We start from the raw sequence: 87,092 nt of genomic DNA on the forward strand, positions 1-87,092 counted from the left end.
GATCTCGACCGGGCACTCGAGCTCGATCCTAAATCCGACATGGCCCATCAGGGTCGAAAATTGGCAATTGCTGCGAAGGAAAAAGCTCTTGCCCCGAAGAAGGCAGGCAAGACCGCAGGACAAAGCGACCGGCAGGCGACCAGGTTGGACGAGGCGCCGCAAATTCGCAATTCAGGAACCGCCCAGTCATTCCTCACGAGGGGCAACACCCTATACGACAAAGGCAACTATGACGGCGCGATTGCGCAATTCGACAAGGCAATCGCGTTCTTCCCGACATATCACGGCGCCTATTTCGCCCGCGCCCTCGCCTGGCATGCCAAGAACGACTACGACCGGGCAATCGCGGATTACAGCTATGCGATCACGCTCGATCCGGGCTTTGCGCCGAGCTATTACGGGCGTGCTCAGAGCTTCACCCTGAAAGAAGACTACGATCGAGCTCTTGCCGATTACGACAAAGCGATCAGCTTGGCCCCGGCCGAAGCGAAGGTCTACGCCGATCGGGGTCTGGTACGGATGGGCCAGCACGACGGTGCCGGCGCTTATAGCGATTTCGAGAAGGCGCTAAGCCTCGATCCAAAGAGCGTCTATGGCTACTTTGGCAGAGGGGTTATCCGAACAACCACGGCAGATTATGATGGAGCCATTGCCGATCTTAGCAAGGCTATCAAGCTCGATCCCAAATTTGCCGGTCTCTACAAAGCGCGAAGCCGGGCCTGGGAAGCCAAGGGCGACCACAAGCGCGCCGAGGCCGACCGCAAGAAGGCGCTGAGCCTCGCGGAAAATTGAACAGATATCGAAGGGCCGGCGGATGTCGCGCTGGAAGGGATTGGGCGTGGCGGCGGTCGCCGCTTTGGCTTTCGTGGCGGTGAAGGTGCTGCCCTGGGCGCTCGGCTTTGCCGGCGGCAAATACCTCTACCAGACCGTGATGGGTTCGCATGACGACCCCGCAAAGCTGACCGTTGCCCAAGTCAGCGATCAGCTTCAGAGCCAGGGATTCCAGATCTTTAAGGTCGTGAAGCAGGAATTTCCGAATGAGTACGATGCGATCGTGCAGAAGATCGCGGCCGTGGCGGCCTCGGGAGGAGGCGAGGCGGAGGTACGCAACGTCAGCCGCGTCGCGGTCGCCGATCTCAGGCACAAATATGCGTCCCTGCTCCGTTCGACCCCGGACGACACCGCCTCCGAGGCACTCGGCGCCCAGCTCGATATGCTCAAAGATGTGATGGCCCGCGAATCTGCGGCCACCTGCAACAGCTACCTTCGCAACGGGCCTGACGCGCTCGGCACACCGGACAAGGATTTTCTGAACGACATGGACAAGATCGGGGTCACCCTGTTCCATGCCTTAGGCGCAGCGAAGAATGGCGGCCTGCCGGCCGCCGACCCCAGCGATCAGGACTGGTCGCTGCTGGCCGACGCTTTCACAAGCGCTGGCGGCACACCAGCGGAGATGGATGCAATCGCAAATATCAGCCGGGAATTCGAAGGTCTCTGCCCGGCCGCCGCGAAACTCTACGCAGCCGCCCTGTCGTTACAGGGCGAATCCGGACGGCGTATAAAAACCGCTCTGCTCTACGAGGTTGCAAAGAACTAGGCGGATGAAGCGCCCGGTGATCGATATGTGAGGGCTAGAGCTGAAGGAGCGCTTTGCCTTCGGATTTCAGCTGCGCGAAAGTATTGGTTCATGGCGTCAGGGGGCAACGCAAGTTTCACGACGCGGCGCAAGTGAACTATCGTTCAAATTGTACGAAATTCGCTTGACCACTTTTCGTACGTAAAGTACGATGCGGTCCTTTCTTTGAGGGGACTTGCTTGAACACCGCGAACCATGCCGCTTTCGCCGATCTTTCCCGTCCAATTCAGTCGCCGTTGCCGTTCGCCGAGCGCGAGCGCCTGGCCGGCGCATGGCGCATGGCCAGCCAGGACATCGCCGACGACATCCGTTTCATCCGGCAATATCTGAAAGTAATCGCCGAGAAGGATGAGCGGCTTTCGACCGGCACGCTGGTACACGGCCGGGCCTATGTCGAAGCCTGCGCCGCCTGGCTGCCGGAGACAGTGGCGCGGTATCTGAGGAACCTCAGGCTGATCAGCGAATGTGAGGGGGCGATGATCGCGGCGGGCGTGCGGTTTGCAAGGTCGAGCGATGCCTGGGAGTGAACGCCAGCGTCGCGCCCGGAACGCGAACAATCACGCCGCTGCAACCCTCGGCTCTCCGTTCCGGAAAATGCATCGTTTCACACAATTGCCAATTGGTGGACGCCTGCGAGCCGCCGGGCGTTTAATTCCTGCAGGCGAAGGAGGGCATAGCCGCATACCAGGGAGGAACTCGTTTGATGCACCAGCAAATCGACATCGGCATACAATCCGACGATCAGCCTTACGAAGTCACCTCATTTGCCAGGAAGCATGGCCTGACGATCCCGGTCGCGGACGCAGTGCTTTTTGCAAAGGGTCCGTCGCCATCGCGGGCTGCCTGCGATACCGCCGCGCTGGCTTTCCTCTGCGCGGTCGCCCAGTACGCTGGAAAGCAAGGGCGGCGGTAGTTGTTCAACCCGCCCCCTTCTCTCCATGCGGGAGAAGGTGGATCGGCGCGCGCTGCGCCGGGACGGATGACGATGTTGGAAGAAACGAGGCGCTCGGTGATTTGAAGCACTCAGGCTTCCATCCCAACACCCGTCGCCTGCGGCGACACCTTCTCCCACCAGGAGAAGGGGAAGCCTCACCTACCAGCTGAATTGCAGCCCCGCATTGCCGCCGACGACGTTGCCGGAAAAGGCAATTCCGAGCGTGCCGGTCAGCCGGCCGCCATGAGCGAAGCCTTCGCTCAGCACCGCGGCACCGGTGATGCCGAAGGCATTGGCGTCGCCGGCATTGCCCCAGTTGACGCGCAGGCCGAAATGCTCGCCCTGGACGAGGTCGGGCGCGGCAAGGGCGGCCGAGATCGAGGCGTTCTCAAAGGCGCGGGTGATGCGGTTGTCGATGTCGTCGACGTGGGCAGTCAGTGCTGTCTTGCCGGTGACGGTGATGAACCCGCCGTTGCCGTCATCAACCTTCCGGTTGGTCACGCCGGTGTCGGCGTTGATGCAGGTGTCGGTGCCCGGGCTGTAATAGTAGTTGGCGCCATAGGCCGAGCAGATCCTGACATATTCGACCGCGGCCTCGGATGGCGCCGCCAGCAGCGTTGCCGCGCCGAGGATCGCCGGCGCAAGGAAATATCTGAACATGATTGCCCCCTGACCAACTCTTACCAGGTGAGCTGCAGGCCGGCATTGCCGCCGACAGTCTTGCCGGAGAAGGCGACGCCGGCAGCGCCGGTCAGACGACCGTTGCCCGTGGGGAAGAGCCCCTCGCCCAGCACGGCCGCGCCGGTGACGCCCATGGCGTTGGACTGACCTGCATTGCCCAGTTGACGCGCACGCCGAAATGCTCGCCCTGCACCAGGTCCGGGCTGGTCAGCGCCGAAGCCACCGAGGCGCCCTCGAAGGCGCGCTGGACGCGGCCATCGATGTCGTCAACCTTGCTCGCCAGCGCAGTCTTGCCGACGACCACGCCGTGCTCGGTCAGACGGCGCGTCTCGCCGGTATTGGCGTTGATGCAGGTGTCGGTGCCGGGGCTGTAATAATATTGCGCGCCGTAAGGCGTGCATACCTTGACGTACTCGACCGGCGCCGCCTGCGCGGATGCCGAGAAGCCGCCTGCCGCGGACAGAAACGCAAATGAAATAAGGCGGTTGATGCCCCGCATACCCTGAACCCCCGAAGTTGGATAGAGAAAAACCGTTGGGGCGAAAGCACCATTGGGGGCGAACCGAGTCAACGGGAGCTCCGGGCCCAATACCTGACTTTTACTGGGAGTATTTCAGACGAGAGCGCGGCTGTTGCCGCAGAGCCACGGTGGATTGCTCGATCTATTCAGCAACCCGCGATCACGCAAAGCATACTTATAAAGGATAGCTAATTTTAGTTGAAACTAATATTATTCCGCTACACTTTCGGCAGCTTAGGTCGAGTGCATCCATGCGCGCCCACACGGGGCGCGGACTTCCCCGCCTCCGTTCACCAGCTATGGAGATGGACCGGCCGCGCTGGGGCCGCCGGAAATCAGCTCTTGGCTTTCGGCTTGGCGGACGCCTTTGTCTTGGCAGCAGCCTTCGTCGCTTTCGGCTTGTCTGCCTTGGCGGCCGCCTTTTTCGGCGCGGCCTTTACGGCGCCGTCGATCTCGGCGGTCGCCAGGTCCCAGTGCTCCATATGCGAGCCTTCCGGCCGGCCTGCCTGTTCCCAGATCTCATGCGCCCGCCGGCGAATGCGTTCCTGCCTGTCGTCCGTCACTGTCGCCTCCTTTGAATGGGGCCGTTCCCCGACGGAAACATTAGCCGAATTTTCCGGTGGCGTCTTGCGCATAGGACGCGTGGGACGTGAACTTGAGCAGCGATTTTTTTCAGTGCGCGTCAGAAACGACGGCGACGCCCAGATACGCTGCCTTTTTCGTAATCAATGCGGCCAAATCCGCGTCAGAGCGTTCGGTTCCGGTGCTCTTGCGCAGGATGGTGATCGCTTCATCCATCGACAGCAGGCCGGTGCGATGTTCGGCCAAAAGCTTGTCGACGGCCTTTGCGCAATCGGCTGATTCGACATGGGGATGGTGCATGGTTGCGACTCCTTTCTAGGAGCCGGCATCCCCCCGCCGGCACGGCGGGAGGATCGGGGCTCGTAAGCACAAAGCTACTCGATAACCTGTATCACTCTGCGTGTGCCGGGGTCGACAAGAACCGTATGGTCGTTGACGACGGTATATCTGTACTGGACATCCGGCACCGTCTGCAATTCAACCGTATCCGGCACCGTGGAGCCTATGCCGAGCTCGAGGCCCAGAACATTGACCGAGGCCACAGGATGCTTGTGGACATATTCCTTCACGACAGTCTGCTGCTCAGGGGTGACGATCACCTCGTCCGCAGCCGCAAAGCCAATACCGGCCATCAGAGCCAGGCCGGCGACAGCAGGAATGAGGGTGGTTTTCATCATAAGTCTCCTGTTGCGTTGGCGAGCTCCGCCCTGCCTCCGCTACGCGGAAACCCAGGTAGATCGAACAGGGAGCTCCCGGGGCAAACGCCTGCGGATCGCGGTTGTTCCGTCACCGATGGCTAAATGATCCGCTCCGCCGAGGGAGCCCGGGAACCGTCGCGGCGGCTTCGCATTGTTAGCATTGCATGATTTGACACGCCGAAGGCCCGCCATGAATGAAGCCCTCGTCAGAAGCGATATGCCCTTTCGCCGCCCGGTGGCGATTGCCGTCGGCGCCGGCTTCAGACGAGACATCGCTTCGCTGGCCGCGATGGAGAATTTCCTCACCGAATGGCCGCCGGCGATGCGCGGCGACTGCTATCGCGCGGCAGTGCGGGCCTGCGAGGCGGCGAGGACGGGAGACGTGAAGCTCCAGGAAGCGCGGCGGACCTTCCTCGCCTTCGCCCAGAAGGCCGGCATTCTATGGACCGGCATCGATCCGGTGACGGCGCTGCGCGAAGCCAAGATCAGGCGCGTCAGGGCCAGGCGCGAAAACCAACCGCGGCTATGAAAGAATAAGCCCCTCGCGAGGGCGAAGGGCTTTCGATCACTTGTTTGCGGCGAACGGCAGCGCAACGCGGATCAGTCAGATTTCATAGGCCCTTTTCATCTTTACCCCCTTTTGCTCGCTTCGCTTGCGCAGGTTCACGCCACAACCATGACGCTGTCAATCGCAAGGGCATAGCATGGCAAACTTTGCCGGCACCGCTGTGGCGCATGCGCAACGCCGCTCACTGCCGCCCAAACCTGGCCGGCAGCGGTCGACATCGATGGCGGGAAGGAGGCTGCCGTCAGGTCGGCGACGTTTCGCTGAGCGCCTCGGTGACGAAGGATGCGGCGATCAGGTCGTCCGCATCGATGCGTAGGGAGCCATCGCCGCCTCCCATGATGGCCGCGACCTTCTGGAAGGTCTTCATCTCGTGTTCGGTGATCCTGGCGTCCTGCATCCGGGCTTTCAGATCGGCGACGCGCATCCCGAGCGAGCGGGATGTTCCGATTTCTCGTTTCGACATGTTGACTAGTCCTCCTCGCCCCCAGCCCGTGCCTGTTTTCGCCGCCGCCCGAATCCGCATCCTGCCCGCGCTTTGTGTTGTCTATGAGACAAGACGAACCAGAGGCGGCAACGCGCGCTCAGACGGAAGGTTCCGTAAGCGTATGGTAAAATAATACCGGGTTATGGCCCCCCGCCTGAGCCGGCGACGGGCCATCCAGCTTGCTGGCCGGTATCAGCGGCCGGTTACTTCAGCACCTTGACGATCTTGCGGGTGCCGGGGTCGACGATAATCGTCTGGTTATCGACGACCACGTAGCGGTATTTCACGTTCGGCACTTCGTGCAGCTCGACGGTATCGGGAAGGGTGCTGCCGATGCTGAGCTCAACGCCGGGAACCTTCACCGAGGCCAGCGGCTGCTTGTGCACATATTCCTTGATGACGGTTTCCTGCTCGGGCTCGATGACAACATCCTGCGCGGCTACGGCGCCAGCCCCGGCCAGAAGCAGAAGGCCAGCGGCGGCTGTGGTGATGTGCATTCTCATGGTCGTCTCCTTTATGGATCAATCGCCTCCGCTGCGCCTGCGATTTTCCACAGCCGGTCCGGCATTGCCCCAACGCCAGCGGCCAAACCTTGTTCCTGCAAATCGCCGCCGGCGCTCTCACAAAACGTCACCTCGGCTTCGCAAAACATTTCGGAACAATGCTTTTAAGCCCGGGTTTATCCGAGTGAAGGGACCGACTTTCCGAGGAGAAATCAGATGAAACACCTGCTGATCACGAGCATGATCGCGCTCGGCGTCGGTTGCGGAGCCGCGATGGCGCAGACCGAATCCGTGCAGCCGAGCGGCGACAATAACTGTGCCGCCGGCCAGGCCGACTGCCAGAAGGGCGGCAAGGCGGGCGAACAGGCCAAAGGTAAGATGAAGTCGCAGACCGAGCAAAATGCCCAGGGCAAGGCTGGCGTCAATACCGAGGAGCAGGCTCAGGGCAAAGCCAAGATGAAGACCGATGAGCAAGCTCAGGGTCAGGCCGGCACCAGCACCGAGCAACAGGCTCAGGGCAAGGCCAAGATGAAGACCGATGAGCAGGCCCAGGGTCAAGCGGGCACCAAGACTGAGGAGCAGGCTCAAGGTACGGCCAAATGCAAGACCGGCATGGCCAACTGTCCGAAGGGCTCGAACGAACAGGCCCAGGGCAAGACGAAGATGAAGAGCACTGAGCAGAACGCCCAGGGCAAGATGGGCACAAGCACTGAGCAGAACGCTCAGAGCAAGACCGGTACGACCACCGAGCAGAACGCCCAGGGTACCACCAAGATGCAGACCCAGCAGAATGCTCAAGGCAAGACGGGCACCAGCACCGAGCAGAATGCTCAGGGCACCGTCCAGACCGACCAGAACAAGACGGCCTCGATCACCAACGTGACGGTCGAGCAGAAGACGCAGATCACGCAGATCATCCACGAGACCCACGTCCAGCCGGTTCGCGATGTCACCTTCGACATCTCGGTCGGCATCGAGATCCCGCGGCACAAGATCCGCCTGCACCGGGTGCCGGCCCGCATCGTCAAGATCGTCCCTGCTTACGAGGACTTCTTGTACTTCGTGCTGGCCGACGGACGCATCGTCATCGTCGATCCGGACACCTACAAGATCGTGGTGATCCTGGAAGCCTGATCCGGACGGCATGCCCGACAGGAGGAGGCCCGCCGCGCCGCAAGGCATGGCGGGCCTCCTCTTTCCGAGGCGGGAATTCGCAAATCCATGAAACAGGCTCTATGAAACTCGGCCCCGCGGCCTTCGGAGGAAATCTGTGGGCCGGGCCTTCCGATGAGAAGGGACGCCGGCCGTCGTGCGAAATTGCGCGATGATTGGGGGACAGACTCTAAAGCGCGTGGCGATCTTTCAGTGTCGCTCCTGCGCTCTACGCCTTTGATCTTACGCCCGTCTGTCCGGCTCCCACTTTGGGCGACATGCACTAGCCGAGCAGGATTCCGGCAGCCGCGAAGACGATGCAGAGGCCGAAAACAGGCGCGAGAAGCCACCGCGCCTCGTAGACGCTGCGGTCCATCAGTTCCTCCTGATTAACGTGATGGAAGGGAACGGATCGGCCTCGGCTTGGTTCCTGAAAGCAGAAGTCCAAGACCCTTGTCCTGACGGCATCAGCCCAAAGGCCTACGGGATCGTTGCGGGCGTTGTTCAGCCTTGCGATCACACCGGAAAGGTGCAAGGGTCAGGGTGGGTAGAGGAATGGGCGAGATTGCCGACGATCACAAACGGTCGCGGCGCTCGGTTGGGCAAATGTATTTTCCGCAGTTTCTTGTGGGAATGACGGCAACGCTCCTGGTGGTTCTCGGATGGACTTACGCGTCCACCGGGTCGGTCTGGGAATCGCTGGGCTGGACATTCCTGGCGGGCGTGGTGCTGCAGGCAGGCTACTTCGTGGCCGTGCTGTGGCTCGTGCACGCCGAAAGCCGGGTGACGGACGAGAGCAAGGCGACCGATGCCGGCGCCGCCGCCAAGCTGCCGGGCCCGTTCGAGCGGGACGGCATCGTCCATGCGCTGATCTCGCGGCTGTTCCCGAGGCTTTTGCCGTAAGGCGGTTCAGCGTTCGCCCTTCCGACGTCGTCATCCCTGGGCGCAGCGACAAGGCGCGAGGACCAGGCATTGGCCACATCGGAGCGCTGCCACGATGCAGAATTCCGCTCCGTGGCTGCTTCGGCTGAGGTCACGGAAGGATCCCAGGTCTCCGCGATGGAGCTTCGCTCCTGCCTCGCCCTGGGTGACGACAGTGAGGCTGGCGCGTCACGCCAAAAACGGGCGACGCGCTTGCCGGTTCGGCCGATCAGCGCGCCGGGGCAGCCGTAGCCGAGCGCACCGTTTCGGAAGACGAGAAGACGACGAAGCCAAAGATCAGCACCGCGGCGGCGACAATCAGCGAGCCGATCGCCACGACCGGCTCGACCTCCGGGTGGCCTTCCGCCAGCATCCAGTAAAGCGCCGGCAGCATGATCACGATGCCGACCGTGTAAAGGCCGTAATGGATCATGGCGATGCGGCGCTCGGCCTTGGCCGGATTGAGCGCATAGTAACCGCCGAAGATCGCGCTGGTCACCCAACCGAGAAGGTTGATGTGGGCATGCGCCGGGAATGCGCCGTGGTTGCCCGAAATCGCCATCTCCAGCCCGGCGGCAATGCCCAGGATCAGAAAGACGACGGCAGTTTTAAAGAAAAGCTCCGAGACCCGCGGCATTTGATGTCCTCCCAATGCCCTGTGAAACCCTCACCCGCCAACTCTACACGCCGCAAGGCATATTAGCCATGACACCCGGGGAGCGGCGGCGCGTTTTGGTGTGGATTGTAAGGACGCCCTGCATGGCATCAGGTTGCGGCAAAGCAAAGTGGCGGCGGGACTGGCCCCTCTGTCCGGCCAGACAGAGGGGCGCGAAGCAATGCGGCATCGGTTTTGCACCTGGCGCTGCTTGGCGGCACAGACGCTCAGGATTCGCGGCGATGACGGCGATCGTCAACGACGCGCGCAAGCACCTCGGTGGGGTCGCGGTCGACAGGCAGCGCGAGGGCGTTTTCGATGTCGAAGGCGGTGAGGCCGATGTCTCGGCGCTCGCATTCGCTCATGGCGGCAAGGCCCGCGAGGTCGTTCCGTGCTCTCCAAAAACGCGGCAGCCACAGAAGGGCCGACGTTACAACGGCCAGCAGCCGGAAAGCCGCGAGGGAGAAGCATGTGACAGGCGATCGGCTGCGAGGCCGACGAAAGGAACCAGCGTGGTCATGGTGTAGTCTCCGTCCTCGAACTGTCTTGAGCGACAGCGAGGATGAGGGTAGCCGGCGCCTGGCCGGAGATCGTGAAGTCCCGCCGAAACTTCGGGGAAATTGCGGCGAAACCGGCTGGCGCCGGCGCCTGGTCGTCCGGCATAGTATCAATCCGGCAGGCCGGCCTCGCGCAGACCCGCGGCGACGCGCTCCGGCGTGCCCGTCTCAAAAGGCAGCTGGTCCCAGACCTTGGCGACCGTCAGCCCCGGATTGCTTTCCAGCAGCCTGACGCAAACGCGCCGTGCCTCATCCTTGCGGCCGGCATGGACAAGCGTCGTCACCAGCCAGCGCAGCGCCCAGGTGGCGCCAGGCTGCCGGCTGACCCCGCGCTGGATCATGACCAACGCTTCCTCGTAGCGTTCGGCAATGAAATGGGCGGCGCCGATGCCGATCTCGGCCATGTAGCCCATCGGGTCGCGCGGGCTCAGCCGTTCGAAATGCTCGAACTTCTCGATCGCCGCCTCGGGCCGCTCGCGATAGACATCGAGCCAGGCGCTGCGCAGCCAGGCCCAGGCGGAATTCGGATCGAGCGCGCGCGCCCGCGCCAGATGCATCTCGGCGACCTCATAGTCGCGGGCAAAGGAATGCGCGGCGCCGAGCACGGCAAGCACCATCGGGTCGTCGCCGGAGAGCGCCGCCCCCTTCTGCGCCAGGCGCAGGCCCTCCTCCCGAGACGCCGCCGGCGCTTCGGTCCAGTGGTAGGCGACGCGCTGCAGATGGCACCAAGCAAGCAGCGAAAGCGCCAGCGGATAGTCGGGCTCGATCGCGATCGCCCGCTCAAGCAGCGTCCCGGCCTCGTCATTCTGCGCCCGGTCGAGCGACCAGGTGAGCGGAAAGGCGCGCAGCACGTAGTCGTAGGCGGCGAGGCTTTCCGGCCGCTTGCGCCGCGAACGCTCGATCTCTGCCGACAGGATGGAGGGCTGGATGGCGCCGACGACACTCTCGGCAAACCGATCCTGAAGGTCGAACACGTCGGCCAGCGTGCCGTCATAGCGGTTGGCCCAGATCGTCTTGCCGGACGACTGGTCGATGAGTTGTCCGGTGAGACGGATGTGGTCGCCGGCCTTGCGGACGCTGCCGGTCAGCACATAGCGCACGCCGAGCTCGGCGCCGGCCCGTTTCACGCCGTCGGCCTGCCCTTTGTAGGCGAAGCTCGAGTTGCGGGCGATGATGAACAGCCACCGCATGCGCGACAGCGCGGTGATGATCTCGTCGACCATGCCGTCAGCGAAATAATCCTGCGCCGGGTCGCCGCTGAGATTCTCGAAGGGCAGCACCGCGATCGACGGCGCGTCGCCGGCGCCCTCGCCCGCCCCGCCGGCCGACGCGCCGCGGTCTCCGATGCGACGGACACGATCCTCGTCGATCACATAGCCTCGCCGCAGCACGGTGCGGATCAGGCCGTCCGCCTCAGGGCCGAGGGCCTTGCGGATATCCTTCATGCATTGGGTGAGGGAATCGTCGGAGACGGCGATGTTCGGCCAGACGGCATTGACCAGCTCGTCCTTGCCGATCACGCGGCCGGCATTCTCCAGGAGATAGATGAGCAGCGAGAGCGATTTGGCGCGCAGGTCGACGTCGAGCCCGCCCCTCTGCAGCCTGCCCTTGTGCAGATCGAGCCTGTGGCCGGAGAATTCGAACGTCGTCATGTCGCCCCCGAGGAGACATCACACAAATTCGGCCTGCACGCGACGGCTTAGCAGTCGGTCAACATCCTTGCACGCTCGAGGACATCACGACTGCCCTGCGACATCAAGGCTTCCGTCCGCTGAAGATTGCGTGGCCGGCGAAAAGCCAGATGCAGTCGACCGCGGCAAAGCCGGCGTCGGAAAGCCAGGCGAGCTGCTCGGCCAGCGAGGACGGCTTGTCGATCGGCTCGCCGTCGGGATTGCGGAAATAGTTCCAGCCGAGGCGGTTGAACTCGGCAAAGGCCGCAAGGTCGCCGTCGATCGCGAGCGAGCGCGAGCGCACCGCCTCGTCCCACTGCCGCGCTGCGATGGCGAGGCCAGCCGCGCTCGGCGGCCGCACGATGTCGGCCACCACCAGCACGCCGCCGAGGCTGAGCGCCTCCGCAAGGTCGGCAAACAGGATCTGCTTCTGCCGGCCGTCGAGATGGTGAATGGCAAGCGAGGAGACGATCGCATGCGGCGGCTCGGCAAAGCGTCGCCAGTCGCGATCCGCCAGCTCGAAGGCGGTCGTGGTCAGGCGGCCGGCATGATCGCGGCAGGTCTTCCGTGTCTGCTCGAGCATACGCTCAGAACCGTCGAGCGCCAGCACGCGGCTGTCCGGAAATCGCTCCAGCAGCGCGCGGCTGAGCAAGCCCTCGCCTGGGCAGAGCTCGACCAGCAGGCCGCCCGGCGCGGCCGGGATAAGGTCGGCGATCATCTCGATCTGGCGCTCGCGCTCGGGAACGAAGTAGCGCCCGTAGTCGAGAAAGCTGCGGGAATTGTCCTCGTTCCAGTGCTGTGCGCCTTGCATGTCCGCCATGGTCGGTTCCTTCCTTTTCGGCCATGCTGCCCGAAGCCCCGCCTGCCGGCGTGATGCCCGGCTGAAATTCGGCTGAAATCGGCGTGATGCGGCGGACCGCCGATCCCAAGCCTACAAGGGGAGATCGATGTCACCAACGAAAATGCCGCCGGGCTGAGGCCCGGCGGCATGGCAGTTCACCCTCTGGGAGGTTGCGATCGCCTTACGGCGTGGATGTCGCCGCGGCGGCCTGGTCGATCTTGTCGGCCAGCACGTCCTTGGCCCAGTCCGTCACCTCCTGGTCGACCGGCTTGTTGGCCATGTCCTGCAGGGCGGCGTCGAGCGAGGCATCATCGGGGGCAGGTGTATTGTCAACCGCGGCCTGGGCATCCGCGACCGCTTGGGTGTCATCGGCGACTGCCGTGTTCTGCGCGTCGACCTGCGCCTGAACGTCGGCGATCTGCGCCGCCAGAGCCGCCTTGTCGTCATCGGTCATATTGGACTGGTCAGTCGCATTGAGGTCGTCGAGCTGCTGATTGAGCGTGTCGAGCGTGGCCTGGTCGGCGGCCAGCTTGGCGTTTGCGGCATCAAGCGCGGCCTGCGCGTTCTTGGCCGCCGCCGCCTGCGTCACATAAGCCTGAATGCCTGCGAACTTCTTGCTCTTGGAGTTCATATAGGCGTTGATGTTGCGCTGCAGCGAGTTCAGCCGGCCGAGCTTGGCATGGATGTTCTTTTCCTTGGGTGTCGCGGCCGCGGCCGTATCATCCGTGACGTCGTCGGTCGACTTCGCCAGCTGACCCGGAGCCGATGCCTTGCCATGCGAGGCGCCGCTGTTGCCCTTGCCGCCGCCATGGCCATTGCCGTTACCGCCGCCATTGCCGTTGCCGCCGCCGTGGTTGCCGCCGTTGCCGTTGCCGCCACCGTTGCCACCGGGCCCGGCAAGCGCCGGAGCGGCCGCGAGCGCCAGAATGGCCAGTGACGCCAAGAGTGTTTTTCGGATTGTCATCGTCTATCTCCGCAGGTGAATCTTCACGTCTGCCCAACCGCTAGGCTGCGTCTTATGAGAATTCCCTAATGGCTTGGAGTAACTTTTAGACAAATACCGTCGCGACATGCGAGCAAACCGGGGAAACAGGCCCCGCGCCGGCCGAGATCTGATATTAACTCATTGAAATCATTTGGCAAATAAAATGGCTAGGCACAGGTACACCCTCCGGAACAATGAAGGCCCATGCCCCATCGGACCAAGGGCCCAGCGCCATGCAACCTGCGTCGGCAAAAGGAGGCCAGACCCTTGTTTATGCAGCGGTTTTCGCAAAAAAGCCGTGCCGGTTTTGGGCGCCGGGGATGAGAGCCGCCGGCATCGGGACGCGCGAGCGCGCAAACGGTTTGTTTTTGAGCAGTCGCGGACCGACGCCGTTATATACTTTTATATATCTTCCTGGAACGGCTCTTTGTTTCCACGCAATCCGGACGGAAACCCGGTGCGCGCTTTTCTCTCGGCTCTAAGAGCAATTCCAGGAAAAGTGTGAGCGGTTTTCCGTCCGGAATTGCGTAAAAACAAGGAGATAGGACGTTTCGCCGTTTCCGTGAAACGGTGAAACGCGCTAGGGGCTGATCAGCGGCACGTTGACGGTGGTGGAGTAGCTGATCGGGTAATCGCTGAAATAGGGGAACTGGATGACAAAGGCGTAGCTGGCGTTGACATGCGCCATCTTGAAGCCGCCGCTCGGCGGATCGGTGGTGATCGTGACGTTGACGTTCTTCAGGCCGAGCGCCTGCAGCCTCTTTGTGGCGATGGCCTGGATCTGGGCCTGGGTCATCGTGTTGTCGAGCTGCAGGGAGCGCGCGGAGGCCTCGAGCGCGTAGCGCACGCTGGACTCGCTGTTCATCGACCAGCCGAAGGCGAAGATGCCGAACAGGAGCATGATCAGGAAAGGCACTACCAGCGCGAATTCAATCGCGGCTCCGCCATAGGCATTGCCGGCAAACGCCTTGGCTCTCCGTTTAGCGGACACGGATCACCTGCTGATGGCCGAGCGCGGTGTCCTTCGGGAACGGGCCGAAGGTGAAAGGCGGAACCCAGGTGCCCGACGCCTGGATCTGGACGAAGACCGAAGGCAACTTCGGTCCGGCGCAGAGGGTCGTCGACGTGACCACGGTCGTTCCGCACTTGTAGCTGCGGGTGACCGCGACAGCCGCATCGGTGGGTTTCTTCTCCCAGCTAGCGAGCGCGGCGGCCTGGACGGCAGTATCATCGCTCGCGCCGGCCAGCAGCAGATTTGCCGCCGTCTTCACGCCCGCCCGCATCGCCAGCGAGTTGGTGACGTAGGACCAGCCGTCGGCGACGCCGAAGAGCGCGGTGCACAGCACCGGCAACACCAGCGCGAATTCCACCGCGGCGGCGCCGGAGCGGTTCTTGCGGAAGCGGATCGCGAATGGTCCCATGCCGCTACTCGACGATCGCAACCGACGGGGCCGCCGGGAGGTTCTTCATCCCGAGGCTGGTGCAGTCCTGATTGATGGTCGAATTGCCCGACCACTGGATCGTGTCGGCAACGACCTGCGTGCAGCCGTTGACGCCGGAGAAATTGCCAAGATAGTTGACCTGCTGCCTGGGGAAGTAGATGGCCCCGGTCAAAAGCGAGTCCGCGGTGCCGTTGAAGGTGCTCTGCGCCGTGGTCCCCGTTCTGTCGCCGTAGAACAGCACGCCGGAATAGGTGCCCGAGGTCGGCGCGCTCAGGTTCACCGTGGCGTTGCCGTTCATACTGACGCTGTTGCTGCCGGCCATGTAGATGGTCACGCCGGTGCAGGGTGCGGCGCAGGTGACGACCGCGCCGGCGTTGATCTTGAAATCGCCCTGCACGACATAGGTACCGGAAGAAAGCGCGACATTGCCCTTGAGGTCCATGCCATTGCAGTAGGTGCCGGCCTGGAGTGTTTGCGACGTTTTGCTGCCGTTGACTTTCGAGCACTGGCTCGAGGCCGCGGGCGTCGGCAGGCTGGCGTAAGGATCGGCCACAGGCAAGGACTTGGTAATCGGAGACTTACAGACTGTGGTGACTGGATTGTTCAGCACCATGCCGCCGACCGAAACCAGGCAGTCGGCTTTGAGCGACGCCGAGCCCTGGGTCTTGATGGCATCATCGGCGATAGAATTCGACGCGATGACGCAGCCGCTGAGCTTGACGGTGGTGCTGCCGGAGAAGAGTACCGCCTGCGAGGCCGACTGATTGAGCGCCTCCATGCAGCCATAGGCGCCATCGGTGATGAGCGCCACCGCCCTCGCCTGCTCCGGCACTTTGCTCTGACTGAAGATGGAGGTGAACATCCGGTCCAGGTTCTGGTTGAGGATCACCTCGACCGCCTTGTTGGCCGTGTTCGGCCCCGAGGTGGGCGGCGTGTGGACGGCGATGGTGCCGGTGCCCAGCCCGTTATCGCTCGCCGACTGGGTGGCGGCCGTCGTGATCGCCGCGGTGTCGGATCCCGCGATCTTCTCCAGCGCGCCGGCATAGGCGGCGGCGTCGGCCGTCGCCTGCAGCTTGAGGCTCGAATAGTACCAGTAGGAGGTCTCGACGCCGAGCCCCGCCCCGCCGACGACAATGGGCAAGGTGAGCGCGAAGATGGTGGCAACATTGCCGCCCTCGCCGCTTCGCAGGCGACGCGAGACGAAATTCCTGAAGATCACACCGAATGAGGCCATGGCCGAGCTCGCCCAAGCTATCCCGACCATTACGTCAAGCATCTGCCGATAAACGAATGGCTAATTTTTTCACTCGACTTATGCCAGTCAGACCCCAGAGGCCGCTTTCGCCCGTCCTGCGGTGGACCGACTAAGACTTAGGGCCCAACAACTGTCGGACTTAAGGCGTAACCTTCGGATAAGTTTGCCAATTTAGCATTTTCTGCATTTTATCTTTTTCGGAAATCGGTCGTAGAGACGGCTGCGGTATTTCTCTGCCATTTCCGGCGAGGGTGCTGCCATGATTGGACGGTTCTGGACTTCGACGCGCGGCAATTTCGCGTTGGCGACCGCGATCGCCATGGTGCCGCTAATGCTGGTCGTGGCCGGCGCCGTCAATGTGGTGGGCACAAGCGACGACGCGGCGCAGCTGCAGAACTCGCTGGACGCGGCGGGACTCGCGGTTGGCACGAAATACCAGCCGAACATGTCGTCCGGCGACATGCGCCAGCTCGGCCTGACTTTCTTCGCCGCCAATATGAGCGCCGCCGACGCCGGGGAATATTCGGGCAGCCTCGACGCCTTCCAGGCAACGGCCAGTGGCGATCCCAGCGCCTACACCATTTCGCTGTCGTCCAGCATCAGCCGCCCGGCTTTCGTCAGCGGCACGCCGGCCTGGCAAGCGATCCGCTCGGCCTCCGTCCAGGTCAAGCCCGGGGCGCAGGCGTGCGTGCTGGCGCTTGATCCGCATGTGGGCTCCGCCGTCAATCTGCAGGGCTCGACCAATGTCGCGATGGACGGCTGCGTGATCGCCTCCAACTCGGACGCGGCCGACTCCGTCAACCGGGGCGGCTCGGCGATCGTCAGCGCCGCATGCGTCTCGACGGTCGGCGCCACCTCGGGGGTGACACCGCCCAGCGCTATCCTTTCATGCGGCACGCCGCTCGAAAACCAGTATGCGTCCTTCGATCCGCTGGCCAACGTCACCCCGCCTCCCTATGGGCTCTGCCAGTCGATGCCCAACGGCAAGACGGTCACGCTTTCGCCCGGCACCTATTGCGACAAGACCTGGTCGGGAAAGATCACGCTCAATCCGGGCACCTACATCCTGCGCAATGTCACCATAAAGCCCGGCGGCAACGGCAGCCTCACCGGCCAGGGTGTGACGATCTTCCTGATGGAAGGCTCGCAGCTCTACATCAACGCCAACGAACAGGTGAACCTCTCGCCGCCGACCAGCGGTCCCTATGCCGGCATCACCATCTTCCAGGCCCACGGCAACACACAGGCGCTGACGATCAATGGCGGATCCGGCTCGGCGGTGAGCGGCTTCATCTACGCACCCGACGCGCCCATCTCCTACGCCGGCAATTCCGACATGAACGCACAAGGCAGTTGCCTGCGGCTGGTCGGCAAAACCGTGGGAATGACAGGGAACTCGGCGGTAAAATCGGACTGCGCGTCCGAGCTCGGCAACCGCGAGATGTATGCCGGCAGGACGATCACGCTGGTGAAGTGAGAGATGGCGGGGCGCCACTCTTCCCGTCGAGGGGAGATGGCCAGAGAGGGTTGTCTCACCAGAGGCGACCCCCTCTGTCGCCTTCGGCGCCTCCCCTCGAGGAGGAGATCACAACTCTCCGACGATATCGGCGCCCGGCTGTTCGTCGAAGAGCACCGCGCAGCCGCGCTCCAGCGCCACCTGGCTCAAGGCATTCGCCGCGTCTTCGTCCGACGAGACGAAGTCGCCGGTCAAGACCCGCAATTCCTCGACGGCTCTCGACATCGAGATGAGGCGCCCGGCCGCGCGGTCGCTCGCGCAGGCATCGACGACGCAGAGAAGATCGATGAGTTCGAAGCTGTCCATGGCGGCCTCCGCCCACAGCATCCCTTCGCGGGAATCAACGGCGTGGCGCGCGGCCGGTTCCACCCGGTGTCGTTGCGGTCACGATTTCGACAGCGGCCTGGGCGGTGCGCGCTTGAGATCGAAGCGGAGCGGCAGGCAAGGCTCGAAGCAGGCGCCGCGCACGGAGCCGGTCGTGGTCGCATCGACCGGGAATGGGGTCGCCATCCCCGTCCGCCGTTCCGGCCAGAGCGGCTCGCCGAAGACGAGGAAGACGCCGGCGATCAATCCTGCCATGAGGAAGATGGCGAACAGGTTCGCGATAAATTCGCCGGGCTGCATGGATGTCTCCCTGAGCGGCTCACCCTTCGCAGGATTGCGCACTTTTCCTGGAATAGCTCTCTCTGTTGGTCGCAATTCCGAACGGAAAACCGCTGCGCACTTTTCCTGAAATGGCTCTCTCTGTTGGTCGCAATTCCGGACGGAAAACCGCTGCGCACTTTTCCTGAAATTGCTAAGAGGTGCCCGCCACATCGCAGGAGATGGCGGGCCCTCCGTTGGCAACCGCCGATGAAGGGACTTTGCTCGACGGCCTGTGAAGCAATGAATTGCCGGCGCACTTGTTTCCAGAAATCCGGCCGCTCGGGCTTCTGCGTTGCAAGGTAAGACTTCGGTCGCATCGGCGACTGGACCCCAGCCCCCGCTACCGAACCGCATGCCCAGGCCTGCCCGCCGGCTGCGGCTGCTCGTTTCGACCAGGCTGCAACCAGTTGCCCAGAAGCGCGTTGAATGAACGGCTACTCCAGCTTCGGCCCGCGCATTTTTCCGGAAAGACGCGGGCCTTTTTTCACGCCGGCAAGGCGCTCAGTCATCCATCTCCATCGGCTTGTGCCCGGGTCTTTGATGCCAGACGACCTGTCGGAAATCCGTCAGCTCGACGACTTGCTCGCAGACCGGGCAGACATAGTTGTCGCAGCACTGGCGAAGCGCCGGCTGGGTGCGGCGCACTGACCCGAGCGGCGGACGGGTCTGCGTTTTGACAGCCTGATGAAGCATCGGTTTCCTCCCTGTTTTTTAGTTGATTGCCTCCGGCCTATAGCTGTCCCCGTCACGGCTTCGCCCGCCGAGCGTGCGGCGCGCATTTGAGCGAACTCGAGATTGTCCGGTTGGGGATCGCGACGGCAGCGACGAGATCGTTCGGAAAGGTTGCCGAGGATTCATCGAATTCTCCCTTTTGGGACGAGAACGGATGGTCCCTCAACCATCGTCGTGCCAACGCTTGGAACAGCAAATCACCGGCATGTCGTGCCTGCAATAGGCGTTGCGTGGCAAAATCGATTTCCTGCCGCGCCCGGCAATTAAATTAGCGATCGCTCAACAAAAGGCGTATGAAACAGGCGGCGGTCGCCGACGATCGTGACGTCACGCTCCGCTTGGATATGGGGAGGATGGCATGGCCGAAGCTCCAATGAATGTCGCCAAATTCGAGTCCAAGTCGCACAACAATCCCGACGAGGTCCGCACGCCCGCCAAGACCCGCGTCGAAGTCGTGCGGCTGCCCGGCTACACGCTCGGGCGGCTCAACATGGAGCCGGGCTGGAGATGGTCCGAATGCGTGAAGCCAGTGGTCAAGACCGACAGCTGCCAAGTCTCGCATGTCGGCTATGTCGTGTCCGGAACGATCACCGTGCGCATGAACGACGGGACGCAGAAGACCTTCGAGGCCGGCAACGTCCTACACCATTCCGCCCGGCCATGACGCCTGGGTGGAAGGCAATCAGCCGTTCCAATGCATCGAGGTGCTCAGCGCCGAGCAATACGCCAAACCGGCATAGCCGAGCCAGTCTCTCCCTCGAGGGCAAGATGGCAGCGAAGCTGCCGAGGAGATCATCTCACGCAGATCGCGGCGCCATGTTTCGTCGCGCAGGGCGCTGGTGCTCCATGCGAGACGATCCCCCGCCACCCCCGGCGATATCCCCTTTTTGAGGGCTCTCGGGCATCGCAACCAGCCGCCAAAATCCCCGGTTGCGCGAGGTTGTAAATGTTCTCCTGTCCGACGCGACGGCTTGACTAGAGACTGGTTTTGTTCTCTTTATGTTCCCGGCGAACACCTCTTACAAAAGTCTTTACTAATGCTGCGGCGCGGAATCAGGCCGAAGATGGGAGCGCGCGATGCCCGCCACGAACGCCGCTTCAGCCGCCACCATCCTGCATGCCGATCTCGACGCCTTCTACGCCTCGGTCGAGCAGTTGCTCGACCCGTCGCTGCGCGGCAAGCCGATCGCGGTCGGCGGCGGCGTGGTGCTTGCCGCCTCCTATGAGGCGAAGGTCTTCGGCGTGCGCGGCGGCATGCCCGGCCGTAAGGCGCGCGAGCTCTGCCCGCAGCTGATCTTCGTCGGCGGCCGCTTCAGCGAATATCAGCGCCTAGGCGACGCCGCGATCAAGGTGCTCGATGATTTCACGCCGCTGGTCGAGCGCATCTCGATCGACGAGGCTTTCGCAGACGTCGCCGGCTGCACGCATCTGTTCGGGCCGCCGGAGGAAATCGCCAAGACCATCCGCAGCCGCGTGCAGGCCGAGCTCGGCCTGCCGATCTCGATCGGCGTGGCGCGAACCAAGCATCTCGCCAAGATCGCCTCGCAGGTGGCCAAGCCCGACGGCCTGGTGGTGGTCGAGCCCGGCACCGAACTCGCCTTCCTGCACGATTTGCCGGTATCGCTGATGTGGGGCGTCGGCCCGGCGACCAAGGCCAGGCTCGCCGAGATCGGCGTCGAGACCATCGGGCAATTGGCGCGTACGCACAGCGGCGCGCTGGAGCGGCTTATCGGCCACGCCGCCGGCCAGAAGTTAGCTGCCCTTGCCTGGAACCGCGACCCGCGCCGGCTGGAGACGCATCGCCGCGCCCATTCCGCCGGAGCGCAGTCGGCGCTTGGCCGCAAGCCGGCGCTGCCACGCATATTCGTGCCGACGCTGTTGCATCTCGCCGACCGCGTCGCCAGCCGCCTGCGGGCCAAGGACCGGCCGGGCCGCACGGTGACTGTGCGCGTGCGCTTCGCCGACATGCGCGCCGTCACCCGCGCGGTGACGCTGGAGCAGCCGATCCAGGCCACGACCATGCTCGCCGAGATCGCCGAGGAGCTGGTGCGCGGCGTGCTCGCCGCTCACCCGGGCGAGCGGGAAATCTCGCTGCTCGCCATCTCGGTCTCGCATCTCGAAGAGCATGCCGAATTGCAGCTCGAGCTGCCGCTCGGCCTCGCCGACGAGAAGCTCAAGCCCGGCAGCCGCAAGGGACTCGCCCGCTTCGGCGCCGACCGCGCCATCGACAAGATCCGCCAGCGCTTCGGCAAGGAGGCCGTCGGCTACGGCACGGTGGCGCTGGAGGCGGCGCGCTCGGTGCCGGATGAATTCAGGGAGCTGGCCGAGAAGGAGTTGTAGGGGCACACCGCTGGCATCTCCCTTGCCACTTTGGAAATTGGCGAAAGCCGGCGCGACGGCCAATCTCCCCCCTCGTGGGCCCTCGTGGGGGAGATGTCCGGCAGGACAGAGGGGGGCGCTGTCCCGCCAGCGTCTCAGATCGGTCCAGCCAATCCTGCCGCAACAACAATATGCTGGCAGACATTGTCAATGTCGCGGATGACGTCGTGGTTCCAGAAGCGTAAGACGGTCCAGCCGTTCTGTTCCAAGCGCTTGGTTCTAAGCTCGTCAGCACCTGGACGACCCGCGTCGCCATGCTGTGAGCCATCGACTTCGACTATCAGCTTCTTCTCCGGACAGGCGAAGTCGACAATGTAGCCTGCGATCGGAAATTGCCTGCGGAAGCCCAGCCCCATCAGCCGGTGCGCGCGAAGTTCGTTCCACAACTTCAATTCCGCGTCGGTCATGGCCGTGCGCATCGATTTTGCATTGGTGCGATGTCTTGGCGGGAGAGGCGTATGCGGCATGGTCGGAGGACGCTGAGGTTCGTGTCGCAACGCTTCTACCCTACGGCGCCCCCCTCTGTCCTGCCGGACATCTCCCCCACAAGGGGGGAGATTGGGCGTCGCCTTCGGCTTTCGCCAATCGCCAGCGTTGCAGGATTCGCGTCTTCAATCCGTCGCCACCACCGCCCACTCCAGACGCATCGTTGCACCCATCGTCTCCCGATCATCGAGCGCCGTCAGCCCCTCCCCGTGATGCGCGTCGACCGGGTGCGAAACCGGCTCGAAGCAGAAGAAGCCGGCGTCCTGCGACGGCGAATAGAGGATGTAGACATCGAGCTCCGGCGATGCGGCGAGCGTGACCGCGATCCCCTCTTCCGGTTGCGTGATCATGGCGCGGCCGTCCCAGCCGTCGAAGGCGTTGTTCACCCATTGCGGCGGCAGCGGGACAGGGCGCTCGAAATCCCACCCTGGGCGCTCGCTCACCGGCACCACGCCGACGGGCAGATGGCGCTCGTCCTCCAGCCAGACGCGCCTGGCCTTCGCCTCCAGCATGGTTGTCTTGTCGCGCGGGAACCAGGGATGGAACCCGAGGCCGTAAGGCAGGCGCATGCCGGCGCGGTTCTCCACAGTCAGCCGAGCCTCCAGCGCGCCGTCGCGCAGCGCGTAGGTGACCGACGCCGCATAGCGATAGGGTCCGATGGCGCCGTCCTCCAGCACCAGCTCCGTCTCGGTGGCGGTGCGGACGGCGAGCCGCCATGGCTTCTGGAATCCGTCGCCGTGGATCGGAAAGGGTTCGTCCGGCACGTTCGGCTCGACGGCATGGAACCGGCCGTCGAAGGTAAAGCCGCCACCCGAGATACGGTTCGACCACGGCACCAGGAGCTGGCAGCCGGACGCGCCGGTGCCGTCCCCGGGCTTCAGCAGCGGGACCGGCGCGCTGCCGGCGACAAGCGCGTCGTAGCGGGCGATCGCCGCGCCCTGTTCCGGCGCCAAGACCAGCCGCGCACGCCCGTCGTTCAGCTCGACCATGCCGGGCATGCGCCTCACCAGCCGCCGTCGATGGCGATGTTCTGGCCGCTGATCATGTCGGAGGCCGGCGAGACGAGGAACAGGACAAGCTCGGCGATGTCTTCCGGCTCGCTGCGCTTCTTCAGGCTCTGGTTCTCGAGGATCCAGTCATTGTACTCTCTCAACCGGTCGCCGAAGACGCGCTCCTCGGCCTCCGTGACAACCGCGCCCCGCGACACGGCGTTGACGCGGATGCCATGCGCCCCGAGCTCGCGCGCCAGCGACTTGGTGAGGCCGAGCATGGCGCCCTTCGACGCGACGTAAGGCACATAGCCGTCCCAGCGGCCGTTGAGCGTGATCGAGCAGAAGTTGACGATCTTGCCGTAGCCCTTCGCCTTCATGCCCGGCGCGCAGGCCCGCGCCAGCGCGAAGGCCGCCGAGGAATTGACGCGGATCTGATCCTCGTACTCGGCGAGCGAGAATTCCTCAAACGGGCGGTTGATGATCAGCGCGGCGTTGTTGATGACGATGTCGATGCCGCCCTCGCTCGCCGCCAGCGCCGCGACCCCGGCTTCCGCCTCGGCGAGACGGTTGAGATCGCAGCCGACGAGGGCGATATCGCCACCGGCTTCGCCGGCCAGCATCTGGACGACCTGTGACCCGTCGGTGACGCCAGGCCAGTCGAGCACCAGCACGCGCGCGCCGGCCCGCGCCAACGTCACCGCCTGGGCCCGGCCGAGCGAGCCGAGGCCACCCGTCAGCAGAATTTTTCGACCAGCGAGCACCTTCATTGCCTAACCTCACAGGACAGAATGGACTTCGTCGATCGAGGTGTCCCCGAAGCGCTTGTCCAGCACCACCTCGCCGCGCGCCATCGCCACGACGCGGTCGCAGCAGTCGAAGACGTGGTGCATGTTGTGGCTGATGAAGACGCCTGTCACCCCCTGCTCCTTCAGGCCGCGCACGAAGCCGATCCCCTTGTTGGTCTCCTTGACCGAGAGGTTGGTCGGCTCGTCGAGGATCATCACCTTGGACTTGAAATGCATGGCGCGCGCAATCGCGACGCCCTGGCGCTGGCCGCCGGACAGCTCGCCGACAAGCGCGTCGGGCGAGCGCAGATGCAGGTCGACATTGGCGATGGCGCGGATGCTCTCCTCGGCCATCTTCTTCTGATCGAGAATGCCGACGCCGAGGACCGAGAAGCGCGTCGGCTCGCGGCCGATGAACAGGTTCCTGGCGATCGACATGGTGGGGACCATGGAGTTGCACTGGTAGATGGTCTCGATGCCGAGATCCATCGCGTCGCGCGGGGTGGCGATGGTCACCGCCCTGCCCTCGACCCTGATCTCGCCCTGGTCGGCGGTGGACGCCGGACAGGATGTTGATGAGCGTCGACTTGCCGGCGCCGTTGTCGCCGACCAGGCAAAGCGCCTCGCCCCGCCGGAAGTCGAGCATGACGCCTTTCAGCGCATGCACGCCGGAATACCATTTGTGCAGGTTGCGCACCGAGATGATCACGTCGTTCACCGTTTCAGCCCTCCATCTTGATGGCCTTGGCGCGCTTGCGCATCAAGGCATTGGCGACGACGGCGAAGATGGTGAGGAAACCGATGGCGAACTTGAACCAGTTGGCGTCGACATGGCTCAGCACCAGGCCGTTGTCGATGACGCGGATGAGCGTCGTGCCGATGATGCCGCCCATGACTGTGCCGATGCCGCCGGTGAGCGAGGCGCCGCCGATGACGGCGGCGGCAACCGCCTGCAGCTCCAACCCCTCGCCGATCGAAGGCAGCGGCGAGCCCAGCCGCAGCACCTGCAGCATGCCGGCGAAACCGGACAGCACCAAGCAGAGCATGAAGCAGACGATCTTCACCCTGGCGGTCGGGATGCCCATCGAGGCGGCGGCCGGCAGGAAGCCGCCGGTGGCCTTGATCCAGTTGCCGAAATTGGTGCGCGACAGCATCAGCGAGGTGAGCACAGCGACCGCGGCGAACCACAGGAACGACATGCGGAACATGTTGCCCGGGCCGACGAAGGAAGTGAACGGCCAGTTGGGCAGGTCGGCGGGCAAGAGCGGCGGAAAGCCGCCGGAGACGACGACGGTGAGCGAGCGCGCCATGAACAGCATGCCGAGGGTGGTGATGAAGCTCGGGATCGCGAAGCGGATGGTGACGTAGCCATATGATGAAGCCGATGGCCGCTGAGACCAGCAGCCCGGCGGGCAGCGCCAGCGGGAACGGCGCGCCATGCACCGTCAGCACCGCCATCGTTATCGGCATCAGGGCGAAGACCGAGCCGACCGAGAGGTCGAACTCGCCGCTGATCATCAGGATGGTGACGCCGATGGCGACGAGGCCGGCTTCCGGCAGGATGCCGAGGATGCCGCGCAGGTTGTCGGCGTTGAAGAACACGCCATGCGAGCGCACCTGGAACAGGATGATGAGCAGCACCAAAAGGATCAGTCCTGCCAGCTCCGGCTGCGCCTTCGGCGGCGCCGACCTCGACACGCTGTTCGTCACCTCCGCGCGCTTCACGATGAGTGCGGAGCATCTTGCCGCCTACCCCTTCGAGGGCGGCCTGTTCGCGCTACGCCCGGGCGTGCGCGGCATGCCGGCCAACCGCTTCGGTTAGTCTCCCCTTGCGGGGAAATTACGCGCTTCGGCAACGGCCGGTCGCGGAAAATCTTCTCCATCGATGTCGGGCTGGCCAAACGTCGTTCGTCATAGGAGCATAGACCGGCAATCATGAGGAGAAACGATATGCCAAGCACTGTCCGCCTGCACCGCGTGCTCGCCACCAAGCCCGAGAAAGTCTACCGCGCCTTCATCGAGGCGGACGCGCTGGCGAAGTGGCTGCCGCCGAACGGCTTCACCTGCACCGTCCATCACTTCGATGCAAAGGTCGGCGGCACCTTCAAGATGTCGTTCCGCAACTTCACCACGGGCGACAGCCACGCCTTCGGCGGCGACTATGTCGAGCTCGTCCCGGGCGAGCTCGTGCGCTACACTGACAAGTTCGACGATCCCAACCTGCCCGGCGAGATGCAGGTGACGGTGACCTTGAAGAAGGTCTCGGTCGGCACCGAGATGGAGATCACCCAGGCCGGCATTCCAGACGCCATTCCGGCCGAGGCCTGCTATCTCGGCTGGCAGGAGTCGCTGAAGAACCTGGCAAGGCTCGTCGAGCCCGAGATCAATCAGTAAGGCTTCATGCCCCTGTCACAATGATGATGCAAATTGGTAGCCGCCGAACGAATGATCCTTGCTCGGCGTCCCATCACCTCCGCCCGGCTTGCGACCGGGCTTTCTTTTTCCTGGGCGATTCCAGGAAAAACGCGTAACGAGTTTCCGTCCGGAATGGCGCAAAAGACAAATAGCCAGAGCAGCTCGGCGTCTCCATGAAACGGTGAACCGCTTAATGCGTATCACCGTTGCACGGAAACGGCCAAACGCCCTATCGCCTTGTTTTTACGCAATTCCGGACGGAAAACCGCTCACGCTTTTCCTGGAATTGCTCTAGGCTTCAGCGGCGTCCAGCTTGGACCGGATGGCGCCGATGGCGTTCACGATGGCCTCAGCGGCTTGTCGGTCCAGCGCAATAACGACCGGCCCGGTGCCGAGAGCGGCCGCCATCAGGCCCTCCGTGGTCCGAATCGAGAGGATGCCGATAGCGCCTTCCTCATCCCTGACCGTGCCGACATGGATTTCGGTCGGCACAAAAGGCCGTGCCTTGTCCGTACGCATCATCGTTCACCTAAGTTGATAGACCACCATCGCCCAGTCCGGCGAGGTGTTCAAGCGGGCTCAGGTTGTATCGCCACCCGATGCGCCCGACTGGACCGCCTAAGGCGCGGCCAAGAGACGGGCCGGTCGGGAGCTACGAGAGGAAATAGTCGCGGCTGGTCGGGATCGGATTCGGCTTGAACCAGCGTGCCTGCCAGTCGGCCGTGGTTCTCAGGAACCCGCCCGAATTGGCAGCCGGCGGCTTTCCCGTTTCGACCAACGACTTGCGCAGGCGGTCCGAGAGCTTTGCGCGCATCAGATAGTGATCATAGACATCCAGGACATGGACCGCATAGGCAATCGCTAGCGGCTGGTTGCCACGAATGATGAGCAGGTTCTCGTCGTTCTGGTAGGAAGCCTTGTAGCCGAAGTTGTGGCTGCCGGTGATCACCGTGCAGGCCTTGGCGTCCAGCGGATCGATAACGATGATCTTGTCGTGGATGATGGCGTGGCCGGCCGAGAGGAGTTCCGGCCGCAAGTCCCCGGTCTGCATGGTGACGGCGGCGGCGCGGATGACCGCGACGCGGCTGGCATCGCCTCCCGGCCACCAGACGGCCGGCTGCGGCAGCTTCTTCGTCGTTCCATCGGGCGCAGTGTAGGTTGTGGGCTCGCCGGCCTTGGCCCGCGGCGGCAGCGCCTTCGGGTCGCTGACTGCTCCCTGGACAAGGAGTTCCGGACGCTCGGCGGCAAGCTTCGCCGCCTCGCCGATGATGTTCTGGACGCCGTTGTAGCCGGGCAGGAAAGCCAGGAACAGGATCGCGTTGTTGGCATGCTCCATGAGCGAATAGACCCGGCTGAGATCGACGGGTGTCGGCGAATCGGCGTTCTTCGTCTTGGCCTTGGTGTTCGGCGAGAAGAGCACCTCGACGGTGGTGCCCGCGGCGAGCGTATCGGGTTTGGCCGGCGTTGCGTTCGCTGCGCGAAGCACGGCCCCCTGCACGCCGTTGTTCTTCTCGAAGCCCGTTAGCGGCTTGTTCTCGTAGGTGACGGTCAGTTCCTGGCCGGCAGGCTGCGGGTCATCGAACAGGCGCTTCCAATAGGCGAGATATTGTCCGGCCACCTGCCTGTCGTCGACGATGATCGCGTTGTTGGACTGCGTGCACAGGCCGGTGTCGGTCCAGTTCGTGCTGCCGGTCAGGACGGACTTCGCTACGCCGTTCTCGACATAGACGGCGAATTTGTTGTGACCGATATGCGCCGTGTTGTTGAAGAGCCTGTCCTGCATATTGGCCGCCGAGGCCGCATGCAGGCCGGCCCGCGCCGCATGGTTCTCGGTGTCCCAGACGACGGGCTGCTTCTGCTCGGGCGGCGTCTTCGGCCGGTTCGGGTCAGTAGAGCCAGCAGTCGACAGGATCACATGCGCCTTGCCCGCCTTGGTCAGCTTGGTCAGGCGTTCGATGAGTTCCGGGTCATGCAGCTCGTAAAGAGCCATGTAGAGCTCGGCGCCCTTCTTCTTTTCGGCGCGATCGATCATCGACAGGAGGAATCCCAGCACATCGCCGGTGAGAAAGGTCCTGATCTCGTCGTCCTTGACCGGGATGTGCTTCAGCAGTGTCTTCAACAGGCCGGGCGTGAGCTTGGTGGTCGGCCCGGCGGCAACGTTCGCGGGCTTGGTTCCCTGGACCGCCTCAAGCTGCTGCAGAAGATTCTGCGTGGACAGGATGCCGTTCGTGTATGTGGCGCGCACGCCGGCGTAATCATGCGAAACGTCGATTGACGGCGTGTCGATGGGATCGCCGATCTTGGCCAGCGGATGCTGCGGTCCTTGGTATCGGGGATTGCCGTTCTCGTCGAGAAAGGGCGCCGTCGGCGAGGCCGGGAGCGCCGGGCGCCCGGGGCCCGCAAGGCCCACGGGCGTGATCTCGTAATGGACCCTGAAGTCGATGGGACGCACCTTGGCCGTGTCGCGGGAACGCCGCAGCGTCAGGTCGCGCCATTCATATTGCTGGATCGGCCAGACCGAGCTGTCCTGGTCCAGCCAGTTAGGATTCGATTGGTCGGTGAAGCCGATCCAGGTGGGCAGTATTCGGCGCTGCCCGGCCTCCGGGCCCGTCTCATGCACGCGCGTGATCATGAACCCAACACAATCGGCGATCGGTCCATCGGCCACCCACGACAGATAGGCGACCTCGCCATTGCACCATGCAGTTGCCTTGACCAGCTTCCCCATGCCTCACCCCTCCGATGGCAATCAAACGATACTTCTCTACTTACTTTAAGCTCTTTCGAGCGGCCCACTATTTCGCCGGCAAACAGCTCCAGCGCCTTGCCCGACCGCGTTTCCATATATAATACTTTAGTTTACTACGCTCGCAGATTTTGATCACAACAACATGTGATCCATTTCACAGTTCGCTAATGAAATTTCGGCACCTTCGGCCTGACATCCTGACGATTTGACCGCGCCGGAGTCCGGCGCGAGCTCGCGGAATCCATTCGGAGACGACTGATTTGACACCGTCGCTCGCGCAGCTTCAGCTCACACGCGAAATCACCTTCGACTACGCCGGCGCCCGCGACATCGACAATGTGATCGGCAACATCTCCGGCATCGGCATCGGGGGCGGTTCCGCCTGGACCGTCTCGGACGAAGGGCGGACTTTCGAGCGCCTCGCGGTCGCCGATGGCGGCTTCGCGCTGGTCGAGCAATACGATCTCGACGATTTCTTCCCCGGCCTGCCCGAGGGCCATGAGGCCGACCTCGAATCCGTCGATGTCTTTGACGGCAGGCTGTGGCTTTGCGGCTCGCACTGCCGCGTCCGGCGCGAGGCGGAGGAGCCCGCCACGCTGGACCCCAACTTCAAGCGCCGCCCGAGCCGGCATCTCCTCGGTTCGATTGCGCTCGGCGGCTCCGGCAAGCCCAAGAAGGGCACCGGGCTGGCCCTGCCTTACATCGGCGCCGGCAGCCTGCGGCGCCGGCTGCGCGAGGATCCCTATCTCTCCAGCTTCCTCGACCTGCCGAGCAAGGAGAACGGGCTCGACATCGAAGGCCTCACCCTGCTGCCGAACCGACTGCTGCTCGGCCTGCGCGGCCCGGTCATCGACAGCCACGCAGTGGTCGTCTCGCTGCCGCGCAAGGCCGCATCGCTTACCGATGACAAGCCGCACCTGCATATGCTCGACCTCGGTGGGCTCGGTGTGCGCGACCTCGCCCGACGCGACGACCACGTGCTGGTGTTGGCAGGCCCGGTGACGGCCACGGACGGGCCGTTTCGCATCCATCGCTGGCAGCCCTCCGGCGCCGGCCGGATCGAGACCGCCAACGTGCTTTACGAATGGACGTCCAGTCGTGAGCATCCGGAAGGGCTCTGCCCGTTTGCGCTCGACAACCGGCCGGGTATGCTCGTCGCCTACGACACGCCGGACGGGCGCCGTCGCTCAGGCGCCAAGGTAAGCGTCGACTGGTTCGCATAAGCTCGCCGGCCAGCGAGGAGGCAGGGGGGACTACAATGGGCCCGGATACGGTCGAGGTCTTGTCGGCAAACGGCGAGACGACAACGCGCCAGGGCCTCGGCCTCTGCCTTTCGGGTGGCGGCTACCGCGCCATGCTGTTCCATGCCGGCGCGCTCTGCCGGCTGAACGAGGCTGGCCTGCTCCAAGAGATCGACATGGTGAGCTCGGTCTCGGGCGGCTCGATCGCCGCCGGGCTGCTGGCGGTTATCTGGCCGCGCCTCACCTTCGCCAATGGCGTCGCCGGCAATTTCCGCGAGCTTTACCTGGAAAAGATCCTCGCCTTCTCGCAGGTGTTCCTCGACGCGCCCTCGATCCTCAAGGGCCTGCTCAACCCGTTTTCGAGCGCGGCGGCGGAAGTCGCCGCCTGCTACGAGCGCCATCTGTTCGATGGCGCGAGGCCGATGCTGAAGGGGCTGACCGGGCGCCCCTGGTTCGTGTTCTGCTCCAGCAATCTCAGCACCGGCTCGCTGTTTCGCATGTCCAACCGCTATATCGCCGATTATCGCATCGGCGTCGCCTACCATGCCGACCTGACGGTCGCGACCGCGATCGCGGCGTCGTCCGCCTTCCCGCCGTTCCTATCCCCGCTCAGGCTCGACCTGACGCAATTCGAGTGGCGGAACGACAAGCTCGACGCCAGCGTCGGCCCCGCGGTTCCGGCCGGCCGCGCCGTGCTCACCGATGGCGGCGTCTACGACAATCACGGCATCGAGCCGGCGCTGAAGCGCAGCCGCTGGCTTTTGGTCAGCGATGCCGGCGCGCCCTGGCGAGCGTCGGGCTCCGGCTACTGGAACTGGTTCTCGCAAGTGAACCGCGTGCTCGACACCACCGACAACCAGGTGCGGTCGCTCAGGCGGCGCGATCTCGTCGCCCGTTTCCTGGCTGCCAAGGACGCCGACGACCAGGGCCTGCCCAATGACGCGATGCGCCCCGACTATGCCGCCGCCCGCGGCGTCTACTGGTCGATCGCCAGCAAGCTGGACGCAACAGAGCCGACCTTCGTGCAAACCGCGGCAATCGCGCCCGCCGACATCGGCACCTCGCTGCATTTCCTGGGAAGCGAAGAGACGATCGACCTCGTCAACTGGGGCTACTCAGCCAGCGATCAGGCGCTGCGCAGCTGGTACGAGCCGGCCGTGCCGCCCGGAAAGGGCGTGCCGCTGGCGGCGGGCGCGGTGAAGCCCGGCCGCTGCGCGGTGGTGTCGAAGGCAATCATGAGCGCTTTCAAGATTTGAGCACGGCGCGACCTGCCGGTTTCCTTCCTCAGAGGGGGAGATCATGCGCTCCGCCGCTTTCGCCCATCGCCATGCGTTGTTGAATCCCTTGCCCGCAGCGCGTAACACTGTGGCGGGCGTGACGCCGCGCCAATCTCCCCGAAAATCTGATCATGCCGACCGCCGAAAGACGGGCGGCGCTTTTATCCAACCACGAGGCAGCCCATGCGAAGCGCATCCTGTACCTGCGGGCAACTGAAGATCTCTTGTCACGGCGAGCCGCAACTGGTCGCGCTCTGCCATTGCCTCGACTGCCAGCGGCGGACCGGCAGCAGCTATGGCATCGGGGCTTTCTATGCTCGCGAGAAGGCGAAGGCCGAAGGCGACGCCAAGACCTTCAGGCGATCGTCCCACAGCGGCCATGCCGTCACCTTCCATTTCTGCCCGAACTGCGGGTCCAGCGTCTTCTGGGAACCGGAGCGCAAGCCGGACGTCATAGCGGTTGCCATGGGCTGCTTTGCCGACCCGGCCTTTCCAGCGCCGACACGCATCGGGTGGGAGGAGCGGCGGCATGGGTGGGTTCACAATCCCGAAGCGAAATAGCTGGCGCCGGCGCCGTCGTCTTGGCGCAATCCAAACCGGTTCGTGCCTTCCCGCTCTCGTGCTAACAGAGGCGCCTTCATCAACAGGCGGCCTCCCCGCCTCAACGAATGGATTGAGAGATGGTGGACAAAGTAGCTCTGGTAACGGCGGGCGGCAGCGGCATGGGCGCTGCGGCGGCGAAGCGGCTGGCGGCGGACGGTTTCAAAGTCGGCGTGCTCTCCTCCTCCGGCAAGGGCGAGGCGCTGGGCCAGGAACTCGGCGGTTTCGGCGTCACCGGCTCCAACCAGTCGAACGAGGACCTGAAGCGCCTCACCGACGGCGCGCTGGAGCGCTGGGGCCGCATCGACGTCCTGGTCAACAGCGCCGGCCATGGGCCGCGCGCGCAGATCATCGAGATCAGCGACGAGGACTGGCACAAGGGCATCGACACCTATTTCCTCAACGTCGTGCGCCCGACCCGGCTGGTGACGCCGGTGATGCAAAAACAAAAGTCGGGAGCCATCATCAACATCTCGACCGCCTGGGCGTTCGAGCCGAGCGTCGGCTTCCCGACCTCGGCGGTGGCGCGCGCCGGGCTCGCCGCCTTCACCAAGATCTTCGCCGACACCTATGCGGCCGACAACATCCGCATCAACAACGTGCTGCCAGGCTGGATCGACAGCCTGCCGGCGACCGAAGAGCGGCGTGGCAGCGTGCCCATGCAACGCTATGGCACCTCGGAAGAGATCGCCGCGACGATCTCGTTCCTGGCCTCGGATGGGGCGGCCTATATCACCGGCCAGAACATCCGCGTCGATGGTGGGATAACGAGGGCGGTTTGAGGTGAACCCGGCGTCGCCTCAAGTCATCCGGGTCTGCGGGAATTGAGCACCAACAGAAAGGCTATCGAAGCCACCAGGACAATCGAATTGCCGACCACGATGTTCCAAAATCGGGTCGGATCGTCTGCCAGGGCGACCCAATGCGAGCTGCCCCGGACTTCGCCTGTCTTGATGCCGCAGGCAATGTTGTAGATCGCCATGGCGGCAAGCGCTGCCATCAGGACAAAGATGTCGTTGTTCTTGTTGCGATCCATGGGAGCGGCTTCTAACAGCGCTTGGTGAAATTTTGCTTACCTTGGGTAAGGCGGCGGCCGTGGCACGGGCCGCCGTGCACTTTCGCTGTCAAATTGTTTGCCAGGCGGCTACCGTGCGGCCCTGCAACGGAGGCAGGATTGAGCGCTTCGATCAAGCTCGGCATCGTCGGCGGCGCGGGCTGGCTGGGCGGCGCCATCGCAGGGGCTGCGCTTGCGGCCGGCGTGCTGCGCGCGGAAGACCTCGCCCTCTCCTATCGGAGTACCAGGCCGGACCGCTTTCCCGGCGCGTTCTGGACCGACGACAACCAGGCGCTCGCCGACCGCTCCGACGTCGTCATGCTTTCGGTGCGGCCGCAGGATTGGCCGTCGCTCGAGCTGGATGCAAAAGGCAAGCTGGTCATCTCGGTGATGGCCGGCATCCGGCTTGCCGAGATCGGCGACAAGCACGGCACAAGCCGTGTGGTGCGCACGCTGCCCAATGCGGCGGCCGAAGTTGTGAAATCCTACACGCCGTGGATCGCAAGCAGCGAAGCGACCGAGCAGGACCGCACAACCGTGCGCGCGATCTTCGCCGCCTGCGGCGTTGAGGACGAGGTCGGCAGCGAGCGCGACATCGACTACCTCACCGGTCTGACGGGTTCGGGCCCGGCCTTCCCTGCCCTGCTGGCGAACGCGATGATGCGGGATGCGATCGCCTTCGGCCTCTCGACCCACGTCGCGCGGCGCGCCGTCAACACGGTGCTCACCGGTACCGGCCGGCTGCTGGAACTCAGCGACGCATCACCCGCCGACACGGTGGAAGCCTTCCTCGACTATCGCGGCACGACCGCCGCGGCGATCGAGACGATGCGCGAAGCCGGCTTCGAGGAGGCGGTGGCTAAAGGACTGGCGGCGGCATTCCGGAAGTCGATCGCGATGGGGAAGAAGTGAGCGGGCGCGCACGCAACCGCCAATCTCAAATGTCCACCACGGTCGGCTGAAGCGGACCTCAGCGACAACTTCGATGGCTTGGCCGATTCGAACCGTCGCTCTGACAGCAGAAGCAAAATTCATCCATTCGCTTCGATATGCCTAATCTTTCGGCAGAAATTCCTGCAATATTAAGTAAAATTTGTCGATCTTCGCGCTTAAATTGCATTAGAGTCCCCTTATTCTCTCTGGCTTAAAGAATTGATCACTGAAATATAACTTTTCTCTGTACTATATGGCGATTCCTTGGAACGATAACCTGAATTACAAGTTGATCCGGCATCGATCGGTTGAACTCGTATCGCCCGACTCAAGCAAGACGTGCACCACGAGGAAGGATTGTCCGATGGCCAGCTTCGTCAACGCGGTAGGCGTTCCTCTTCCCTATAGCGGCTCGTCCACCCATTGGTTCTCGGCATCCGGGTCCGGGCCGGACTTGTGGGGCACCTCCGGCAATGACACCTTCTATGGAGCCTCCGGTGTCAACGTCACCATGCACGGCAGCTACGGCGATGACATCTATTACCTCTATGCCGCGGGCAACAAGGTGGCCGAGGGCTATGGGGCAGGCATCGACACGATCAGCACATGGATGAGCTATACGCTCCCGAACAACGTCGAGAACCTCATCGTCACCACCGCCGGTCGCTATGCGTTCGGAAATGCGCTGGACAACATCATCACCGCCAAGGCCGACCACCAGACGCTGGACGGCGGCGTGGGAAACGATGTTCTGATCGACGGCGGCGGCGGCTACGACACGTTCATCATAAAGAACGGCAACGGAAGCGACCTGATCGCGAATTTTGCAGCGACCGACACTGTCCGCCTCGATGGCTATGGGTTCACTTCCTTCGACGCAATTCACTCTAACATGGTTCAGGCGGGATCGAACGTGATCCTGAACCTCGGATCCGGTGAGATCCTCGAGTTCAAGGACACGACCATCGACAAGCTGCAGCCCAGCCAGTTCGAGCTGCCGATCGACAAATCGCACATGACGCTGTCCTTCGGCGACGAGTTCAACACGCTGAACCTTCACAACAGCCAAGGCGGCACCTGGGACACCAACTTCTGGTGGGGCGCGCCGAATGGCAGCACGCTCACCCAGAACAACGAGCTGCAGTGGTATATCGATGCCAATTACGCCCCGACGAGCTCCGTCCACCCGTTCAGCGTCAACAACGGCGTTCTCACCATCACCGCGGCGCAGGCGCCGGCGGACATCAAGCCGCTGATCAACAACTACGAATACACCTCCGGCATCCTGACCACGCACGACACCTTCTCGCAGACCTATGGCTATTTCGAAATGCGGGCTGACCTGCCGGAGAACGCCGGCGCCTGGCCGGCCTTCTGGCTGCTGCCCGAGGACGGCTCGTGGCCGCCGGAGCTGGACGTCGTGGAGATGTACGGCCAAAGCCCGAACTCGCTTCTGATGACCGCGCACACCAATGAGACGGGCACGCACACCAAAGTCGGGTCGACGGTGAACGTCATGGATACCCAAGGCTTCCACACCTATGGCCTCTTGTGGACGCCGGACAAGCTTGTCTGGACCTATGATGGCGTGCAGGTGGCGGAAGTTGCGACGCCGTCCGACATGAACAAGCCCATGTATATGCTGGTCGATCTCGCGGTCGGCGGTCAAGCCGGCGCGCCGCCGGATCATCTCGCCACGCCGGCTCAGATGAAGATCGACTATATCCATGCCTACACGCTGGACAGCGCGCCGGCGACCGCGCTGAACGTCACCAGCAGCAGCAGCACCACCCAGACCACCCAGAGCATAGCCACCACGCACAGTATCGCCAGCAGCATGCTGCACGGCGGTTCCGAGTTCGGGGGCCACGCCTAAGGCGCGATCATGCAGCGGCCGGGAATGGGCAAATGACTCGACCGTCGGGCCTGCGGCCGGTCTTTCTGCGCGCCATCGCCGATGTCGGCGCCTTCTCTGTGCTGATCAACATCCTATTGCTGGTGATCCCGCTCTACCTGCTCCAGGTCTATGATCGCGTGCTGCCGTCCTCCAGTATCGAGACGCTGTTTTACCTCTCGCTCATCGCGGTGTTGGCTCTCGCCTTCCTCGGCTTCCTCGACGCGGTGCGCGCCATCTATACGCAGCGCGTCGCTGCGACCGTCGACCGGAAGCTGGGTGCCGGAACATTCGCCCTTTCGCTTGCCGCCAAACATGCGGGCGGCCTGTCGCCGCTGCGCGACCTCGCTTCGGTCTGTGCCTTCATCCGGTCGCGCGGCGTGGCGGTGCTGTTCGACCTGCCCTTCGCTCCGGTCTTCCTCGCCCTGCTCTATCTCATCCATCCCGTCCTGTTCTGGGTGACGCTCGCCGGTACGGTGCTGCTGGTTCTCCTGGTCGTGGCGAACCAGCTTGCCATTGGCCGGAACGATGCCTTGTCGGTGGAACGTTCTGCTTTGGCTGCCCAGGCGGAACAGGTCTTTGCCCGCAATGCCGAAACGCTGCGCGCCATGGGCATGGTCGACAACGCGGCGCGGGTCTGGGGGCGGTACGTGGGCGAAGCGCTCATCCTGCACGACCGCTCCGCGAGCGCCAACGCGATCTTCAGCGGCGCCTCGCGGGCGCTGCGCATGATGCTGCAGCTCGCGATCCTCGGCGCCGGTGCGTGGCTGGTGGTCGAGGGGCAGATGACGGCCGGCATGATCTTCGCCTCCTCGCTGGTATCGTCGCGTGCGCTGCAGCCGCTCGACCAGCTCATCGGCGCCTGGCGCCAGATCGCCGATGCCCGTCGAGCGTGGACACGGCTGGAAAGGGCGCTCGCGGCGCAGCCGGCGCAATCGCGCAGACTCGCCCTGCCCGATCCGTTAGGCGCGATTGCCGTGCAGGACCTTTTCTTCATGGCGCCGAATGCCCAGCCAGGCACCGAACCCATCCTCAAGCGGCTGAATTTCCAAATCGGCGCCGGCGAGGCGGTGGCGATCGTCGGCCCGAGCGGCGCCGGCAAATCCACGCTCGCGCGGCTGCTTGTGGGTGCCGCCCAGCCGACCGGCGGCTCCGTCAGGATCGACGGCGCCGACCTCAGGAGCTGGGACGAAAACCAGCTCGGAAAACACATCGGCTACCTGGCGCAGGAGGTGGAGCTCTTTCCCGGATCGATCGCGGAAAATGTCGCCCGCTTCGACCAGCAGGCGGACGACACCGCGATCGTCGAGGCGGCCAGGCGCGCCGAGGCGCATGAGCTGATCCTGGCGCAGCGCGACGGCTACCAGACCATGATCGGCCCCTCGAACAGGACGCTGTCGGGCGGCGAGCGGCAGCGGATAGGGCTGGCGCGCGCCTTGTACGGCAATCCGCGCATGATGGTCCTCGACGAGCCCAGCTCCCATCTCGACGGCAGCGGCGAAGTGGCGCTCGAAGCGGTGCTTGCCGCCGCGAAAGCGGCGGGCGTCACGGTGATCGTGATCACGCATCGCCCTTCGATCGCCGCCGCCTGCGACCGCGTGATGCTCTTGCGCGGCGGCGTGGTCGAAGCCTTCGGACCGAGCGGCGAGGTGCTACGGCGGCCGACTGTCGAAAAGGGCGCCGCAAAGAGCCCTGTCGCGCAGCCGGGCACGGTGGTGACGGGCTCGTTCATCCCGACGATCCGCACGCACGGCGTGCGCCTGGGATCGTAGACGATGACCGTCGAGAGCCTCGCCTGGAACGGCCAGCCACGCACCGATTTCCGGCGCATTGCGCTGGCCGGATATGCGGCAATAGCGCTCTTCGTCGGTTGCTTTGGCTATTGGGCGGTGAGCGCGCCGCTCTCCGGCGCGGTGATCACGCAAGGCACGATTTCGGCGACCGGCGGCAACATTCTTATCCAGCAGCCCGAGGGTGGGATCGTCCAGCAACTGCTGGTCCATGAAGGCGATCGCGTGCAGCAGGGCCAGGACCTCATCCTCCTCGACCGGACGGCGGCGCAGGCAGATCTCAACCGGCTGACCAGGCAGTCGATCGCGCTCAAGGCGACCGCGGCACGGCTGGAGGCGGAGCGCGACGGACTGGACAGGCTGGCGCCGATCACCGAGGCGGCAGCGGCGCCGTTCCAGCAGGATTTCCAGAACCTCATCCGCGAACAGCAGAAGGAATTCGACGCCAGACTTGCCCGCTTCCGCTCCGAACAGTCGATCATGGCGCAGCGCGTCGCCATGCACCGCGAGTCGGTGGTCGGCCTGAACGCGCAGAAGCTTGCCATCGAGCAGCAGTCCGACGTGGTGAAGAAGGAGCTCGGCATCAAGACCGGGCTTTTGGACAAGGGCCTCACCAACCGCACCGAATATTCGCAGCTTTTGCGCTCGGAGGCCGATCTCGTCGGCCAGGCCGGCGCGCTGGAGGCAAACCTCGCCGCGGCCAACAGCCAGATCGTCGAAGCGCAGGTGCAGGTCGAGCGCCTGACCACGCAGCGCGTGGAGGAAGCGTTGACCAAGCTCGACGACGTCCGCACCAACCTCGCCGACATCGAGGAGCGGATGCGCGCGGCCGAGGCGGTGCTTCAGCGCACGACGATCAAGGCGCCGGCAGCGGGCATCGTGGTGTCGTCGACCTATAATTCGAAGGGCAGCGTGATCGCGCCCGGCGAGAAGATCATGGAGATCCTGCCCACGGCTTCAGGCCTCAACGTCGACGCCAAGCTCAGGCCGAAGGACGTCGACCAGGTGCGCGTCGGCCAGCAGGCGAAACTAAGGCTGTCGGCGCTCAACATGCGCCTGACGCCCGAAGTGTCGGCGACCGTGAGCGAGATCTCCGCCGACCGGCTGATCGACCAGGCGACGCGCGAACCCTATTTCCGCGCCAAGCTGAAGATCGCCGATGCCCTGCCCCCCGGCGTGAAAGCCGAACAGCTTTATCCGGGAACGCCGGTGGAGGTCTTCATCAGCACGGGGAATAGGACCTTCTTCGAATATCTGGCGCGGCCGATGATGGACTCGTTTGCAAGGGCGTTTGCGGAGCGGTAGGGCGGCAGGCTACCGGGATCTCAAGACCATGTTCGCCACCGCCTCGTTTCGTGGCGGTCTCCCGCAGCGGAATTCAGTCCGCGAGCGCTGGAACCAAAGACGTGCGAGACTGTTCAGCTATACTTTGATACGACGCTGACGTGCCCGGCCGGTTGGGCAAGCGGCGCTCTTGAGGAGTCTTATCATGTCCATATTTCGTTCTGTCGCGATTGCCGTTTTCGCAGCCGCGGGCGTCAGCCTTGCCAGCGCAGCACACGCCGACAGCGGCACGATCCGCTTTTCCGTCTACAAGGCGGCCTTCTTCATCGGTGGATCCGGTGGCGAGGGCACGCTGACCTTCCACGGCCGCCGCTATCCGATCTCCATCGGCGGCATCTCGGGCGGTCTCGCCTTCGGAGCCTCCAAAACCTATTTCCAGGGCACCGTGCGACACATACGCCGCGCCCGGGATGTGACGGGAGTGTATGGCGCAGCCGGCGGCGGCGGCGCGCTCGGCAAAGGGGCCCAGGTGATCGTCATGACCAACGACAAGGGCGCTGAACTCGAACTCACGGGCCGGCAGGTAGGCCTGCAAGTCAACGCCGATCTCAGCGGCATGAGCATCGGGTTGAGGTAAGGGCCGCCGCTCCGTTTGCCATCGCTTGGAGCATCGGGGATTGAACGATTTCGGCATGCTGTCGGAGAACCGCAGCCTATGCGGCGCGAGCGGGGCTCGGCCTGGGCTTGATTAGCGTCGCAAGCACGATGCCGGCGACGATGAAGGCCGCGCCGAGCAGGTCGTAGTCGTGCAGGCTCTCGCCAAGCAGCAGGTAGGCAAGGATGGCGACGAACAGCGTCTGCAGATAGAGCAGCATGCTCGCGCGGCTGGCGCCCAGCGTGTCCACGCTGCGGTTGTAGAGATAGTACATCAGCGCCCCGCCGGGGCCGGCCAGATAGGCGAGCGCGAGCCAGCCATGAACGTTCAAGGCGGAGCGTTCGTCGTTGAACCATTCCCAGACGTGAAACGGCAGAGCGACGAGCGCGCCGGCGCCGAGCAACAGCACAACCAGCGGCAGGAGCTCGATGCCGAATTTGGAACGGCGCACAAGCACGGTGTAGAGCGCCCAGCAGAAGGCACTGCCGACGATCCACAATTCGCCGAGGTTGAAGCGCAGCTGCAGCAGCGCCGTGAGATCCCCATGCGCGACGATGACCAGCATGCCCGCGAGAGCAACCGCCGCGCCAAGCGATTTCCAGAGCCCGAGCGGCTCGCCGAGCACGAAACGCGCGAGCACCATGGTCATGACCGGCGACAGCGCCATGATGATGCCGGCCGTGGTCGCGTCGGTGGCAGCGAGGCCATGGTAGATCATGCCTTGGCACAGCGTCAGGCCGATCGCCCCCACGGCGACGATCTCCAGGGGCCGGGATTTGAGAAGCGCTACCATCGCGCCGTGATGACGATGCACGATCGGCAGCAGGATGGCGCAGGCCAACGCAAGCCGCCAGAAGCAAAGCCCCCAGGGCGGCATTTCCGGCGCCACCCATTTGGCCGCGATATAGACGCCGGCCGACAGAAGCCAGCACAGCACGGCGGCCGGATAGCCGGAGAGCGAGGGTATCGAGGCGACCGCAGGCTGGTCTGCTTGATGCGCTATCGGCACTGCCTGCATGTCATCCCCCTTCGATGCACGTCAGACGCAGCTGCAATATATCACCGTCCTCGAATGTTACCTATCTGTGCGGATGACGGTGATGGCGGGGATGCTTGCGTCGCACGGGAAGATGATCGGCGTCAGTTCGGCGAACCGTCGGACGAATGCAGAAGCCTCCAGGTCGAGCCGATGCGACCGTGAAACTGTGAGGCAAAATCTTCGGCGGCGGCATCTTCCAGGCCATCGTCGACGAGAGCCTCGATGCTGCGCCGCATCAAGGCGAGCTGCATCGCCCTGGCGTGCGCCGCGTTCGTCTCTCTCATGATTGCCGTGACGTGATAGGCAACAACAGGCTGGCCTAGGCAAGATACAAGCGCGCCGTCTTCGGCCGTCGCTGCAGCAACTGCGTCTTCGATCTGCATTTGGCGCTCCTCATCAAAGCCGATGCAGGCGCCTCCCCGGGAGACGACGGTGTTCCGTCGCTTCTTTTCAACTCAGCCGCGCTGACTCTCGCGGCCAAATCAATATCCTCCAGGATCGTATTGAACGCCACAGGATAGTTAACTGATGGTTAACACGAAGGTTCGCATCTTAAGCGTCGGCGCAGCCGTGTCGGGGACGTGATCGAGGAGCGAGCTTCGGCGAACTCTCGCGCGAATTAAAGCTCTTCGAATCGAGCCACGACGCATGGGGTCGAGAATCGCCGATGGACTAGCGGAATTGATTGGCATGCTACGGCGCGAGCAAAACCCTATTGTGTTTGTGTGACCTGCAAGCACAAGCGGAGCCCCGCCATGACCCTCACCAATCGAGATCTCATCGAGCTCACCGCGTGGCGCCGCAAGCTGCATCGGCAGCCGGAGATCTCCAACGAGGAAGAGAAGACCGCGAAAGAGGTCGTTGCCTTCCTCGCCGATACCGGAGCGGACAAGGTGCTGACCGGATTGGGCGGGCACGGCGTGGCGGCGGTCTATGACAGCGGCCAAGCCGGGCCGACTGTGCTGTTCCGCTCGGAGCTCGACGCGCTGCCGATCGAGGAGCTTTCGGGGGTCGAGCATTCCTCGCAGGTGCCCGGCAAGTCGCATATGTGCGGCCATGACGGGCACACCGCGATCCTCGCCGCGCTCGGCCGCCAGCTCGGGCGCCAGAGGCCGGCGCGCGGCCGCGTGGTTTTGATGTTCCAGCCAGCGGAGGAGACCGGCAATGGCGCGGCCGGCGTCGTCGCCGATCCGCGCTTTTCAGAGATCGCGCCGGATTTCGCCTTCTCGCTGCACAACCTGCCGGGCGTGCCGTTCGGCGAGGTGCGGCTCAAGGCGGGCGTGGTGAACTGCGCCTCGCGCGGCATGCGGATCATCTTGGAGGGCAAGACCGCGCATTCCTCCATGCCCGAAACCGGCGTGTCGCCGATGCTGGCGGTGAGCGAGCTGATGCCGCGGTTGCCCGCGCTTGGGCACGGCTCCTTCGCCGACGACGATTTCAGCATGGTCACCGTTACCCATGTCGCGATGGGCGAGGCCGTGTTCGGCATCGCGCCCGGTTACGCTGAGGTGTGGGCGACGCTACGCACAAGGCGCGACGAGCGCATGGCTGAGCTGGTCGCCGCCGCGGAAGCGCTGGCGGCGAAGATCGCGGCCGAGCATCGCCTCGCCGTGCGCTTCGACTATCATGAGATTTTCGTCGCCAGCGTCAACGCGCCGGATGCGGTGGAGCATCTCGCGCGGGCGCTCGACGAGGAAGGTGTTTCGCGCGGCGAGGAAGCCCTGCCGATGCGCGCCTCGGAGGATTTCGGCATCTTCGGCCACAATGCCAAATCCGCGATGTTCTTCCTCGGCGCCGGCGAGCGCTACCCTGCCCTTCACAATCCCGACTACGACTTTCCCGACGACCTGATCCCGATCGGCTCGAAAATCTTCATGCGCACGGTGCGCAATCTTTTGGGGTGAGCGGCTGGCTTCTCCTTCGACAAGCCTTAGGTATATCGCGGCAGGAACCAAATCTCGGAAATCGTGTGGGCAGCAGGGAGCAGGCCATGTCGCGCATCGTCGTCATCGGAGGCAGCGGTCACGTCGGAAGCTATCTGGTGCCTCGGCTCGTCGAGCTCGGACATGATGTCGTGAATGTAAGCCGCGGCATGGCGGTGCCCTATCGTCCCCATTTCGCCTGAAATTCGATCGAGAACATCGCCATCGATCGCGCCGCCGAAGAGAAGGCGGGACGGTTCGGCACGATGATCGCGGAGCTGCGTCCGGAGATCGTCGTCGACATGATATCGTTCGATCTGCCAAGCGCCCGGCAACTGGTCGAGGCGCTGCGCGGCAGGATCGAGCACTATCTGTTCTGCAGCTCGATCTGGGTGTACGGTCGTTTCTTCACCATCCCGTCGACCGAGGCGGACCCGCCAAACCCCATCGACACATACGGGGCGAACAAGGCCGCGATCGAGGCCTGGCTGTTGCGGCAGGCACGGCTGACCGGTTTTCCGGCGACCTGCTTTCGGCCCGGCCATATCGTGGGAGAGGGATGGATCCCGATCAACCCGCTCGGCAATGCCAATCCCGCCGTCTTTTCCTTGATCGCCCGCGGCGACGAGCTGGTTCTGCCGAATCTCGGGCTCGAGACGGTGCATCACGTTCATGCCGATGACGTCGCCCAGTGGATCATCCGCGCGATCGAAAACCGGACGGCCTCGATCGGCGAGGCATTCAACACGGTTTCCGAGCAGGCGGTCACGCTGCGGGGCTATGCCGAAACGGTCTATCGCTGGTTCGGCAAGGAGCCGCGGATCGCGTTCAAACCCTTCGACGAATGGATCCTCGATCTGGAAGGCGATGATGCCGTGGGCTCGCGAGGACATGTCATGCGCAGCTCATCCCACTCGATCGAGAAAAGCCGTCAGCGCCTCGGCTACAAGCCTCGCTATACGAGCTTCGAGGCAATCCAGGAGTCCGTCCGGGCGCTGATAGCCGCGGGGACGGTTGCCGCCCCGGATCCCGGCTTTGCGGGGAAAGGCCGCTGACCGTTCTGTTGCGTGATTTCTTTGCCCGTGACGCGCTTGTGGTCGCGCACGAGCTCATCGGCGCGCGGCTTGGTCTCGCCGGCGTCGGCGGCATCATCGTCGAGAGCGAGGCCTATAGCCCCGACGACCCGGCCTCGCACAGCTATCGCGGCCGCACGCCGCGCAACGCGCCGATGTACGGTGCTCCGGGCACTGCCTATGTCTATCGCTCCTACGGCCTGCACTGGTGCCTGAATGCGGTGTGCCTGCCGGGCAGCGCGGTGCTGATCCGGGCGATCCAGCCGCAATCCGGCATCGCCGCCATGCGCGGCAGGCGGGGAACCGACGACGACAGGCTGCTGTGCTCCGGTCCGGGCAAGCTCTGCCAGGCGCTTGGCATCGACGGCTCGCACAACGGGCTGTCGTTGAGCGCGCCGCCCTTCGAGTTCGCCCGCTCCGAGACCGACGCCGCCGCGATCGTCAGCGGACGCAGGATCGGGATTTCCAGGGGCATGGAAGCCGAGTGGAGGTTCGGCCTTGGCGGATCGTCCTATCTCAGCCGGAAGTTCTGAGCGGCCAAGCGGTGTAAAGATCGCGGCCCTCGTCGAGCCGCGAACCTCTTTCTTATGCCGCGGGCTGTGGTCATGGATCAGGAGGCCGTCGCCCGACTTGATTTGGACGATCTGCGCGCTGCAGCGCGGTGGCGATCAAGCCACCTTTGCCAATATCTTGGTCATATCGGCCGTATCAAACGCCCTCAATGTCTGAGTTCTGATATTGCCTAAAGATGCGATCGATAAGGAGAGTGCGGTAGCGGCAATGTCGTCTTCGGCTTCAGTGATCCCCACGACATCATATTGACCCAGCGTCCACAACAGCGTGTGAACCTTGACGCCGCTTTTGCTGGCCGCCGCCTTGAAGGCCTCGGCACGCTTCTGAGTATCCTTTATGGTCTTGATACCCTGGTCTGTGAAATTCGACAGGAATACGTAATAAGCCATTTGTTCCTCCCACAATGGGGAGCGGGCGGGCGCTCACGGCGCGTCCGCCGTCTCCCGCAGCAACGATACCACGAGGTGGGTGGGCAAACCACAGGCGGCCCGAAAAGCGCCGTCTGCAAGGACAGCTCCCGCAGACCCTGCCAAGCGCTCGGCGTGGACGGCTCGCATGGCGGGCCTTTGTTGGGCGCGCCGCCCTTCGCGTTCGCCCGGTCCCGGATCCGGCACGGCCGGGCGGACAAGGGCGGCAGCTGTTAGCCTCGGATATCTCCTTGTGGGAAGAAGGGTTCCTGTGTACTCCCACCCTGCTTTAGGAGAGGCTTAAGGATGAGATATGCAATGGCCGTCGCTTTGAGCGCGGTGGTGGCTGGATGCGTCAGCTCTCCGGTCGACTATGGATCGTCGCTCTCGCAGCAGGACCCGAAATGGGCATCGCCGGAATGCCAGCAAGCCCGCTTGGCGGCCGCGGACTACGCCACCCGTGAAAAAGAGCACCCCGGCTGGGGTTTCGGCGTCTTGCTCGGCCCCTACAGCATGGGAATGGTGGCGGCGGTCAAGGAGCATGAGCAGCAGCAGCGACGGCTTCTCGCCCGGCAGATGCATCTTAAGTGCTCCAGCCAGCCACTGCCGAAGGAACTGGATTTCGATCCTGCGATCTACGCGCCAAAGAAGGCGAAGTATCCATAAGCGGTGGCCGCGTTCCGATCCCTACTCCGGCCGTGCAGCCTTCTTGTCGAAGGCGTAGGTGAGGATTGCCACGCCCGTTTCGGTCGCGACCTGGCTCAACAGTTTCAGCGTCGAGGGCGCCTGCCCCGGCTCGAAAAGGCGAAAACCTTCGCCCAGCACCAGCGGGTGGACCATCAGCACCAGTTCATCGACCAGCCCATGCCGCATCAGCGCGCGGAGCAGCTTGCCGCTGCCGAACATGACCAGCGGCTTGTCATGAGCTTGCTTGAGCTGGCGCATGGCTGCCTCGCCGGCAAGCAGCGTCGAATTTTCCCAACGCGGTTCGTAGCCTGGGTCGTGGGAAGCTACGAATTTCCGCACGTCGGTCAGCGCCTTGGTCATCGGACTGGCAGGCTGGCGGACGGCCCAACCTTCGTAGAGGTCCTCATAGGTAGTCCGGCCGGCGAGCAGCGACCATCCGCCGGCCATGGCGTGGCCAATGACCTCCTGCATCTTGCGGTCGCTGCCCGGATTGCCCCAGCCGCCATGGGCAAAACCATTGCGCGTATCCTCATCGGCGCGCGCCGGCGCCTGGTAAACACCGTCCAGCGTCAGATGCTCGATGGCGACGATCCGTGCCATCAGCCTTCCTGCCATGCGGCAAGCAGCGGGCCTTCGCTGCCATAGACGGGGTCCTTCTCAGGACGGCCGACCTTGGGGATGGTGCGCAGCGCCTCTTCGTGCTGCTCGGCGCGCGTGCACAGATCGTAGGTGCCGAAAGGCGGATAGGCGCCGACGACGAGCAGGTCAGATGACGACGACAGGCGCTGGTGGCCGGTGCCGGCCGGCAGGATCGCCACGTCGCCGGCCTTGACCGTCAGCACCTTGCCCTCGCCGCCGCCGAAGCGCACTTCGGCCGTGCCGCGCGCGATGCCCAGCACTTCGTGGATGCGCGAATGGTAGTGGACGTAATCGTAAATGCCGTTGCGCCAGCCGTCGCCCCAGCCGTTCGTGCTGAACAGGTCCTCGAAGACGGAAGCCGGATTGACATCGTCCGGCAGCGTCACGGCCTCTCGGTAGACGAGCATCGGCCAGCGTGGATGGTTGGGCACCAGGCCGTCATCCTCGAAGCGGAAGGTGAGCGGTTCACGCTGCTCGACAAGTTCCCTGAGCTTTGCTTGTCCTGGCATGCCGTGACCTTTCCGCCGCTCGATTGCCGACCGTTCTCAACCAGCGGCGGCGCGCTTTGTTCCCGCCCCTTGCGGCGATTGGCGAAGGCGAACGTGACATCCGATCTCCCCCTTGTGGGCCCTTGTGGGAGAGATGGTCGGCAGACCAGAGGGGGGCGCGAAGGAATGCAGCGTTGGCGCTTGCCAAAGTGCGCCCCTCGCAAGGATGCAGGTACGATCGACCGGCAAGGCCGGCGGGACAGCGCCCCTCTGTCCTACCGGACATCTCCCCCACAAGGGGGGAAATTGGCAGTTTTGCCGCCGGCTCTCCCTTGCAGAGACCTACACCTCGAGCATGACCTTGATCGCGCGGCGCTCGTCCATGGCGCGGTAGCCTTCCGCCACCTCGGCCAGCGGCAGCTTGAGGTCGAAGACCTTGCCGGGCTTGATCCTGCCCTTGAGCACGCGGTCCATCAGATCGGGCAGGAAGCGGCGCACCGGCGCCGGGCCGCCCAGCATGCGCTTTTGGCCGAAGAACAGGCGCTGGCCATCGAAGCTCACGCCATGCGGCACGCCGACATAGCCGATGGTGCCGCCGGGCCGCGAGCAGGCCAGCGCCTGGTCGAAGGATTCGGCCGTGCCGACGCATTCCAGCACCGAATCCGCGCCGACGCCCTTGGTGAGTTCCTTGATGCGGGCAATGCCTTCCTCGCCGCGTTCGGCTACGATGTCGGTCGCGCCGAATTCGCGGGCGAGTTTCTGACGGCTCTCGTGCCGGCTCATGGCGATGATGCGCTCCGCACCCATCTCCCTGGCAGCGAGCACGCCCATCAGGCCGACCGCGCCGTCGCCGACAACGACCACCGTCGACCCCTCGCGAACCTCGGCCGCGTCGGCCGCATACCAGCCGGTGCCGAGCACGTCCGAAACGGCCAACAGGTCAGCCACCAGCTCGGCGGGCGGAACCTCGGCGGTGGCGACCAGCGTGCCGTCGGCCAGCGGCACGCGGGCATAGGGCGCCTGCGCACCCGACATGAACTCGCGCTGCTCGCAGGAGGACTGGAAGCCGAAGCGGCAGTGCGGGCAGGTGTTGTCGGAAAGGCAGAAGGAGCCGACGACGAACTGGCCGGGGCGCACGTTGCGCACCTCTGCGCCCACCTCGACGACGATGCCGCAATATTCGTGGCCCATATGCATCGGGCCGTCGACCGGCTGCAGCCCGCGATAGGGCCACAGGTCCGAGCCGCAGATGCAGCTTGCCGAGAGCTTGATGATGGCGTCCGTCGGGCGAAGGATTTTCGGGTCCTCGACTTCCTCGCAGCTTATGTCGCCGGGCTTGTGAAGAACGGTTGCGAGCATTTTGCTTTCCTTTCGTTCGGAGGATCAGGCGCCGTAGTCGGCGTCGCTGACATGTTCCAGCCAGTCGACGACCCTGCCGTCCTTGACCTCCTGGACGGCAATGTGGGTCATGGCGGTCTCGGGCGATGCGCCGTGCCAGTGCTTCTCGCCGGGCGCGAACCAGACGACGTCGCCGGGCCTGATCTCCTCGACCGGGCCGCCCTCGCGCTGGACGCGGCCGCGGCCGGAGACGACGATCAGTGTCTGCCCGAGCGGGTGTGTGTGCCACGCGGTGCGGGCGCCGGGCTCGAAGGTGACCTGCGCGCCCTGCGTGCGGGCGGCGTCGAAGGGGTTGAAGAGCGGATCGATGCGGACGGTGCCGGTGCACCAGTCAGCCGGACCCTTGCCGGACGGCCGCGTGCCTGCGCGAAGAATGTCCATGGTGATCTCCTGTCAGATGCGTTCGATGCGAAGCGGAAACTCGCCGCTCTGCCGAGGGCGTCTTGATCCTCATTGAGGCGGCCGAGCCTCACGGGGGGCGCGGGCTGGCCCGCACCGACTTGCCAGGGAAGATATTGCAGCGAAGCTCGTGGGATTAGATGAGATAATCCGCATGGACTTATCGGCCTGTGATATAAATCTGAAACCGAAGAAGGTTTCCGATGCAGCGCGACGACATGAAGGATCTGCTGTGGTTCCTTGCGGTCGCCCGCGAGCGCAGCTTCACCAAGGCGGCGGCGGAGCTCGGCACGTCACAGTCGACGCTCAGCCACACCATAAAGGAGCTGGAGGCGCGGCTCGGCGTTCGCCTGCTCACGCGCACGACGCGCAGCGTGGCGCCCACCGAGGCCGGCGAGCGGCTGTTCCAGTCGCTTGCGCCGCGCTTCGAGGAGATCGAGGCGGACCTCGCCGGCCTGGTCGCCTTTCGCGACAAGCCCTCGGGCACGGTCCGCCTCACGCTGTCTGACCACGCGCTGCAGACGGTCGTCTGGCCGAAGCTTGAGCCGGCGCTGCGCGACTATGCGGATCTCCGCGTCGAGCTCTACAGTGATAACGGCATGCGCAACATCGTGGAGGAGCGTTTTGACGCTGGCGTGCGGCTCGGCGAGAGCGTCGATCGCGACATGATCGCGGTGCGGATCGGCCCGGACTGGCGGCTGGTGGCCGTCGCCTCGCCCGATTATTTCTCGCGCCGCCCCGCCCCGAGGATACCTCAGGATCTGGTCACGCATGACTGCATCTGCCTGCGGCAGGCGACGTTCGGCGGGCTCTATGCCTGGGAGTTCGAGAAAAAGGGCCGCGAGCTTCGGGTGCGAGTGGACGGCCAGCTGACCTTCAACACGACGCTTCCCATGGTCGACGCGGCGCTGAGCGGTTACGGCATCTGCTACGTCCCGGAAAACCTTGTCAGCCACCACATCGCGGAGGGACGGCTGACGCTCGTGCTCGACGACTGGAGCCTGCCCTTCCCGGGCTATCACCTCTACTATCCGAGCCGCCGGCAGCTTTCGCCGGCGATGGCGGTGGTCGTCGAGGCGCTGCGGCATCGGAGTTGAAGCCGCGGCCGGATCGATCGCTGCTGAGCCATCGCAGCCGCTCGCCTCTCAGGCAGCGCTGTCGGTTCGTCGTGAGGGCACGGGATCGAAGGAAGCTTTGGCAGAGCCGTCGAAATGCCTTGGTTCGAAGGCAAGAGCGTCATGCATGGGAAGCGCTGCCGAGAAGAGAAATCCCTGGGCGATCATGCAATCGAGCGAGCGCAGGATCAGGCGGTCGGCGTCCGTCTCGACGCCCTCGGCCATCACTTCTATTCCCAGCGTCCGCCCGAGATCGATGACCGCCTTGACGAGCGCCTGGTCTTCTACGGACTTCGGCAGATCGCGAACGAAGTCCTTGTCGATCTTGATCTTGCGGATGCGGCTGTCTTTCAGCGACACCAGGGTCGAGAAGCCGGTGCCGAAATCATCGAGCACGATCGATATGCCCGCGTCCGCCAGGCGTTCCAGCTTTTCGTCCACCCTGTCGCGATCCACGGGCGCCTCTTCCGTGATCTCTATCTCGAGCATGGCCGCGGGCACGTTGTTTGCCCTGAGGCCGTCGAGGATCATGTCGTCGACATTGCCGGCCTCGAGCTCGCGCGGCGATAGATTCATCGCTACGCGCACATCCTGGCGACCGTCCCTCGCGAGTTCTTCGATCATGGAGCAGCAGTTGAGAAACACGGTCTCCGTGAGCAAGGAAAGCAGACCGGTTTCACGCGCCGCCGTGACGATCTCCGGCGGCGGAATGGCCCCATGGACCGGATGCTGCCACCGCAGGAGCGCTTCGAAGCCGACGACCGCATGGGTGTCCAGCCGCACGATCGGCTGGAACCACGAGCAAAGAGCGCCGCTCTCGATGGCTGCGCGCAGGTCGCGCTCGATGCAATGCTTGCGTTCGAGCCCTTGGTCGAGTTCGGCATCGAAGAGACAGTATTCGTTCCTGCCGCTGTGCTTGGCCGCATAAAGCGCGAAGTCCGCGCGCAGCAGCATCTCCGTCAATTGCGGTTTCTCCGATGCGTAGATTCCGATCGACGGGCCGACACGCACCGAATTCAGCGCCGGATCGGGATCTGCGATGGCCGCGATGATCGAGGAGGCAAGCTCTTCCGTCGAATGCGGGGATCGCGAGGCGGGAAACAGCAGCACAAACTCGTCGCCGCCGATGCGCGCAATTGTTGCCCCTGGCGGAGCATGGTTCTCTATCCTGCGCGCGACCCTGACCAGCAGGTCGTCTCCGATATTGTGACCATAGGTGTCGTTGACGGATTTGAAGCCGTCCAGATCGATCAGCATGGCCACGAACGGACCGTCGGAACGCCCCAGACATGAGATGGCCTGCTCGAGCCCGTATCTGTTGAGCAAATTCGTCAGCGGATCCCGCCTGGAATTCCGTTCCATCTGGGCGGCGAAGGCCCTCGCCTCGTATTTGAGGCGGCTTGTCTCCTTGAAGCGGGCCTCACCGAGAAGCGAGCTCCTGATCATTCCGCAGAGAAAAAGCAGGACCGTGAAACCGAGGACGTAGTTCTCGATATTGCCTTTCGCCAACACGCATCCGGCAGCGATCAGCAGCGGCAGCGTCATGAAGTTGATCGAAGCCGGTGCGTATGACGCCCCGTAGGTGACCGAACCGGCCGAGAGGCCCGCAAGAACGACCAGGTAGAGCGGCGCCTGAGGCGTGGCGTACCCATCCGACAGCGCGGCCAGAAAAGACCACGCGATGCCGGATGCCAGAGCCAACAGCCCGTAAAAGGAAAGTCGGGCAGCGACCGGCTTCAACCCGCAATCGGGCCCACTATCGGGAACGTCCGACTGGGCAAGCGCCAGCCCTATGCGGGCGCCATTTATGATGGTGACCGCCGCGAACCACAGCACCGCCGCGAGGCGGCCGCCCGAGAGCATCTGCACCGCCAGGACCAGGGCCGAGAGCACCGTGCCGACGGGCATCGAGATGAAGAGGCCCTTCCTTAGGTCAGCGAGCTGATCCCGGAGTATCCCGTCTTCCACGGATTCGCTTTGCCCCTGAGGGCCCGGGCCTGAGCCAGGCGGGTTGAGATGTCCCATGATACTAAGTGTGTAGGTGAGCGGGATGAAAATCACGTTAAGGATTTCAGCAGCTTACGGCGCATCCGGCAGAGACAGGCGCGCGCGGCGTCCGCGGACTCCGCGACATCGGAGTCGAGGCTGCCCACAGCCCGACCGGCAGGTTTGCACGATCGGAGATCGCAGGCCCGATCCGACCGTGCGGTCAGGCCGCGAAAATTTATCGGTCCGTTGGAACCGATCCGACGAAACTTCATCTAATCATCGGTCGGTCTCCACGGTCAGGGAAGGATGGCGCACCGATGTCGCGACAAGGCCCCGAACCTTCACCGACTGGAGTAAGCAGGCCAAGCGATCGTGTGATTGCCCAAAACATGGCCCGGAGTCACTCTGGCAGGTTCTACATGGCATAAGGGAGGAGAAGATGGCTCAAGACCATTCCAAATCGAACGGACCGGATTTGACCCAAGGCATCGCGCAATCCGACCTTCCCGATGGCGGAAAGCTGGTCGGTCACTGCGGCGATGAACAGGTGCTGCTGGTGCGCAGCGGGACGGAAGTCTTCGCAATCGGAGCAACGTGCACGCATTACGGCGGGCCGCTGGTTGACGGTCTTGTCGTGGAGGATACCGTTCGATGCCCCTGGCACCATGCATGCTTTGATTTGCGCACCGGCGAAGCCTTGCGCGCGCCCGCCTTCAATCCGCTCGCCTGCTGGTCGGTGGACCAGCGGGGTGACCGGATATTCGTGGGCGAGAAACGCAAACGGGTGGCTCGGAAGCCCGCCGGCGGAGACGCCGGCCAGTTTGCCGGTAAAGTCGTGATCATCGGCGGCGGCGCGGCAGGTTTCGCGGCCGCCGAAAGACTACGGCGCGAAGGCCATCGGGGCAGCATCCTGATGCTCAGCGACGACGAGGCGCCGCCCGTCGATCGTCCCAACCTTTCCAAGGACTACCTCGCCGGCAAGGCGCCCTCGGATTGGGTTCCACTGCATGGCGCAAGCTTTTATGCAAAGAATGACATCGATCTGCGTCTCAAAACCAACGTCGCCGACATCGATGTCCGGTCCGGCGAGGTCGTGCTCGCCGACGGAACCCTGGCTGCCTACGACCGATTGCTGCTTGCAACGGGAGCCGAACCGGTCCGCCTCACCATTCCGGGCGCCGATCAGCCGCACGTTCACACGCTGCGCTCGTTCGCAGACTGCAGCACGATCATCGACCGGGCCAAGACTGCCCGCAGCGCCATCGTGCTGGGCGCCAGTTTCATCGGCCTCGAAGTTGCCGCGTCGCTGCGCGCGCGAAACATCGAAGTTCATGTCGTCGCTCCCGACGAACGCCCGATGGAACGGGTCCTCGGGCCGCAAATGGGCGACTTCATCCGCAGCCTCCACGAACAGAACGGCGTCGTATTTCATCTCAAGGACACCGCGACCGGCATCGACGGCGCGAGCGTGCAACTGAGCAGCGACCTTGTCCTGACCGCGGATCTTATCGTAGCCGGCATCGGCGTGCGGCCGCGGCTCGGGCTCGCCGAGAAAGCTGGGCTCAGGCTCGACCGCGGCGTCATGGTGGACGCCTTCCTGGAGACGAGCGTGCCGGGCATTTTCGCGGCCGGCGACATTGCGCGGTGGCCCGATCCCCACACCGGCGAAAACATCAGGGTCGAGCACTGGGTGGTCGCGGAAAGGCAGGGGCAAACGGCAGCACTGAACATGCTCGGACGCCAGGAGAAATACACTGCCGTCCCGTTCTTCTGGAGCCAGCACTATGACGTCCCGATCAATTACGTCGGACATGCGGAGCGATGGGACGAGATAGCGGTGGAAGGCGACATTGCCGCCAGAGATTGCCTGGTGCGTTTCAATCGCAAGGGACGCACGCTGGCGGTCGCTTCGATTTTCCGCGACATCGAAAGCCTGGAGGCCGAGATCGAAATGGAACGCCAGACGGCCAACGGATGAATCACACAGGAGCCGGTCAGATCGGGATGACGATCTGGGAGCGACGAACCGTATTACCGTGGCGTCGGCAGCAAAAGAGAGATCTTGGCCCGTGGCGCGAAAAAGCAGCGCAAATAGGGCTGATTGGTTATGACGTAATGATTCTCGCAGATATGGTATTGGCCGTCCGGCGATTCCTGCACGCGATCTCGCGGGATGTTGAAACCGTCGGGCACATAAGTATAGCCCCCGTCAACCCTCGACTGTACCGAAGACTGAGGTATGGCGCGGCAGTCATGACCGCCGCAGCATTTGAACTTCGTCACCGGATCAACCTTGTTTTCGTACCAGTCATGCGCGTTGGCGCCTGTTGCGGCGGCGGCGATGCACATGGCTGTGAGAATGAAGCTTCGCACGGCATTCCTCGTCTGCGGAGACGCTGCTCATTCGGGCGTCATGTATATTAGCGTTCCGCCAAAAACGCCATTGGTCCGCGAATGCCCAGCAAACCCCCAGCAGGCGACGTTCGGCCCTGGTGAGAGCAGGACACCAGGTTTTGCGCCCTGGCCGCTCAGACCAGCCGCTGCCCGCCGTCGATGTGGATGGTCTCGCCGGTCATGAAGTCGTTCTGCAGCAGATCGAGATAGGCTGGCGCAACATCGGCGGGCGTCGCGATCCTTCCCGCGGGAATGCTAGCGCCCATCTGTTCGAAATAGCGGCGTGGCTGGCAAGCGCCGGCGTCGAAGGCGTCGATCCGAACAGCGGGCTGACCTTCGATTCCGCCACCTTCGCGGTGGAGTCCGCCGTGCCGGGCGAAGGCGTGGTGCTCGGCCGCAGCATGCTGGTTTCAGCCGACCTCGCCACCGGCAGCCTGGTTCGGCCTTTCGACCACGCGCTGAAAGCCGTCTCCAGCTTCTATCTGGTGTACCCGCCGGAGGCGATCCGCCAGCGCAAGGTCAAGGCCTTTCGGGATTGGCCGTTTTCGGGGATCGCGCCGGGTTGAGGCTCTTCGAAAACCGCGGAGAGAGCATTTCTGCCTGCACCGCGTTCGCCGGCTCATGAAATATTCGACTCGAACAACCTATTCATCGAACAGGCGGGCCGGCGCGCCTTGCATTGAGTCAGGGCCTGTATGGAGACGAGACAATCGATTGCTCTAACGGACTGACTACACGATTTTATTAGTGAATCGCGGAACATCTTTTCGCCGACGACGTTGGACGCCCGGGATGGCTGTTCAGGTGGGCTATCAATGAACAAGTCAATCGTAATGGATTCGGTAGAGATCGACGCATTGGAGGACAGGTATTACGTGCGCGTCATCGAAGACGGTGTTGTAACCATAAAGGGGTTCAGGTCCGAACCGGACGCGAAATCTTTCGCCGAGGGCGAAAACACACGACTGGGACTTGACGCTGTCAAGCGGGCGGGTGCCGGCCAAAAGTAGCCTCGTAGAGATCTCCAAGCAAGTTGATGCATCGGCGATGCAACCTAGACAGCCAGGCTCGCTGCCGGTGGTGCGGACTCGGCAGCGCCGCGGTTAGCAATAACGATTCATTCGGGACCTCGCGGCAGACAGCGAAGGTCCCTTCGCGGTGAACACCACGCCGGCCATCTCAAACGCGCGGCGGATGCGGGTTCGTTTCTCGACCCGCAGAATTCTAATCCCGTTCTCGAATTCGCGAATGGTCCCTTCGCCAAGGCCGGCTTTGGCGCCGAGGCGCACCTGGGACCAGTGCAATAGTTCTCGTGCGGCTCGGGACTGCTCTGGCGTCAAATCTATCACGGGGGCTCTCCACTAAGACCTTTCAGCTGTCCATTTCCGGCGGCTTGTGTGCTGCTTGGCGAAGTAGTGAACCTCGTAGTCCTCGTCTGCCGACACACGGTCGCGGTCCCGGAAATCGCGCTTCATTTTGACGCCTGCCATGGGTGCTCCTCCTGGCAAACGAACACCCGGGAAGCAGGAATGTTCCAGAGCGCTAATACAAGCGTGCGGCGCTACCATTTGCCTCGGTCGGCGACCCTGGCGCATCGGGCGCTTTGAATCGAATGCACGCCGGGTCGGCCTCGGCATTGCTCGATTTTGAGGCGCTCAAATGGGGCAACCGACGGCATGGGCGGGGGCGTTGGGGAGCCGCCGGTCACCAGGACGGGGGGCCATGGAATCAGAGAAATGCATAGGCCCTTATATAAGCATGCCATCAATCTGCGTTTTTGGGAACTGGTTCCGGCTTAAAATTCAAACGCATATGCCCAGGAATGCACATTGACGGTGATGTTCGCGCGACTCTCGTGACAGGAACCAGATCGGCCGCGCCGCGTCATTAGGGCAGGTACCTGGGAGACAGGTATTGGCGCGGTCCTGGAGTGACTTCGATGGTCAGGTTCCTTTTTGTCGTTGCGATGGCGCTTGCGCTCGCATGCGGCGCGGCGCAGGCGGCCAGGCTGGACCTCGACGCGGTCAATCAGGCGCAGTTCAGCGAGGGCGAGCCAAAGGCCGTCGATCCGATGCTGCTCAAGGCGCAGATCCTTCTCGATCGCGCCCGCTTCTCGCCCGGCCTGATCGACGGCCGGCTTTCCGACAATTTCGCGAGGGCCGTCGCGGCTTTCCAGGCGGCGAACGGGCTGCCGTCCGACGGCAAGCTCACGCGAGAGACCTGGGACAGGCTCACGGCAACCTTCGCCGGCCCGGTGCTGACAAACTACGAGGTCACGGCCAGGGATGGGCGCGGGCCCTTCACCAGGCGCATCCCTGCCCGCATGGAGCGCATGGCGCAATTGAAGCGGCTCGGCTACCGCAACGCGCGGGAGAAACTGGCCGAGCGCTTCCATCTCAGCGAACAAGTGTTGAGAATGCTCAATCCCAGAAGCGGTTTCAGGAAGGCCGACACCACGCTGGTTGTGCCCAATGTCGGCCGAGGCGATCCTCCCGCAGCGGTCGCAAGCGTCGAGGTCGACAAGGCGTCCCGCGAGGTGCGCGTGCTCGATCCATCGGGCAAGCCGCTCGCGGTCTACCCCGCCTCGATCGGCAGCGAGGAGAAGCCGGCGCCGAGCGGCGCGGCCGAGGTCAGGCGCGTGGTGCGCAATCCGACCTACCACTACAGTCCGAAATTCGCCTTCAAGGGCGTCAGGAGCAAGCGGCCCTTCACCATCGCCAGGGGGCCGAACAATCCGGTCGGATCGGTCTGGATCGACCTCTCGATCGAAAGCTACGGCATCCACGGCACGCCCGACCCCGGCAAGATCGGCACGACCTTCTCGCATGGCTGCATCCGCTTGACCAACTGGGACGCCGAAGACCTCGCCGCCATGGTCAAGCCGGGCACGAAAGTCGACTTCAAGGACGAGACGGCGCAGGACGGGCAAAGTCAGTGAGATGCCGGCAGGGCCGATCCGGGCTATCCAAATGTCAGCAAACGCGATCGCTATTTCACCTTGATGACGACCTTGCCTTTCGCGCGCCCCTTTTGGACGAAAGCCAATGCCTCGTTCGTCTCTTCGAAGGAGAAGACCCGATCGATCACGGGGCGGATGGTTCCGGACTCAAGGAGAGGCGTCATCTTGCTCAGCTGATCGCCCTGCGCCCACATGAACAGAAACGAATACTCGATGCGGGCGCGGTCCGCCTTTCTGCGGATGCCGCGGCTCAAGGCGCGCATGACCAGCTTAAGCACGATGTTCAGGTCGAGCTTCTTGGCAAATTCGGGGTCCGGCGGACCGGAGATGGATATGAGCTTGCCGCCGGGCTTCAGGACGCGCAGCGACTTTTCGAGCGTTTTGGCGTCCTGGCTGTTGACGACGACATCATAGTCCTTCAACAGGTTCTCGAAGTCGTCTTTCCGATAGTCGACTACAATATCGGCGCCGAGCTTCTTGACCAGATTCGTGCTTGTAGCGCTGACAGTCGTGGCAACCCTCGCGCCGAGATGCTTCGCCAGTTGGATGGCGAATGTGCCCACGCCGCCTGACCCGGCCTGGATGAAGACTTGCTGGCCCTTCTTCAGATCGGCCTTTTCGACGAGCACCTGCCAGGCGGTGAGGCCGACGAGCGGGATCGAGGCGGCCTCCTCCATGCTGAGGTTTTTGGGTTTCAAGGCAATATCAGCCTCGTTGATTGCGATGAACTCGGCAAACGTGCCAATCCGGCCATCGCGCGGCCGTGCATAGACCTCGTCGCCGGGTTTGACCTTGCGGACTTTCGAACCGGCTCGGACGACGACGCCGGCAACGTCGTGCCCTAGGATGAAGGGCGGGCGATAGCGCAGGAAGGGTTTGAACTCGCCGTCCCGGATCTTGGCATCCAGTAGGTTCACGCCGGCCGCGTGGACTTCGACCAGGACATCATCGTCCCGCAGGTCGGGCACCGGCATTTCGGCAAGCCGCAGAGCGGCCTTCTTCCCATACTTATCGACGACAAAGGCTTTCATCATGCTCACTTTCTGAAATGGTTCTTGATGTCCGGCAGGCTGAGCTTCCGGGCAGGCATCGAATCCGGCATGCTGTCGGCGTGCTCAGACCGGCAAGCGGAATTGCTTGCGCAAGGTCTTGTCGAACATCTCTGCGGGCGCGAAGCGGCGTAACAGGCTCACCTGCCTCGCGGCCTTGCCGGCCGTATAACGTCGGCGTGGGTGTCTATCGGTGGCGGCCTGGAGGATCACTTGCGCCACGACTTCCGGAGCGTCGGCTTTGGGCATCACATCCCGCAGAAGCGCATCGACGCCTGCCCTTGCCTGGTCGTACTCCCTCATCACTCGATCGGGCTCGATCCCGTTCTGGTCGAAGACAGTGCGAACGAATGCCGGTTCGATGACCGAGACGCGAATGCCGAAGGCACGAATTTCGTGGTCGAGCGATTCCGAATAACCTTCGACGGCGTGCTTCACGGCTGAATAGTGCGCGGAATACGGCGCGGGGATTACCCCCAGGATCGATCCGATGTTGATGATGCGCCCGCCGCCCTTCCGGCGCATCGCCGGCAAGACAGCATTCGTCATCCGCACGACCCCAAACAGGTTTACGTCGAATAGCGCTCGAACCTGCTCGATGGACGACTCCTCCGCGCCCGCCAGCAGTCCGATACCGGCATTGTTGACCAGCAGGTCGACCCGGCCGGTCTTTGCGAGCACAGCTGAAACGAGGGCGTCGACCGATTCAGCGTCGGTCACATCGCACCTCAGCATAGTCACCTGGTCTGGAGCGTTGCTTATCGCCCGCCGGCTTGTTCCGAAAACGGTGAATCCCGCACGCGCCAGTGCCTCCGCACTTACGCGCCCAATGCCTGAGGAGGCGCCGGTCACAATAGCCGTCTTTCCAGAATGTTCGTTCATGTGGTGCTCCAACTCGTCTAGCCCTTTTCCATTTAATGGATTATGATCATAATATCACAGTATGATCATAATGCAATGGCCAGCTTGAAGGAGAGATCATGCGTTACGAAAAGGGTCGCAAGGACGCATCGCGCGGCCGCATCATGGAGGTTGCCGCCGATCGCTTTCGGGGCGACGGCTTCGCTGCGACCGGACTTGCAAGCATCATGAGCGACGCCGGGCTGACGAACGGGGCCTTTTATCCGCACTTTCAATCCAAGGCGGCGCTTGTGCGGGAATGTGTGGCGGCTGCTTTAGAGGGTCAGTCAGGCGAAATCGCAGAGGCATTGGCCTCGGGTGGCCTGGCGACAGCCATAGATGCGTACCTGTCGGCGGCTCACCGGGACAATCCGGAAAAAGGCTGTGCTTCCGCCGCGCTTTTGCCGGAGATAGCGCGCGAGCCAACTGAAACACGTCAAGTCTATACCGAGCGCTTTATGACATTGGTACGCCAGGTATCGGTGGCTCTTCCCCCGCAAACCAGAAATCCGGAGGATGTTGCTTTGGGTATTTTTGCAACCCTCATCGGCGCCCTTCAGCTTGCCCGCGCCGTAGACGGGACGGAATTGTCGGATCGCATACTCGCGGCAGGGGCAGACGCGGCGCGGAAGCTGATTCAAACGTGATGGAGCAGCAATTGGCGGAAGGCAGAGAACCGGAGCCGGACGCCGAAGACCTCGTCGCCTTGGTCAAACTGGGCACCCGGCCCCCGCATGACCGTTGCATAAGCCAAATTTATCATAATCCCTAGTTTTTCAGAACGTTACACGGCGTTCCACCGCCTGTAGCTTCGGCGTCGCGCTTTTGAAAACGGTCCGGATTTGGTGATTTGATGCAGACACATGCGAGAGTAGTGATCGTCGGCGGAGGGTGCGTCGGCGCCGGTATCCTGTACGGCCTGGCCAAGCGCGGCTGGACCGACGTGGCGCTGCTCGAGCGCACCCAATTGACCGCAGGCTCGACGTGGCATGCCGCGGGCCTGGTCCCGTCCTATGCCCGCAACATCAATGTCGGGCGGATGATCGCAAAAACCATCGAGATCTATGAAGGGCTCGAGGCCGAGACGGGGCAGCCGGTCGGATGGCACAAATGCGGCCAGCTGCGCATCGCCAATTCCCGGGACCGGCTGGACGAGTTCAAGAGCTATATGAGCGTCGCCGACGTCCAGGGCATGCGGGCGCAATTGCTGACGCCGGCGGAGGCCAGGGAGCTTTGCCCGCTGCTCGACAACGACCACATGCTCGGCGCGCTTTATCACCCCGATGATGGCCACATCGCGCCGGCCGACGTGACGCATGCCATGGCCAAGGGCGCGCGCGACCTCGGCAGCAAAGTCTATCTCAACACTGAGGTCACCGGCTTCAAGCGGACGCCCGGCGGCGAGTGGCTGGTTGAGACCAACAAGGGCGACATCACCTGCGAGCACGTGATCTCAGCCACCGGCAACTACGCGCGCCAGACCGGCGCGCTGCTCGGCCTCGATATCCCGGCTATCCCGATCCTGCACCAATACTGGATCACCGAGGCGGTGCCGGAGGTCGTGGAGCGGAAACGGCAGGGACGGCGCGAGATGCCAATCCTGCGCGACGAGGGTTTCGAGGGCTATCTGCGCGAAGAAGGCGACGGGCTGATGTTCGGGCCGTACGAGCGCATCGCGAACCTCAAACTGTTTGCCGAGGACGGCGTGCCCGCATGGTTCGGCGCCGATCTCGTCGAAGGGGATTTCGAGGCGGTGTCGTGGAACTGGCAGCAGGCTTTGCAGCTCGTCCCGGCGCTCGGACGGGTGGGCATCAAGGCCAATGTGCGCGGGCCCTTCCAGATGACCGCGGACGAGCTTCCGCTGATGGGACCGGCCTGGGGCCTGCCCAATGTCTGGCTGGCCGAAGGCGTGCCGGGCGGCATCCTGTGGGGCGGCACGATCGGCTACTATCTGTCGGAGCGGATCGTCGAAGGCGGCAACAGCCTCGACACCTCCGATCTCGACCCGCGCCGCTTCGGCGACTACGCCAACAAGGCCTGGACGCGCGAGAAGGTCCGCGAGGCCTGGGGCACGCATGCGGAGCAGAAATATCCGGGACAGGACATGCCCGCAGCCCGCCCTCAGAAGACGGCTCCTTCCTATGATCGGCTGACCGAGCTCGGAGCGGTGTGGGGCGTGCTCAACGGCTGGGAGATGCCCAACTGGTTCGCGCCGAAGGGCGTCGAGGCCAAGGACCAGTACAGCTGGCGCTGGACGGCCAAGGGGAATTTCGTCGCCGAGGAAGTTCAGGCGGTGCGCAACGCCGTCGGCCTGGTCGAGATGACGCCGATGACCAAGTTCGAGGTGTCGGGGCCGAGTGCCGCCACCTGGCTCGACAATATCCTCGCCAACCGCCTGCCGGCGACCGGCCGGGTGACGCTGGCGCATCATTTGACGGCGGCCGGCGGCGTGCAGGCTGAGTACATGGTGGCGCGCCTCGAACAAGACAGCTTCTACCTGATCTCGACGCCGCGCGCGGAGCGCTGGAATTTCGACGATCTCTCGAGACTGCTTCCCGTCGACGGCAGCGTGAGCCTGAAGAACGTCACCAACGACCGCGGCTGCTTCACGGTCGTTGGGCCGAACGCGCGAGAGGTGCTGCAGGCGCTGACGGAGGTCGATCTTTCGAACGAAAGTTTTCCCTGGTTCAGCGTGAAGACCGGCAGCGTCGCCTTGGCCAGCGACGTGCGGCTGCTGCGCGTCAATTACGAGGGCGAGCTTGGCTGGGAGCTCTATCATCCCCTGCCCTACCAGCGGCAATTGCTGGATGCGATCCTGAAGGAAGGCGAGAAGCACGGCATGCGGCTGGTCGGGCTGCACGCGCTTGAATCGCTCAGGCTCGAAAAATCCTACCGCGCCATGTATCGCGACATGAACCCGGAGCTCAACGCGCTGGAGAGCGGGCTCGAGCGTTTCATCCGCCTCGACAAGAGCGATTTCGTCGGACGCGAGGCTGTCTTGAAATACAAGGCGAGGAACGACCAGCGCCGGTCGGTGACGCTCAAGGTCGAAACCGACGGCGCGAGCACGCTTGCCTCCGAGGGCCTCTACATCGACGGCGCGCTGGTCGGGCGCATCACGTCCGGCGGCTATGGCTACGCGCTCGGGCATGACGTGGCGCTGGCGCTGCTGCCCGAGCGCCTGAGCCGGCCCGGCACGAAGCTCGACGTCGCGGTCCTCGGAGAATGGAAGATCGCCGAAGTCATCGCGGATTCGCCTTACGACCCGACCTCGGCCAGAGCGCGGATGTAGCAGACGGGGCCGTCGAGCCCCGTAGCTGATGCAGCCCTTGAGTGGAGCCAAGCATGCGCATCGACCGGATCAATGTCTACTCGGTGCAGCTGCCGGTCAAAGGCGGCGTCTACCGGATGGCCAGCGCCGACGTGGAGGCGCTGGACTCGACCCTCGTCGAGATCGTTACGGATGATGGTTTCACCGGCTGGGGCGAGACCTGCCCGGTCGGCCCGGTCTACCAGCCGCATCATGCGCTTGGCGCCCGCGCCGCGATCGCCGAAATCGCCCCGGGTCTGATCGGCGCGGAGATCGCCTCGATCAGGCTGCTGGCGAAACGCATGGACGAGCGGCTCAACGGACATGGCTACGCCAAGGCCGCCTTCGACATGGCCTTTCTCGACCTGCTTGGCCAGAAGCTCGGCGTGCCGGTCTCGACGCTGCTCGGCGGCGCGCTGACCGACCGCGTGCCGGCCTATTATTCGCTGATCGTCGGCACCCCGGATGAAATGGCGAGGATCGCGGCCGACAAGGTGAAGGCGGGCTATCCGCGCCTGCAGGTCAAGATCGGCGGACGCAATCTGGAAGAGGACGTGGCCGTCGTCCACAAGGTCTGGGAGGCGGTCGGCTACAAGGCGCGGCTGGCGGTCGACGGCAACCGGGGCCTGACGGTCGCCGCCGCGATCCATCTCGACAGGCTCTGCCAGGCGATCCCCTTCGTCTTCGAGCAGCCCTGCAACACGATGGACGAGGTCGCGGCGCTGAAAGGCCGCGTGACGCATCCGGTCTATCTCGACGAGAGCACCGAGGACCAGAACGCGGTGCTGCGGGCAATCTCGATGGGCATCGCGGACGGGTTCGGCTTCAAGGTCACCCGTCTCGGCGGCCTCACCAAGATGACGACGGTGCGCGACCTCTGCGCCATCCGCTCGCTGCCGCACAGCTGCGACGACGCCTGGGGCGGCGACATCATCGCGGCGGCCTGCGTGCATCTCGCGGCAACCGTGGAGCCGCGCCCATGGAAGGCGCCTGGATCGCGCAGGAGTACATCAAAGGGCATTTCGACGGGAAGCACCCCGTCGTCATCCGCCAGGGGCACATCGCCGTGCCGCAACGGGCGGGGCTGGGAGTGAAACCCGAGCCCGGCACGTTCGGCAAGCCGGTGGCGATATACGGGCCTTGACCGATGCGCCGGCCAACCCGGTTCAGACCGGCCGATCACTTCTCGAAAAGCGCGGATCGTTCCGCCTCGCCCTGCGTTGAGGACGACGCACGGAGGAAAAGGCGATGGACGACGACCGGACCGAGAAGATCAGGCAGCGCGCGTATGAGATCTGGCAGCGCGAGGGCAGCCCGGATGGCGACCCTGAGCGGCACTGGCTCCAGGCCGAGATGGAAATCGATCGCGAGGCGGCCCTGCCGTTGACGGCGGACGACGCGCTGCCGGAAACCCGCGAGATCGACAGCGCGGATGTGCTGACGGTCGAGGCGCTGGCGATACGTACCGGGATCAGCAGTGGAGAGGCACAGGAACTGCTCGACCGGCTGGGCAACGACCGCGCCGCGATCGAGCAGGCGGCGCGGGCCATCCAGGCGCGGAAAGGCTGAGCCAAATACAACAGGCAGGACGGACGCAGCCGGCGCAACGCGGGCTGGCGGCGGATAGTTTTGCCGGCCGGTCAGAATGTCTCGAACCGGCGCTGCACCTTGAGTGTGAACGCTTTCCTTTTTTCGGCGGAAATGCCTTCGACGGAGTATCTCGTCAGGTAGAGATGCTTCACATTGCGGCCGCACATCGTCTTCAGGCCCCGCAGCAGCACCTTCTTTCCCAGATTTTGCATATAGATTTCCGTGTACCACCACTTTGAGGAGGCGGGGCGATGAAGTGGAAAGCGGCGGTTTCCTGTCTCGCGACGATGTTGATGGGTGGACTGATGCCCGGCCAGGCGCTGGCCTGGGGCCAGGAAGGCCATGCGGTGATCGCCGAGATCGCGCAGCACAGGCTCAGCCAAAGCGCCCATGACACGATCGAGCAGCTGTTGCGCGCGCATCTCAAGCTCAAGCCGCCGGCGACGGTGTCGCTGGCCTCGGTGGCGAGCTGGCCCGACGACTATCGCGCGGAGAACCACAAGGAAACGTCGAACTGGCATTTCATCGACATCCCGCTGGCGTCGAAGCCCGGCGACGCGACGGCCAGTTCCACCGCCTACGACCCCGCGCGCGACTGCAAGAACGATCCGGCTTTCGGTTTCTGCCTGATGAAGGCGCTGCCGGCGCAGGAAAAAATCCTCGCCGATCCGAAGAAGAGCGACGAGGAGCGCTGGAAGGCGCTCGCCTTCGTCATCCATCTGGTCGGCGACCTGTCGCAGCCGCTGCACTGCGTCGAGCGCCTCGGCGGCAACCAGGGCGACCAGGGCGGCAACACGCTGACGGTGACCTTCAACGTCTCGCGGCCGAAGCCGGACGGCTCCACCTACCGCGACCTCATCACCTTCCATGCGGTCTGGGATTCGAGCCTGATCCTGTTCAAATACTATGACTGGGGCAAGGTCGCGCTCGACCTCGAGACCGATGTCATCCCCAATCTCGCGCCATTGCCGGCGGCGGACCGGACGCCCGAGAAATGGCTGGCGGCGTGCCATGCAATTGCCGAGGATGCCTATCGCGCGCTGCCCAAAGGCACGTCGATCAAGGCGGACAACCCGCACGCGGTGATCCTCGACCAGGCCTATTTCGAAAAATTCTCGCCGGTCGCCGTAAAGCAGCTCGCGCTCGGCGGCCTGCACCTGGCCGCCGTGCTCAATGAGACGCTGGCGGTGGACAAGTAGGCGGCGGGTCAGACCCGGGCAGGCGCCGATTGCCGCTTCGCCTGTGCGGATGCATAGTGCCGGCTCGGCAATGGCGCCTCGTTTCGAGGACTATCGGAAATGGCCATGAGCGACGAAGAAGACAATCCCGGCGTCGCGGTGTTCCCGCCGCTGCTGTTCCTTGTAACGGTGATCCTGATGCTGGCGCTGCGCTATATCTGGCCGCTGGCGATCGGCGGCAGGCCGGCGACCTTGGTGCTGGGCCTCGTGCTGGCGGCGCTTGCGATTGCCGGCATCGCCTGGGGACGCATGACGATGCAGCGCGGCGGCACCAATATCGACCCGACGAAGCCGACGCTGGCCATCATCACCGGCGGCCCGTTCGGCTACAGCCGCAACCCGCTCTATGTCGGCCTGATGGGGCTGCTTCTCGGGATTGGGCTCGTGTTCGATACCTGGTGGGGCGTGGTTGCGCTGGTCCCGGTCTCCCTCATCCTGCATTCCGGCGTGGTGCTGCGCGAGGAGGCCTATCTGGAGCGCAAGTTCGGCGAGCCCTACCGCGCCTACAAGGCAAGCGTGCGCCGCTATCTCTGAGACGATGCCGCATACCGGGTCCACGCGACCGGCGTGACAGCAGGTGGGCGTGTTTCGGGCGTCAGCCCTTCATCGAATTGCTGAACATCTGCACGCCGACGCGCTCGTTGCGCCGCCAGCGCACAACGGCACGATAGACGGCATCATCGTCGGGAACGATGAGCGTGAAGCCTTCCGGTATCTCCACCTGCGCACCGACGCGCAGCTCGGCGCCATGCTCGTGCTGGTTACGGATGGAGCACCTGATGCGGGCGTCGGCGGTGACGATCGTGGCCTCCTTCAGCACGAATTCTCGTGAATGAAGACGGCGCTCGGTGTGGGGAAAGGTGGCCATTGTGCACTTGTCCCGGAACTTCCTCGGCGGGCTCAGCCTCCCTCACCCGAAGCCGCATGGTAACAGCGAGGCGTTTCCTTTCCGTTAGCGATTGCTAATTGCGGCATCATCCCGTTCCACACAAATGCGGCGCCGTTTGTGCCGGCCCATCGCTTCGGTCATCGATTGCCGCCCAGGCGCCCGCAACCTGCAACACGCTTCTAAAGCGCGTTACGCCGAAACGGTTCCCAAAACTGCTGCACATTTTTCTGCGACACGCATTCAGACACCCAGGAACTGATGGACCGCCGCGCCAATCAGGATCAGCCCGGTCGCCACCTCCAGTAAAGTTGCGAGCCGCGCGGTGCTCGAGCCGAACCGCTCGAGGATGGCGACCGAGCCGCGGCGGAAGAGCACCGCCAGGGCGACCACCATGCCGAGCGTGATCGCGACGCCCGCCATCATGGCGACCGCGAACGCAAGTCCGGCCCAGGGCACGCCCCGCGCAATCGCGAAGGTCATGACGAACAGCGTCAGCGGACACGGGACCAGTCCGGCCATGACGCCGACGACCTCGCCTTCACGGGCGTGATGATGGTGACGGCCGCGCAGCGCCCGTCAGATCATCCAGACGCCTACCAATCCGAGAAAGCCCCGGCTAAGTGTTTCCAGGGGCGGGAGCGCGGCCAACGCTGCCCAGCGCAATCGAGACCAGCGGCAGCGCCAGCACCGCAATCAGCACGGCAAGGGTGATGTGGGTGAAGGATAACGCCAGCGACGCCAGCAGCCCCCCGCGACAGCCGCACGCGCGAGCCGGTTATGTAGGCGGCGAGCAGGGTCTTGCTATGGCCGGGCGTGATTGCATGGGCGGCGCCGAACACAACGCCCATTGACAATACAGCAAGAAGCGCCAGCCGACTGCCATTGGCGGCGAAGGATTTCAGATGTTGCGCCACCGCGAGGTAGATCTCGCGCTGGCAGTCAAAAAGCGCCTGTATCATCCACGCGCGTGCTCGTGATGATGGCCTTCCGGTTCGGCCATGGCGAAGGGCAGTTCTTCGCTGTCGGCGCCGGCGGCCAGCTGCAGCCTGGCGGAAAATTCATGCGGCTCGGCCGGCGCCACGATGCTTTGGAGATAGTGATGGTCGCCGCCGACAGGCGACAGCGGCAGGCGCTCCACCGCACCGCCCGGCCGCTCGATGGCGACATTCGCCCGCAAGCCCTCGGCGTGGCGCGACAGCCGCAGGCGCATGCGCTCGCCCTGCGGCGTGTCGACGATCTCCAACAGTCCGCTCGCCAGCTTGCCCGACACCAGGAACGGATCGGGCGCGTGATGATGCCCGGCCCGTGCGTAGGATTGGGCGAAACGGACGGTAGCGACATCGAGGGCCGGAATGTGCGCGAACAGCTCGGTTTTCAGCGACACGGCGATATTGTTGGCGGCGGCAAGCAGCAGCCCGTCATTGACCGCGATCGCCACATCCACATGCAGCTTGTGGCCGAGCCATCGGGCTTTCGCCTCGACCACCTTCTCGATGCCGGGGACATGTTCGGCGGCATGGTGGATCTCGTTCACGAGGCCGGGCTCGACGCCGTCAAGCATCCGCGTCAGCACCGAGCGCGCCGACTGCCAGACGATGCCGAAGATGGCGGCGGTGATGAGCAGGCCGATGATCGGGTCGGCCAGCGGATAGCCAAGCCAGACGCCGATCGCGCCGGCGACGACGGCAAGGCTGGTGAGCCCGTCGGTGCGGGCGTGATAGCCGTCGGCGATCAGCGCGGCGCTGTTGATCTGGCGGCCGACGCGGATCCGGAACACGGCCACCGCCTCGTTGCCGAGGAAGCCGATGACGCCGGCGGCAGCAAGCCAGCCGAGGAACCGCACCGGCTGCGGGTCGAGCAGGCGGTCAATCGCCTCATAACCGGCGACCAGCGCGCTTGCCTGGATGATCAGCACGATGACGATGCCGGCCAAGTCCTCGACACGGCCGAGGCCGTAGGTGAAGGTCGTGGTCGGCTTGCGGCGCGCCAGCACGAAGGCGATCCAGAGCGGTATGGCGGTGGTCGCGTCCGCGACATTGTGGATGGTGTCGGCCAGCAGCGCCACGCTGCCCGAAAACACGACAACGGCGATCTGCAAAGCCGCGGTTATCGCGAGGATCACGAACGACCATTTGATCGCCCAGATGCCGCGATCTGTGGTCGCGATCGTAGCGTCGATCACGCCATGCGTATGGCCGTGCGGGCCATGATGGTCGTGGCTGTGCCCACCATGGTCGTGACCATGCGCCCCGAACCCGAACCAGGCCAGAATCCTTGCCCACATGGTTGCCTCACAGATACTTGGTGAGCTGTTTCAGCTCCTTGAGCGTGTCCCTGGTCGGTTCTCCGCCTTCGACCAGGCAGTGCTCCATATGATCGTGGATCAGCTCGCGCTTGGCGTTGCCGACGGCGCTTTCGACGGCATGAAGCTGTTGCGCCAAGTCAAGGCAGGAGCGTCCCTGCTCGAACATGGTGAGCACGGCGGCGAGATGGCCGTGCGCGCGCTTGAGCCGGACGATGATATCGGGATGGGAACTGTGTACCGTCATGCGTTATCCTATCCTCCAGGGTAGGATGGGCGCAATGGACAACCACCCGAAGCCGACCTTGCGGATTTGACCGCGAATCCTCCGCGCATCCGTTACGCATCGCTTGGAAAACAATCCGGAACCATGGCGTCGCGCGCGCCTTTCTTCCGTCAGGAGGAATTTTCCGATGTCAGACAATGAAAGCTCACGCGACGCGGCTGATCACGTCTTGATCGGCGAGGATTTCGACGTCGCCCGTTTCGCGAGGAAGTTCCAGCTTACGATCCCTGAAGCTCGGCAGCTGTTTGCCAAATATGGCAATGATCGCGTGGTGCTGGAGCGCGAAGCCCACGCGCTTGGTTCGAGCCCGAACGGCGACCGCACGACGGATTAGAACGCACCTGCTTGCTTGCCCGCGAAGGGCTGCGACATGGGCGATGACGCTGCTCATTCGAAAGGCCGAGCATCGCCGGTATCGACAGCAGGAACCCGAGAAGATCGAAAGCAACGGGCCTCAAAAGCCGCTAGTGCCGCTTGAAGTATTGCACCTCGCGCTCGTGCTTCTCGGCGGCCTCGCGCGACTTGAAGGTGCCGAGGTTCCGGCGCTTGCCGGTCCTAGGGTCCACTTTGCGCGAATAGAGACGGTATTCGCCGGACTTCAGCTTGCGGATCATGGCTGCCTCCCTTGAGATTTCATAACCTCTAACCCCCTCAAGCTGTCCGGGTTCCGCAGGCCGAACGTGATCCATTTCACGGAAGCGTCGGGCCGAATGTCGGAATCGACAGGGCAGCGACATAATTCGGTCGGATTATTTGCATTCAAATGACTTCCGTGACGTTAGGGTAACGTTGCGGGCATGCGGACTTGAGGAGGGTGAGATGATGACGGCGAAGCTTCACGGCGTCGAACTCGTCAAGGGCCAGAAGTGGACGGTGCGGGTCACCGCCTATGGCACCACGCTGACCTTCCCCTTCGAAGCCGAGCAATATGCCCGCTCCTATGCCGACGGCCAGGCCTTCCGCCTCGGCGTCGAGGTGATCGAGCTGAAGGACTGCGCGTGACTAGGTCCGGCGCACAGACACCACCAGGCAGACACAGAGCCCCACATTGAGCGTTGCGGCAAGCGCCAGCGTCGTCAGGACGAGGTTGGCGCCGCCCGCGCCGAGAAGCAGCGCCCCAATCGACGGAGCCGCCGCCTGGACGATCAGGCTCGGCGTCGCGAGCCTGCCCATGAGCGCGGCGTATCGTTGCGGATCGAACAGGACGAGCGGCAGGGCCCCGCGCGCGATCGTATGGATGCCGTTGCCGGCGCCATAGAGGATCAATGCCAGGGCGATGAGGGCCGGGCTCGCAAGCAGCAGCCAGACACCGGCCGCAAGTAGCGATACGGATCTCAGCATCGTCCAGATCGGGTGATGCCGGTTGCGGCCGATCAGCATCTCGGCCACGCGCGCGCCGACCTGTGACGGACCGACCAAAGCTCCAAGGCCGACCGCGGCCGCCAGGCCCACCCCGCGAAGCTGCAGCAGGGCAAGGAGATGGACTGAGAGCATGGATGCTATCAGTGCCGCCACGGTCTGGATGGAGGCGAGCAGGATGAGACGTGTCCTCGTCCGGCCGGTGGTCGACGGCTGCTCCAGCCCGGTTGCAGCCGGCGCCGGCGTCGGCAGCGGCGGAGGCGGCGGTATTGCGCAGAGGTGAAGCGGCAGGCAGAGCAGAAGGTGGATCGCGGCGTAGCAAAGGCACGCGATGCGCCATCCTTCATGCTCGACGAGGAAAGCGCTGAGCGGCCAGCAGACCGTGCTGGCGAAGCCGCCGAACAGCGTCAGGCTGGTGATCGCGCCGCGCGCGCCCTGTCCATAGAGGCGGCCGAGCGTGGCGAAGCCGGCATCGTAAAGGCCGCTCGACATGCCCAGTCCCATGAACAGCCAAGCAGCCAGGTAAAGTGGATAGGCTGTGGCGGCCGCCATCAGCAAATGCGCGGCCGCCAAAAGCAGCGAACTCGCGGCAAGCACCGGCCGGCCGCCGTGACGCTGGATCAGCCGCCCGGTGATCGGCGAGACCAAGCCCGCAAGCAGAAGCCCGCAGGAGAGCCCGGCAACGACCGAAGCCAGCGACCAGCCCGTGTCGGCGGCGATCGGCGCGGCAAGCACGGCTGGCAGATAGAAGGAAGATCCCCAGGCGAGGATCTGCGTGACGCCAAGCGCCGAGACGAGGACATGGCGATTGCGAGCGACAGGTGCCGCGGCTTCCAATCAGGCTTGCCCCGGCACGTAGCCGACCTTCTCGCCATCCTCCTTGACGAACTCGCGCACCGGATTGTCAAGCAGCGGGAGCACCGCCTCCGACGGCCGGCAGAGCCTGGTGCCCTTAGGCGTCTCGACGATCGGCCGGTTGATGAGGATGGGATGGGCGAGCATGAAGTCGACCAGCTCGTCGTCGCTCCATTTCGGGTCGCCAAGGCCGAGCTCGGCGTAAGGCGTTCCCTTCTCCCTGAGTAGCTCGCGCGGGGTGATGCCCATCGCCGCGATCAGCTCGAGCAGCCGCTCGCGGGTGGGCGGGGTCTTCAGATATTCGATCACCACCGGGTCCTCGCCGCTGGCGCGGATCATGGCGAGCGTGTTGCGCGAGGTGCCGCAGGCGGGGTTGTGATAGATCGTGACGGTCATGGGTTGGTTCTCGGGCTCGGCCCTCAGGGGTTGGGATGCTTGATGGTTTCGGGCTGCAGCAGCCAGCCCATCAGCGCCAGCGCGATCAAGGCGCCAAGCAGCTCGGCGACGATGAAGCCGGGCAGATCGGCCGGCCTGATGCCGGAAAACGTGTCGGTGACCGAACGCGCCAGCGCGACGGCCGGATTGGCGAAGGAGGTGGAGGCGGTGAACCAGTAGGCGGCGGTGATGAAGAGGCCTACCAGCCAGGGCACGGCCCGCCGCTCGAAGCGAATGCCGGCGAGGATGACGGCGACCAGCCCGAACGTCGCGACAACTTCCGAGAACCATTGCGCCGGTCCGGCGCGCAGCTTCGTCGCGAACTCCAGCACCGGCAGCGTGAACATGAGATGGGCGGCAATGGTGCCGGCGATGCCGCCGGCGAACTGCGCGGCGAGATAGGCCGGCAGATCGTGGGCCGACAGCGTCCGGTTCAAACAGAAGACAAGCGAGACGGCCGGATTGAAATGGGCGCCGGAGATCGGTCCGAGGATGGTGATCAGCACCACCAGCATGGCGCCGGTCGCAAGCGTGTTGCCGAGCAGCGCCAGCGCCGTGTCATGCGTCAGCCTCTCGACCATGATGCCGGAGCCGACCACGGTCGCCACCAAGAGACCAGTACCCAGGGCTTCGGCAACGGCGCGTCGCGGAAGATCGTAGGCGGTCACTGCCGGCTCCCCTCGCCCGGCCGGCAGCAAGGCGCGGCAAGCGCCGGCGCGCAGATTTCGGGGCGGCCCGAGCAGCAATCCTCCATCAGGAACCGGATCAGGCCGGACAGCGCGTCATATTCGGCGCTGTAGACGATCGAGCGTGCGTCCCGCCGCGCGCTGATCAGGCCGGCGCGCTCGAGTTCCTTGAGGTGGAAGCTGACATTGGAGGGCGAGACCTCGACCTGCTCGGCGAGCGAACCGGCGGCGATGCCATCCCGTCCTGCGACAACCAGCAACCGAAGCAGCCTCAGCCGCGTGTCCTGCGACAGCGCGCCAAAGGCGATCAGGGCTTGACGTTCATCCACGTTTCAATAATCCTTGAAATGTTGAAATGAGGATTAGCCGACATGCTCTCTCCTGACAACCGCAAAATCGCCCCCATCCTCGCCATCGACCCGTCGGATCTCACCATCGGCGACCTGCTCGACGCGCTGGCTGACCACAAGGACAAGCCGCTGGTGTTCCGCTATGGCGGCCGGCCGGTTAAGCCGGGCTACCATGTGACCGAGGTCAAGGCCGGGCAGTTCTCGGCGCTGGATTGCGGCGCCAATCCGGAATCCTGGTCGGAAATTTTCGTCCAGCTATGGGACGTCGACGAAGGCGGTCCGGTGCACATGCCGGCCGGCAGGTTCATTGCCATCATCCGCAAGGTCGCCGACCACGTCGCTCTCGACCAGTCCGCAAGGCTGACCTTCGAAGTGAGCGACGGCATCCGGCCGATGGAATTGCATCGGGCGACGCAGCCGGCACTGGCCGGCGGCACCGTCGGGGTCGAGCTGTCGCCGCGGCCGGCAAGCTGCAAGCCCCGCGACCGCTGGCTGGAAGAGCAGAAGGCGGCCGATGCATCTTGGCGAGCGGCAAAGCCTGTTGCGCCTGACCGGATTGTCGGCGCTGGTCTTCTGGCGCAGGAAAATTAGCGATCTCTTGTATTTCTCGCAAATGAGGCTCATGCTGGGATCAATGTATGGCAACCTGATGCGCAGCGGGGTGGTATAAAAAGGGTAAGGCGTCATGGGATTTGCAGTCTGCTATGATCACGGCGGATGGATCTGGCTTTGTCGATCTTCCTTGGTGTCACGGCGGTTTTCATGCTCATGGCGCCGTTGGCCGTTGCGCGGCTGATCGCGATATCGCGGGCGGATCCGAATTCAGTCGGACAGCTTCAGACGGCATAACGGCTGAAGGCCGCCCTACCGCGGGGTGACCTTTGGCATAGGAGCATCACCGAACAGCGCCGAGCAGTCGATCTCGTCGCGGAAAAGCGCATCGGGATCGAGCACCAGCCATGACGTGTGCGTGCGAAGGTCCCTTAGCCTGGCGTTCTTTTCCGCGCGCGCCTGGCGCTCCGCCTCGGCAAGCGAGGCAAGGGCCGGCCTCTCGGCCTTGTGAGGGAAAGAATTCTTCGGCATAGCGACACAAAAACGCGGTCGCCCCGCTTTGCGTTCCGCCGGAAGCCGCGCGGTCAATGCCGCCTTTTTTCTCGATCGCGAGCCGCTTGAATCCGTTTCAGCGCGATGCGCTTTTGGCACCTTCCAACGGCCATTCGCATCCGGCCGCCGCGATGGCGTTAACCCCTTCCCGGGACGCAGGACCAAGGTCGGTGTCGCAATCGCCGCGACTGGCCTATAATCTTTGCCATTGGTGGGGTGAATCGCGCGTATGCTCAGCGAGACTTTGAAACGACTTTTGCAAGTCTGGAGCGGGCTGTCGCTGGCCTGGCAGTTCGTGATTGCCGGCGGTATCGGACTTTTGGCCGTGATGCTCGTCGTCGGCCTCTGGGTGACGTCGCAGATCCGCGAAGGCGTGATGCACAACTCCGCCACCACGACAGCGCTCTATGTCGACAGCGTGATTGCGCCGCTTTTGCCGGACCTGCGCAAGAGCCGTGAGCTCGACGACACGGTCAAGCGTGCGCTGGACGAGACGCTTGGCCAGGGCGCGCTCGGCAAGAGGCTGGTGTCGTTCAAGCTGTGGCGGCGCGACGGCACGGTGCTCTACGCTGACGACTCGTCGCTGATCGGCAAGAGCTTTCCTGCCAACCCGAATCTGATCTCGGCCTTCGGCGGCAATGTCGTGGCCGAGTACAACGACCTCGACGACGATCCCGAAGCGGGCGAAGAGAAAGCGGTGAACGCGCCGCTGTTCGAGATCTACAACCCCGTGCGCGAGCCCTGGTCGGGCGAAGTGGTGGCGGTGTCGGAATTCTATGAGATCGCCGACGACTTCCAGCAGACGCTGAACTCGGCGCTCAGATGGACCTGGCTGGTGGTGGCCGGCGCCACGGCGGCCTCGCTGGCGCTGTTGTCGGGCATCGTCTTTCGCGGCAGCCGCACCATCCAGACACAGCGCGCAGCGCTCGAGGCCAAGGTCACCGAGCTGCAGTCGGCGCTGGCGCAGAACTCATCGCTTCGCCAGCGCGTGCAGCGCGCCTCGCGCCGCGCCACCGCCATCAACGAGCGCTATCTGCGGCGCATCGGCGCCGACCTGCACGACGGCCCGGCGCAACTGGTGGCGCTTGCCGCGCTCAGGATGGACAGTCCGGTGCTGGTCGACCCCGCCACGCCCAAACCGCAGCGCGAAGCCGAGATCGCAGGCATCCACAAGACGCTCGGCGAGGCGATGCGAGAGATACGCGGCATCTGCAACGGCCTGGTGCTGCCGCAGATCGAGACGCAGGCGGTCGCCGACATATTGCGGCTGGCGGTCGCCGAGCATGAGCGACGCACCGACACCAAAGTGCTGCTGACGCTGCCGGAGCGCTTGCCCGAACTCGGCACCTCGGAGAAGATCAGCATCTATCGGTTCGTGCAGGAGGGGCTGAACAACGCCTACCGGCACGGCAAGGGCAAGGGCCAGCAGGTGAGGGCCACGATGAAGGGCGGCAAGCTTCTGGTCGAGGTGCAGGACACAGGTCCGGGCTTCAACCCCGCACGGAGCGAAGGCCTGGGGCTCGCCGGCCTCAGGGAGCGTATCGAAAGCATCGGCGGGCAATTCGAGACGCTTTCGGGTCCTGGAGGAACGAGACTGGTAATCACATTGTCTGTCGAGGAGCAGCCGTGACCACACCCATCCGCATCGCTATTGTCGACGACCATCCGCTGTTTCGTGAGGGCGTGGCGCGCAGCCTCGGCGAAATCGGCGGCTTCGAGCTTGTGGGCGAAGGCGCCAGCGCCGAGGACGCCGAAAGGCTGGTCCGCGGCAGCACGCCCGACGTGCTGCTGCTCGACATCAGCATGCCGGGCGGCGGCCTCACCGCATTGGCCAGCATCCTTTCGGCGGCGCCTGAGCAGAAGATCGTCATGCTCACCGTGTCCGAGACCAATGCCGACGTCGCCCAGGCGCTAAAGGCTGGCGCGCGCGGCTATGTGCTGAAAGGCGTCGGCTCCAAGTCGCTGGCCGAGATCCTGCGCGACGTCGCCAACGGCCAGAGCTACGTCTCGCCGACACTCTCGGCGCGGCTGCTGTCGGACCTCTTGCAGCCCACCAGCCGCAAGCCCGACCCGCTCAGCCAGCTCACCGGCCGCGAAGCCGAGATCCTGAGGCTGGTGGCCGAGGGCCTGAGCAACAAGGAGGTCGCCGCCCGGCTGTCGCTGCAGGAAAAGACGGTCAAGCACCACATGACCCGAGTGCTCGCCAAGCTCAACGTGCGCAACCGGACGGAGGCAGCGCTCTTGATGCATGAAGCGAAGGAAAGACCGTAGTTAGGGGAGCAGGGCAGTAAGGGAGTAGGAAAGAAAGCGTTCTGCCCCACTCCCTATTCCCCTACACTCCCCTAAAAAGGCAATCACCCCCGCCTCCGGACGGCGGGGGTGACATGCGAGGGTGCGGGAAAAGGGGGTAGCTTCTCTCAACCCTCACAAGCCTAGCAGACGGGCCTGATCCTTCTCGGTCGCCCAGCGCTCGACGATTGTGCGGCCTTGCGCATCCGTCATCTCGAAGCGTCCGTTCTCGATCTCTTCCTTCATGCCGTTGCGGTGGGTGACGGTGATCTTATTGCCGTCGATCTCGACGATGTCGCCCGTCGTCGCATTGACGTGGCTGGCGGCACTGCCGCCCGGGTTGGTGTTGCCTTTGCCGTTGTTGTTGCCCGGACCGGCATTGGCATTGCCGCCACCGGCATTGCTGTTGCCTGAATTGCCACCGCTGTTGCCGCCACCGCTGTTGCCGCCACCGTTGCCGCCGCCATGACCGTTGCCGGCATAAGCGGTGGGCACCAGAAGCTTGGCGAGGCTATCGGGGGTGAAATGACCAGTCGCGACAACAAGCGCCAGCGCGGCCGCAGCGCGCAGCGTAAGGCGGACAAACCTTCTGGAGGCGGGTTCGCGCATGCTATCCTTGGTTCATGCCGATTCCGCCTCGGCCCTGCCGAAGTTCCGCTCTCAGCCGGGCCAAGGCGAAACCGGTTTACTAACCGGAAAAAGATTCACGGTTTGGTAAGCCTACGGAAGCGGCCCACGACCCATGCCATGCCCGGTCGGACCTTTTTTGCAACCACCTGGGGACCATCGTCGCAACTAGAGGGCGTCGCGGTGAAGCGTACCCAGGCGAGGCGCCTACTCCTTGTTTTGCGCATGTCACCGTCCCCAAAACCGCTGCGGACGACATACTTGGAGGGAGAAGGAATTCGAAGCCGCGACTGCAGCTGCGTTAACCAAATCGCTTGGAAATTGTCCGGCAATTCATTATGACTATGGCCTGCGAGAACCACGCGGACGCCCAACGAGCCGCGGCATACTACGGCGCAGCTGTCTCTACTTGGATGCGAAAAGCACCGTAACTCTTTGATTTGCGTATGGATTGTGTCTTCCCGCCTTGCGGGGCCATGCGCCAAGAGCCCGACTTACCCGGCAGCCATCCCAAGGGCCCCAAAAAAGTACCCCCGCCAAAAGGCGGGGGCAAGGTGAGCAGCGGGAGTTCTGTCATAAGATGATCAGGACCGAAGAGACGAAGCAAAAGGTGGCAACCTGATTTTGCAGCGCTGGCCTTTGGTCCCTTAAAGATCTAATCCAGATAGAACCTCGCTCTCACAAACTTTGTTCTCACAAACTCTTCAGGCGATTGAGATCGGCCATTGTGGCCTTGCGCTCGACGATGGTGCGACCAAACTTGTCCTCCATCCTGAACCTGCCGTCCTCAACCGTCTCCTTCATTCCGTTCCGGTGCGTGACCTGGATCCCGCTGGCACTGACCTCGACCTTGTCGCCGGTCGCGGCGGTCACATGATCGTCGACATCGGCGGTGCTGCTTGCGGCACTGTTGGAGGCACTGTTCGTTGCGCCCTTGCTGTTGCCGCTGTTTCCGGCACCGTTGCTGTTTCCGTTGTTGCCGCCCGAGTTGCCGTTCCCGTTGTTACCGCCGCCGTTACTGTTTCCGTTGCCGCCCCCGCTATTGCCGCCGCCGCTATTGCCGCCGCCGCTATTTCCACCGCCGTTGTTTCCACCGCCGTTGCCGCCCTTGCCGGCATAGGCCTTGGCCACGACAGGACCATCGAGGGAGAGATGAAAAGGCGCGACAACAAGCGCCAGCGCAGTGAGCGCCCGCAAGACATGCCTGCAGCCCATGCGCGATACGCGCATCCCATTCTCCCCTTGCCAGCCATCCGACCCTTCGGCCGAACTACCCCACCGGCAATGTCGCAGCATCAGCATCCCCAATCAGCGCGTCGTGGGGAAGTGGCCCACGACCCTTGTCTTGTTTTCTCGGACCTTTTTCGCAACGATATCGGACCTAAGTCCTATCTCAACCATCGGATGCGGTCGGGCGCGGCTGCGCGCACAGCTTTTTTGGCGGCATGCATCGGGCCTCAACCAGTCGACGGAACCGGCGCTCTCGCTGTCACGGCCGCGCCGAAGGCGGCGGCGATCACGGCGCCGATACCGGCGCATTGCAACACGCTCAGGCTCTCATGCAGGAACAAAAAACCGGTCAGCGCGCCGCCCGCGGGCTCCAGGCAGACGATCATGCCATAGACTTTCGCCGGCATTCTGGCGAGCACCATCATCTCCAGCCAGAAGGGCAGCGCGCTGGAGAACAGTCCGACGACGACCGCGGTCGCCAGGACATGCGGGTCGGCGAGATAAGGTTCCGCGGCGGCGAAACCGAAAGGCAGCGCGACCAGCGCGGCGATCGCCATGCCGTAGGCCGAGGTGCGGGCGCCAAGCCCGGCGCCGGCCTTCTGCGCGAAGATGATATAGAGTCCCCAACAGCCGCCGGCGGCAAGCGCAAGCAGCACGCCCACCGGATCGAGCCCGCGGCTGACATCGGCGAAAGGAGAAAGCAGCACGATGCCGGCGACCGCCAGCACCACCCAGACGAGGTCGAGCAAACGCCTTGAGCCAAGTGTGGCGACGAAAAGCGGGCCGGTGAATTCGAGCGCCACGCAGATGCCCAGCGGGATGCGCTCGAGCGCGTTATAGAAGAGCAGGTTCATGACCGAAACGGTGACGCCATAGGCGGCAAGCCAGGGCAGTCCCGTTCGGGTCGGCAGCACTTTCCATGGCCTGAGCACCGCCGCCAGCATCAGCGCGCCGATGACGAGCCTGAGCATGGTCGTGCCCTCCGCCCCGAGGACCGGAAACAGGCCCTTGGCAAAGGCGGCGCCCACCTGCACCGAAAGAATGGCGCCAAGCAGGCCCACGACGGGCAAGGCGCCCAGCTGCGCCTCCGGTTTTGCGATCGGCGTCGACGTCACTCCATCCCCCTGCCCGCATGGTCGGATGCGGAGATAGGGCTTGGCGGCCGCGCTGTCGTGAGGCAGCGGGCGAAGGATGATGGGACAAGGCGCCCGTCACGTTGCCGGCAGGCTGCTGCGCTGCACAAATCCTTGAAATTCAAGGGACTTTCTCACGGGTTCGATCGAGGATCGACGCCCAACGACCGAGCCTTTCTTTCAATACTCCTAACATACTCGTTATGGTTGTCGGCGCGATCGCCGAACATCTCTTGCGATAATACTGCTCGAAACTCAGACCAACTGCCCATGAGTACATAGGACCATTGGATGCCTCGGGAATATTTTTGAACGAAAACTATTTCCTCCACTCCTCCCCATCACATCTTTATTTCAAAGACGTAAGGATTTTGTGTTGCACCGCAACATCGGCCGCGACAATCGTGGACCGGGGGCATGCCTGGTTGGAGGCTGCCATTATTTTGACTCGGAAGGGCATTCCGCTGGCCGAAGAGGATTGCGCCCTCGGCCCCGACGGAGATTTCTCGGCAGGCGGCCGCGCGGTTTGCGCGTCCTATGCTCCCTGTCACCGCAAAGCTGCCGGACGCCGCTGATGGCGAACGCGCGCGACATCCAGTTGGACGCGTTGCGGGCCGTTGCCGTGACGCTGGTGCTTTACGCGCATTTCCTCGCGCCCGGCGGCTCGTCCTTCCTCGGCCATCTCGGCGTCCGGCTGTTCTTTGTGCTCTCCGGCTTCCTGATCACCCGGCTCCTGCTGGAGGCGCGCGACGCCGCCCAGTTCGAGGCCGGACCGGCGCTGCGTTCCTTCTATGCCAGGCGCGTGATCCGAATCTTCCCGCCCTATTTCGCGGTGCTGGCGCTCGTCTGGTTTACAGACCTGGAACAATCCAGATCGTCCCTCGCCTGGCATGCTCTCTATCTATCGAATTTCTGGTACGCGCTGCGCAACGATTGGAACCCCTGGCTGCTCTGCCATTTCTGGAGCCTCAGCATCGAGGAGCAGTTCTACCTGGCTTGGCCGCTGATCGTGCTTCTGGCGCCGCGCAGGCGCATCGAGGCGATCACCATCGGCGTCATCTGCTTCTCGCTCGCCTACCGCTTCTACTGGCCGATCGCCGCCGACCCGGCTCTCGCCAGGGACCTGTTGCCGCCGGCTTCGATGGACGCGCTTGGCTGCGGCGCCCTACTTGCCGTGCGCCGTGCCAGGGGCGCCGACGTGCCGCGATGGATGCGGCTCGGCTGGCCCGCCTTAGCGGCGGTTTTCCTGCTCGCCGTCTGGTCGGATCCGGGGCCGGCGGATTCGGCATGGGAATGGCCGCGCTGGCTGTTGGTGCAGGTGCTGCCGCTGGCGCCAATGGCGGCGATCGTCGCCGCCTGCTCCACCGGCCTCGGCGGCACGCTGGGCAGGCTGGCGGAACTCCCCCCGCTGCTGGGGCTCGGCCGCATCAGCTACGGCGTCTATCTCTACCACCCGATCCTTCTCGCCTACGCCGTCAAGGCGCAGCCGTGGATCCCGCTCAACGTCTCGGAACAGGGACCGGGGCGATTCGTCGTCGCGGGCACGGCGACGCTGATCGCCGCCTCGCTCTCCTGGGCGTTCTTCGAAAAGCCGCTCAACGGCCTCAAGCGCTATTTTCCTTATGTCGCGCGGCCACGCGCGCCGGGCGAGGTCGATTGGACCAGCCAAGCGGCTGGCGCGCTCGACCTTCAGCGAACCGAGGCAAGGCGATAATGGCGAGCGCGCCCCTCATCTCCGTGCTGCTGCCGGTCTACAACGCCGAGCCCTATGTCGCGGCTGCAATCCAATCGATCCTGCGGCAGGACTACGGCCGGCTTGAGGTCATCGCCATCGACGACGGATCGACCGACAAGTCGCTGGAGATCCTCGAGCGGTTCCGCGGGGACGACAGCCGCGTCTCGATCATCTCGCGCGAGAATCGCGGCCTCGTCGCCAGCCTCAACGAAGGGCTGCGGATGGCACAAGGCGAGCTCGTCGCGCGCATGGACGCTGACGACTTCGCCTATCCGTGGCGACTGTCGCGGCAGGCGGCGCTGTTTGCCGCGCGGCCCGAGCTCGGCTTCTGCGGCGCGCTCGTCGATCCGCTGCTCCATGGCCGCATCGCGCGAGGCCGGCCCGATCCGGTGTTCCGCCTCGGCCTTCCCGTGCTGTCGAAGTTCTTCACCATCTTCATGCACCCGACGGTGGTCTACAACCGCGACGTCATCGCGGAAGCCGACCTCCATTACGACGGCTCCTACCGACATGCCGAGGATTTCGACCTCTTCCGCCGGCTCACCGACCGCTACCCGGCGGCACTGATGGAGGAAAGCCTGCTCATCTACCGGGTGCACTCCGGCAGCGTGACCAGCCGGCACACCCGAGAGATGCGGCGCACCCATCTCAAGATCGTGGCAGAGAATCTCGAACCCGAGGGCCTGGCGGAGGATGGCGCGGACCTGCGCGCCATCGGCGATCGCGTCTCCTTCGAGACTGTGCGCCGGGCAGCGGAATTCATCCGCGCGCTGGAGGGGCGGATCGCCGCCCTGCCCGATACGACGCGGCCGAGCTTCGAAGCCGGCGCGCTGAACCTGTTCTATTTCCTCTACCAGCTCGTCAACGATGAGGCGCGGCCGGCGCTAACGCATGAGCTTTTGACGGCGACCGGGAAATGGAACGCGATCCGCCGCCGCGAGAAATACGCGCTCAGCCCCGGCGCCTGGGCGCCCTGGCTGAGCCAGGCCTCAATGTGGGCCGGCAAGCAGGCGGACAAGATGGCCTATCGTTTCAAATCCGCGCCGGCGGCATCGGTGCTCGCGCCTTATAGAATGGGCGCGGCATGAGGTTGGGCGTCGCGGACCACTCCTCACCCCCCACAAGGGGGGAGATTGACAGCTTCGGCGCGGAGCTCTCCCCATGAACGCCGAGCGCCATCCTCTGCTCCTGCGCCTGGCCCTGCCCGCACCGCCCTGGCCCCGGCAGCGGCCGCAGGTCTCCTTCATCGTCTGCACGCGCGACCGGATCGCGGTGCTCAAGACCTGCATCGCCTCGATCCGGGCCGCCTGCCTTGCGCACCCTGCCTTCGCGGCCGAGCTGGTGGTGGTCGACAACGGCTCGCGCGATGGCACGGCCGAGTACCTTTCGCGGATCGCCGCCGCGTCCGACATCGCGCTCACCGCAATCTCGGAGCCGCGCCCCGGACTTGCGGCGGCGCGCAATGCCGGGCTGGCGCGGGCGCGCGGGCGCGTGCTGGTTTTCATCGACGACGACTGCCGGCTCGAACGCAACTACCTCGTCGACCTCGAGCGGCACTATGCGAGCGGCGAGAAATGGCTGATCCGCGGCGGCCGCGTCGAGATCGGCGACGCGCGCGACCTGCCTTTCACGATAAAACGCTGCGAGAAGCGCGAGCGGCTGACGCCATCCGTCCATCCGGGCGGCTTCGTGCTCGGCTGCAACATGACCATGCACCGCGACGTCGCCGCCCGCATCGGCCTTTTCGACGAACGCTTCGGCGCCGGCGGCGCGCTGCGTTCGGCCGAGGACACGGACTATCTGGTGCGCGCCATGCTCGCCGGTATAGCGGTGGAATACGTGCCCGACATGACGATCTTCCACCATCATGGCCGGCGCGACGGCAAGGCGATCGGCCGGCTGCACCGCGACTATCATTTCGGCAACGGCGCGCTCTGCCTAAAGCACATCCGCCGCGCGCCCTGGCTGCTGCGTCATTTCTACTGGGCGGCCCGCGCGGCGCTGCGCGAGCTCGCCGGCGGTCCGAAGTTCGACGGCGATCTCAAACTGTCGCACTGGCCGATCGTGCTGATGAACCTCGCCGGCGCGGCGAAGTTCGCGCTTCTCGTGCTCGCCAGGCGGCCGGACCGGCAGCCACGGCTCGCCGAGGAAACCACCGAGGCCAGCGCGGAGGCCGGCGCGCGATGAACGGGCGCCCGACACTGTCGATGCTGCGCCGCGCCCTCGGCCGCCGGCAGCTCGGCCTGCTGCCGGCCGTCGTCGCGCTCGGGCTTGCGAGTGCTGCGCTCGAAGGTTTCGGTATCGGGCTGATCATCCCGCTGCTCGGCATCATCATGGGGCATGGCGACACAAGCGGCATGGCCGGCTTCTCGGCGCTGCTACAGAAGATCGGCGCAGGGCTCGGCGAACGCGAGCGGCTGATCGCGCTTGCGGCCGCGATCCTCGGCTCGATCCTGTTGAAGAACCTGCTCGCCTTCGCCAACTCGGTGCTGACCGCCCATATCTACGGCAAGGCGAGCCAATCGATACGCGGCGCGCTGGCCGAGCGCCTGCTCACCGTCGGTTATCCTTTCTTCCTGAAGGAAAGCCCGGGGCGACTGCTCAACGTCATCTCCAACGAATCCTGGCGCGCTTCCGACGCCATCCAGGGGATACTCGGCGCGGTGGTCAGCGCTTCGGCGGCGGTCATCCTGCTCGGCTTCCTGCTGCTGTTATCCTGGCAGATGACGCTCCTGGTGATGCTAGGGCTGGCGCTCGTGCAGGCGGCACATATGGCGCTGTCGGCGCATCTGAGGGCGCCGAGCCGCAGCGTGGCGGCGCGCAACAGCGGCCTTGCCTCACAGATGTTGCATCTCGTCCATGCCGGCCGCCTGATCCGCATCTTCGGTCAGGAAGCGCGCGAGAAGGCGGCGTTCGAGAAGGCATCGGACGGCGTGCGGCGGGCGGCCTTCCTGCTCTCCAGCCGCCAGGGCGCGCTGGCTCCGCTGACGGAGGTGCTTCACGCCGTGCTGTTCCTGGCGGTGGTGATCGGCGCCTGGCTGGCCGGCCTGAGCTTCCCGCTGGTCGCCGCCTTTTTGATCCTGCTCTACCGCCTGCAGCCGCATGTGAGAGCCCTGCAGATGACCTGGAGCCAGGTGCAGGGGCTTTCCGGCTCGCTGGAAGAGGTGACCTGGCTGCTCGACCCAACCGGCAAGCCGGCGCCGCCCGAGGGCAGCCGGCCGTTCGCGGCCTTAAGCGAAAAAATCGCCTTCGAGGGCGTGAGCTTCAGCTATGCCAATGAGGAGCAGCGCGCGGCGGTGCTGCACGCGGTGAGCTTCGATATCGCAAGCGGCCGCTCGACGGCGCTGATCGGCCGCTCCGGCGCCGGCAAGACGACGATCGTCAATTTGCTTTGCCGCTTCGTCGAGCCGGATGGCGGCAAGATCCTCGTCGACGGCGCGCCGCTCGGCGAGATCGACCCGGTCGCATGGCGGGCGCATATTGCCTTGGCCAGCCAGGAATTGGAGCTGGTGGACGGCACCATCCTCGACAACATCACCTACGGCAAGGACGAGGCGACGCCGGAAGAGGCGCGCCGCGCGGCCGAGCTTGCCGAGGCGCACGGCTTCATCGAAACGCTGCCGCAGGGCTACCAGACGGTGGTCGGCTATCGCGGCCTCAACCTGTCGGCCGGGCAAAGGCAGCGCATCGCGCTCGCCCGCGCGCTGCTGCGCGACCCCGACATACTGATCCTCGATGAGGCGACCAACGCGGTCGACGGGCTTTCGGAAGCGGCGATCGTTGAAACGCTGAAATCGCGCGCCGGCCGCCGCACCACCATCGTCATCAGCCACCACCACTCGACGATCTCGTTCTGCGACGACCTGGTGATCCTGGAGCATGGCCGGGTGAGGAAGCAGGCGCCGTTCGCGGAGCTGGCGGCGCGCAGCATGGATGAATTGTATCAGCCGGAGTGAGAGATTTTTGCCGGGCTCTGCCCTGAGAAGCTGGCGCGAAGAAGAGGCGCGGCGGAGCCGCGACGGAGAGGGGATGGCGCCGGCGTCCTACCTCCCCCTTGTGGGATGGGGGTCGGCGCAGTCCCCGCCCCGATCCGCTCCGCGGATCGACCCTCCCCACAAGGGGGTGGGTAAAGATCACCCAGCCATGGCCAGCGGCACGGCGCTCTTGTTCGGGATCTGGATGTCGATCTCCAGCGTCGACATCGTGGCGCCGCGGTCCATCGAGACCTGGAGATAATCCTGGTCGATCTGCACGTGCTTGGCGATGACGGCCATGATCTCCTCGCGCAGGATGGAGACCAGGTCGGGCTGGCCGCGGCTCTGGCGCTCATAGGCGAGCAAGAGCTGCAACCGCTCGCGCGCCACTGGGGCGCTGGTGCGCCGCTTGAAGAGGTCGAGGATGCTCATGCCGCCCTCCTTCCGAGAAGCCGGTCGAGGAAGCCCTTGCGTTCGAAGGGGACGACCACCGGCAGGTCCTCGCCTTCCAGGCGTCTTGCCGCTTCGAGATAGGCCTTGGCGGCGGAATTGGTCGGTTCCGAGAGCGTGACCGGCGCGCCGAGGTTCGAGGCCCTGAGCACATCCTGGCTTTCCGGGATGATGCCGAGCAGCGGCGTCGACAGAATCTCCAGCACGTCGTCGATCGACAGCATCTCGCCGCGCGACGCGCGGGCGGCATCGTAGCGGGTGACCAGCACGTGCTTCTGGATCAGCTCGCCCTGCTCGGCCTTCATGGTGCGGGCGTCGAGCAGGCCGATGATGCGGTCGGAATCGCGCACCGACGACACTTCCGGGTTGGTGACGATGACAGCCTCGTCGGCGAAGCGCATGGCGAGCTGGGCGCCGCGCTCGATGCCGGCCGGGCTGTCGCAGAAGACATAGTCGAACACCGAGCGCAGCCGCGCGATGACTTCGGCCACGCCCTCTTCGGTCAGTGCGTCCTTGTCGCGTGTCTGCGATGCGGGCAGCAGGTAGAGCGTCTCCAGCCGCTTGTCGCGGATCAGTGCCTGCGACAGTTTTGCGGTGCCCTGGATGACGTTGACGAGGTCGAACACCACACGGCGTTCGGCGCCCATGATGAGGTCGAGGTTCCTCAAGCCCACGTCGAAATCGACCAGCGCCACCTTCTTGCCGGTCTTGGCCACGGCGGCGCCGAGCGCGGCCGTCGAGGTCGTCTTGCCAACGCCCCCCTTGCCCGAAGTGACCACGACTACCTTGCCCATATATCCAGCCTCCATTGGCGTTTTTATTCATGACCGTGCCCGGCACGGCGGGATTCTTTGTCAGCTTCGCACGCGAAACCGGTCCGAAGCTTGCGGCCAAAAACTCAGCCGAGCGGCACCACGCACAGCGCATCGTTGTCGAGGAAGGCCTGAACTGCCTTGCCGCGCGACACGCCTTCCATCTCCTCGGCCGTGGTGTACCAGCCGTCGACGGCGAGCAGCTCGGCCTCGTTCTTGCGGCAGAAGATGCGCGCCGAGACATTGCCTTCGGAGCCCGCGATCGCGCGACCGCGCAGCGTGCCGTAGACATGGATCGAGCCGCCGGCGACGATCTCCGAGCCGGACGCGACCGAGCCCAGCACGATGACGTCGCCATGCGGGTGGAACACCGACTGCCCGGAGCGGATCGGCGCCTTGATCATCAGCGTGCCGGCGGCGGGCTCATGCCTCTCGACCACCCTGTCCGGCTCGGGCTTCGCCGCTTCCGGCTTTGCCTCATCGAGCTTCACCAGATCGTCCTGCGGCGCCCTCACCTGCCCGGGCTGAATATCCTCGACCGCGGCCGTGTCGACCGTGATCTCTTCGGCCTTGGCCTTGCGCGCGGCCCTGCCCAGCAGGCCTTCGGCGGTGGCTTCCTTGGCGCCGCCAAGCAGCGGCGGCAGTTCGGGCCCGAGGTCGGCGCCCTCGAGCTCGATGGCGTAGACGCGGATGCCGCGCGAGCCGAGCACGCCGACCAGCGCCCCAATCTCTTCCGGCCCCGGCTTCAGCGTGTTCAAATCGAGCACCACCGGGCGGCCATCGAAATAGCCCGGCGAGTTGCCGATCCAGTGATCGAGTCCCTCCAGCCAGTCGTCGATGGGAGCTTCCGGGGTGAGCGTGAAAGCGACGAATGAGCGGGCGCGGAAGCGGATGGATTTGTTGTGCAACGGGGCGGCGAAGGTCACGACCAGGCGAATCCTTACTCAATGGTTAAAGGGTGCCGGGCGAATGGTTAACAAAAGGTTAATTTCGGAGGGGGCGGCGGCCGTTAAGAGCTGACGCGGCTAACTTCTGTGGCGGGGCAGCCACACGGGCCTGTTCGCGCACCGCTGCCCGCTGAAGACCCACGCCGGCACGGGCCGGACATGTGAAATTCCTAATATACGAAGCGAGCATCCAGCGGCACCATCCGGCACGGTTAATTTTCCATTTCCTCCAGAGCAAGGGGACCTGGCATGCGCATCGATCAGGCAAGCAGCAAGCAGGCGGGCAGCAAGCAGACGGGCAGCAAGCGGGCAGGCAGCAGGCGGGCAGTCAGGGCAAGCGCGGCAATCGCCGTGTTGTTGGTACTGGCGGGATGCTCGTCATTCCGGATGAGCGGCAGGAGCATGTACCAGACGAGCAGCATTGCCGCCTACCAGGCGAACGGCATGGACCAGTGGCTGACGACGGACAACGCCAACGAGGTCGTCAATCAAATGGCCGCGAAGGGATTGATACCGGAGACCATCGACTGCCGCTTCGCCGACACCCGGCCCGGCCAAGTGGCCTACGTCTCGAAATTCACCTGGAAGCGAGCGCCCGCCAACACGCGCTACCACTGGGAAGTGGGGGATCCGACCTATCTCGCGAGCAAGGAAGTGAAGGCTAACCGCGTTGGGCTGCGGCGGCTGTTCGCCAAGGCCGTGCGTGATGCGGCGACGGGGCAGACAGTGGGGTGCTCGATCTGGGCAGGTTAGTTCCGACAGACCGGCCCTGGGCAGATTAGAGCAATTCCAGGAAAAGTGTGAGCGGTTAGGTGTTTAGTCCCGGCATTTGATGGATTGGATCGAGCCTGAAGCGTTCAGGGTCCTTTGTCCAGCATTTGCAGATGTATTCGTAGGGGGTTAGCCCCGTCAGTGTCTTAAGCCGGCGCCCGAAGTTGTAAGCGTC

The 87,092-nt window shown here is 64.2% G+C and carries 97 protein-coding genes and 5 pseudogenes (1 of these 102 running past the window's edge); 47 read left to right on the forward strand and 55 right to left on the reverse strand.

The window, feature by feature from the left end; genetic code table 11:
- From EN874_RS26305 to EN874_RS26320, 4 genes are all read left to right on the forward strand, one after another.
- Positions 1 to 792, forward strand: the 3' end of a protein-coding gene (locus tag EN874_RS26305; protein WP_127427812.1) for a tetratricopeptide repeat protein. Its footprint begins 2,841 nt before the window's first position; only the last 792 of its 3,633 coding nucleotides appear in the window; the start codon falls outside the window, past its left edge; its stop codon occupies positions 790 to 792.
- Between the two features lie 22 nt (positions 793 to 814).
- Complete coding sequence (locus EN874_RS26310) at positions 815 to 1,600, forward strand: hypothetical protein (protein ID WP_127427811.1); 786 nt, start codon at positions 815 to 817, stop codon at positions 1,598 to 1,600.
- Between the two features lie 218 nt (positions 1,601 to 1,818).
- Positions 1,819 to 2,166: a hypothetical protein gene (locus EN874_RS26315; RefSeq protein ID WP_127427810.1), complete on the forward strand. Its 348-nt coding sequence runs from the start codon at positions 1,819 to 1,821 to the stop codon at positions 2,164 to 2,166.
- A gap of 176 nt (positions 2,167 to 2,342) precedes the next feature.
- Positions 2,343 to 2,552 (forward strand): hypothetical protein, encoded by a 210-nt coding sequence (locus tag EN874_RS26320; RefSeq protein WP_127427809.1) that lies wholly within the window; start codon positions 2,343 to 2,345, stop codon positions 2,550 to 2,552.
- Between the two features lie 180 nt (positions 2,553 to 2,732).
- On the opposite strand, the gene EN874_RS26325 is transcribed toward EN874_RS26320, so the two are convergent.
- The 5 genes from EN874_RS26325 to EN874_RS26345 form a co-directional block, all read right to left on the reverse strand.
- Positions 2,733 to 3,233: a porin gene (locus EN874_RS26325; protein WP_127427808.1), complete on the reverse strand. Its 501-nt coding sequence runs from the start codon at positions 3,231 to 3,233 to the stop codon at positions 2,733 to 2,735.
- 91 nt (positions 3,234 to 3,324) lie between these two features.
- The gene (locus EN874_RS26330) at positions 3,325 to 3,753 is read right to left on the reverse strand and encodes a porin (protein WP_127427807.1); all 429 of its coding nucleotides are present in this window, start codon (positions 3,751 to 3,753) and stop codon (positions 3,325 to 3,327) included.
- A gap of 356 nt (positions 3,754 to 4,109) precedes the next feature.
- Entirely contained in the window at positions 4,110 to 4,337 is a 228-nt protein-coding gene (locus EN874_RS26335; RefSeq protein ID WP_127427806.1) for a DUF2934 domain-containing protein, read from the reverse strand.
- Positions 4,338 to 4,446: 109 nt separating this feature from the next.
- Complete coding sequence (locus tag EN874_RS26340) at positions 4,447 to 4,656, reverse strand: hypothetical protein (RefSeq protein ID WP_127427805.1); 210 nt, start codon at positions 4,654 to 4,656, stop codon at positions 4,447 to 4,449.
- A gap of 74 nt (positions 4,657 to 4,730) precedes the next feature.
- Entirely contained in the window at positions 4,731 to 5,030 is a 300-nt protein-coding gene (locus EN874_RS26345) for a DUF1236 domain-containing protein (protein WP_126084727.1), read from the reverse strand.
- A gap of 214 nt (positions 5,031 to 5,244) precedes the next feature.
- Here EN874_RS26345 and EN874_RS26350 point away from each other — a divergent pair, with 214 nt between their 5' ends.
- Positions 5,245 to 5,583, forward strand: coding sequence for a DUF982 domain-containing protein (locus EN874_RS26350; protein ID WP_127427804.1), 339 nt, complete (start codon positions 5,245 to 5,247; stop codon positions 5,581 to 5,583).
- Positions 5,584 to 5,863: 280 nt separating this feature from the next.
- Here the strand turns inward: EN874_RS26350 and EN874_RS26355 are convergent, their stop codons facing one another.
- A complete protein-coding gene (locus tag EN874_RS26355; protein WP_126084729.1) occupies positions 5,864 to 6,085 on the reverse strand; it encodes a hypothetical protein in 222 nt (73 codons plus the stop codon).
- 224 nt (positions 6,086 to 6,309) lie between these two features.
- Entirely contained in the window at positions 6,310 to 6,609 is a 300-nt protein-coding gene (locus tag EN874_RS26360; RefSeq protein WP_127427803.1) for a DUF1236 domain-containing protein, read from the reverse strand.
- Positions 6,610 to 6,825: 216 nt separating this feature from the next.
- Here EN874_RS26360 and EN874_RS26365 point away from each other — a divergent pair, with 216 nt between their 5' ends.
- Entirely contained in the window at positions 6,826 to 7,743 is a 918-nt protein-coding gene (locus tag EN874_RS26365) for a DUF1236 domain-containing protein (RefSeq protein WP_127427802.1), read from the forward strand.
- Between the two features lie 651 nt (positions 7,744 to 8,394).
- Positions 8,395 to 8,664, forward strand: a complete 270-nt coding sequence (locus EN874_RS26370; protein ID WP_245513682.1) for a hypothetical protein — start codon at positions 8,395 to 8,397, stop codon at positions 8,662 to 8,664.
- Between the two features lie 247 nt (positions 8,665 to 8,911).
- On the opposite strand, the gene EN874_RS26375 is transcribed toward EN874_RS26370, so the two are convergent.
- Entirely contained in the window at positions 8,912 to 9,319 is a 408-nt protein-coding gene (locus EN874_RS26375) for a hypothetical protein (RefSeq protein WP_127427801.1), read from the reverse strand.
- A gap of 260 nt (positions 9,320 to 9,579) precedes the next feature.
- Here EN874_RS26375 and EN874_RS26380 point away from each other — a divergent pair, with 260 nt between their 5' ends.
- Positions 9,580 to 9,864, forward strand: coding sequence for a hypothetical protein (locus EN874_RS26380; RefSeq protein WP_127427800.1), 285 nt, complete (start codon positions 9,580 to 9,582; stop codon positions 9,862 to 9,864).
- 140 nt (positions 9,865 to 10,004) lie between these two features.
- Here the strand turns inward: EN874_RS26380 and EN874_RS26385 are convergent, their stop codons facing one another.
- The 6 genes from EN874_RS26385 to EN874_RS26415 form a co-directional block, all read right to left on the reverse strand.
- Entirely contained in the window at positions 10,005 to 11,546 is a 1,542-nt protein-coding gene (locus EN874_RS26385; RefSeq protein WP_127427799.1) for a tetratricopeptide repeat protein, read from the reverse strand.
- 103 nt (positions 11,547 to 11,649) lie between these two features.
- Positions 11,650 to 12,384 (reverse strand): class I SAM-dependent methyltransferase, encoded by a 735-nt coding sequence (locus EN874_RS26390; protein WP_127427798.1) that lies wholly within the window; start codon positions 12,382 to 12,384, stop codon positions 11,650 to 11,652.
- Positions 12,385 to 12,586: 202 nt separating this feature from the next.
- Positions 12,587 to 13,369 (reverse strand): hypothetical protein, encoded by a 783-nt coding sequence (locus tag EN874_RS33840; RefSeq protein WP_168247616.1) that lies wholly within the window; start codon positions 13,367 to 13,369, stop codon positions 12,587 to 12,589.
- Positions 13,370 to 13,970: 601 nt separating this feature from the next.
- Positions 13,971 to 14,381 carry a TadE/TadG family type IV pilus assembly protein gene (locus EN874_RS26405; protein ID WP_127427796.1) on the reverse strand — a complete coding sequence of 137 codons (411 nt, stop codon included), beginning with the start codon at positions 14,379 to 14,381 and terminating at the stop codon, positions 13,971 to 13,973.
- Positions 14,371 to 14,811: a TadE/TadG family type IV pilus assembly protein gene (locus EN874_RS26410; protein WP_127427795.1), complete on the reverse strand. Its 441-nt coding sequence runs from the start codon at positions 14,809 to 14,811 to the stop codon at positions 14,371 to 14,373. The genes EN874_RS26405 and EN874_RS26410 overlap by 11 nt, the downstream gene beginning before the upstream one ends.
- 4 nt (positions 14,812 to 14,815) lie before the next feature.
- On the reverse strand, positions 14,816 to 16,066 hold the full coding sequence (locus EN874_RS26415) for a pilus assembly protein TadG-related protein (protein WP_127427794.1): 1,251 nt from the start codon (positions 16,064 to 16,066) through the stop codon (positions 14,816 to 14,818).
- A gap of 280 nt (positions 16,067 to 16,346) precedes the next feature.
- Here EN874_RS26415 and EN874_RS26420 point away from each other — a divergent pair, with 280 nt between their 5' ends.
- On the forward strand, positions 16,347 to 17,564 hold the full coding sequence (locus EN874_RS26420) for a pilus assembly protein TadG-related protein (RefSeq protein WP_127427793.1): 1,218 nt from the start codon (positions 16,347 to 16,349) through the stop codon (positions 17,562 to 17,564).
- Between the two features lie 108 nt (positions 17,565 to 17,672).
- Here the strand turns inward: EN874_RS26420 and EN874_RS26425 are convergent, their stop codons facing one another.
- The 3 genes from EN874_RS26425 to EN874_RS26435 all read right to left on the reverse strand — a co-directional run bounded on the left by EN874_RS26425 (position 17,673) and on the right by EN874_RS26435 (position 18,941).
- The gene (locus EN874_RS26425; protein WP_127427914.1) at positions 17,673 to 17,909 is read right to left on the reverse strand and encodes a hypothetical protein; all 237 of its coding nucleotides are present in this window, start codon (positions 17,907 to 17,909) and stop codon (positions 17,673 to 17,675) included.
- A 78-nt stretch (positions 17,910 to 17,987) separates the two neighbouring features.
- Positions 17,988 to 18,227, reverse strand: coding sequence for a polymerase (locus EN874_RS26430; RefSeq protein WP_127427792.1), 240 nt, complete (start codon positions 18,225 to 18,227; stop codon positions 17,988 to 17,990).
- Between the two features lie 522 nt (positions 18,228 to 18,749).
- Positions 18,750 to 18,941, reverse strand: a complete 192-nt coding sequence (locus EN874_RS26435; protein ID WP_127427791.1) for a hypothetical protein — start codon at positions 18,939 to 18,941, stop codon at positions 18,750 to 18,752.
- A 397-nt stretch (positions 18,942 to 19,338) separates the two neighbouring features.
- Here EN874_RS26435 and EN874_RS26440 point away from each other — a divergent pair, with 397 nt between their 5' ends.
- Positions 19,339 to 19,644: a cupin domain-containing protein gene (locus EN874_RS26440; RefSeq protein WP_245513683.1), complete on the forward strand. Its 306-nt coding sequence runs from the start codon at positions 19,339 to 19,341 to the stop codon at positions 19,642 to 19,644.
- A 413-nt stretch (positions 19,645 to 20,057) separates the two neighbouring features.
- Positions 20,058 to 21,320 carry a DNA polymerase IV gene (dinB, locus tag EN874_RS26445; RefSeq protein ID WP_127427790.1) on the forward strand — a complete coding sequence of 421 codons (1,263 nt, stop codon included), beginning with the start codon at positions 20,058 to 20,060 and terminating at the stop codon, positions 21,318 to 21,320.
- Between the two features lie 134 nt (positions 21,321 to 21,454).
- Here dinB and EN874_RS26450 read toward each other — a convergent pair whose 3' ends face one another.
- The 5 genes and pseudogenes from EN874_RS26450 to EN874_RS26470 form a co-directional block, all read right to left on the reverse strand.
- Positions 21,455 to 21,826 carry an endonuclease domain-containing protein gene (locus EN874_RS26450; protein ID WP_127427789.1) on the reverse strand — a complete coding sequence of 124 codons (372 nt, stop codon included), beginning with the start codon at positions 21,824 to 21,826 and terminating at the stop codon, positions 21,455 to 21,457.
- A 144-nt stretch (positions 21,827 to 21,970) separates the two neighbouring features.
- Positions 21,971 to 22,843 carry an aldose 1-epimerase gene (locus tag EN874_RS26455; protein ID WP_127427788.1) on the reverse strand — a complete coding sequence of 291 codons (873 nt, stop codon included), beginning with the start codon at positions 22,841 to 22,843 and terminating at the stop codon, positions 21,971 to 21,973.
- A gap of 5 nt (positions 22,844 to 22,848) precedes the next feature.
- Complete coding sequence (locus EN874_RS26460) at positions 22,849 to 23,604, reverse strand: SDR family oxidoreductase (RefSeq protein WP_127427787.1); 756 nt, start codon at positions 23,602 to 23,604, stop codon at positions 22,849 to 22,851.
- Between the two features lie 9 nt (positions 23,605 to 23,613).
- Positions 23,614 to 24,340: pseudogene (locus tag EN874_RS26465) on the reverse strand (ATP-binding cassette domain-containing protein).
- 4 nt (positions 24,341 to 24,344) lie between these two features.
- Positions 24,345 to 25,320, reverse strand: a pseudogene (locus EN874_RS26470) (ABC transporter permease).
- On the opposite strand from EN874_RS26470, the pseudogene EN874_RS34525 reads away from it, so the two are divergent.
- Together EN874_RS34525 and EN874_RS26480 are read left to right on the forward strand one after the other, a co-directional pair.
- A pseudogene (locus EN874_RS34525) lies at positions 25,277 to 25,444 on the forward strand (SMP-30/gluconolactonase/LRE family protein); the annotation flags it as partial. The pseudogenes EN874_RS26470 and EN874_RS34525 overlap by 44 nt on opposite strands.
- A 128-nt stretch (positions 25,445 to 25,572) precedes the next feature.
- A complete protein-coding gene (locus tag EN874_RS26480) occupies positions 25,573 to 26,016 on the forward strand; it encodes an SRPBCC family protein (RefSeq protein WP_126084752.1) in 444 nt (147 codons plus the stop codon).
- A gap of 312 nt (positions 26,017 to 26,328) precedes the next feature.
- On the opposite strand, the gene EN874_RS26485 is transcribed toward EN874_RS26480, so the two are convergent.
- Complete coding sequence (locus EN874_RS26485) at positions 26,329 to 26,556, reverse strand: hypothetical protein (protein WP_245513686.1); 228 nt, start codon at positions 26,554 to 26,556, stop codon at positions 26,329 to 26,331.
- Positions 26,557 to 26,689: 133 nt separating this feature from the next.
- Positions 26,690 to 28,765, reverse strand: a complete 2,076-nt coding sequence (locus EN874_RS26490) for a phospholipase D-like domain-containing protein (protein ID WP_127427785.1) — start codon at positions 28,763 to 28,765, stop codon at positions 26,690 to 26,692.
- A gap of 281 nt (positions 28,766 to 29,046) precedes the next feature.
- Between EN874_RS26490 and EN874_RS26495 the strand changes: the two genes are divergently transcribed.
- The 4 genes from EN874_RS26495 to EN874_RS26510 all read left to right on the forward strand — a co-directional run bounded on the left by EN874_RS26495 (position 29,047) and on the right by EN874_RS26510 (position 32,686).
- On the forward strand, positions 29,047 to 30,009 hold the full coding sequence (locus EN874_RS26495; protein ID WP_168247617.1) for a DUF3616 domain-containing protein: 963 nt from the start codon (positions 29,047 to 29,049) through the stop codon (positions 30,007 to 30,009).
- Between the two features lie 35 nt (positions 30,010 to 30,044).
- On the forward strand, positions 30,045 to 31,283 hold the full coding sequence (locus EN874_RS26500) for a patatin-like phospholipase family protein (protein ID WP_127427783.1): 1,239 nt from the start codon (positions 30,045 to 30,047) through the stop codon (positions 31,281 to 31,283).
- 204 nt (positions 31,284 to 31,487) lie between these two features.
- On the forward strand, positions 31,488 to 31,865 hold the full coding sequence (locus EN874_RS26505; protein ID WP_127427782.1) for a GFA family protein: 378 nt from the start codon (positions 31,488 to 31,490) through the stop codon (positions 31,863 to 31,865).
- A 119-nt stretch (positions 31,866 to 31,984) separates the two neighbouring features.
- Positions 31,985 to 32,686: an SDR family oxidoreductase gene (locus tag EN874_RS26510; protein ID WP_126084757.1), complete on the forward strand. Its 702-nt coding sequence runs from the start codon at positions 31,985 to 31,987 to the stop codon at positions 32,684 to 32,686.
- A 23-nt stretch (positions 32,687 to 32,709) separates the two neighbouring features.
- On the opposite strand, the gene EN874_RS26515 is transcribed toward EN874_RS26510, so the two are convergent.
- Positions 32,710 to 32,940, reverse strand: coding sequence for a hypothetical protein (locus EN874_RS26515; protein ID WP_126084758.1), 231 nt, complete (start codon positions 32,938 to 32,940; stop codon positions 32,710 to 32,712).
- Between the two features lie 138 nt (positions 32,941 to 33,078).
- On the opposite strand from EN874_RS26515, the gene EN874_RS26520 reads away from it, so the two are divergent.
- From EN874_RS26520 to EN874_RS26540, 5 genes are all read left to right on the forward strand, one after another.
- Positions 33,079 to 33,870 carry a pyrroline-5-carboxylate reductase dimerization domain-containing protein gene (locus EN874_RS26520; protein ID WP_127427781.1) on the forward strand — a complete coding sequence of 264 codons (792 nt, stop codon included), beginning with the start codon at positions 33,079 to 33,081 and terminating at the stop codon, positions 33,868 to 33,870.
- 385 nt (positions 33,871 to 34,255) lie between these two features.
- The gene (locus EN874_RS26525; RefSeq protein WP_127427780.1) at positions 34,256 to 35,767 is read left to right on the forward strand and encodes a family 16 glycosylhydrolase; all 1,512 of its coding nucleotides are present in this window, start codon (positions 34,256 to 34,258) and stop codon (positions 35,765 to 35,767) included.
- A gap of 32 nt (positions 35,768 to 35,799) precedes the next feature.
- Complete coding sequence (locus EN874_RS26530; protein ID WP_127427779.1) at positions 35,800 to 37,557, forward strand: type I secretion system permease/ATPase; 1,758 nt, start codon at positions 35,800 to 35,802, stop codon at positions 37,555 to 37,557.
- 3 nt (positions 37,558 to 37,560) lie between these two features.
- Complete coding sequence (locus EN874_RS26535) at positions 37,561 to 38,880, forward strand: HlyD family type I secretion periplasmic adaptor subunit (RefSeq protein WP_127427778.1); 1,320 nt, start codon at positions 37,561 to 37,563, stop codon at positions 38,878 to 38,880.
- Positions 38,881 to 39,064: 184 nt separating this feature from the next.
- Positions 39,065 to 39,496, forward strand: coding sequence for a hypothetical protein (locus tag EN874_RS26540; RefSeq protein WP_126084763.1), 432 nt, complete (start codon positions 39,065 to 39,067; stop codon positions 39,494 to 39,496).
- 76 nt (positions 39,497 to 39,572) lie between these two features.
- Here the strand turns inward: EN874_RS26540 and EN874_RS26545 are convergent, their stop codons facing one another.
- Positions 39,573 to 40,532 carry an EamA family transporter gene (locus EN874_RS26545; protein WP_127427777.1) on the reverse strand — a complete coding sequence of 320 codons (960 nt, stop codon included), beginning with the start codon at positions 40,530 to 40,532 and terminating at the stop codon, positions 39,573 to 39,575.
- 122 nt (positions 40,533 to 40,654) lie between these two features.
- Positions 40,655 to 40,936, reverse strand: a complete 282-nt coding sequence (locus tag EN874_RS26550) for a hypothetical protein (RefSeq protein ID WP_127427776.1) — start codon at positions 40,934 to 40,936, stop codon at positions 40,655 to 40,657.
- Positions 40,937 to 41,308: 372 nt separating this feature from the next.
- Here EN874_RS26550 and EN874_RS26555 point away from each other — a divergent pair, with 372 nt between their 5' ends.
- The 3 genes and pseudogenes from EN874_RS26555 to EN874_RS26565 all read left to right on the forward strand — a co-directional run bounded on the left by EN874_RS26555 (position 41,309) and on the right by EN874_RS26565 (position 44,081).
- On the forward strand, positions 41,309 to 42,457 hold the full coding sequence (locus EN874_RS26555) for an amidohydrolase (RefSeq protein ID WP_127427775.1): 1,149 nt from the start codon (positions 41,309 to 41,311) through the stop codon (positions 42,455 to 42,457).
- An 86-nt stretch (positions 42,458 to 42,543) separates the two neighbouring features.
- A pseudogene (locus tag EN874_RS26560) lies at positions 42,544 to 43,530 on the forward strand (NAD-dependent epimerase/dehydratase family protein).
- Positions 43,531 to 43,535: 5 nt separating this feature from the next.
- Positions 43,536 to 44,081 carry a DNA-3-methyladenine glycosylase gene (locus EN874_RS26565; RefSeq protein WP_127427774.1) on the forward strand — a complete coding sequence of 182 codons (546 nt, stop codon included), beginning with the start codon at positions 43,536 to 43,538 and terminating at the stop codon, positions 44,079 to 44,081.
- A gap of 135 nt (positions 44,082 to 44,216) precedes the next feature.
- Here EN874_RS26565 and EN874_RS26570 read toward each other — a convergent pair whose 3' ends face one another.
- Positions 44,217 to 44,510, reverse strand: coding sequence for a GYD domain-containing protein (locus tag EN874_RS26570; RefSeq protein WP_127427773.1), 294 nt, complete (start codon positions 44,508 to 44,510; stop codon positions 44,217 to 44,219).
- Positions 44,511 to 44,834: 324 nt separating this feature from the next.
- Here EN874_RS26570 and EN874_RS26575 point away from each other — a divergent pair, with 324 nt between their 5' ends.
- Positions 44,835 to 45,194, forward strand: a complete 360-nt coding sequence (locus EN874_RS26575) for a hypothetical protein (RefSeq protein WP_127427772.1) — start codon at positions 44,835 to 44,837, stop codon at positions 45,192 to 45,194.
- Positions 45,195 to 45,215: 21 nt separating this feature from the next.
- Here the strand turns inward: EN874_RS26575 and EN874_RS26580 are convergent, their stop codons facing one another.
- The 4 genes from EN874_RS26580 to EN874_RS26595 form a co-directional block, all read right to left on the reverse strand.
- Entirely contained in the window at positions 45,216 to 45,815 is a 600-nt protein-coding gene (locus EN874_RS26580; RefSeq protein WP_168247618.1) for a dihydrofolate reductase family protein, read from the reverse strand.
- Positions 45,815 to 46,363 (reverse strand): cupin, encoded by a 549-nt coding sequence (locus EN874_RS26585; protein WP_127427770.1) that lies wholly within the window; start codon positions 46,361 to 46,363, stop codon positions 45,815 to 45,817. Before EN874_RS26585 ends, EN874_RS26580 begins: the two co-directional genes overlap by 1 nt.
- A gap of 321 nt (positions 46,364 to 46,684) precedes the next feature.
- Positions 46,685 to 47,701, reverse strand: a complete 1,017-nt coding sequence (locus EN874_RS26590) for a zinc-dependent alcohol dehydrogenase family protein (protein ID WP_127427769.1) — start codon at positions 47,699 to 47,701, stop codon at positions 46,685 to 46,687.
- Between the two features lie 24 nt (positions 47,702 to 47,725).
- Positions 47,726 to 48,121 carry a cupin domain-containing protein gene (locus tag EN874_RS26595; RefSeq protein ID WP_127427768.1) on the reverse strand — a complete coding sequence of 132 codons (396 nt, stop codon included), beginning with the start codon at positions 48,119 to 48,121 and terminating at the stop codon, positions 47,726 to 47,728.
- A 221-nt stretch (positions 48,122 to 48,342) separates the two neighbouring features.
- Here EN874_RS26595 and EN874_RS26600 point away from each other — a divergent pair, with 221 nt between their 5' ends.
- Positions 48,343 to 49,236 carry a LysR family transcriptional regulator gene (locus EN874_RS26600; protein WP_127427767.1) on the forward strand — a complete coding sequence of 298 codons (894 nt, stop codon included), beginning with the start codon at positions 48,343 to 48,345 and terminating at the stop codon, positions 49,234 to 49,236.
- A 48-nt stretch (positions 49,237 to 49,284) separates the two neighbouring features.
- On the opposite strand, the gene EN874_RS26605 is transcribed toward EN874_RS26600, so the two are convergent.
- Complete coding sequence (locus EN874_RS26605) at positions 49,285 to 51,162, reverse strand: bifunctional diguanylate cyclase/phosphodiesterase (RefSeq protein ID WP_245513687.1); 1,878 nt, start codon at positions 51,160 to 51,162, stop codon at positions 49,285 to 49,287.
- A gap of 520 nt (positions 51,163 to 51,682) precedes the next feature.
- On the opposite strand from EN874_RS26605, the gene EN874_RS26610 reads away from it, so the two are divergent.
- Positions 51,683 to 53,221: an FAD-dependent oxidoreductase gene (locus EN874_RS26610; protein WP_127427912.1), complete on the forward strand. Its 1,539-nt coding sequence runs from the start codon at positions 51,683 to 51,685 to the stop codon at positions 53,219 to 53,221.
- Positions 53,222 to 53,274: 53 nt separating this feature from the next.
- On the opposite strand, the gene EN874_RS26615 is transcribed toward EN874_RS26610, so the two are convergent.
- Entirely contained in the window at positions 53,275 to 53,616 is a 342-nt protein-coding gene (locus tag EN874_RS26615) for a hypothetical protein (protein ID WP_127427766.1), read from the reverse strand.
- A 140-nt stretch (positions 53,617 to 53,756) separates the two neighbouring features.
- Between EN874_RS26615 and EN874_RS34950 the strand changes: the two genes are divergently transcribed.
- On the forward strand, positions 53,757 to 54,203 hold the full coding sequence (locus EN874_RS34950; RefSeq protein WP_348631748.1) for a LysR substrate-binding domain-containing protein: 447 nt from the start codon (positions 53,757 to 53,759) through the stop codon (positions 54,201 to 54,203).
- Between the two features lie 249 nt (positions 54,204 to 54,452).
- A complete protein-coding gene (locus EN874_RS34070; RefSeq protein WP_135887477.1) occupies positions 54,453 to 54,647 on the forward strand; it encodes a hypothetical protein in 195 nt (64 codons plus the stop codon).
- Between the two features lie 93 nt (positions 54,648 to 54,740).
- Here the strand turns inward: EN874_RS34070 and EN874_RS34880 are convergent, their stop codons facing one another.
- Positions 54,741 to 54,986, reverse strand: coding sequence for a helix-turn-helix domain-containing protein (locus EN874_RS34880; protein ID WP_281061455.1), 246 nt, complete (start codon positions 54,984 to 54,986; stop codon positions 54,741 to 54,743).
- Positions 54,987 to 55,576: 590 nt separating this feature from the next.
- Between EN874_RS34880 and EN874_RS26635 the strand changes: the two genes are divergently transcribed.
- A complete protein-coding gene (locus EN874_RS26635) occupies positions 55,577 to 56,575 on the forward strand; it encodes a L,D-transpeptidase (RefSeq protein WP_127427763.1) in 999 nt (332 codons plus the stop codon).
- Positions 56,576 to 56,625: 50 nt separating this feature from the next.
- On the opposite strand, the gene EN874_RS26640 is transcribed toward EN874_RS26635, so the two are convergent.
- Complete coding sequence (locus tag EN874_RS26640) at positions 56,626 to 57,627, reverse strand: NADP-dependent oxidoreductase (protein WP_127427910.1); 1,002 nt, start codon at positions 57,625 to 57,627, stop codon at positions 56,626 to 56,628.
- Between the two features lie 84 nt (positions 57,628 to 57,711).
- Entirely contained in the window at positions 57,712 to 58,527 is an 816-nt protein-coding gene (locus EN874_RS26645; protein ID WP_127427762.1) for an oxidoreductase, read from the reverse strand.
- Positions 58,528 to 58,625: 98 nt separating this feature from the next.
- Here EN874_RS26645 and EN874_RS26650 point away from each other — a divergent pair, with 98 nt between their 5' ends.
- From EN874_RS26650 to EN874_RS26665, 4 genes are all read left to right on the forward strand, one after another.
- The gene (locus EN874_RS26650) at positions 58,626 to 59,192 is read left to right on the forward strand and encodes a TetR/AcrR family transcriptional regulator (protein WP_127427761.1); all 567 of its coding nucleotides are present in this window, start codon (positions 58,626 to 58,628) and stop codon (positions 59,190 to 59,192) included.
- A gap of 206 nt (positions 59,193 to 59,398) precedes the next feature.
- Complete coding sequence (locus tag EN874_RS26655; protein WP_127427760.1) at positions 59,399 to 61,837, forward strand: FAD-dependent oxidoreductase; 2,439 nt, start codon at positions 59,399 to 59,401, stop codon at positions 61,835 to 61,837.
- Positions 61,838 to 61,890: 53 nt separating this feature from the next.
- Positions 61,891 to 62,949, forward strand: coding sequence for a mandelate racemase/muconate lactonizing enzyme family protein (locus EN874_RS26660; RefSeq protein ID WP_281061456.1), 1,059 nt, complete (start codon positions 61,891 to 61,893; stop codon positions 62,947 to 62,949).
- 154 nt (positions 62,950 to 63,103) lie between these two features.
- Complete coding sequence (locus EN874_RS26665) at positions 63,104 to 63,424, forward strand: DUF2934 domain-containing protein (RefSeq protein WP_127427759.1); 321 nt, start codon at positions 63,104 to 63,106, stop codon at positions 63,422 to 63,424.
- A gap of 71 nt (positions 63,425 to 63,495) precedes the next feature.
- On the opposite strand, the gene EN874_RS33845 is transcribed toward EN874_RS26665, so the two are convergent.
- Positions 63,496 to 63,657 carry a hypothetical protein gene (locus EN874_RS33845; protein WP_168247619.1) on the reverse strand — a complete coding sequence of 54 codons (162 nt, stop codon included), beginning with the start codon at positions 63,655 to 63,657 and terminating at the stop codon, positions 63,496 to 63,498.
- A 39-nt stretch (positions 63,658 to 63,696) separates the two neighbouring features.
- Here EN874_RS33845 and EN874_RS26670 point away from each other — a divergent pair, with 39 nt between their 5' ends.
- On the forward strand, positions 63,697 to 64,644 hold the full coding sequence (locus EN874_RS26670) for a S1/P1 nuclease (RefSeq protein ID WP_127427758.1): 948 nt from the start codon (positions 63,697 to 63,699) through the stop codon (positions 64,642 to 64,644).
- Positions 64,645 to 64,749: 105 nt separating this feature from the next.
- Positions 64,750 to 65,217 carry an isoprenylcysteine carboxylmethyltransferase family protein gene (locus tag EN874_RS26675; protein ID WP_168247620.1) on the forward strand — a complete coding sequence of 156 codons (468 nt, stop codon included), beginning with the start codon at positions 64,750 to 64,752 and terminating at the stop codon, positions 65,215 to 65,217.
- A gap of 61 nt (positions 65,218 to 65,278) precedes the next feature.
- Here the strand turns inward: EN874_RS26675 and EN874_RS26680 are convergent, their stop codons facing one another.
- The 4 genes from EN874_RS26680 to EN874_RS26695 form a co-directional block, all read right to left on the reverse strand.
- On the reverse strand, positions 65,279 to 65,551 hold the full coding sequence (locus EN874_RS26680) for a PilZ domain-containing protein (RefSeq protein WP_127427756.1): 273 nt from the start codon (positions 65,549 to 65,551) through the stop codon (positions 65,279 to 65,281).
- 261 nt (positions 65,552 to 65,812) lie between these two features.
- Positions 65,813 to 66,091 carry a hypothetical protein gene (locus EN874_RS34535; protein ID WP_245513688.1) on the reverse strand — a complete coding sequence of 93 codons (279 nt, stop codon included), beginning with the start codon at positions 66,089 to 66,091 and terminating at the stop codon, positions 65,813 to 65,815.
- A 436-nt stretch (positions 66,092 to 66,527) separates the two neighbouring features.
- Positions 66,528 to 67,856: a cation diffusion facilitator family transporter gene (locus tag EN874_RS26690; RefSeq protein ID WP_127427755.1), complete on the reverse strand. Its 1,329-nt coding sequence runs from the start codon at positions 67,854 to 67,856 to the stop codon at positions 66,528 to 66,530.
- A 7-nt stretch (positions 67,857 to 67,863) separates the two neighbouring features.
- Positions 67,864 to 68,121, reverse strand: coding sequence for a metal-sensing transcriptional repressor (locus EN874_RS26695; RefSeq protein ID WP_127427754.1), 258 nt, complete (start codon positions 68,119 to 68,121; stop codon positions 67,864 to 67,866).
- 166 nt (positions 68,122 to 68,287) lie between these two features.
- Between EN874_RS26695 and EN874_RS26700 the strand changes: the two genes are divergently transcribed.
- On the forward strand, positions 68,288 to 68,494 hold the full coding sequence (locus EN874_RS26700) for a DUF3606 domain-containing protein (RefSeq protein ID WP_127427753.1): 207 nt from the start codon (positions 68,288 to 68,290) through the stop codon (positions 68,492 to 68,494).
- 130 nt (positions 68,495 to 68,624) lie between these two features.
- On the opposite strand, the gene EN874_RS26705 is transcribed toward EN874_RS26700, so the two are convergent.
- Complete coding sequence (locus tag EN874_RS26705; RefSeq protein WP_095770090.1) at positions 68,625 to 68,774, reverse strand: hypothetical protein; 150 nt, start codon at positions 68,772 to 68,774, stop codon at positions 68,625 to 68,627.
- Positions 68,775 to 68,979: 205 nt separating this feature from the next.
- Between EN874_RS26705 and EN874_RS26710 the strand changes: the two genes are divergently transcribed.
- The gene (locus EN874_RS26710; protein ID WP_245468160.1) at positions 68,980 to 69,162 is read left to right on the forward strand and encodes a hypothetical protein; all 183 of its coding nucleotides are present in this window, start codon (positions 68,980 to 68,982) and stop codon (positions 69,160 to 69,162) included.
- Here EN874_RS26710 and EN874_RS26715 read toward each other — a convergent pair whose 3' ends face one another.
- The 4 genes from EN874_RS26715 to EN874_RS26730 are packed head-to-tail and all read right to left on the reverse strand — an operon-like array spanning position 69,163 to position 71,824.
- On the reverse strand, positions 69,163 to 70,356 hold the full coding sequence (locus EN874_RS26715; RefSeq protein ID WP_127427752.1) for an MFS transporter: 1,194 nt from the start codon (positions 70,354 to 70,356) through the stop codon (positions 69,163 to 69,165).
- The gene (gene arsC, locus EN874_RS26720) at positions 70,357 to 70,770 is read right to left on the reverse strand and encodes an arsenate reductase (glutaredoxin) (RefSeq protein ID WP_127427751.1); all 414 of its coding nucleotides are present in this window, start codon (positions 70,768 to 70,770) and stop codon (positions 70,357 to 70,359) included.
- A 23-nt stretch (positions 70,771 to 70,793) separates the two neighbouring features.
- A complete protein-coding gene (locus EN874_RS26725) occupies positions 70,794 to 71,477 on the reverse strand; it encodes an MIP/aquaporin family protein (protein WP_127427750.1) in 684 nt (227 codons plus the stop codon).
- Complete coding sequence (locus EN874_RS26730) at positions 71,474 to 71,824, reverse strand: metalloregulator ArsR/SmtB family transcription factor (protein ID WP_127427749.1); 351 nt, start codon at positions 71,822 to 71,824, stop codon at positions 71,474 to 71,476. Before EN874_RS26730 ends, EN874_RS26725 begins: the two co-directional genes overlap by 4 nt.
- A gap of 42 nt (positions 71,825 to 71,866) precedes the next feature.
- Here EN874_RS26730 and EN874_RS26735 point away from each other — a divergent pair, with 42 nt between their 5' ends.
- Entirely contained in the window at positions 71,867 to 72,436 is a 570-nt protein-coding gene (locus EN874_RS26735) for a DUF6428 family protein (RefSeq protein ID WP_245513690.1), read from the forward strand.
- Between the two features lie 273 nt (positions 72,437 to 72,709).
- On the opposite strand, the gene EN874_RS26740 is transcribed toward EN874_RS26735, so the two are convergent.
- Positions 72,710 to 72,928, reverse strand: coding sequence for a hypothetical protein (locus EN874_RS26740; protein ID WP_127427748.1), 219 nt, complete (start codon positions 72,926 to 72,928; stop codon positions 72,710 to 72,712).
- A gap of 250 nt (positions 72,929 to 73,178) precedes the next feature.
- Between EN874_RS26740 and EN874_RS26745 the strand changes: the two genes are divergently transcribed.
- Together EN874_RS26745 and EN874_RS26750 are read left to right on the forward strand one after the other, a co-directional pair.
- Entirely contained in the window at positions 73,179 to 74,579 is a 1,401-nt protein-coding gene (locus tag EN874_RS26745; RefSeq protein ID WP_127427747.1) for a sensor histidine kinase, read from the forward strand.
- On the forward strand, positions 74,576 to 75,220 hold the full coding sequence (locus EN874_RS26750) for a response regulator transcription factor (protein ID WP_127427746.1): 645 nt from the start codon (positions 74,576 to 74,578) through the stop codon (positions 75,218 to 75,220). The genes EN874_RS26745 and EN874_RS26750 overlap by 4 nt, the downstream gene beginning before the upstream one ends.
- Before the next feature lie 153 nt (positions 75,221 to 75,373).
- Here EN874_RS26750 and EN874_RS26755 read toward each other — a convergent pair whose 3' ends face one another.
- The 3 genes from EN874_RS26755 to EN874_RS26765 all read right to left on the reverse strand — a co-directional run bounded on the left by EN874_RS26755 (position 75,374) and on the right by EN874_RS26765 (position 78,210).
- Positions 75,374 to 75,847, reverse strand: a complete 474-nt coding sequence (locus tag EN874_RS26755; RefSeq protein WP_127427745.1) for a hypothetical protein — start codon at positions 75,845 to 75,847, stop codon at positions 75,374 to 75,376.
- 711 nt (positions 75,848 to 76,558) lie between these two features.
- Entirely contained in the window at positions 76,559 to 77,095 is a 537-nt protein-coding gene (locus EN874_RS26760; protein WP_127427744.1) for a hypothetical protein, read from the reverse strand.
- 227 nt (positions 77,096 to 77,322) lie between these two features.
- Positions 77,323 to 78,210: a DMT family transporter gene (locus EN874_RS26765; RefSeq protein ID WP_127427743.1), complete on the reverse strand. Its 888-nt coding sequence runs from the start codon at positions 78,208 to 78,210 to the stop codon at positions 77,323 to 77,325.
- Positions 78,211 to 78,802: 592 nt separating this feature from the next.
- Between EN874_RS26765 and EN874_RS26770 the strand changes: the two genes are divergently transcribed.
- From EN874_RS26770 to EN874_RS26785, 4 genes are all read left to right on the forward strand, one after another.
- Positions 78,803 to 79,942, forward strand: coding sequence for an acyltransferase (locus EN874_RS26770; RefSeq protein ID WP_127427742.1), 1,140 nt, complete (start codon positions 78,803 to 78,805; stop codon positions 79,940 to 79,942).
- Positions 79,942 to 81,051, forward strand: a complete 1,110-nt coding sequence (locus tag EN874_RS26775) for a glycosyltransferase (RefSeq protein ID WP_127427741.1) — start codon at positions 79,942 to 79,944, stop codon at positions 81,049 to 81,051. Before EN874_RS26770 ends, EN874_RS26775 begins: the two co-directional genes overlap by 1 nt.
- A gap of 73 nt (positions 81,052 to 81,124) precedes the next feature.
- Positions 81,125 to 82,150: a glycosyltransferase gene (locus tag EN874_RS26780; RefSeq protein ID WP_127427740.1), complete on the forward strand. Its 1,026-nt coding sequence runs from the start codon at positions 81,125 to 81,127 to the stop codon at positions 82,148 to 82,150.
- A complete protein-coding gene (locus tag EN874_RS26785; protein ID WP_245513691.1) occupies positions 82,147 to 83,919 on the forward strand; it encodes an ABC transporter ATP-binding protein in 1,773 nt (590 codons plus the stop codon). The genes EN874_RS26780 and EN874_RS26785 overlap by 4 nt, the downstream gene beginning before the upstream one ends.
- Positions 83,920 to 84,096: 177 nt before the next feature.
- Here the strand turns inward: EN874_RS26785 and minE are convergent, their stop codons facing one another.
- From minE to minC, 3 genes are all read right to left on the reverse strand, one after another.
- The gene (gene minE, locus EN874_RS26790) at positions 84,097 to 84,369 is read right to left on the reverse strand and encodes a cell division topological specificity factor MinE (protein WP_040973218.1); all 273 of its coding nucleotides are present in this window, start codon (positions 84,367 to 84,369) and stop codon (positions 84,097 to 84,099) included.
- The gene (minD, locus tag EN874_RS26795) at positions 84,366 to 85,181 is read right to left on the reverse strand and encodes a septum site-determining protein MinD (protein ID WP_126084806.1); all 816 of its coding nucleotides are present in this window, start codon (positions 85,179 to 85,181) and stop codon (positions 84,366 to 84,368) included. Before minD ends, minE begins: the two co-directional genes overlap by 4 nt.
- A gap of 104 nt (positions 85,182 to 85,285) precedes the next feature.
- Positions 85,286 to 86,125 carry a septum site-determining protein MinC gene (gene minC / locus EN874_RS26800; RefSeq protein WP_127427739.1) on the reverse strand — a complete coding sequence of 280 codons (840 nt, stop codon included), beginning with the start codon at positions 86,123 to 86,125 and terminating at the stop codon, positions 85,286 to 85,288.
- A 270-nt stretch (positions 86,126 to 86,395) separates the two neighbouring features.
- On the opposite strand from minC, the gene EN874_RS26805 reads away from it, so the two are divergent.
- Entirely contained in the window at positions 86,396 to 86,899 is a 504-nt protein-coding gene (locus EN874_RS26805) for a hypothetical protein (protein WP_127427738.1), read from the forward strand.
- Positions 86,900 to 86,954: 55 nt separating this feature from the next.
- Here EN874_RS26805 and EN874_RS26810 read toward each other — a convergent pair.
- Positions 86,955 to 87,092: pseudogene (locus EN874_RS26810) on the reverse strand (IS481 family transposase); the annotation flags it as partial.

The sequence above is a fragment of the Mesorhizobium sp. M1D.F.Ca.ET.231.01.1.1 genome (assembly GCF_003999155.2).
GTDB lineage: Bacteria > Pseudomonadota > Alphaproteobacteria > Rhizobiales > Rhizobiaceae > Mesorhizobium.

Excerpts from the sequence above, each read along its gene's own strand:
- EN874_RS26310 (WP_127427811.1), top strand. The coding sequence starts at position 815 with ATGTCGCGCTGGAAGGGATTGGGCGTGGCGGCGGTCGCCGCTTTGGCT.
- EN874_RS26320 (WP_127427809.1), top strand. The coding sequence starts at position 2,343 with ATGCACCAGCAAATCGACATCGGCATACAATCCGACGATCAGCCTTAC.
- EN874_RS26325 (WP_127427808.1), bottom strand. The coding sequence starts at position 3,233 with ATGTTCAGATATTTCCTTGCGCCGGCGATCCTCGGCGCGGCAACGCTG.
- EN874_RS26330 (WP_127427807.1), bottom strand. The coding sequence starts at position 3,753 with ATGCGGGGCATCAACCGCCTTATTTCATTTGCGTTTCTGTCCGCGGCA.
- EN874_RS26340 (WP_127427805.1), bottom strand. The coding sequence starts at position 4,656 with ATGCACCATCCCCATGTCGAATCAGCCGATTGCGCAAAGGCCGTCGAC.
- EN874_RS26345 (WP_126084727.1), bottom strand. The coding sequence starts at position 5,030 with ATGAAAACCACCCTCATTCCTGCTGTCGCCGGCCTGGCTCTGATGGCC.
- EN874_RS26350 (WP_127427804.1), top strand. The coding sequence starts at position 5,245 with ATGAATGAAGCCCTCGTCAGAAGCGATATGCCCTTTCGCCGCCCGGTG.
- EN874_RS26355 (WP_126084729.1), bottom strand. The coding sequence starts at position 6,085 with ATGTCGAAACGAGAAATCGGAACATCCCGCTCGCTCGGGATGCGCGTC.
- EN874_RS26360 (WP_127427803.1), bottom strand. The coding sequence starts at position 6,609 with ATGAGAATGCACATCACCACAGCCGCCGCTGGCCTTCTGCTTCTGGCC.
- EN874_RS26365 (WP_127427802.1), top strand. The coding sequence starts at position 6,826 with ATGAAACACCTGCTGATCACGAGCATGATCGCGCTCGGCGTCGGTTGC.
- EN874_RS26370 (WP_245513682.1), top strand. The coding sequence starts at position 8,395 with ATGACGGCAACGCTCCTGGTGGTTCTCGGATGGACTTACGCGTCCACC.
- EN874_RS26375 (WP_127427801.1), bottom strand. The coding sequence starts at position 9,319 with ATGCCGCGGGTCTCGGAGCTTTTCTTTAAAACTGCCGTCGTCTTTCTG.
- EN874_RS26380 (WP_127427800.1), top strand. The coding sequence starts at position 9,580 with ATGACGGCGATCGTCAACGACGCGCGCAAGCACCTCGGTGGGGTCGCG.
- EN874_RS26385 (WP_127427799.1), bottom strand. The coding sequence starts at position 11,546 with ATGACGACGTTCGAATTCTCCGGCCACAGGCTCGATCTGCACAAGGGC.
- EN874_RS26390 (WP_127427798.1), bottom strand. The coding sequence starts at position 12,384 with ATGGCGGACATGCAAGGCGCACAGCACTGGAACGAGGACAATTCCCGC.
- EN874_RS33840 (WP_168247616.1), bottom strand. The coding sequence starts at position 13,369 with ATGACAATCCGAAAAACACTCTTGGCGTCACTGGCCATTCTGGCGCTC.
- EN874_RS26410 (WP_127427795.1), bottom strand. The coding sequence starts at position 14,811 with ATGGGACCATTCGCGATCCGCTTCCGCAAGAACCGCTCCGGCGCCGCC.
- EN874_RS26415 (WP_127427794.1), bottom strand. The coding sequence starts at position 16,066 with ATGGCCTCATTCGGTGTGATCTTCAGGAATTTCGTCTCGCGTCGCCTG.
- EN874_RS26420 (WP_127427793.1), top strand. The coding sequence starts at position 16,347 with ATGATTGGACGGTTCTGGACTTCGACGCGCGGCAATTTCGCGTTGGCG.
- EN874_RS26425 (WP_127427914.1), bottom strand. The coding sequence starts at position 17,909 with ATGGACAGCTTCGAACTCATCGATCTTCTCTGCGTCGTCGATGCCTGC.
- EN874_RS26430 (WP_127427792.1), bottom strand. The coding sequence starts at position 18,227 with ATGCAGCCCGGCGAATTTATCGCGAACCTGTTCGCCATCTTCCTCATG.
- EN874_RS26435 (WP_127427791.1), bottom strand. The coding sequence starts at position 18,941 with ATGCTTCATCAGGCTGTCAAAACGCAGACCCGTCCGCCGCTCGGGTCA.
- EN874_RS26440 (WP_245513683.1), top strand. The coding sequence starts at position 19,339 with ATGGCCGAAGCTCCAATGAATGTCGCCAAATTCGAGTCCAAGTCGCAC.
- dinB (WP_127427790.1), top strand. The coding sequence starts at position 20,058 with ATGCCCGCCACGAACGCCGCTTCAGCCGCCACCATCCTGCATGCCGAT.
- EN874_RS26450 (WP_127427789.1), bottom strand. The coding sequence starts at position 21,826 with ATGCCGCATACGCCTCTCCCGCCAAGACATCGCACCAATGCAAAATCG.
- EN874_RS26455 (WP_127427788.1), bottom strand. The coding sequence starts at position 22,843 with ATGCCCGGCATGGTCGAGCTGAACGACGGGCGTGCGCGGCTGGTCTTG.
- EN874_RS26460 (WP_127427787.1), bottom strand. The coding sequence starts at position 23,604 with ATGAAGGTGCTCGCTGGTCGAAAAATTCTGCTGACGGGTGGCCTCGGC.
- EN874_RS26480 (WP_126084752.1), top strand. The coding sequence starts at position 25,573 with ATGCCAAGCACTGTCCGCCTGCACCGCGTGCTCGCCACCAAGCCCGAG.
- EN874_RS26485 (WP_245513686.1), bottom strand. The coding sequence starts at position 26,556 with ATGCGTACGGACAAGGCACGGCCTTTTGTGCCGACCGAAATCCATGTC.
- EN874_RS26490 (WP_127427785.1), bottom strand. The coding sequence starts at position 28,765 with ATGGGGAAGCTGGTCAAGGCAACTGCATGGTGCAATGGCGAGGTCGCC.
- EN874_RS26500 (WP_127427783.1), top strand. The coding sequence starts at position 30,045 with ATGGGCCCGGATACGGTCGAGGTCTTGTCGGCAAACGGCGAGACGACA.
- EN874_RS26505 (WP_127427782.1), top strand. The coding sequence starts at position 31,488 with ATGCGAAGCGCATCCTGTACCTGCGGGCAACTGAAGATCTCTTGTCAC.
- EN874_RS26510 (WP_126084757.1), top strand. The coding sequence starts at position 31,985 with ATGGTGGACAAAGTAGCTCTGGTAACGGCGGGCGGCAGCGGCATGGGC.
- EN874_RS26515 (WP_126084758.1), bottom strand. The coding sequence starts at position 32,940 with ATGGATCGCAACAAGAACAACGACATCTTTGTCCTGATGGCAGCGCTT.
- EN874_RS26525 (WP_127427780.1), top strand. The coding sequence starts at position 34,256 with ATGGCCAGCTTCGTCAACGCGGTAGGCGTTCCTCTTCCCTATAGCGGC.
- EN874_RS26530 (WP_127427779.1), top strand. The coding sequence starts at position 35,800 with ATGACTCGACCGTCGGGCCTGCGGCCGGTCTTTCTGCGCGCCATCGCC.
- EN874_RS26535 (WP_127427778.1), top strand. The coding sequence starts at position 37,561 with ATGACCGTCGAGAGCCTCGCCTGGAACGGCCAGCCACGCACCGATTTC.
- EN874_RS26540 (WP_126084763.1), top strand. The coding sequence starts at position 39,065 with ATGTCCATATTTCGTTCTGTCGCGATTGCCGTTTTCGCAGCCGCGGGC.
- EN874_RS26545 (WP_127427777.1), bottom strand. The coding sequence starts at position 40,532 with ATGCAGGCAGTGCCGATAGCGCATCAAGCAGACCAGCCTGCGGTCGCC.
- EN874_RS26550 (WP_127427776.1), bottom strand. The coding sequence starts at position 40,936 with ATGCAGATCGAAGACGCAGTTGCTGCAGCGACGGCCGAAGACGGCGCG.
- EN874_RS26555 (WP_127427775.1), top strand. The coding sequence starts at position 41,309 with ATGACCCTCACCAATCGAGATCTCATCGAGCTCACCGCGTGGCGCCGC.
- EN874_RS26570 (WP_127427773.1), bottom strand. The coding sequence starts at position 44,510 with ATGGCTTATTACGTATTCCTGTCGAATTTCACAGACCAGGGTATCAAG.
- EN874_RS26575 (WP_127427772.1), top strand. The coding sequence starts at position 44,835 with ATGAGATATGCAATGGCCGTCGCTTTGAGCGCGGTGGTGGCTGGATGC.
- EN874_RS26580 (WP_168247618.1), bottom strand. The coding sequence starts at position 45,815 with ATGGCACGGATCGTCGCCATCGAGCATCTGACGCTGGACGGTGTTTAC.
- EN874_RS26585 (WP_127427770.1), bottom strand. The coding sequence starts at position 46,363 with ATGCCAGGACAAGCAAAGCTCAGGGAACTTGTCGAGCAGCGTGAACCG.
- EN874_RS26590 (WP_127427769.1), bottom strand. The coding sequence starts at position 47,701 with ATGCTCGCAACCGTTCTTCACAAGCCCGGCGACATAAGCTGCGAGGAA.
- EN874_RS26595 (WP_127427768.1), bottom strand. The coding sequence starts at position 48,121 with ATGGACATTCTTCGCGCAGGCACGCGGCCGTCCGGCAAGGGTCCGGCT.
- EN874_RS26600 (WP_127427767.1), top strand. The coding sequence starts at position 48,343 with ATGCAGCGCGACGACATGAAGGATCTGCTGTGGTTCCTTGCGGTCGCC.
- EN874_RS26605 (WP_245513687.1), bottom strand. The coding sequence starts at position 51,162 with ATGCCCGTCGGCACGGTGCTCTCGGCCCTGGTCCTGGCGGTGCAGATG.
- EN874_RS26610 (WP_127427912.1), top strand. The coding sequence starts at position 51,683 with ATGGCTCAAGACCATTCCAAATCGAACGGACCGGATTTGACCCAAGGC.
- EN874_RS34070 (WP_135887477.1), top strand. The coding sequence starts at position 54,453 with ATGAACAAGTCAATCGTAATGGATTCGGTAGAGATCGACGCATTGGAG.
- EN874_RS26635 (WP_127427763.1), top strand. The coding sequence starts at position 55,577 with ATGGTCAGGTTCCTTTTTGTCGTTGCGATGGCGCTTGCGCTCGCATGC.
- EN874_RS26640 (WP_127427910.1), bottom strand. The coding sequence starts at position 57,627 with ATGAAAGCCTTTGTCGTCGATAAGTATGGGAAGAAGGCCGCTCTGCGG.
- EN874_RS26645 (WP_127427762.1), bottom strand. The coding sequence starts at position 58,527 with ATGAACGAACATTCTGGAAAGACGGCTATTGTGACCGGCGCCTCCTCA.
- EN874_RS26650 (WP_127427761.1), top strand. The coding sequence starts at position 58,626 with ATGCGTTACGAAAAGGGTCGCAAGGACGCATCGCGCGGCCGCATCATG.
- EN874_RS26655 (WP_127427760.1), top strand. The coding sequence starts at position 59,399 with ATGCAGACACATGCGAGAGTAGTGATCGTCGGCGGAGGGTGCGTCGGC.
- EN874_RS26660 (WP_281061456.1), top strand. The coding sequence starts at position 61,891 with ATGCGCATCGACCGGATCAATGTCTACTCGGTGCAGCTGCCGGTCAAA.
- EN874_RS26665 (WP_127427759.1), top strand. The coding sequence starts at position 63,104 with ATGGACGACGACCGGACCGAGAAGATCAGGCAGCGCGCGTATGAGATC.
- EN874_RS33845 (WP_168247619.1), bottom strand. The coding sequence starts at position 63,657 with ATGCAAAATCTGGGAAAGAAGGTGCTGCTGCGGGGCCTGAAGACGATG.
- EN874_RS26670 (WP_127427758.1), top strand. The coding sequence starts at position 63,697 with ATGAAGTGGAAAGCGGCGGTTTCCTGTCTCGCGACGATGTTGATGGGT.
- EN874_RS26675 (WP_168247620.1), top strand. The coding sequence starts at position 64,750 with ATGAGCGACGAAGAAGACAATCCCGGCGTCGCGGTGTTCCCGCCGCTG.
- EN874_RS26680 (WP_127427756.1), bottom strand. The coding sequence starts at position 65,551 with ATGGCCACCTTTCCCCACACCGAGCGCCGTCTTCATTCACGAGAATTC.
- EN874_RS34535 (WP_245513688.1), bottom strand. The coding sequence starts at position 66,091 with ATGGCCGGACTGGTCCCGTGTCCGCTGACGCTGTTCGTCATGACCTTC.
- EN874_RS26690 (WP_127427755.1), bottom strand. The coding sequence starts at position 67,856 with ATGTGGGCAAGGATTCTGGCCTGGTTCGGGTTCGGGGCGCATGGTCAC.
- EN874_RS26695 (WP_127427754.1), bottom strand. The coding sequence starts at position 68,121 with ATGACGGTACACAGTTCCCATCCCGATATCATCGTCCGGCTCAAGCGC.
- EN874_RS26700 (WP_127427753.1), top strand. The coding sequence starts at position 68,288 with ATGTCAGACAATGAAAGCTCACGCGACGCGGCTGATCACGTCTTGATC.
- EN874_RS26705 (WP_095770090.1), bottom strand. The coding sequence starts at position 68,774 with ATGATCCGCAAGCTGAAGTCCGGCGAATACCGTCTCTATTCGCGCAAA.
- EN874_RS26710 (WP_245468160.1), top strand. The coding sequence starts at position 68,980 with ATGATGACGGCGAAGCTTCACGGCGTCGAACTCGTCAAGGGCCAGAAG.
- arsC (WP_127427751.1), bottom strand. The coding sequence starts at position 70,770 with ATGACCGTCACGATCTATCACAACCCCGCCTGCGGCACCTCGCGCAAC.
- EN874_RS26735 (WP_245513690.1), top strand. The coding sequence starts at position 71,867 with ATGCTCTCTCCTGACAACCGCAAAATCGCCCCCATCCTCGCCATCGAC.
- EN874_RS26740 (WP_127427748.1), bottom strand. The coding sequence starts at position 72,928 with ATGCCGAAGAATTCTTTCCCTCACAAGGCCGAGAGGCCGGCCCTTGCC.
- EN874_RS26745 (WP_127427747.1), top strand. The coding sequence starts at position 73,179 with ATGCTCAGCGAGACTTTGAAACGACTTTTGCAAGTCTGGAGCGGGCTG.
- EN874_RS26755 (WP_127427745.1), bottom strand. The coding sequence starts at position 75,847 with ATGCGCGAACCCGCCTCCAGAAGGTTTGTCCGCCTTACGCTGCGCGCT.
- EN874_RS26760 (WP_127427744.1), bottom strand. The coding sequence starts at position 77,095 with ATGCGCGTATCGCGCATGGGCTGCAGGCATGTCTTGCGGGCGCTCACT.
- EN874_RS26770 (WP_127427742.1), top strand. The coding sequence starts at position 78,803 with ATGGCGAACGCGCGCGACATCCAGTTGGACGCGTTGCGGGCCGTTGCC.
- EN874_RS26775 (WP_127427741.1), top strand. The coding sequence starts at position 79,942 with ATGGCGAGCGCGCCCCTCATCTCCGTGCTGCTGCCGGTCTACAACGCC.
- EN874_RS26780 (WP_127427740.1), top strand. The coding sequence starts at position 81,125 with ATGAACGCCGAGCGCCATCCTCTGCTCCTGCGCCTGGCCCTGCCCGCA.
- EN874_RS26785 (WP_245513691.1), top strand. The coding sequence starts at position 82,147 with ATGAACGGGCGCCCGACACTGTCGATGCTGCGCCGCGCCCTCGGCCGC.
- minE (WP_040973218.1), bottom strand. The coding sequence starts at position 84,369 with ATGAGCATCCTCGACCTCTTCAAGCGGCGCACCAGCGCCCCAGTGGCG.
- minD (WP_126084806.1), bottom strand. The coding sequence starts at position 85,181 with ATGGGCAAGGTAGTCGTGGTCACTTCGGGCAAGGGGGGCGTTGGCAAG.
- EN874_RS26805 (WP_127427738.1), top strand. The coding sequence starts at position 86,396 with ATGCGCATCGATCAGGCAAGCAGCAAGCAGGCGGGCAGCAAGCAGACG.